This is a genomic window from Croceivirga lutea (genome assembly GCF_014235875.1).
GTDB classification, from domain to species: Bacteria; Bacteroidota; Bacteroidia; order Flavobacteriales; family Flavobacteriaceae; genus Croceivirga; species Croceivirga lutea.
In genome coordinates this window covers 1-115,343 of sequence record NZ_JACJUK010000003.1, presented here as the reverse complement: position 1 = coordinate 115,343, position 115,343 = coordinate 1, and the positions used below count along the sequence as shown (strand labels likewise).

The following is a 115,343-nucleotide window of genomic DNA, read 5'->3' as shown; positions in this document are numbered from 1 at the left end:
ACCTGCTGAAAATGTATCTGTGCCCGGTATCTATTATTTTATTTTTCAGCGTTTAGCTTGGGAAGGTATTATACTGTACGAAGTTATCTCAACAACCAATGAGTTTACCATTTTGGTAAATGATGAACAAGTTGATATGGCATTTAGAACAATTAAAGATTTAAAGACTTTATAACGAACTAAATTTTAGACATTAACGTTAGCTAGGTATAGCTTTCGTACCAATGTTAAGGAAGAATTTACGGTTAGGTGTATTTGTAGTTTTAGTTGCATATGCAATTTACCTATTGTACATTTTTGTGCTAGCTCCAAAAACAAATCTGCAACCTATATATTTAATTCCTAAAGATGCGGTCTTTATTATCGAATCTGATAAGCCCGTAGAAAGTTGGAATGTGATAAGTGAAAGTGAAGCTTGGTCTCATCTTACAGATAACGATTACTTTTCTAACCTTACAGAAAATATTCAACGTATAGATACGCTTTTTAATGAGCGTAAAAGTTTGTTTGAATTCTTTGATAATAGGTCTTTTTACATTTCTGTTCATATGACAACGCCAAATGATTATGGCTTGTTTTATGTGTTAGATTTAAAAAGAATTGCTAATCTAAATCTACTTAAATCTTATTTTAATACGCTGTTGAATGAAGATTATTCGTTAAGCAGAAGAACCTATCATGACCATGAAATTTTAGAGGTTTTTAATAATAAAGAAAAAGAAACATTATACCTTTCATTTATTAAAAATCAACTTATAGCGTCTTATACACACACGCTTATTGAAGCGGCTATTGACCAATATAAAGAGCCTGAAATTGGACGTAATCTCAATTTTATAGCGGTAAACAAAAAGGTGGGTTATGAAAACCTTTTTAGACTTTACGTACAATACCAATATTTTGATGATTACCTAAATCAGTATTATGCGCAACCAAGTACTTGGGGGCAAAGGGTAAGTGAGAATTTAGACTTCTCTGGATTTCATATTGATGTTAATAGTGAAAGTAAACTAACTGCTGAGGGGTATACCAACATAAAATCTTTAAATGAAATCTACTTAAAAGCACTTCAAAAATCTGGAGTTAGTGAACGTTATCTCTCAGCAATTGCTCCAGACGATACTGCTCTATATTTAAGTTATGGATTTTCTAGTTTTGAAGAATTCTATAGCAATTTAGAAAGTCTACAAAAGGCCTCTCCTAAAGAATTTGAGAGCTATGCTAGTGGAATTGAATCCTTGGAGAAGTTCTTAAAAATTAATATTAAAGAAGATTTTGTAAGTTGGATAGGTTCTGAAATTTCCATTCTACAATTACCAACTAATACCAAACAGGTGAAAAATCCATTGGCTTTGGTATTGCAGACTAAAGACAAAAAACTTGCTAAAGAAAAATTAGCTTTTGTATTAGCACAGATAAAAAAACGCACTCCCGTAAAATTTAAAGCTGTTACTTACAAGGGCTATGAGATAAACTTCTTATCTATTAAGGGTTTTTTTAAAGATATTTTAGGGAATAGGTTTGAGGAGTTTGATAAACCATATTTTATCATCTTAGAAGATAATGTGGTTTTTAGTGATAGTCCTAATACCCTTAAACATATAATTGATAAATATATAGCTAAAGAAACTTTAGTAGAGTCATCAACTTATCAAGAGTTTACAAAGGACTTTTCGAGTGAATCTAGCCTTTTTGTTTATGCAAATGTACCGCTGCTTTTTAATAGTTTCTATGAAACCGCAACTCTAGACACAAAGGATAAACTCAGAAAAAACAAAGACTATTTTATTTGTTTTCCGTTAGCCGGATTTCAATTAATGCCAGATGAAGCTGAATTTAAATCTAGATTAGTACTTTCTTATTTAGATGTTAATGAAGTTAAGCAACACCCTTTTTTTAAGAATGAATCGATAGTCAAGAGAAAGCAACCACTTTCAAAATTATCATCTGACAACGATGAAAGGGTATTTGAAATTCCGCCGATTTATCCGCCAGATTTAAATCTAAAAGAGTATCAGGTAAGTTATTCTAACAGTAAATTAAAATTTAAAGTTGCGCTTAAAGATGGCAAAAAGCATGGTAGGTATCAATACTTTTATCCCAGCGGAAAACTAAAAATAACTGGTAGATATAAAGAGGATGAACAGTCTGGTACTTGGCGCTATTATGACCAAGAGGGTACCTTGTTAATTAAGAAGAAATTTTAGAGTCTAAGGGTTTTATTAATGGGTTAGTAATACAATAGCACCTGCAATGCCTTGTAAAAAAGACACCATAATAAAGAAAAAAAGTATCCAATTAATTTTTGTCATTTTAACCATGTCTCGTTTTTTGAGCAAATGTATCGTTGAAATTTGCTGATTATTATCCAAGGCGGATAGATATTAAAAAAGTGTAGACGAATGGTTTGTTTTAAGAAGATGATATACGAGGTAAGTTCCAGTTTTTCAATGGTTAATCGATGAATGGTTCTTTAAAAAAGCCTTTAAGAATAGGGTTGTAAAACAAGAATTAGATTATTGCTCTAATCTAAAGTGAAGCATTAAACCATTTTCTAATAAAAAATACAGCAACACTTTAAGTAATAAAATAATAAAGGCTAAAAGGAAAATTCCCTTTATAGACTTTTTTCGTCGCCTATATTTTATCGATTGTGCCATAATAGAAGTATATTTTCTACAACGCGTATTTTAGGTCTTAGTATTTATCAGAAGTTTTTTTCGATAAAATACTTATTCAAATTGCTTCAACTTTTTGTTCATCACTAAAAACCACAGGGGTTGAAATAAGGCTAAAAGCATCATGCCTGGGTAACCCGTAGGCATTTGCGGACTTTTCTCGTGTGATTTTAACATTTGATATTTTTTACTTCCATTATAATGGTGGTCAGAATGTCTAGAAAGATTGAATAATAACGTTCTACCAATAGGATGGTCAGAATTCCAGGAGTGATGATGTCTTACCGGTTCGTAACGGCCGTATTCGTTTTTTTTACGTAGTAAGCCGTAATGCTCTATATAATTTACCGTTTCTAAAAGTATAATACCTATTACAGCTGCAGCAGCAAAAGCAATGAGCACTTTGTATCCGAAAAAATAGAAAACACTAAAAAGAACGGCAAGGTTGGCAAGGGTATATACAACCATACTATTGTGTAGACTTAACCATGATTTACCCTCAGCGTGTAATCTTTTATTTTCTAGTTGCCATGCTTCTATATAACTACCAAAATGAGACCTAAACCAGTAAACAAATAGTAGTTCATTTTTGCGAGCTGTTGCTGAATCTTGTGGTGTAGCTACGTTTCTATGATGACCTGCATTATGGTAGGGTAAAAAATGGGTATTTAAAGAAGTAAGTAAAAGAATTTCTCCTAATAATTGTTCCCATCGAGTAGGTCTATGTCCTAATTCATGCCCTACATTAATACCTATTACTCCACACATAAAACCCATAGCAGTAATACGCCCTATAAACTCTATGCTGCCATATAAAGTGTTGTCAATTATAAAAAAGAAATAGATTAAAAATCCTAATTGTAGGGGTAAGGTGCCGTATAAAATGTAATCGTAGATTTTTTGATTTTTTTCATCCTCTGCAAGTTTTGTATCCATATTGGCCCTGTCAGCTGGTATCAATAATTCCAATAACGGAACAAGTCCAAAGAAAACTAAAAGTGGTAAAAAGGTCCAAATTCCCTTAAAATTGAAGGCAATAAAAACGGTTATAGGTATAGTATAAACAAAAAGGTATTTAAGTCTTTTCATGACTGTTTATGTTGAAATTCCTTTAGTTATTATTTTGATGAGGTTATCAAAGTGAGATTCTAAGCGATCATATTCTCCTTTTAAATAAAAGTTAGGTTCCAGTCCTTGCAAAAGCATCACTAATACCTGTGCATATACCTTATAATCGCCAGGTAAGTCTAATTCATGGTTAGCAACCCCTCTTTCAATTAGTATTACTAATTGCGCTACCTCCCAAGAAACCATGTTTTCTTTTACACTGTTTACAAAATCATAATGTTCATAAAAGTTAGGTCGTAACGTTTCTTGATAATTAGGGGCATTGCGTAAAACCTCCATTCGTTTTAACATGTAACTATGTATTACTGTTCTTGTATCAGAGTTTTTATCTGCAAAAACTTGAGTTAACTCCTCTTTTAATTTATCCAATTCTTGCAGCACAACAGCTTCAAACAGCAATTCTTTGCTTCCAAAATGGTAATATAAAGAGCCCTTTGCTTTTTGGGCTGCTTTGGCAATGTCTTCCATAGCGGTTTTATAATAGCCGTACTTACTAAAGGTATCACTAGCTACGTGAATAAGCTGTTTTTTAATATTTGACATATTGACTAAAAAAGGATAATAGTCAAATTTAATAATAAAATCATAATGTTCTAACCTTTGTTCATTAAAGACATAGAACAGAAAATCGTTTAAATGCAGTTCCAATCGGTAATTGGTTTTTGAGCTAAAAATCATTTATCGATGATAAAAAGCACTTTATCTGTTTTCTTGTTTTTGAGCGATTTTTTTATCTGGATTAACGACCAAAAGCTATTGCAGGCTAGTACTCTGGGTAATTTTACATTGTAAGAATTACCCAAGTCATGAAAACAATTTTAACCTTAGTTTTTGGAATTTTAATAAGTACTGCAGCAATGGCGAATACGCCAGCAAAGCTGATTAAGGTTGAAACCACAATACAACAGGTAACTTTAGTGACAAAAGTAAACGTTACAAATACTCAAAATATCGAAGTTGCTCGTTTGTATAAATTCAAAAATTCTAGGATTAAAAGAGAATTAAAGTTTGTTTCCAAATCATACAAGTCTAAAATTGCATAAGTAAAACCATAATAACTAACTAATCTTAAGCCCTTTTTTAAAGGGCTTTCTTATACCCAATTCTTACTATCTCAATATCTTTGATAAAAAAGCTATGCCGATTTTTTCATTTGATGATTTAATGGAAATGCCAAGTCGTTATCGTGGTAATTTGTTAAATAAAGTTTCTGGAATTAAACCTGCCAATCTTATAGCCACAATTTCAAAGGAAAGAAAATCCAATTTGGCTATTTTTAATTCAGTGGTTCATATAGGGGCAAATCCTCCTTATTTAGGTTTTGTTTTACGACCAACCACTGTTGAGCGTCATACTTATGAAAATATAAAAGAAACAGGTGTTTATACCATAAACCAGATTACCACTGAAATTCATAAAAAAGCGCACCAAACTTCTGCAAAGTATGAACGTGGTGTTTCAGAGTTTGAAAGGGTTGGACTTACAGAAGAATATTATGCAAATTTTAAAGCCCCTTTTGTAAAAGAAAGTACTATTAAAATAGCCCTAGAGTTTGAAGAAGAACACTTAATTAAATGTAATGATACTCGTCTAATCATAGGTAAAATAACTCAGTTGCAATTGCCAGATAATTGTATTGCAGCTAATGGAGACATTAACTTGGAGCATTTAGATTGTGTTGGTATTGGAGGTTTAGATTCTTATTATAGCGTACAAAAGTTAGGCACTTATACATATGCCAAGCCTTAAAAAACTATTTAGATTCAACAAAATTCTTAACAGGTGCAATTGGCTCTAAAACTTTTAGCGCATTTTCTACACTTGTAATACGGTCAAAAACCAAAAGTAAACGCAAGCCATTTCTGGTTTGCTTTTCTTTTAATTGGCATTGTTGAGGGTGGCTTTGTACGTATTGTAATACTGTAGTAAACGTATCAGTTTGGTAAAAAGGTGATTGTTGGTCGGCTATAAAATAACCCAAGAATTTGTTCTTTTTTAACACCACTTTTTCTAATCCAATATGGTTAGCCATCCACTTAATTCGAACAGAATTGAGTAAGTCAACAGCTTCTTCTGGCAATTCGCCAAAACGGTCTAGTAAAGAAGCTTCGAATTTTTGCAAGCCTTCTTCATTCTCAACTTCGTTTAATTGGGTATAAAGATTAAGACGTTCTGTAATATTATTTACATAATCATCAGGAAAGAGTAATTGAAAATCAGTATCTAGCTGGGTATCTCTTATAAAGACTTTTTCTTTGCCGGCTTCAACCTCTTCATACAATTCTTTAAATTCATTTTCTTTAAGTTCATCTATAGCTTCGGCTAGTATTTTTTGGTAGGTTTCAAATCCTATTTCGTTAATAAAGCCACTTTGTTCACCGCCCAATAAATCTCCGGCACCACGTATTTCTAAATCTTTCATAGCAATATTAAAGCCACTACCTAAATCTGTAAATTGTTCTAAAGCTTCAATACGTTTGCGGGCTTCGGGCGTCATAACCTCATACGGGGGGGTAATAAAGTAACAGAATGCTTTTTTGTTACTTCTACCCACACGACCACGCATTTGGTGTAAATCACTAAGCCCAAAATTATTGGCATTATTTATAAAAATTGTGTTGGCATTACTTACATCTAAACCACTCTCAATAATGGTGGTCGAAACCAAAACATCAAATTCACCATTCATAAAAGCAATCATGAGTTCTTCCAGTTTTTTACCATCCATTTGACCATGACCAATGGCAATCTTTGCGTCTGGCACTAGGCGTTGTAGCATGCCGGCAACTTCTTTGATATTTTCTATACGATTATGTACAAAGAATACTTGCCCTCCACGAGAGATTTCGTAAGCTATTGCATCTCTAATAACTTCTTCACTTAAACGTATTACTCTACTTTCAATAGGGTAGCGGTTAGGTGGCGGTGTGTTAATTACAGATAAATCTCTTGCAGCCATTAAACTAAACTGCAATGTTCTTGGTATAGGCGTAGCCGTTAGGGTTAAAACATCAACATTTTCTTTTATAGATTTTAATTTATCTTTTACTGATACTCCAAACTTTTGTTCTTCATCAACAATTAAAAGTCCAAGGTCTTTAAATTTTACATTTTTGTTGACGAGTTGGTGGGTACCAATGATAATATCAATTTTGCCAGCTTCTAATCTTTCAAGTATGTTTCTTTTCTCTTTTGCAGTCCTAAATCTGTTTAGGTAATCTACAGTCACAGGCAAATCTTCCATACGTTTTTTGAACGTATTACTATGCTGAAAAGCTAGAATAGTGGTGGGTACCAAAATAGCTACTTGTTTGCCATTATCTACGGCTTTAAATGCTGCACGAATAGCAACTTCTGTTTTGCCAAAACCTACGTCACCACAAACCAAACGGTCCATAGGGCGTTCGCTTTCCATATCTTTTTTGACATCTTCAGTAGCTTTAGCTTGGTCTGGCGTATCTTCATATAAAAAGGAGGCCTCAAGTTCGTGTTGCAGGTAACTATCTGGGTCGTATTGATGCCCTTTTTCTAAACGTCTTTTGGCGTATACTTTAATTAAATCAAAGGCAATTTTTTTAACCCTTGTTTTGGTTTTTTGCTTTAATTTTTTCCAAGCCGCTGAACCTAACTTAAATATTTTTGGAGGAGCACCGTCTTTACCGTTGTACTTTGAAATTTTATGTAGCGAATGTATGCTTACGTATAAAATATCGCGGTCACCATAAATGAGTTTTATAGCTTCTTGCTTTTTGCCTTCAACGTCTATTTTTTGTAAGCCGCCAAACTTACCAATGCCATGGTCTATATGGGTTACATAATCACCAACCTCAAGCTTATTAAGTTCTTTTAAGGTAATGGCTTGTTTTTTGGCGTATCCGTTTTTTAAATTGAATTTGTGATATCGCTCAAATATTTGGTGGTCTGTATAACAAATTAGTTTTAAGTCGTGAGCAACAAACCCTTGATACATAGGAAACACCAAAGTATGGTAACCTAAATCGTCATTGGTTTCATCTAAATCGCCGAGAATAACGGTTTTAATGATGTCTTTTAACCGTTTGGCTTGTTGTTCTGTAGAACAGCAAATAACATTTTTGTAACCCTCGTCATGTTTTTGTTTTAAATCTTCTACTAATAACTCAAACTTTTTATTGAAAGATGGTTGGGGTGAGGTTTCAAATGTTACACTGTCTTGTTCTTTATACTCATGCCCAGAACTAGCAACCTCTAATACAGTAAAATTTGTTAGTTGTTGTTTTAACGCTTTTGAATTAAGAAATAATTCTTGTGGTTGTGCATGCTTAATGTCTTGGCTTAGTTTGCTGAAACTCACTTCTGCTTTTTCAAAAAGACTGTCTATACGGTCATAGCTAACCACTAAATTTTTTGAAAAAATTACCGTGTTAGCAGCGATGTATTTGAAAAAGCTTTCTCTAGATTCTTGAAGAAATTTGTTTTCTACATTCGGAATTATGGTGATTTTCTTTACTTTTTCTGTAGATAGTTGGGTTTCTACATCAAAGGTTCTAATACTATCTACTTCATCACCAAAAAACTCAATACGATAAGGCTGGTCGTGAGAAAACGAAAATACATCAACAATACCACCGCGTACTGAAAATTCTCCAGGTTCCGTAACAAAATCAACTCGTTTAAACTCGTATTCAAAAAGTACTTCATTTAAAAAATCTAAAGACAGGGTGTCGTCTATTTTGATTTTTAAGGTGGATTTATCTAATTCTTTACGAGTAACAACTTTTTCAAATAAAGCATCTGGGTATGTAACAATTACGGCAGGTTTTTTTCTTGAATTTATTCGGTTTAATACTTCTGCGCGAAGCAGTATATTGGCATTATCAGTTTCTTCAATTTGGTAAGGTCGGCGATAACTACCGGGATAAAAAAGCACATCTTTATCACCTACCATCTGTTCTAAATCGTTGAGTATATAGGCTGCTTCTTCTTTATCATTTAAAACAATAAGAAAAGGAAGTTCACTAGTTTTAAAAAGTTCTGATATCACTAAAGACATTGATGAACCTACAAGGCCTTGTAATGCAATGTGTTTTTTAGCGGTATTTTGGGTAATAGCATCTCGCAGTTTCCTAAGTTGTGGAGACTGTTCAAAAGTTTGTAAAATGGATGATTTGGTCAATCCAAAAAATTTTGTGCAAAAGTACAGTTGATATTATAGCGAAGCAATCTTTTTAGGTGTCATTTTAAACTATTGGTGTGATTCAAATTTAAATCTTGATTACTTCGCCTTCTACCAAAACAAAGACATCATCTTCTTTCTTAGGTTTTAGGGTATGATTACCAGTAAATTCACCAAATGCAGGTAGTATCAATTGCTTTTTAGTCTTAAAAAAGCATGGAAGTTTTAATCGTTGGCGTCCAAACCCTTGTAGTTTAATAGCCGGATGAATATGACCACAAAAGTTGAATAATTTTTGATGTTCTTCTGGGTGGTGGGTTAGCAAAAAATTATCTAGTTGTAGTTCTGTGAAAATTTCAATATCCAATGCAGTAAATTTTTCTGACGCTATAATGTCATGATTACCAATAACCAAACTAATTTTAGAAGGTGTTTTGGCAACCCAATTGGCAAAAAAATCCCATTCCTTATTTAAAGAAGAGTGGAATAAATCCCCTAAAAAACAAAGGTGAAAAGGTTGAAATTCTGATACAATTTTATCTAGTAATAAAAAGTTTTTGTGTATTGCTTTTTGAGGTACTGCTGCTCCAAATTTTCTAAAATGACTCACTTTGCCCAAGTGTACATCACTAATTAATAACATAGATTTTTCTACCCAGTAAATACCTCCTAGCGGGTGTAAAACAAATTGTTGTGCATCTATGGTAATGGTTTGTGTCAATCTGGGGTTGCGTTTACTTTGGCCTACAAAAATACTGAGAATTAGAGCCTAATCAAATCAATTTGAATATCCTTCAAAAAGCTTCTTACTTCATTAAAATTTTGGTCATTCGTTTTATACGATCAGCCAATTTTTCATTGGAAAGTTTTTCTCTTAAACGGTCTGTAATCAGTGGAAATGAAAACGGCGTAGCGTTCTCACATTTAGCCCAAAGTATTTCTTGCGTTCTTATACGTTCTAAGGCAATACGTAAACGACCTTCTTCTAGTTGATGCTCAAAAGTTTCTGTGAAAGCTTGCTGAAAAAGTAGGTTGTCAGCCTCGTAATCTCTAAAAACATCAAAGAGTAATTGTGAGCTGCTTTGTAAGTGTTTCATTTTCACTCCTTTTTCTGGATAACCTGTAAACACCATGCCACTAATAACCGCAATATCTCTAAATTTTCTACGTGCCATTTCATTACTATTCAGACTTTTTTGAAGGTCAGACAGCATGTATTCTGGTGAGAATAAATTGTTGTCTATAACAGCTTGTATATCTATGGGCTTGTCTGAAAGCATTTCAAAACCGTAGTCGTTAAATGCTAAGGAGCAGGTTATTGGAGATAATAACCCTATTCTGTATGATAGTAAACTGCTCATGGCCTCATGCACTGCTCTGCCTTCAAACGGATAAAATATATGGTGATAACCATCTCTACTTTTAAACGTTTCAATTAGAAATTCTTTAGGGGTGGGCACTGTACTTTCTAGCCTTTGGCGTTCAAAAATATGTGTTAATGATTTTAGTTCTGTGCTCATATTCTTGTTTTCAGAAACCTTATACAACTCTTGTCGAAGTAATTCTGACATTTGTGAAGAAAAACTAAGGCGTCCGCCTGCCCACGCGGGTACTTTATTAGAACGTTTATTAGAATTGCGCACTTGTACTTTCATTCCACGAATTCGAATAAATTCTAAATTTCGCCCAGCAAAAACAAAAACATCTCCAGGATTTAATTTAGATACAAAGTATTCTTCAATTGAACCTATATAGCCACCTTTTTGATATACCACAGAAAGCACGGCATCACCTACAATTGTTCCAATTTGAAATCGATGCCGCATGGCAACACCTCTATTGTTTACTTTAAATTTACCGCCTTCTTCAATTTCAACTTTTTTATATTCATCATAACTTTTTAAGCTTTGACTGCCTAATACTAAGAAGTTAAGTAGCCATTGCCATTGGTCTTTGGTAATACCTTGGTAACAAAAAGTTTGTTTTACTTCAGAAAAAATTTCTTCGGGTATAAACCCGTCAGAGACTGCTAATGTGGTGAGGTATTGAATAAGTACATCAAAACTGTTTAAAAAAGGTAAACGGTCTTCAACCGCATTGTCTTTTACGGCTACTTGTAAGGCAGAAGCCTCAATAAGTTCAATGGAATGAGTAGGTAAAAAATAAATAACGCTTTCTTCTCCTGGCCTATGTCCACTGCGGCCTGCGCGCTGTAGAAAACGGGCAACACCTTTTGGGCCTCCAATTTGGATAACGGTTTCAACAGGAGCAAAGTCAACACCCAAATCTAAACTAGAGGTGCACACTACAGCTTTCAATGTTTCATTTCTAATAGCTTGTTCTACCCATAAACGCGTTTCCTTGGCAATACTGCCATGGTGCATGGCCAATTCTCCAGCAAATTTTGGATATTTCTCAAGAATTTTTTGGAACCAAATTTCGCACTGGCTTCTGGTATTGGTAAAAAGCAAAGTGGTTTTACTTTTCTTTATTATTGGAACCACTTCATCTAACAAATGCAAGCCCAAATGACCACGCCAGGGGAAGGTTTCCATCTGTTTTGGAATAATACTTTTTACTGAGATTTTCTTTTTAAGATTAGCCTTTACTAAAATAGAATTTTCCATTTCTGCAGTTATAGGGCCAAGTAATACCTCTCTTGCCTGTTCTAAGTTTCCGATGGTTGCAGAAATACCCCAAATTCGTAACTGGTTACAAACGGTTTTTAATCTAGATAGGCCTAATTCCATTTGTACACCACGTTTGGTTCCTAAAAGTTCATGCCATTCATCTACCACAATTGCAGAACAGTTAGCAAAGGTTTTATCGTAATTTTTAGAAGCCAATAAGAGTTGTAAACTCTCTGGTGTTGTAATCAATAAATCGGGCATGTTTTTACGCTGACTTGCTCTTTCTTTAGTTGAGGTGTCGCCAGTTCTTATGCCTACCGTCATGGGTAATTCTAAATCTTGAACAATGCGTTCTGCAGATTGCTTTATTTCTTGAGAAAGGGCTCTAAGCGGTGTAATCCAAATAGCTTTTAAGCCTTTTTTGTGTTTGTTTTTATAATCAGGATTTTGTTTGATGTAATGAAGAACAATTGGAAACCATAAAGCATACGTTTTTCCGCTTCCGGTTGGGGCATTAAGTAAACCGTGCTTACCTTGAAGAAAAGCTGTCCATGTTTCCTTTTGAAAAGTATGAGGTTTCCAGCCTTGCTCATGGAACCAGTTGCTTGCAATAGTAAATAATTGGTTTCTATTCATGTTTTTTCAAACTAGTTTTACCCCTCACTTTAAACCTGCCTTCTGGGAGAGCGTATTTGTTTTAATTTAGTATTATTTTGCTGTTGAAATTGTTGATGGAATTAAACTTTTTAGGTCTTCTAAAGAGTTGGCCTCCTCTATTTTTTTATCTTTTCGCCATCTTAAAATACGTGGAAAACGGGTGGCAATACCACTTTTGTGTCGCTTTGAAAATGCAATACCTTCAAAAGCTATTTCAAATACATGTTGCGGGGTTACACTGCGCACGGGGCCATATCGTTCAAGCGTATTTTTTTTAATCCACGCGTCAACTTGCTTGAATTCGGCATCAGTGAGTCCAGAATATGCTTTGGCGAAAGTCACTAATTCTTTTTTGCCTTCTTCATTGGTATTCCAAAGGGCAAAAGTATAGTCTGTAAAAAGATTACTTCTTCTTCCATGGCCACGCATTGCATAGGTAAGTACCGCGTCAATGGTAAGTGGGTCAACTTTCCATTTCCACCAATCACCTTTTTTTCTTCCAACCAAATAAGGTGAATCTAATCTTTTAAGCATTAAACCCTCACTATGTTTTTCTCGAGATTTTTCTCGTTCTAAAGCAACTTCTTGCCAAGAATTAAAAGCCATTTGTTCTGAAAGCTGTAATGGTATTTTACTATTAGTTGTTTTGACTTCCTCAAAAACTTCATGTAAAAGCTTTCGTCGTTCTGCAAAGGTTTTTTTACGAATATCATCTCCTTGCCATTCTAACAAATCATATGCTTTAAGAATAACAGGTGTTTTTTTTAGTAGGGCTTTAGAAACCGTTTTGCGACCAATACGAGTTTGTAAATCATTAAAAGTGCCAATTTGTTCATTGGGATAGGGGAGAATTTCTCCGTCTAATACCATGCCGTTAGGCAATACTCCAATAAATTCTTGAAATTCAGGATATTTATCGGTTACCAATTCTTCTCCGCGACTCCAAACAAAAATTTCATTATTTCTTAGAATTACTTGAGCACGAATGCCATCCCACTTATGTTCAGCAGACCATTGTCTTACATTACCAAGAGTACTAACTTCATCTTCTATAGCATAGGCCAAATAAAAAGGATAGGGTTTAGATAGATAGTCATTTTTGTTTTCTTCGAGCACTAACTCTTTAAAAGAAATGGTGTTAGGGTCCCAATTACCCATAAGTTTGTAGGCAAGTATATCTTCATCTATACCAGTAGATTTGGCTAAAGCTCTTGTCATTAATTTTTGGCTTACGCCAATTCTAAAACCGCCAGTGATTAATTTGGTAAAAACAAATCTGCCATAATAATCTAAATTTTTCCAATTTTCAAATAAGTAGTTTTTTTTGATTTGGTCTTCTTGTTTTTTGAGCCAAATCATTTCTTCTAGAAACGTACTTAACAGTTTTTCTGTGGATTTTTCGTCTGAAGGAACCACCAATGCAATAGTTTCTGCTAAGTCTCCTACGATATGATAACTTTCTTCAAAAAGCCATAAAGGTATGTTTGCCAACTCAGAAGCCCATTCTCGTAACAAGGTAGTATTTACGGGTCTTGGAGGCCTACGATGCGAAAGAATTGCAATGGTCCAAACTTTGTCTTTTTCAGGGGCTTCTGAGAAATAGTTTGCCAAAGCATTTACTTTTAGTGTTGTTTTATTTGTGCTATCTAAGATTTTTATGAGTTGCGAAAACCTTTTCATGTTTGCTCCCCCTTTCCATTTGCCTTAACACTAGTGTTTTCTGATTTGTTTTCAATGTCTGTGTCTGAACTTATTTCACCAGTTTCGCCCTCGAATTGTGTGCTTTCTGTGCTGGCATCATAACCCAAGTCTCTTAGATAACGAGAAAAAATGGCTGTATAACCATGGGTGCAAATTACTTTTTCAGCTCCTGTTTCTTTTATTGCCTTTAATAATCCCGGCCAATCACAATGGTCACTTAACACAAAGCCTTTGTCAATTGCACGCCTTCTTCGAGCACCTCTAAAGGCCATCCAACCGCTTGCAGTTGCATTTACATAGGGTACCATTTTGCGAATCCAAGTACTACCTTGAGCAGATGGCGGTGCTAAAACAATATTACCAGCTAAATCAACTTTTTTGGTGTCTCTAGTGATAAGTTCAGTTTTAGGAAAATCGATCATATTTCTCAACACTGCGGTCATGTTTTCTACAGCTCCGTGCGTATATATTTTGCCAATATCAGGGTCTAAATGCTTTAAAAGACGCTGTGCTTTGCCAAGCGAATAACCAAAAAGTATAGAAGTTAGACCATTAGCTTTATTCTCGGCCCACCAAGAATTAATATCTGAGATAACCTCTTTTTGAGGCCTCCATAAAAAAGCAGGCAAACCAAAAGTACATTCCGTAATAAAACTATGGCATTTTACATTTTCGTAAGGGGTAGCAACCCCATCATCTTCTAGTTTATAATCCCCTGTAAAAACCCAAACCTGCCCTTTGTGTTCCACTCTAATTTGTGAAGAGCCTAGAATATGACCTGCCGGATGAAAACTAAATTTTACATTATTAATGGTAAAAGTTTCGCCCCATTTTTTGCCTGAAGCTAGAATGTCTCCAAGGCGATGTTTAATTATTGGAATATTAGTGTGGTGGGTAATGTATTTCTTGTGTCCCCAGCGACTATGGTCAGCATGACCATGTGTAATTAGTGCCTTGTCTACAGGTTTCCACGGGTCTAAATACACATCAGCAGGCTCACAGTAAATACCTTTTGGGGTAAATTCTAAGAGTTGTCTTTTCATAGCTGGGTTAAATTACGAATTTCTTTTAGCGCAAATGGCAAAAGCTTTAACTCAAAGGAATTATATTTGCGAACAAATTTTTTGTATCATATTATGGATTTATACGAAGCAGGTAATCAAAGAAAACAATTGGCCCATTTTGCAACTTTATGCAGTTTAGCTGCGGTTGATGGTGAGATTAATCCTGAAGAAAAAGCAATTTTAGACAAATTTGCATTTAGGTTGAACATTACCGACGATGAGTACAAGGAAATCATGAAAAAGGAAAATAAATATCCAATAGAAACTCCTCATAGTGCCGATAAAAGGTTAAAGCGTTTGTATGATTTCTTCCAAATAGTCTTCTCTGATGATGAAATTAGTGATGCGGAAAAAAGAATGGTAAATAAATATGCAGTTGGTTTAGGATTTCATGTATCTAAAACTGATGAAATGATTGAAAAATCAATCAAAATATTTACTGGTAAAATTGCCTTTGAAGACTACCAATATTTAATGGAAAAGTAATTTTTAAAAGTTAATGAATAGAAGGAATTTCTTAAAATCAAAAGCTTTGGCTTCTGGGTTCATCGGCCTAAGTGGCTTATCTGCTTTTTCAATGTATAAGAACGCTTCGAATTCGGCAAAAACTTTTAATTTAAATTATGCTCCACACTTGGGTATGTTTGAATCCCATGCGGGTACAGACCCTATTGATCAACTCAATTTTATGGCAGACCAAGGATTTACTGCCTTTGAGGATAATGAAATGAAAACTAGGTCTGTAGCATTACAAGAACAAATGGCAAAAACCATGGTTGAAAGAAATTTGACGATGGGGGTTTTTGTAGCTCATGAGATTTTTTGGAATAAACCAAATTTAACTAGTGGAGATGCTACGCTTCGAGAAAAATTCTTAAATGAAATCAGAGAATCGGTTACAGTTGCCAAACGTGTAAATGCTAAATGGATTACAGTGGTTCCGGGTTATCTAGATTTACGTCTTAATAAATCATTTCAAACCGCAAATGTAGTTGAGACTTTAAAACGAGCTTGTGAAATTTTGGAGCCGCATACTATAGTAATGGTTTTAGAACCGTTAAATTTTAGAAATCATCCAGGTTTATTTTTAACGGAGAGTCCACAAGCTTATGAAATTTGTAAAGCAGTGGATAGCCCTTCTTGCAAAATACTTTTTGATGTGTATCATCAGCAAATACAAGAAGGTAATCTTATACCAAATATTGATGCCTGTTGGGATGAAATAGGTTATTTTCAAGTTGGTGATAATCCAGGAAGAAAAGAACCTACTACCGGAGAGATTAACTACCTAAACATTTTTAGGCACATACATTCAAAAGGGTATAATGGTATTATTGGCATGGAGCACGGCAATTCCATAACAGGAAAAGAGGGCGAACAAGCCGTTATCGATGCCTACAAAAGCTGTGATGCTTTTTAAACTAAACTTTTTGTGTAGTTGGTTGTTAATGGTATTTATCTAAAAACTCTTGAAGCTTTAACACCATATTTTTACTACCACAAAAGAATGGTATGCGTTGGTGTAATTCTGTAGGTTTTACATCTAATATTCTTGATTTTCCACCAATAGCTAAGCCACCTGCTTGTTCGGCTAAAAAAGCCATAGGATTACATTCGTAGAGCAAACGTAATTTACCGTTACCAGTTACCGTACTTTTAGGGTACAAATAAATACCACCTTTAATCATATTACGATGAAAATCTGAAACTAAAGAACCAATATATCTAGAGGTGTATGGGCGGTCTTCTTCTTCCATTTGGCAATACTTTATATAGTCTTTAACCCCTTGATGAAAATGAATGTAGTTTCCTTCATTTACAGAATAAATTTTACCGTCTTCGGGAAATTTCATGTTAGGATGCGATAAGTAAAAGGTTCCAATGGCTGGGTTTAAAGTAAAGCCGTTTACTCCATCACCGGTTGTATACACAAGCATGGTAGAAGTACCATAGACAACATAACCAGCTGCAACTTGTTGGTGGCCTGGTTGTAAAAAGTCTTCCATTTGTACAGGCGTGCCTACTGGGGTTACTCTTCTGTAAATAGAAAATATAGTTCCGACAGAAACATTAACATCAATATTACTGGAACCATCTAAAGGATCTATTAGAACTACATATTTATTTTGATGATTCTCATCATGACTGTTAATGGTTATATAATCATCCTCTTCTTCAGAAGCAATACCGCAAACAATCTCTCTGTTTTTAAGGGTTTGAATAAACTTTTCATTGGCTAAAACGTCTAATTTTTTTTGGTCTTCACCTTGAATATTAGTGTCACCAGCATCACCTAAAATATCTACTAAACCAGCTTTATTAACTTCGTGATTAACAACTTTTGCTGCTAATCTTATGGCGTTTATTAACTTAGAAAGTTCTCCTGAAGAATATTGAAACGCATTTTGGTTTGCAATAATAAATTCTCCGAGTGTGCAGTATTGTTTGTCTAACATTTTAGGCTGTTTTATTTAAATGCAAAGTTCTCACTTTTTGTGAAACTATAACGTTTTCGAGGATCTAATGTTGTTTTGTATTATAACAAAGTGTTTTATTTGCAACAATTATGGAAATAACAATCAGAGACGCAGTGCGTTCAGATATGAAAAAGGTTCATGAATTAATTACAGAATTAGCTGTTTTTGAAAAGGAGCCAGATGCTGTTGAGATAAGTGTAGATGATTTAGAACAAGATGGTTTTGGTAAAAACCCTAAGTTTCACTGCTTTGTTGCTGAAATTGACAATGAAATTGCTGGTATTGCATTGGTGTATTCTAGATACTCTACGTGGAAAGGACCCGCGGTACATTTAGAAGATTTAATTGTAACTCAAAACATGCGTGGTTACGGTATTGGCTCAAGGCTTTTAAAAAGAGTTGTAGCATATGGTAAAGAACTGGGCGTAAAAAGAATAAATTGGGAAGTTCTCGATTGGAATGAACCTGCCATAAAATTTTATGAAAGTAAAGGTGCTAATGTTTTAAGAGATTGGAATGTTGTGCAGTTGAATGAAAAAGGGATAGATAAGTTTTTACAATAATGAGAATATTTAAGTTTGGTGGCGCATCTGTTAAAGATGCAAATGGTGTTAGAAACGTAGTAAACGTGTTGCAACAAGTAGGTCATGAGAAAACCTTGGTTGTAATTTCAGCAATGGGTAAGACTACCAATGCCATGGAAGAAGTGGTGAAGGCCTATTTTGAAGAAGAAAATCACTTAGATGAAAAAATTCAATTTATTGCTGACTACCACAAAACTATAATTAATGATTTGTTTGAGGCCAAGAACCATGAAATTCATCATAAGGTAAATAAACTAATAGAAGAGTTTAGAGGATTTTTAATGTGGAATAAATCACCAAAACATGCTTTTGTTTATGACCAAGTTGTAGGTTATGGAGAACTTATTTCAACAACCATAGTTAGTGCTTACTTGCAAGAAAATGGGGTGCCGAATACTTGGTTAGATGTACGTGAGTTAATTAAAACCGACGATTCTTTTAGAGACGCACAAGTTAATTGGAAGAAAACAGAGCAGTTGGTTAAAGAAAAGGTGGATTTAAATAACCTGAATATTACGCAAGGTTTTTTGGGAAGCGAAGAGAACAACTTTACAACTACTTTAGGTAGAGAAGGTTCTGATTATTCGGCTGCAATTTTAGGATATTGCCTTAATGCAACATCGGTTACCATTTGGAAAGATGTACCTGGAGTTTTAAATGCAGACCCTAGACATTTTGAGGAAACGCAAAAACTAGAACAAATAAGTTATAGAGAGGCAATTGAGCTGGCTTTTTACGGAGCTTCTGTAATTCATCCAAAAACATTACAGCCACTGCAACAAAAACAAATTCCGTTACACGTAAAATCATTTATTAAGCCAACGGCTGAAGGAACTACTGTTGGTAAAGGAAAAAAGATTGTGCCAGAAGTACCCTGTTTTATCGTTAAAAAAGACCAAGTACTTCTAAAATTATCTTCTTTAGATTTCTCGTTCATCGTTGAAAATAATATCAGTGAAATTTTTAAAATGTTTCATGACTATCGTTTGAAAGTGGACTTAATACAAAATTCGGCCATTAGTTTTTCTGTTTGTCTAGATAATAAATTTGGTGGTATCTCAACTATTTTACCAGAACTAGAAAAACGTTTTAAAGTGGTTTGCCATGAAGATGTTTCGCTGTATACCATTAGGCACTTTACAGATGAAGCAGTTGAGTCTGTATTAAATGGTTATGATGTTTTGGTGGAACAACGCGGAAAAGAAACCGTGCAGTTAGTAGTTAAATAAAACTACAACCCATCCTATTTTTCTATATTAGCGATACCAACTAAATCAATGTAATGGGGCTGGTATCAGCAAAAGAAGTAGCCAAGGTTATTAATCTTGACAAATATGGTGTATTTGGAACATTCGTAGGGTGGCTATTAATGCAGGTAACACGTTTATCTAACCTAAACAGATTTTACAATAAACACCAGAATCTTTCAGGTCCAGAATTTTGTGATAAAATTTTAGAGCATTACGAGATTGATTTTGAAATGGTAGAGGAGGAGTTGAAGAGGCTTCCAAAATCTGGTCCATATATTACTATCTCTAATCATCCACTTGGCGGTATAGATGGGGTGTTATTGTTACGCTTAATGTTGTCTCAGCGCCAAGATTTTAAAATAATTGCCAATTTTCTTTTACATCGTATAGCCCCCTTAAAACCTTACATAATGCCGGTAAATCCTTTTGAAAATCATAAGGATGTAAAAAGTAGCATAATGGGTTTTAAAAATGCGCTAAAACATTTACAAGAAGGTCATCCGTTAGGAATTTTTCCGGCAGGTGAAGTTTCTACTTATAAAGATGGAAAATTGGTTGTTGATAGACCTTGGGAAGAAGCCGCAATTAAACTAATTAGAAAAGCTGAGGTGCCTGTAGTACCTATATATTTTCACGCTAAAAATAGTCGACTTTTTTATCGATTGTCAAAGATTAATGATGTATTTAGAACGGCAAAACTACCATCAGAATTAACTACCCAAAGCAGAAGGCCTATAAAAGTGCGTATAGGTCAACCCATATCTGTAAAAGCACAGCAAGAGGAAGAAACTCTTGAAGGGTTTGCAGAGTTACTTCGTAAAAAAACCTATCTACTTGCCAATGTTTTTGAAAAAGAACGACTTATAGATAAAGTTCCAACAACAATTAAGATACCTAAGGTTCCAAAAAAGATAGCTAATGCTGTTCGTGTAGAAGTACTTGAAGGAGAAATTGAAAAACTACGAGAAAAAGATGCCCGATTGCTGCAAAGTAAAAATTATGAGGTTTTTTTAGCACAAGCCCAGGATATGCCGTTCTTATTAAAGGAAATTGGAAGACAGCGTGAAGTTACCTTTAGAGAGGTTGGAGAGGGTACTAATAATGCCATTGATTTAGATGAATTTGACAGCTATTACCATCATTTATTTCTTTGGGATGACAACAAAAAGGCATTAGTTGGGGCTTACCGAATGGGTTTAGGGGCTGCTATCTATAAAAACCATGGAATTGATGGTTTTTATCTTCAAGACTTGTTTCGATTTGAGCCTGAACTCTATGGAATGATGTCTGAAAGTATTGAAATGGGTAGAGCCTACATTGTAAAGGAATATCAGCAAAAACCCATGCCACTTTTTTTACTTTGGAAAGGTATTGTTCATACCACCTTACGTTATCCAGAGCATAAATATTTAATAGGTGGTGTTAGCATCAGCAACCAATTTTCAAACTTTTCAAAATCGTTAATGATTGAGTTTATGAAATCTCATTATTGGGATCCTTATGTAGCTCAATATGTGCGTCCAAAAAAAGAGTTTAAAGTAAAACTAAATGATGCAGATAAAGAGTTTGTTTTTGATGAAACACAAGCCGATTTGAACAAGTTTGATAGACTTATTGAAGAAGTGGAGCCGGGCAGTTTACGTTTACCTGTTTTAATTAAAAAATACATTAAACAAAATGCAAAAGTTGTTGCATTTAATGTCGACCCTTTATTTAATAATTCGGTTGATGGTTTAATGTATATCAAAATAGCGGATTTGCCAGAAGATACCGTAAAACCAGTTATGGAAGAATTTCAGGCTGAATTGGAACGTAAACACGCTGAGGGGCAAACGAGTGAAGAATAAACTATTTTGTACTTTACTAACGTTATCCAAGAAATAGTTACACATGCACGTTATAAAGAATACCTTTCGGTTTAGCTTTTTGATGCTTACCCTATTGTTACTTTCTAGTCTTGATGCCCATGCACAAGGTGTAAATGGTAAAAGCGATTTTTGGAACAATGTACGTTTTGGTGGTGGCCTCGGACTTGGATTTGGAAACAACACTTTTAATCTGGCTGTTTCGCCAACCGCCTTGTATGAAGCATCTAATTCTTTTGCAACTGGTGTAGGTTTAAACCTTAATTATTCAAAATTTGGCGATGATAAATTATTAGCTTATGGTGCTAGTTTTATAAATCTGTATAGTCCAGCACCATGGATTCAATTTTCGGGAGAATACGAACAATGGCGGGTAAATCTTACTCAAAACTTTAGTGGTACAGAACTAAAGGATGATTATTGGTATCCTGCCTTATTTATGGGTGTAGGTTACCGTCAAGGAAACGTTACCGTTGGTTTACGTTTCGATGTTTTGTATGATGACTCAAGAAGTTTATATGCAGACCCCTTGATGCCGTTTTTTAGAGTCTATTTTTAACTGGTAGCCTGAGCAAAAACATAGGCTAGCTCGGTTCCAATTTGTACACTTCTTTCTGCGTATTTAGCATCTTGTTCGGTAGTGTTATCAAAAGCTTTTGGGTCTTTGTAAGTAATAGGAAAGCGCGCTTCTGCACCTAAAACCATTGGGCAAGCCTCATTAGCAGAATCACAAGTCATAATAGCTCCGAATTCAGCATTGGCATTAAATTCATTATCGTATGTTTTTGAGAAACAAATAACAGGATGCGCGGTTGCAGCAAATTTAACCGCATAGACAGGATTCTTATTTTCTGATAATTTTAAAATTGAAAATCCTTGATTAGTTAATGTTTCTGCTACTTTAGGATACATAGCTGTAGCTTCGGTACCCCCAGAATAACAAGTTATATGTTTAACGCCGTAATAATAGGCCATAGTTTGAGCCCATATTTGTGATAAATGACTTCTACGAGAATTATGGGTGCAAATAAAATTTAAACGTATAGGCTCATTTGCTTTATTCTTAGTTTTAATGTAATCTACTAAGGGCTGTAAAAGTACTTTACGCTCTTCTGGTATAGTAGCTGTTTTAAACGATGCAATTGTATCAGATAGTTTGGCTAACAAGTTTTTTGAGGTCATTATCTTTTATTTACCAACGGTTTTACTTCTTCGTTCAAAGAGTAAGTTATCTTTCCATTCTCCTTGAACTGTTTTTCCAATTTTTTCACGTTTTCCCAAATATCGAAATCCAACTTTTTCATGCAATTTTATACTGGCTTCATTTTCAGGAAAAATTCCTGATTGTAAGGTCCAATAGCCTTCTTTTTCGCTCTCTTTTATGAGTTGGCTAAATAAGGCGTTACCAATACCTCTACCTCTGGTAGAAGCTCCAATATAAATACTTACTTCTGCTACACCACCATACACGCATCTACCTGAAACGGGAGATAGGGCAGCCCAACCCAAAATAAAACCATTTTGTTCTGCTACCAGTCTGCAGGTTTTAAGGTGGCTATTATTCCAGTTTTGATATGTTGGAATTTGATGTTCAAAAGTGGCATAACCCGTAGCTATGCCTTCAGCATAAATTTCAGCAACTGCCTCCCAGTCGCCTTCTTTCATGGGTCTAATGCTCATTTTTTAGCTATTAACAACATCCACTTCCTGGTGCGCAACCATTACTTTCTATGGCTTGTTCAACAGGTTCTGGTACTCCACAAAGTTCTTTAGCCTTACAATCTGTTTTTTCAACTCCTAAATTGATGATTAATTTGTTGTCATTGTAACTGTAGTCGTTAACAAATAGTTGCGCTGTGTGAAAGTTTTCGTTACTGTATTCGAACTTAACTTCAGCATCTCTAACCATTGGTTTAATTTCGTCTACTTTTTTAAGAATACTCAAGGCTTTAAAAGTATTCATGTATTCTGTTTTGTCTTTTTCTAACGGACTCTCCCATAGTTGGATAACAGTCTCTTTCCAATCATCTGGTCTGCCGCCACAATCTACCGAGTCAATGGTAGTGTTCTTAATTTCGGTTATGTGGTAGTTAGCACCTACAAATTTGCCGGCAGTATATTCAAATAGTAAACTTTTATTCTTTTGAGTTTCTAGTAATTTTAATAATTCTTGTGTTTTCATCTTTTAATGTTTTGGTGTGAGAATTCGAATCTCTATGATGTGAATAATTATTAACAGCAGTTTAAAGTTATGTTTGAAAAAAAGGTATTCATCAATTGTTTAAGTTCTAGCCAACGGTCTTGGTCAATACAATAACAAAGATTTTTACCTTCAAAGGTTCCTTTGAGTAACCCTATTTTTTTTATTTCATTTAAATGTTGAGAAATGGTAGGCTGTGCTAACCCTATTTCTTCAACTAAATCTGTACAAATACAACCTTCTTGTTTACTTATGTGTTGTAGAATGGCAATGCGCGCTGGGTGTGCAAGTACTTTAGCAACTTGAGCAAGCTCATTTTGAGTTGTTGTAAATATGTGTGATTTAGTAGCTCCCATCTAAATGAATTATATATTGCAATATTACGATGTTAAATTTAAATAAAAAAGGTCAGTGATAAAAAACTGACCTTTTTATGTATTAGAACCAAGGTTTTTTACCTACTTGGTAAGTGTTGTAAAATTCTTCATCTGACTTGGTTAAATAGATTATACCTTCTATTAAACCTACAATACCCATAGCTGATGCTCCAATGCCACATGTGAAAACACCTAAAACTACGGTGATAACTAACATTATAATTCCTTCTTTTTGATAGCCTAAGATAAATTTGTGTATACCTAAGGCACCAAGAATGATAGCAAGTATGCCTGCTAACATTTTTTTGTTTTCTGCGTTTAAGGTGTCTTTTACACCCTCGCTAAATTCATTAGCAGTTTTTTTAGCTTCATCAGCAAAATCACCGGCGGCTTCTTTTGCATCTCCTGCTGCTTCTTTAGCTGCATCTTTTGCTTTGTCGAAAGCCTCTTCTGCTTTGTCTCCTAAATCTTTGTTGTCTTCTGACATGGTTTTATAATTTGATTGGTTAATTAGTTATTAAATGTAAAAAATAAATCAATAGCTATAGAAAAGCTTTATCAACAGGTTCCCAAAGTTCTATTTTATTGCCTTCAGGGTCGAGAATCCATCCAAATTTTCCATAATCGTATTCTTCAACAGTTCCAACAACGGTTACTCCTTCTTTTTTTAGTTCCGCTAACAATGCATTAAGGTCTTCTACCCTAAAATTCATCATAAATTGTTTTTCGCTGGGCTTAAAATATTTGGTATCTTCTTTAAACGGACTCCATTGTGTTAAACAGTCATTACCTTTTTTATCTTTCCACCAAAAGCTCCAACCATATTGGTCTGTTGGAATACCTAAATGTTCTTTGTACCATTTTTTAATATGGTCTGGGTCTTTTGTTTTAAAAAAGAACCCGCCTAAACCTGTTACTCTTTTTTTCATTTTTTTATGTTTTTCTCATATAAGGTAATCCATTCTGTTGCGGTCATTTTAGTGCATAGTTCTGCAATTAGCTCGTAAGGTATAGTCTCTATTTTTTTAAATCGAATACAACTTTTACCCATATCTAATTTGGTGTTTACGTGCTTGGGATATTCTTGAATAAACCAGTCATACAATTCTTTTTTGGCATAAATACCCGAATGATATACTGCAATAAAATTTTTCTGAGAAGCAATATTTATAAAGGGTAGTGGAAGTTTTGGGTCACAATGGTATCCATCTGGATAGACTGAATGGGGAACATAGAACCCAATCATTTTATAGTTGATACCTTCTTCAAAATCTTTAGGAAGATTATTTTTTACAATAGTTCTAAGTTTAGAAATAGCAGCCTTGCGTTCTTCTGGTAATTTAGAAATGTATTCGTCTACGGTTTTGGCCTCTATAGTCATAATGGTTTATTTACGTTGTAGTACCAATGCTGAAATTAATGAAATAATAAACCCAATTAAAAAAACTGTCATTGCCATGAGACCAAAACTGAATAATGGATTTGTAAATAGTTCTTTTTGAGATTCTAACTCGGTTAGTTTCGACTCAAATTCTTCTGGGGGTAGTGCTTGTCTTAACTGCTCAACAGAATCTTTATAGTAGGTTTCCATAAAGTTAGGGTTTAAAACCTCTGTGTAGATTACATCTAAAATTCCAAAACAGACCGCGGTTATTACACTAATTAATAAACCGATAGTTAAGGCTGTTCTAAAACTAATTTTACCATTATTCTCCTTGTCTCGGTATTCTTTAATACCAAAAAATACAAATAGCAGGGCAATTACCATTGACGCATACCCCAAAACTTCTTGGGTGGCAAAACTTAAATTATCGAGTACATACCATGATAGCATGAAAAGTATGGAAATGCAAACAGCACCATAAAGTCCATACTTTAAAACTGTTTTTTTCATAAAAGTATACTTTAGAATTATGCCTAAAACTGGTTAATAATTAGAAGCTTAGGGTCATACTAAAGTACCAAATTGAGTAAAATGGAGAATACTGTCTTCTAGCCTACTATTATGTGAAGTTCTTTTGCTCTTCTGAGAGCTTCCGTTCTACGTTTAGCTTCAAGTTTTACAAGAAGATTTGATACGTGAGTTTTAATGGTGCTTTCTGAAACAAATAGATGTTCGCCAATTTCTTTATTGGAATATCCTTTCGAAATTTCTACCAATACCTCATATTCACGATTGCTAATGCCTAATTTTTTTACTGTTTTCCAATCAATTTCTTCTGATTGTAGTTTTTTTACGTTTTTATTTTTTCTATTGAGGTATAGGCCAATAAACAAAAATATAACTGCAACTAAGGCAATTATAAATTCAATTGAAGTATAACTTGAAATAAAGGAATATTTACTTATCTGGAAAAGTGCCAGAATGCAAATGCTAAGAGCTGAAAAGACAAATATTATCTTTTTCATTCTTAAAGTTAACAAAATTCTGCCTTTATTTTATCTACTATGGTTTGTGCTAGTTTTTCTTTACTTTCAACTGTCCAACCCGCTACATGTGGGGTCATTAATACATTCTTAGCTTTACGCAAATATTTAAATGATTTTGGTTTACGTGTAAACCAATCTTCAAACGACTTTTTTTCATATTCCAAAACATCTAATCCGGCACCTAAGATTTTTTCGTTTTTTAGTGCATCAACTAAATCGTCTGTTTTAACACACTTACCACGTGCAGTGTTTAGTAACCAAAATGGTTTTTGAAAGGCATTGATAAATTCAGTATCAATCATGCCTACAGTAGATGCTGTTTCTGGAACATGTAGGCTAACCACATCTGAATGTTGTTGAAATTCTAAAATACCAACTTGGCGTGCATTATCATCACCAACTCCACCAACAATATCATAACAAATAACCTCTTTGACATTAAAACCCATTAATTTTTGAGCAAAGGCTTTACCCATATTCCCATAACCAATTATTCCTACGGTTTTGCCTTCTAATTCTGTTCCTCTGTTTCCTTCTCTATCCCAAATACCTTTTCGAACTTCTCTATGGGCTTTATGCATTTTGTTTAGTAAACTTAGTAACATACCCATTGCGTGTTCACCAACCGCATTTCGGTTTCCTTCTGGTGCAGAAGCTAAAAACACATTTTTTTCTTTGGCATATTTTAAATCAATGTTTTCTAAGCCAGCACCAACCCTGCCTATAAACTTTAAATTGGTAGCGGCATCTAAAAATTGTTTGTCAATAGGAAATCTACTTCGTAATACTATACCATCATATTCATGAATCTTTTTTTCCACGGCTTCTTTTGAGCTGGTATAATCTTCATGATTTTCAAAACCTAGCTCATTAAACTGTTGTATTAGTAATGGATGGTTTGTATCTAAATGAAGTACTTTCATAATTTAGGATAGTTGGTTTTAGTTAGTTGGTGTTCTGTTTTTCCTGTATGTGCAGTGGTAAGCTTTTCAAAAAGCAGAACATGTACAATCTCATTATTTTTTGTCATAGGGCAATGTTCAACACCTTTTGGAACAATAATGAGTTCACCTTCTTTAACTACTTCTGTACGGTCTCTAAACTGCATGTAAAGGGTGCCTTTTAGTACTTTAAATAATTCATCTTCATTATCATGAGCGTGCCATACAAATTCTCCTTGAAGTTTAGCAAGTAATACTTGCATATCATCTACAACACCAATTTGATGAGGATGCCAAGTAGCAGTGAACTGTTCGTGTTTTTCTTTTACATTAATTGGTTTCATATTAGTTAAATTCCTAAAATCAACTTGGCAATCCAGAAGTAAATTAAAATTCCAAAAATGTCATTGCTCGTGGTAATAAACGGACCAGTAGCAATTGCAGGGTCTATTTTGCGTTGATGAAGAAATAACGGAATAAAGGTTCCAATTACTCCGGCTACTACAATAACTACTAAAAGTGAAAGTGAAATAGCAATAGCAGTGGCTAGGGAGCCCTTCCAAATCCATGTAAAAACTAATAGCAAAGTTGATAAAATAAGACCGTTTAAAAGTGCTAAAAGCATTTCTTTCCAAAGTCGGTTAGCTATACTACCTTTTAAATCATCATTAGCTAAACCCTGTACAATAATTGCACTAGATTGTACACCTACATTACCCGCCATTGCAGCAATCAATGGTGTAAAAAAGAATAAAATAGCGTGTTTATTAATCATTTCTTCGAATCCGCCCATTATTGCTGCTGCACCAAGACCACCAAAAAGACCAAGAATTAACCATGGTAAACGCGCCCTGGTTAGCTCCCAAATACTGTCATCTGCCTCTACATCTTGCGAAATACCAGCAGCCATTTGGTAATCTTTATCTGCTTCTTCTCTAATTACATCTACAATATCATCAATGGTAATTCTACCTACTAAACGACCTATTTCATCTATAACTGGTATTGCTTCTAAATCGTACTTCGACATAATTTTTGCAACTTCCTCGGGCTTTTCATTAACATTTACGTAATCTACCTTGGGAATGTATATTTCTCTGATATGGGTTTCAGTAGAAACTGTTAGCAAGTCTTTTAGAGATAATCTACCTTTTAGTTTTACATCATTATCCACCACATAAATTGAATGTACACGCGTAACCTGTTCGGCTTGTGCTCTCATTTCTCTTACACAACGGGTAACCGTCCAGTTCTCGTTTACTTTTACCAGTTCTTTTGCCATTAAACCACCAGCAGAATCTTCATCGTACCGTAAAAGATCTACAATGTCTTTTGCGTGTTCTCGGTCTTCAATTTCAGAAATTACTTCTTTGACAATTTCTTTAGGGAGTTCACCAACAATATCAGCAGCATCATCTGTATCTAACTCTTCTAACTCATCTGCAATTTCTTTTGGTGATAAGTTGGCTAGAACAGCTTCTCTAACGTCTTCATCTAATTCTGCTATGGCATCAGAAGTTTTTTCGCTATCTAGAAGTTTTATAATATAGGTAGCTTCTTCCTCTTCTAACTCATTGGCAATTTCTGCAATATCAGCGTAGTGATATTCTTTCATGAGCAGGTGCAGTTCACTATCATTATTGTTAGCAATAAAGTTTTGAATCTGCTCTAAAAGTTCGTCTGTGAGTTTAAACGGAGTCATACTGAATTTTATGGGTCAATTCAACAAAATCTGCTACCGCCAACTGTTCTGGCCGGCGGTCAAATATACCATCTTCCCTAAGATTATCAGAGAGGCCAAAGCTCTTTAAACTGTTTCTTAAAGTTTTTCTGCGTTGGTTAAAGCCTGCTTTTACTATTTTGAATAGTAAACGTTCGTCACAGTCTAATTTAAAATTTGTTTTTCTAGTTAGGCGTAAAACGCCAGATTGTACTTTCGGAGGTGGGTCAAAAACCTGTGGATGTACCGTAAATAGATATTCGGCATCATAAAAGGCTTGTACTAAAACCGATAGGATGCCATAAGATTTGGAGCCCTCTTTTTCACAAATTCGTTGGGCTACTTCTTTTTGAAACATTCCTGAAAATTCCGGAATTTGATTTCTATATTCTAGCATTTTAAATACTATTTGACTAGAAATGTTGTACGGAAAGTTACCTGTAATAGCAAATTGCTGACTGCCGAAAAGTTGTTGTATATCAAACTTTAAAAAATCTGCTTCAATCACATTTAGTGCTCCTTTTTCCAAGGCTTTGGGGTGTTCTAAAGGAAAACTATGGTTGAGGTAAACAATAGAATCTTCATCTAAATCCATCGCAACCAAATCTATTCCTCTTAGCAATAAATATTTGGTGAGTACACCAGTTCCAGGACCAATTTCTAGCACACTTTGATACCCTTTTAAAGATAGGGTATCGGCTATTTTTTTAGCAATATTTTCATCTTTTAAAAAATGCTGGCCTAAATGTTTTTTTGCTTTTACCGGGGAAGTACTCTGCCCAGTTTCATCGAATTTTTTGCGAAAATCCTTTTTCTTTTTGGGCATAGCGTTGGTTTTTGTGCAAGTTACTTGGAATTCTCGATATATACCCAAGCTTCTTTGCCCGATTTTAGAATGAATTTTTTGCGTTGGTAGGCTGATGTTTCGTACACATCGCAACGCAATAAATCTGCTTTGGTAACCTTATAGGCCACCCCTTTGACCATTTCTTTTGGATTGCTTGTTGGCTTTACTAAAGGGTAACGGCCGTAAACAGCATTTTTGTACCATTTAAATCCGAGTAAAAAGTCTACGTCTCCCTCTAGTATTTTATCAAAGACGTATAGTTGAACTTGTGGGTCTTGCAGGGTACCGTAAGTAAACAAATAGTCCAACTTTTAGGGTATTTGTTGGGTAATTACCTCGAGTTCAGTTCTAAAAGCAACAAATTTATTGGGAAAGAGTTTTGCACCTTCTTCTCGCATTTGTGGTGCATTTTCTTGATAATACAGTTCTAATGTTTTTTTGTCTTTACAGGTGTATTGAATAGAGTATGAAGTGCCCCCCATTTCTTCTTCTACTAAAATCTTGGTCATTTTTGCATGAGAAAATTTACCGGTTGCCAACATATCTGGTATATGCTTGTCTTTCATCCAATATAGCCATTGATCATGCACATCATTATCTATGTTAATGGTAACGTTGTAGATTATCATATAATCAAATTCTTATAGCTTTTAAAAATGCAAATATCTATTAATTAATACTATCACCTCTTAATCGCCTAAAGTTTTTCCGTGCCTCAGGAAAGTAATAACTGTCTTGATAATTGTAGATTATTTTTTCATAAAGCGGTTTTGCTTTTTCTGGTTCACCAAGTTGATTTTCATACAATTGGCCTAAAGCAAATAAGGCATCATCCGCTAAAATACCATCTGCGTAAAACTCAATTATTTTAATGTAATTGAATTCAGCGTCTTTATATTTTTTCTGACTTATTTGTAATTCTGCCTGGCGCAACAAAGCTTCATCTTCTATTTTTTCACCTTTATGGTTTTGCAAAACATCTTCTAAAATTTTGATAGCTTCATTGGTCTTATTTTGATATGCCAAGAGGTCTGCTCGGGCATATTTTTTTAATGCTATTTGGGTAGAATCTTCAAAAGTGTTATCAGAAATTAACAAGCTAAGTTGCATGGCATCATTAGCTATTAATTGCGATGTAGACCCACGTAAAACTTTAAGTTGAGTGTGTGCCCAATCAAAATCACCTTTGTAGAAACTGGTTTGTGCTACCTTAAATCGGGCATCTTGTCCGAGCACATCGTTTTTTAGTTTTTTCTGAATTTGACTGTAGTAAATAAGCGCCTCATTAAATCTTTGGTCAAATACTAAAATGTCTGCTAAGGCCATTTTTAAATACGCCTCACCAAACCTACCCATAGGTTGGTCTAACATATTTTTAAGTAAAGCAATTGCGGGTTCTGGTTCTTCTTTTTTAAAGGTTAAAAAATTTGCATAAGCAATTTGTAATTGAATTGTAGCGGGTTGATAACCATAAGTTTCTAATAATTCTTCAAATTTCTTTTGAATGCTTTTATAGCTATTGTCTTTAGTGTTAAGTAGCGCAATGTCTATAAGTCGTAATTCAGCATTTAGGGTTGCTTCTGGTTGCTTTGCATTAGAAGCCAAAAATTTAAAAACATTTTCAGAAGTTTCTAAATCTTTATTCTCAAAAGCAATGTCTCCAAGATTTCTTAGCCGTTCTTGTGAAGCTCCGTTGGAACGTTTGTAAATGGCTTTTTCTTGAGCAAAAGAGCTGTTATATTGGTTTTGTTGAATAAATAACCAACTTAACATTTCATTCCAGATAATATCTGGGTTTTTCTGCGCATTCTGTAACAGCGTTTTTCTTAGTAGTACATTGTTAGTGTTATTTGGATCTTCAGAAATAAAATCGTTTAGCTGTCGTAATACATTTGACCTTGGCGTTTTGCCTTCATATACCAATTGAAGGTAAGACTGGTACATTTTTTCAATTTTACCTTGCTCACCATAAATTCTTGCTAATTGAAAATTATAATTCAACTCAGGTTTTAGTTCCATTGACCGCGTATAGGCTGCAATAGCTTCATCTAGTAGTGCATATTTTTGAAATCTATAACCCACACTATACCCAAAATTGGGGTTTTCTTCAATCTTTTCAATAGCCCGATTGTAAAAGATTTTAGCGTTTTCTGACTGATTTTGCAATGTGTAATTATAACCTAGTTCAATGTAAAATGTAGGAAAAACAAAAGGTTGTTTTAATTTCTCTTCAAGAAATTGTTGTGCATCTGAGAAACGTTCTAGTTGCTGATAACAGGCTACAAGGGCTTCAGAATAATCTGTTCTTCTAGGGTTCTTTCCTACTAGTTTTTCATAAAAAACAACCGCTTTTTTAAAATCACCATCTTCAAAATACTGCTTAGCCAAAAAATCGTCTTGCCCAAGGGCTGTAACGCTTAGCAGAAAAAATAAAATTAAAAATAGGGGTGAACGCATAACGTAAATATAACGTCGCTTTTTAAAGTATTGTGTTAAGAGGATTAGAATTTCTTAAAGTTAATTAAATCTAGGTTCAGTAACAGTCTGTTTTTAGCTGTTCGTTTTCTTCAAAAGTTGCAAGGGATTCATTCAAATAGGTTTGTGTAGCTTTTTCTAGAACTTGTAAAACTTTATGCTGCATGGCTAAAGAACCGCAAATCATTATAACTGTACCATTTTTTAAAGCTGTAGCTATAAATTCTTCTTGCTGTAAAAGCAAATCTTGAACATACTGTTTTTCTGACTCACGAGAATACGCTAAATGTATTTTTTGAAGTTTACCATTTGTTAGAGGTTCCATTAAAAATGGTTTGTAAATAGTGTAAGAAGCCTTTGTTCTACTACCCCAAAATAGTTGTATTGGAATTTTATTTTTGTTTTCATCAATTAGGCCTAAGAAAGGAGCAATACCAGTACCGTTGCTTATGCATAGAATTGATTTTGCCTGAGCAGGAAAGTTAAAATGGGTGTTTTTTTGAATGCTAGCTTCAATAGTATCTCCTGCATTTAATCTGCTAAATAGTCTTGAGCATATGCCAAAATCATGAATTTTTATACTCAACAAAATTTGATTTCCGCATTTGGCGATGGAATAGAATCGAGGTACATCATCATTATTTGGCCTATAGGCCAAAAGGTCCCCAGAATTAAATTTAATTTTTTTCTTAGGTTTTAATTGAATTAAAAAGGTGTTGTCCGTATTAATTTCTGAATGATAACTAACTTCAAATTCTAATTGTTTACCCGTTTTATTCTTAGGTAAATAAGACGAAACTTTAAGTTCTTCTCCAACTTTAGAATTCCACTGATTCACCCAATTTATAAATGCATCATGCGATTGATTATTAATTTCAGTTAATGCTGTTGTTTCATTAAACGAAGGATGATTTTTCAATGCATGAGATACATCTTTGGCAAATTGACAGTATTTAGGATAATTTAATGAACCAAAACCAATGACTGCATAATTAATTTTATTGGGTTGGTTTATGGTATGTAATTTTTCAAGAAACCTACGTGCATTTGTTGGTGCTTCACCTTCACCGTATGTAGAAGTTAGAACAAATAGCTTTTCAGCTTGTTTATAGGTGGAATACGTATTCATTGGGGCTATAAAAACACGTTTACCATTTTTAATAAGTGCTTTTTGGAGCGCCAAAACAAAACCATTAGTATTACCGGTTTCTGAACCATATAAAATGATATGAGTGCTTTCGTCTTTTGTGAATTCTACCTTAGTAATGGAATTTTTAATTCGATTACGCCACATCATAAAACCAGAATAGATAAAAAACAAAATAGAACAACTGGCTAAAAGTAATACCAAGGACCATAAAATAGAACCTTGCCCAGTATGAAGTCTAAAGCTCATTTTACTTGCTAAAAATGTAAACGGATAGGGTAGTTCACTTAAAATGTCTCCGGTGTATTGGTGAACATATAATTCTTTTTTTCTGAGTGAAACTTCAAAATAATCCTCTGGGAATGGTGAAAATGGAAAATTTACAGTTCTCACATCGGCCATTTTAATAGTTTTAAAAATGGCCAATTCAGATGGTTTAACCCTTTCATCGACATCTACTTCTGGTTCAGCCATGGTGTGGGTTACCAATGCAATAGGGAGTAATGAAAACTTTTCTGCAGATAAATATGTACCTGTGGCTGCAATCAGAATAATGGGAAATAAAAACCACCTTCCAAGAATTACGTGGTAACGCAATTCAAAATAGTCTTTTTGAACCTTTGAGAAAAGCTTTGCTAATCCGCCTTGTCGCTTTATTATTAAGAGTAAACCTGTAAAAGCAATAAGACATAATAAGAAAGAAATTAACCCAACAAAAAATCTACCTATACTTTTTAAAAATAACGAACGGTGAAGATTGGTTGAAAATTTAAATATAGGATGTTGTTCTTCTGGTTCTCCAAGAGCTTCACCTGTGAGAGGATGTACGTAAACTTGCTTACTATCACCTTGTTTGGTAACTATATCTGCTATTATAAAGTCATCTTGGTCTACCTTTAGCGTTAAAACTTCGTCATATTGGTTTTGTAAAACCCCAATAGTTTCAGCTAGGCTTACTTCTTTTAAGTCAACAGGATGGTAAGGTTTTATAGCTGATTGCAAAGGCTCAAAAGCTAAAATTACTCCTGTGAGCGCAGCAAGAATTAAAAAAAGGCCCGATGAAAGGGCCAATACTAAATGACTATACCTCCAAATAGAGATGGTCATATGCTTTTAAATTATTGTTGAATCATTCTTATGTATCTAATGTAACCTTTACCTTCTTTTTTAGAAGCCAAATTTGCTGTGGTCAAATCAAATTCTACATCGTCTACATAATATTCATGGTCTTCTACAGCCGACTCAAATCGTAATTTGTATCCTGTATCTATTTTATCTGTAGGTATTTTAAGAATGGTCATTTTGCGTTGACCTCCGGTAACCGTTTCTCCTACGATACCATCAAGAGTAGGTCTCTTAATGCCATATAAATTTTTCCACCAGGCAGATAAATCTCGATACCATTCGGCATCATCACCTTGAACGTAAAGCGTTTCAATATAATTGTCTTCTTTATCTATCACTGATACTACAAAATAAGCCCCTTCACCCTCATAATTTGTTAACTGTATCATACATTTATAATTCAACGTTTCTGGGGCTTGGTTGAAGGCAACAAGACTTATAGCACTTACGAGGAGTAGGGTAAGAACAAATATTTTTTTCATTCTACAATTTTTACAGCTTTAAAAAATCTAATTCAACTTGGTTTTTCTCTAATAATTCATTTTCTGAAGCAAGGTCAAATACCGTCTCTTCAAAATCTGTTTTTGCAGATACATCTGCACCGCGCGAAATTAAATATTTTAAAATTTCATCATTGTTTGCAGACAAGGCTGCAAGGTGTAAGGCAGTATTACCTTCATTGTTTTTTTGATTAATAGGAATTGAGAAATCCTCTAATTGCTTTAATAGCTTTAAATTATTTTCCTTAGCGGCAAGATGTATTAACGTATTATCATTATGTTGAGAAGCTTTAAAGTCTACTTTAGATTGTGCTAAAAAAGCCTTTTTTTGGTTAAACTCTTTCATATCTCTTGGACGATAACTTTCTAGCCAGTACAATGCCAAAGAATTTCCATCATTGTCTGTGGCTTTTATGTTTACTCCTTGTGCAACTAAAAAGCGTATCACATCAACAGAATTATCTTGGGTAGCTAAATGTAAAGCAGATTGTCCTTTGTTGTTAACGGTGTTGATTTTGTCAACCTTTTGAGCTAGCAGCTTAATGATTTCTAAATTGTTATTTTGGGACGCTAGCATAAATGGGGTATTTCCTTCACTATCAGCAAGATTTACATCTAAGCCTGAATTAATTAGGTGTTCAAATAAAGCAACATCTTTATTGCGGCTAGCTAAGAGATGAAGTAAGTTTTGGCCTTTTGTATTTAAAATTTGGTTAGAAAGTCCTAATCCTTCTAAATACGTAAAAACTGCCAACCCATTCTGGTTTCTACGTGTTCCTCTGGCAGCTGAGAATAAGGCATTTTCACCTTCTTTATTAATTAACCTATAATCTACTCCTTTTTCTTTAAGTGTTTTTAAAAGTGAAATATTTCCGCTACGGGCTGCATAAGTAAACACACCGTTACCTAGGTTGTCAGTACTACTTAATTTTAACCCATGACTGCTCAAATAGTTGATAATACCAAGGTCTTTTCCATTAGATGCCGCTAATAATAAGGCATTGGCTCCATTATGAGTGGTTGAATTTAAATCGGCTCCTTTTGCTAGTAAAGCATCGTAAATCGTGGTGTCATTTAATCCTGCATTAGCAGAAAAATTTACTACGGAATAACCATGGGCGTCTATTGCCGCAGCGTCTGAACCTTTGGCTAGTAGCTTATCAACTACTTTCTTGTTGCCAGAATAGGCAGCCCAATGTAGATAAATTCTACCGTCATGGGTTAGTTTATCAACACCGTTACCTTCTTTAGAAATAATATAAGCAATAGTTTCTGGATCAACTTTTTGTAAGATGGCATAGGTTGGCCCATCAAAAAAGGCTGCATTACGTTCGGTAATATCATTACCTTCTGTTATAAGTGCGTCGATTTCTGCAATACTTGGATTGGAATTCCAAAATTCTCGCTGAAGAAATTTGTTTTCTTGGGCAGTAAGATTAACACTAACTGTTATTAAAAATATAAATACAAAGAGCTTAAAAAGAGTTTTCATAGTTTGTTTATTTGCTTTTCGCCATTTTTGTTTTTGAATCATCAACAAAAGCGTCAATTACACTACTAATTTCATTTTGTTCAATAAGCTCTTCATTAAATAGATGTTTGTATAGAACCTTATTGTCAACTTTTTCTTTTAAAGTAAGATCTGTTTTTCTAGAAAATACTTCATCCCATTTTGTTCTTACGGTAGCCCACTTTTCGCTATTAGCTGTCCACCAATCCGCGGCAGCTTGGCAGCGAGAATTTGGCACTTTTACATAGATATTATAGCCCTTTTCTTTAGCCAAAACCACATCTTCTTTTCCGGATTCACGAATAATTTTGGCATTGTCTTGGTCATGAACCCAACCATTCGAAGTAATTTCATGTCTATTACCACGCATAGTAATATTATAGTCAGCTCGGGTGGTGTATTCTCTTCTAGGTAATGGGGCAGGTGTTGTATTTTCCCAATAGCTTTTACCGTCTACATGTACCCAAGAAGCGGTGCCTTCGTAACGCGGACTATCATCCACTTGATATACTTTTTGCGTCCACTGACCATCTACATTAGCTGATGGTTTTTGTTTGTAGGACCAATTATTGTCGCCATTGTATAAATAGAAATCAGTATTCTCATATAACCAATCTTGCCTCCAATGTTTGACAATCATAGGTTCAGCAGGGTTGCCTGCTTGTAAAATGTGTTGAATTACAATTTTATCGTCTTCATCAGTAACCAATTGTGCCCACTCCAAACCTTTATCAACTTTGGTTTTTGAAGGTTTGTAAAGGGAATCTTGACTGTAGTTAAATGTTTCGGCAAAATTGAAGGTAACTTCAAAACAACCGCACATTTCTTTAATAGATTTTTTATCCATTTCTTTTTTGTCTTGTGCATTAAGTCCACACATTAGAACTAGCAATAACACTGAAAGTAATTGGTTTCTTTTCATTTTGGATACGATGTTTAGCTAAAAAAATTATTTATTTTTATTTAGAATGATTTAAAATAAGATATATATTTGGCTCAAATTTATGCAGAATGAGTCTAAATAAAAATAAATTTTTCTTCTTTTTTTCATTTTTTACGCTTTTGATACTTAATATTCAAGCTCAAGAAGAAGAACAAAAAGACTCTATTCTAACACAAGATTTAAATGAGGTGGTAGTTACAGCCACTAGAACTGTAAGGCAATTGTCTTCGCTCCCCCTACCAGTGACTTTAATTCCTCAGAGTCAGTTAGAACAAACAGGAGTAACACGCTTAAATGAAATTTTAGCTGAACAGACCGGCATTATCATGACTGCTGATGCCACTGTTGGTGGGGGTGAGGGAGTTCAAATACAGGGTATTGCTTCTGATTATGTCTTAGTTTTAATAGATGGCGTTCCCGTTGTTGGACGGAGTTCTGGTAATTTGGATTTAAGCAGGTTTGCTATTGGAAACATCAAACAAATTGAAGTTGTAAAAGGACCTTCGAGCAGTCTTTTTGGTTCAGAAGCTTTAGGTGGTGTTATTAATATAATTACAGAAAAACCATCATCTGAAAAAATTAGTGGACAGCTAAGTCATCAGATTTCAACATTTAACAATCATAATTCTAACCTTAGTTTTAATCAACGAAAGAAAAAGTTTGGGTATTCTTTATTTGTTGACCGACTGAGCACAGATGGGTTCGACTTAACATCTTCTGATAACAGTCAGACAGTAAATGCATTTTCTAATTATACAGTAAATGGGCGATTGTTTTTTGAACCTTCAAAAAAGATTAGTGTGTTTGCTTCGGGTAGATATTTTTATCAAGATTTTGATATTGCTCCAAGTACGAGTACTGAACAAGATGCAAATGCTCTGATACGAATAGACCACAATGCGAGCCCAAAAACTAACCTACAATATGAACTGTACTACACTAATTATATTACAGACGAAGAAGCAATAGATTTAAATACTGACACTATTCTTTTAGCTAACGACTTTAATCAAAAATTGTTTAGACCTGAAGTTCGTTTAAACCAAAAGTTTGGTGCTCATAACTTGTTAACTATCGGTGTTGGTTTAAATTTTGAAACTTTAGAGCGTACGCTTTTTGCTGACAATGTTTCTTTTGAGTCGCAATACGGATATATTCAATATGATTTTAAACCTTTATCAAAACTAAACGTAATCCTTGGTGGTAGGTTTGATAATCATAGTGAATATAATTCGCAATTAAGTCCAAAACTTTCTGCACGCTATCAACTATCACCAGATGTTGCAATCAAAGGTTCCGTGGGGAGCGGATTTAAAGCGCCAGATTTTAGACAGTTGTATTTAGATTTTACCAATGCATCTGGTGGCGGATACTCTGTTTTTGGAAAAGAAGTTGAATTGGCTGGTATTCAAAGATTGCAAGAAAATAATGAGATAGCCAATCTCGCTGTGGATACTTCTGAACTGGGAGAGCGATTAAATGCTGAAAGTTCAGTTGGCTATAACTTTGGCTTGCAATTAAAAAAAGGAAGTTTCACCACAGATTTAAACGTATTTAGAAACGCTTTTAAAAATTTAATTGATACTCGAATTTTAGCTGCTAAAACCAATGGGCAAAATGTATTTGGGTACATTAATAGAGAAAGTGTTTACACCCAAGGAATAGAGGCGGAGTTAAAATACAATGGATTTAAAAGCTTAAATCTTATTGGAGGTTATCAATTATTGTTTGCCTACGATAAAAACAAACAAGATGAAATTGAGAATGGGGAAGTATTTGCTAGAGATCCAGCAACTTTAGAAACTGTTAGGCTTGAGTCCAATCAATATTTTGGATTAGAGAATAGGTCAAGACACACCTTTAATTTTAAAGCATTTTACAAAATCCCAGCTTGGAATGCCAACGCCAATTTAAGAGTTATTTACCGCAGTAAGTTTGGTTTAACAGATAGAAATGGTAATACAATTTTAGACGATTTTGATAACAGTTTTGTTAAAGGGTATGCATTAATGAACTTCTCCTTTGGAAAAACTTTTTTTAAGCATTACCAATTACAATTCGGAGCTAATAATCTTTTAAACTTTAAAGGGAGTAACCCTCTCGCTTCACAGGATAGCGAGGTTTTAATTAATCCTGGAATTCAATTATTTACGCGATTAAACATACAATTTTAAAAACCAAGAAATGAAAATGAAAACATCAAGATTTATTGTATTAGTATTTACAGTATTATTTTTCACAGCTTGTAGCAATGACGATGCCGGTGAAGAGTTAAAGGAATTTACCTTTACGGCTATTTCACCAGATTCGGGAACCGTGGGTACTGAAGTAACGATTACTGGCACTAATTTTCCTGAATCTACAGATGATGTAACTATGACTTTTGGGGGAGTTACCGCTACAATAACGTCAATTAGTACCACTCAATTGACTACTACAGTTCCTCAAGGTGCTGTTTCAGGAGAGGTTGTTATATCAGCAAACGGTTTGGTGCAAACATCCCCATCAAGTTTTACTGTACTTGCAGAATTGGAATCTGGTATTATGGAAAATTTAGAGGCGCCTCAAACTGGCGGTCAAGGGGAAGAAGTAGGCGGGCCATTTACAAAATTTAGCTTTGAATCTGGAGAAGTGACAGCTAGTGAAACAGAATGGGATATTGCCTTTAGAGGTACCACTATTGCAGTAAACGGAGGGGGAGTAACGGGTACTGCTGATGAACCTGAAAGAAATGGTAATGCAGGAGTAGCAGTTGAAACAGGAACTTTTTCTGAGGTAACCTCTGCCGAGGGATTAACTTATGCACAAGATGCCGATGGTGCTTTTGCAATTGCTACAGGTAGTGGTAGCGGTTGGTACAATTATAACGGAGCAACATTTACAGTAACACCTATACCTGGTAGAGTGTTTGTCTTTAGAACTCATGATGGAAATTATGCTAAAGTTGAAATACTTAGTTATTATCGTGATGCCCCGGCGGAACCAGATGCTTTTACAGACGAGTCAAGAGTTTATACATTTAACTATGTCTACAATCCTAATGATGGCAACACTTCTTTAGTTAATTAAAATTCATTATGCTAAAAAATAAGGTTAGCAACTAATTTTAATTTGATTACTTAATAAAAAAACTGGGGCATAAGCTCCAGTTTTTTGTTTGGATAAAGTTTAAAAAAAATACGCTCTAGGGTTGTAGGAAAATCCGATGGTTTTGTGCCAAATCCGTAAAAAATTTATGGTTTTTAAGTAATCAAAATTTTAAAAATGAGTTTAATTTTGTTGCCGATTTTAACTAACACATTAACCATTGAACTATAAATCAACATTAGCACTGCTGTTAGCAGTGTTGGTAACTAACAGTTTCCTTTTTGATAGCCCCACTAAGTATACTGTCTCAGTTGATTTTCCTATTTCAACATCATTTTTCATAACAATTTTGAGTTAGTTGGTTGGTAGGGTAGGGCAACACTACCCAATATGGTTTGCAGTTAAACTGCATACTATCAAAACTGGGGCAAAGCCCCAGTTTTTTATTTAATGACCTTCCTAAAAACTCTCCAAAAACATCATTTCTCTTGATTTTTTGGTATAGGTAGAAAGCTTTATTTTTTCAAGGGTAAACAAATTGTAAAACAGCTTCCATGGTTTGGTTTACTATCTATTTTCAAAAATCCATTACAGTCTTTTAAATAATTTATGACAGCATTTATACCAAAACCAGAGCCTTTTTCTTTTGCAGTTCCTATTTTGGAGAAATAGGTTGAGGAGTCTAAAATCTTACTTATTTCTTCATTAGTTAGCCCAATGCCAGAATCTTCAATTGAAATATTGAAATACTGTTCACTTTTATTTGACTCTATTGTTATAACACCTCCATTAGCTGTGAATTTTATGGCGTTATGATATAGATTTCTAAATGCAAAACCAAAAACATCCTTATCTGCATAAACCATACTATCTATATCTTTTACTTGTATATGAAGTTCTTTTTTGGTTAATTTTTCTTTATACAATTGAATAGTATTTTTTATGATTGGTTCAATGTTAAAAATTTCTAATTTAACAGGTGTTAATCCTTCTTTACGGTTAGCCCATTCTAAAAGAGAATTTTGTAATTCTAGTACACGGTCTATCTGTTGTAAAAGTTGTTGGCCTAATTTTTTGTTCTCATTGCTGCTTAAAGTACCCTCGAATTGTAACTCCATAAATCCTTTGGTTTGTATTAATGGAGAACGTACATCATGAGCTATTACCGAAAGAAGTTTTTTATTGGTGGCATTTAGCTCCACTAATTTTTGATTCTGACGTTTGATTTTTTTAACGTACTGGCCAATAAATTTTGAGCAAATTGGGCCAACTATTGCGGGAATAAGAATTGTTGGTAATAAGCCTTCTTCAAAATCATTCATTCCTACTATTCTTACATAAATAAGATATAATAATACAGAGATGATTACTGAAAAAATACCTATCCATAGCGGTTTTGTCCAAATCTCATCAAATGAAGAAAGTTTTTCTAGCATATGGGGGTCATCACATAATTGCTAATGGTTAGAACCTTAAAGTTAGATTAATTTATTTAAAACCAATAAAGATTCTCAGTCTCTTCAATTTTGATGATTTAAAAAACCAAGATTATTTTTTAAGAAATAATATCAAAACCACAATAAGGTACCAATACTTCTGGAATTTTTATTCCATTTTCAGTTTGATAATTTTCTAGAATACCCGCTAAAACTCTTGGTAATGCTAAGGCACTTCCATTTAAGGTATGCGCTAATTGCGTTTTGCCATTTTCATCTTTAAATCTTAGCTTAAGTCTGTTGGCTTGAAATGTTTCAAAATTTGAAACTGAACTTATTTCTAACCATCTATCCTGAGCTGTAGAAAACACTTCAAAGTCATATGTTAGCGCAGAAGTAAAACCTAAATCACCTCCACAAAGCCTTAGAATGCGGTATGGTAATTTTAAATCGCGAAGCAAATTTTTAACGTGTTCTACCATCTGATCAAGGGCTTCATAACTGTGTTTTGGATGCTCAACACGAACTATCTCTACTTTGTCAAACTGATGTAAACGGTTTAAACCCCGAACATGGGCGCCGTAACTGCCGGCCTCTCTTCTAAAACAAGGGGTGTAACCAGTTAGCTTTATTGGAAAATCATCTACTTTAACAATGTCGTCTCTAAAAATATTGGTTACTGGAACTTCTGCCGTTGGAATTAAATAAAGGTTGTCACCAGTAACATGGTACATTTGACCTTCTTTATCTGGTAACTGTCCGGTTCCAAAACCAGAGGCTTCGTTAACTAAGTGGGGTACTTGTATTTCAGTATAGCCAGCTTCAGTATTTTTATCTAAGAAGTAGCTTATTAAAGCTCGTTGAAGGCGGGCACCTTTTCCTTTATATACTGGGAAACCGGCACCAGCAACTTTTACTCCTAATTCAAAATCTATTAAATCATATTTTTTAGCAAGTTCCCAATGCGGAAGTGCATCTTCAATTAGTTTTGGAATTTCTCCTTCTCTAAATACCTCTTCATTGTCTTCTTCTGAGCTTCCTGCTGGCACAAGTGCATTGGGAATGTTAGGTATTTGATATAATACTTCTTGCAATTCTGTAGCAAGCGTATTTAAATCTTCTCCTAATTTTTTAGAGCTTTCTTTTAATTCAGCTGTCTTAGCTTTTAATTCATTGGCTTCAGCTGCTTTACCACTTTTGTAAAGCATTCCAATTTCTTTAGACAACTTGTTAGATTCTGCCAAAGTGCTATCTAACTCTGTTTGTGTAGCACGTCTTTTTTCATCCAAATCTAATACCTGATTTAGTAAAGGTTCGGCATCTATATTTCTTTTTTTAAGTGCGGCTATAAAAGCCTCTTTTTGCGCTCTTATGTGCTGTAACTGAAGCATGGTTTTATTTTGAAGGGCAAATTTAAAGTTTTGTGACTTCTTGGGGTAATAATTAATGGTAAAGAATACGGTTGCTTGTTGTTTTCTGCATTATAGCTAACCATGAGAAAGTTGAATTCAACTATGCTATTGGTATTCTTCCGGAATCAAAATCCATTCATTTCTACCAAAATAATTCCATTTTGCAGCAGCCATATCAATTTCGGGGTTTATAAAGGTGTGATATGTTCCTTGATTCACTTTTACTTTTCCAGAAATATACACTTCTACAGCTTCACCCTTATCGGCATAAACCTTTTCTAATCGCTGGGCAAATTGCCACATAAAATCTGGATAGCATCCTATACGTCTGCGCTGTTTTTTGGTGAGATACTCTTCAAGTTTTACAGAAGTAACCTTACCAGTTTCTTTATTCTTAACTCTAAATTTGGCGTAACCAGACCTACTGCGTAACATCATACGCCAACTTAAACGGTGACCTTCCTCTGTCCAAAGTACATCTGCAGGTATAATATGATGTCTTAATGGAAGTATGATTTGAATGATAAAATAAATACCCAGTGTGGTTACTAAAAAGTTACTTTTTTTATAATTAAAAATAGCTGCTGCTTTAGTAGCGGAATCAATTGGTTTACGAATAAATAGTTTTCTTATAGATTTTGCATCAAAAAAGAAAACACAAAAGGCTAAAGCTAGATAAGGGAATATTCCTATTCTAAAAACATAACTATTGAATAAATGAAAAAAGATTGCAAAGGCAAAGGCGATTTTTCTTGTAGGTTTCCACAAAAGGGCAGGAACGATTAACAAATCGAAAACAATACCAAAAACACCAACTGATTTATGTACCCAAGATTGTTGCAGAAATTCACCTACTAACCAATAATTTCTTTTGCTTTTCATCAATAGTTCAACAAAGCTGTTATCAAACCAATCAGCATACAACTTGGCAACAGATGCATAGGTGTAAACTATAAAAAGGTGTACAATTATTGCCCAGCGCACATAATTGTACATAAAATCGGTTTTTATACTTGGATTTAATTTAGCATCTAATGAAAAATTTCTATTAGCTGGTAGAAAAGCCATTAAAAATGCAATTAACATTAATAAGTAATAATGATTATTGTAGGATGTTTTTTGCATAAGATAAACACCGCTCCAAAGTATTGCAAAACCAAAAGCACTCCACTTGTATTTGTACCCCAATGTGATTAATATTCCGCAAATACCCATGGCAATAAAATAAAAATACATGCCATTACCTGGTAAGGGTTGCAGCCACTCAAAACCTATAAAAGAAAATGTAAATTCAGGCTCAATAAAGGTGCGCCTTACCCAGCCAGTTGCAATGGCTCCAAACGCTTCTGCACAAACTAGTATACCATAAAAGACTCTAAAAACAACGAGTTGAGAATTGTCTATCTTTTTAAAAAGAAAGTCTTTCATTTTGCCGAGGCTATAAGTTGTTGGGCGGTTGCTTTGTCTTTATGTAATTGTGAATTTAAAGCGGTAAGTGAATCAAACTTTTGTTCGCTACGTATGTGTGCTATAAACTCTACAGTAATATGTTCGTTATACAGGTCTTCGTTAATGTCAAATAAATTAACCTCTATTGTTTGCTTGTTGTTACCAATTGTAGGGTTATATCCAATATTCATCATACCGCCTGCGGTCTTACCAGCAACGTTGCAAGTAACCGCATAAACCCCAGTTTGAGGAATAAGCTTATAATCTTCTTTTATTTTGATATTAGCTGTTGGAAAACCAATGGTTTTACCTAGCCCTTTACCTTTAGTAACACTACCATTAAGCATATACCGGTAACCTAAATATTCATTGGCTGTTTCAATATCTGAAGCTAATAAAGCTTTTCTAATTTTAGTAGAGCTTACAGAAACATCATCAATTTCTTGAGCTGAAATTTCTTCTACTTCAAAGTTGAAAGTGTTTCCAAAGTTTATTAAGTCAGTAATGTTGGCATTTCTGTTTCTACCAAATCTATGGTCGTAGCCAATAATTATTTTTTTAACGTTTAAACTATTAACCAAAATATCTCTTACAAATTCTATAGCTGTCATTCTAGAAAAATCTTTGGAAAAAGGATGAATTAGGGTATAGTCTAACTCCATTTTTTCTAAAATCGAAATACGCTCATCTAGAGTATTTAGAAGCTTTATGTTAGTGTCTTTTTGTAACACCATTCTTGGGTGCGGAAAAAAAGTAAGTAGAATAGATTTTAATCCGTTGGCTTGCCCATTGGTAGTTAACCTTTCCAATATCTTTTGATGACCAATATGAACACCATCAAAAGTACCAATAGTGATAATGGAAGGGTTTTTCTCGTTATAGTTGTTAATACCTTGGATGGTTTCCACTGGCAAAAAAAAAGGCTTATTTTTAGGAACTGTTAGGCCCCCAATATTTGATGAGAGCTAAATTACATCTTGTTTTTTCAATAGCCATATTTTTTGGTTTCTTTTATGCCAATGCTCAAAAAGGCTATTGGAGTAGTTTGCAACAGAAATCAAAACTTGTTTCTGCCAAAGCAAAAATGTATTCGCTTAATGAAGAGGCATTCAACAACGCCATTTCTGATGAGAAATCTAATCAGATTAAAGTTAGCTTTCCTGTTTTCAATGGTGCTTTAGAAGAATTTGAGGTTGAAGAACATTCAGTTTTACATCCAACCTTAGCTCAAAAATATCCTGAAATTAAATCGTATGTTGGGTGGTCTGCAGATAGGTCTAAAAAGATACGTTTTAGCCTTTCTCACCGTGGGGTACAAGCTATGATTGTAGATATTGAGAATAATACCTCTCTTTTTATAGAAAAGGAGAATAAGTTGTCACAACAATATACGTTACACGAAAAACAACAACATCAACATTCTTTTTTATGCAGTACAACCAATAAGGGTACACATGACCATACCGCAAAAGAATTTGAGAATATTGGCCTATTAGTCAATGACCAGACTTTACGTAAATATAGAATTGCTGTTTCGGCTACTGGTGAATACACACAATATCATGGTGGTACAGTGGCTGATGCTTTAGCTGCAATTAATGCGACTATAACACGAGTGAATGAAGTCTTTGAAACCGATTTAGGTATAACTTTAGAGCTCGTAGCTAATAATGATGAAATTATTTTCACAAATGCTTCTACTGACCCGTATACAAGTAGTTTAAATAGTCAAGTGCAAAACACCTTAACTACCCTAATCGGAGAAGCAAATTATGATGTTGGTCACTTGTTTCATGAAGATAATAATAACGGTAATGCTGGTTTTATAGGGTCTGTTTGTGCTGACGGTCAAAAGGGGAGCGCTTTTTCTTCTGCTTTGGTTCCTGAAACTGACTTGTATGATTTAGACTATGTGGCACATGAATTAGGCCATCAATTTGGAGCCAACCACACATGGTCTCATACCAGTGAGGGTACAGGAGTTCAAGCAGAACCTGCTAGTGGAACTACCATAATGGGTTACGCTGGTATCGTGGAAGGAAATAATGTTGCTGCTAATGGTAGCGATTATTTTCATTATTACAGTGTACAACAGATTACAACATATGTGCAAACACAGACCTGTTCTGTAAATACCGGTTTGGGCAACAGTGTTCCTGTAATTATTGAAAACAATGATTATATAATTCCAAAAGGAACAGCTTTTATGCTTACGGCTTCAGCTACCGATACAGACCCATTAGATATACTTACCTATTGCTGGGAGCAGCTAGATAATGGTGTAGTTACAAGAACATCTTTTGGACCAGAAAATCCGGTTGGCGCTAATTTTAGGTCAATTCCACCGAGTACAAATCCCACACGATATTTTCCTCGTTTATCAAGAGTTTTAAATGGTGAACTCACCCAAATTTTGCCAGAAACTGGTTCAGTATGGGAAACGGTAGCAACCATTGAACGTGAACTAAATTTTGGATTAACCGTAAGAGACAATGCCGCTCGGGGTGGTCAAATAGCTTCAGAAGAAGTAAAAATTAATGTTACTGGTAGTTCAGGTCCTTTTGTGGTTACATCACAAGCTGAAACAACAAGTCATGAGGCTGGTAGCACCATTACGGTCACTTGGGATGTTGCCGGAACGAATCAGAGTCCAATAAATGCAAATTTTGTTGATGTCTTTTTATCAACTGATGGTGGTTTTACCTACCCTTTTACCCTTGGAGAGAATGTATTAAATTCAGGTTCGGCAACTGTTCAATTACCAGGTAGTGCAGCCACAACTGCCGCACGTATTATGATAAAAGCAAGTGATAATATTTTTTATGCTTTAAACGCTACCAATTTTGAAATTACTTCTACAGCTATTGTTTTAGGTTTTGAAACGCTAAGTTATACGGTTTGTAAGCCAGATGATTTAAGTGTTAATTTCGATTATGAAACGTTCAATGGATTTTCGGGTACATCTAATTTAAGTGTTGAAGCTCCGGCAGAATTGTTTACAAGTCTGTCAACTTCTACAATTTCTTCACCCAGTAGCAGCGTTACCCTTGATTTAACCCAAATTAGTAATCTAGCTGTAGGAAGTTATCCCATAACGGTTAACGCTATTTCTGGTGCAGTTTCAGCTGCAACTACCTTTACCTTAAATGTTTATGATGATGCTATTGAAGATGTATCCTTGCTTTTGCCCTCAAATGAGGCTGTAAACGCGGGGGTAAATCCTCTTTTTCAATGGAATGCTTTGGTAAATGCTGACAACTATGACATAGAAATAGCAACAGATGAATTGTTTGCAAATGTGGTGGAAACAGCAACAATAAATACAACTAGTTACCAATCGCAAAATTTAGAAGCAGAAACGGTCTATTATTGGAGGGTACGAGCCAATAATAGCTGTGCTTCAGGAAATTTTGGTTCTCCATTTAGCTTAACTACATCACAAATCTCGTGTAAAGTTTTTGGTGCAGATGATTTACCAGTAGCTATACCAAATGCAGGAACTTCAATAAATCAATCTGTAATAAATGTGTTTCAAGATGTAGTCATACAAGACGTAGAATTGTCTATTGATTTAGAACACACTTTTGTTTCTGATTTAATTATAAGCCTCATTTCTCCATCAGGCACAAAAGTGGTATTGTTATCTAATAATTGCGGTACTTCTAATGATATTAGTGCAGTTTTCAATGATGATGGGGATGAATTAAATTGCGCAACCACAGCGCCAACGGTAACCGGCATCGTTAGGCCGGTTGGTAATTTGTCAGCTTTTCAGGGAGAATCTACTCAAGGAGCCTGGATTTTAGAAATAAATGATACCGCTTCAGGTGATGGCGGTAGTCTTGTAGATTTTTCAATTACTTTTTGTGTAGAAGGTTTGTTTAGGCCAGATGAAGATGAAGATGGTGTATTTGATGATGGTGATGATCTTTGTTTAGGTACTCCAAAAGGTGTTGAAGTAACTGCAGATGGATGTGCGGTGTATCGTTTTGCGCAAAATAATTTTTCGATAGAAGTTCAAAGCGAATCGTGTAGAGCAAATAATGATGGTCGACTGATGATTTCAGCGCAAGATACTACCTTAACATATACCGCAAATTTGAGTGGTATAGCCGATACCTTATCTGAAACTTTTAATGAGACGCAAACATTTGGCAATTTAGCTCAAGGCAATTATACCTTATGTATTTCGGCAATTAATGATGATATTGTTTATCAAGAACAGTGTTTTGATATTGTAGTTGCAGAGCCAGATGAACTCGATGTTGATAGCTTATTAGATGAGGTTAATTTTACAACAACGTTAGACTTAAATGGAGGAGATTTGTACAATATTGAGCTTAATGGAGTAGTTACCCAAACCAGAGAAAGTAATATTACCTTACAACTTATCAACGGAACTAATTTTGTAAGGGTATATACCAATTTACCGTGCCAAGGAGAGTTTGCTAAAACTTTTGCTATAAATTCAGGAATGACTGTAATTCCGAATCCAACACAAGATTTTGCAACACTTTTCTTAAATGATTTTACAGGTTCTTACACCATGAAGGTGTTTGCCTATGATGGAAAACTTATTCTAAATAAAAGAAATTCTACAAACAGTGGTCGAGTGTCTGTAGATATGCGTGAATTACCACAGGGATTGTATTTTATAACTATTTCTGCAAATAGTTTGCAGGAAACCTTTAGAATTTTAAAACGATGAAGCAGTTTCGTTTTTTATGGGTGCTTTTACTAGTGTCAGTGCTAGCTTGTAAAAAGGGAGATGACAATGACCCTGAGCCCGAACCAATACCGCCAACAGCTTCACAGTTAGTGTTTCCAGAAGCAAACTCTGAATGTACAACAGGTATTTCTATTTCAGATGAATTGAGTGAAGTTACGTTTAGATGGCAAGCTGCTGAAAACACAGAATTATATACTTTAAATGTGGTAAATCTTTCCACTAATATTCCGCAAACTATTGCTACAACCTCTTTAAATGCTACCTTAGGTATTGCCAAGGGTACTCCATTTTCGTGGAGTATAACTTCTACTAACACCACATCTGAAGTAGTTGTAACAAGTGAAACTAGGTTGTTCTATAATGCTGGTGCCCAAGTTAATTATGCGCCATTTCCTGCTCAAATTTTAGAACCAAAATCAGGTGAAACGGTTCAGAAGAACGATACTGATGCTATTGTATTACGTTGGATTGGTGCAGATGTAGAAGACGATATTATTTCTTTTGAGTTATTAATTTCTACAACTACGCCTGAAGAACTCACAGCAGTTTATACAGGGCTAGATACTGCTTACTCTTTGGTAGGTGTGCCTTCTGATACTATAGTGTACTGGAAAGTAATTACTATAGATGCTCAGGGTAATACCTCAGACTCAGGAATGTATGATTTTAAAGTGTTTTAATTTACGAACCATTATATTTATTCATGGTATTGTTAACACCAGCGAACATAAAAGATTTTAATACTTCCGAGGCTTTGTCTAAACGTTCAGGCATTAATTTATTTTCTTCTTCATTCCATTCACCCAACACATAATCTACCTGTCTTCCTTTGCCAAAATCAGCACCAACGCCAAACCTAAATCTTGTATACTTTGTAGTCTGCAATTGATTTTGAATGTCTTTGAGACCATTATGACCGCCATCGCTACCTTTAGTTTTAACTCGTATAGTACCAAAAGGGAGATTTATGTCATCAGTGATTACAAGAATGTTATTTAAAGGAATACGTTCTTTTTCTATCCAATAACGTACAGCCTTACCGCTTAGATTCATGTAGGTAGCTGGTTTAAGACAAAGGGCCGACCTTCCTTTAAATTTAAACGTACAAATAGCTCCTAGTTTTGCATTTTCAAAAGAAAGTTCTTCGTTACTAGCTAGGTGATCTAAAATTTTGAAACCTATATTGTGTCTAGTGTTTTCGTATTTATCACCAATATTACCAAGTCCAACTAAAAGAAATTTTTTCATAGGGTCTGTTTCTGTTAAAACAACTGCGGTTTCTTCAGAAAATAAAGATTTTAAAAATTGAAACAAAGTGTATGGTTTTACCCAAAAATACAAAAGCACCCTGATAGTGTTTCAGAGTGCTTTTGGTTATTACTAATTGAAAGGGTCTAGCTTTCTGCTGGTGCTTCTGCAGCAGCTTCACCACCTTCTTCATCTTCATCTTCGTCTTCATCTGTAACAGCATTACGAGAAGCTTTAACCTGTACAACAGTAATGTTGTCTGGGTGCATAATAGTGTATTCATCAGTTTTGATGGTCTCTACAGCTACTTTTCCACCAATCTTTAATTTAGAAATATCAATGGTAATTTCATCTGGTAATAAGTTAGGAAGCGCTTTTACAGATAATTTACGCTTTCTAAACAACAATCTACCACCGTTTCTAACCCCAGGAGAATTTCCTTCTAAACGAACAGGAATATTCATTGTAATTGCTTTGTCATCGAATAACTGGAAAAAATCGATATGTAAAATTTTGTCAGTTACTGGGTGAAACTGAATGTCTTGTAAAACCGCTTTGAACGATTCGCCGTTTTCTAATTCAATTACTACAGTGTACGCGTTTGGAGTGTACACCAAGTCTTTGAACGCTAGTTCATTAGCTGAAAAATGCATTGGCTCTTCCCCTCCGTATAACACGCAAGGGACCTTTCCAGCATTACGTAAGGCTTTGGTTGCTACCTTGCCCACGCTTTCTCTTTGGGATCCTTTGATCGTAATTGATTTCATAATCTATTTATTATTTATTTAATTTTTATCGAAGTGTAATTAGCTTATTCTAATTACGTAGTCGAAGGCTACATTATAAATTTTGACGAGATTGAAGTATTATGGTGAACTCTATGCATAACATCTGCAAATAAATTAGCACAACTTAATACTTTAATCTTAGGGTGATTATCTCTTGTTGGTATTGAATCTGTAATGATTAGTTCTTGTAATTTAGACTTTTCAATACGTTCATAAGCGTTACCAGAAAGTAAACCGTGAGTTGTTATGGCTCGCACGCTTAAAGCTCCTCTTTCCATCATTAGGTCAGCTGCTTTAGTTAATGTGCCGGCTGTGTCAACCATATCATCAACTAAAACCACATTTTTACCAGTAACATCACCAATTAGTTCCATGTGAGAAATCTTATTGGCTTTTGCTCTTTGCTTGTAGCAAATTACCACATCGCTTTGAAGCGCTTTAGAATAGGCATATGCTCTTTTTGAACCACCCATGTCTGGTGAAGCAATACAAAGGTTATCTAATTTTAATTCTTTTAAATAAGGTAAGAACAAGGTTGATGCAAATAAATGGTCAACTGGTTTTTCAAAGAAGCCTTGTATTTGGTCTGCATGCAAATCCATAGTAATGATTCGTGTAGCGCCAGCAGTTTCTAACATTTTAGCGACTAACTTTGCAGCTATAGGAACCCTAGGTTTATCTTTTCTATCTTGTCTTGCCCATCCAAAATAGGGTAATACTGCGGTAATGTGTCTGGCAGATGCTCTTTTTGCAGCATCTATCATTAACAACATTTCCATTAAGTTCTCAGGACCTGGATTGGTTGAACCAATAAGAAAAATACGAGCTCCCCTAATAGATTCTTCAAATGAAGGCTGAAACTCACCATCACTATATCTAGAAAATAATACATTACCTAGGTTAGCACCATAGGCGGCTGCAATTTTTTCACCCAAAGCTGTGCTTTGCGTACAAGCGAATATTTTTGGTTCTGGAACTTGGTATGCCATTTTAAAATGAAATAGCTGCCGATTAGCAGCAGCTAGTTTTTTTGCGCTGCAAATTTACACATTAATCTGGCTTGCTAAAGGATTAATGCAAATTTTTGATTTTGAGATTAAAATTATTGTTTAGCTTTGCAATCCTTTTTGCCTTGGTGGCGGAATTGGTAGACGCGCTGGATTCAAAATCCAGTTCTTTCGAGAGTGTGGGTTCGATTCCCACCCAAGGTACTTTAAGAGAAAGCTGGGAATTTATTCTTGGCTTTTTTGTTTTGGAATAAAATAGGTACTTTACATTAGTTATTTTATGGTTCCAAAATTTAGTTTAATAGTGAAAGTCCCTTTTTAATTTATCTAAAATATCTTGAAATGCTTTAATCCGAATTTTAGCGTGCTGAGTATTAGTAGAATTAAAGGGTTCTTTTAAAAATAGAAATTGACTATTTAAAATTAACCTTATAGATGAAGGAATACGTTATCAAACTAAGGATAAAAAAAACGGATAGTACCACAATTATGGTCTAGCTAATTCCTATTAATACTTTAATTCACTTGCGGGTATATCTTTTGTCCAAAGTTGTTTGCCATCTTTGTCATTTATGGTGATTGTTAATACTCGTTCCTTTCTAGGACCTGTAACCTTAAGTAAACCAAAATTGTGTTCACCTACTAAAGTTTCTTCAAGTTTATAAACATTAGCTTCTTCTTTGCTAGGTGCTGCCCCAGCAGTAAGTGAAGAGCAAGTAAGGTCGTATAATGGATATACATATTTGCTTTCTTTCATTTTGCTTAAGCCTGTATGGTGTCTGTCACCATCTAGAAATAGTACTCCTTCAACTCTTGATTCTCTTATTCTTCTTAATAAATACTGTTGTTCTACAGGAAATGTTGCATAATTTTCATGTTCTGCCTCAGTGCTTATTACTTGATTACCAATCACAATGAATTTAAAGCTTGCATAACTAGCTGTTAATGCATTTATTAACCAATCTATTTGTGCCTTACCCAAAATTTGCCGCTCAGTGGTATAATTTCGATTGCTGGTTCTGTAATAGCGATTGTCTAATAAAAAGAACTGAATATCTCCCCATGTAAAACTACTTGTGATTCCGCCATTATCTAAAACATCATAATGCGGATTGCCCCAAAAGAGTTTAAATATTTCTGATGAGGTATTTTTCATCCAAAAACTGCCATCAGCATTGTTTGGACCAAAATCGTGGTCATCCCAAATAGCATAATTATGAGTTGAAGCTAATAGGGGTTGCATTTCTTTTAACGAACGGGTATGTGTGTATCTGTGTATTATTCCTGTTCTAGAATTCCAATCAGGTTCTCTTAAATAGGTGTTATCTCCTAACCACAACATAAAATCTGGTTGTTTTTTATAGATAGCTTCAAATATTTCGTAATCGCTTCCATAAGGTTTACCTGGTCTATCCATTTCGGGTTCATTTACATAGGTACAACTACCAATAGCGAATTCTATTTCTGGTGGGTCTGTACGCCATTGCCATAATTGTTGGGTTTGAAATTCCATGGGATAGTCCCTTTCAATTTTGTTTCCATCTACAAAAACGGTATAGGTATATTCTTTTCCTGGGTAAACCTTATCTGCAATTAATTTGGCTATAAATCCATTTTCCGAAGTAGTTTGTATAGCTTTAGTAGTATACCTCTGTTCAGGATTTTCTTTTTCAAAATATTCAATGGAAACAGTTGCTTTTTCAGTAGTTTGAACCCATAACAGTACTTCTTTCATGGTTGAATACCCAACCATAGGTCCTGACTGAATTTTATCTTGGGCTACAGCAGTATTTGCGATAAGAATACAAAGCAAAAAAGCGAGTTGAAATAGTTTTGTCATTTTGAAAGTATAGGCTTTAAAAATACGGCTATCTCTAATTTAAGGTATTATCTTAGGGTAAAATATTATATTGAATGCTTAGAGGGAGCTATTTTATGAATAAATAAATTATTGAATTTCAATTTTAATATCTAACTTAAACTAATTCGACTACTTAACTATTTTTTTTTGGAAGTAAGGTTTTTTACGACTGTTGTTTTTGCAGCTATTTTTAGTGTATTTGGCATATACCATTTGCTCTCTTATTTTGTGTTAAAACACAAAATACTTCTCTATTATTCTGTTCTTATTTTTGGGTTAACATTACATTGGAGTCTCTACATTTTTGTACAAGGTTCACTGGGTGAAGACCTCGCTAATTTTGCAAACAATGCCTCTTTAACTACAGCAATGTTGTCAACCTTAGGCATGCTACTGTTTACACACAATTATTTGAATATTGCGCAAGAAGATTTTAAAAGATTACATGTCTCTTATAAATTATTAATCACCGTTGTAATTTGCCTGCCAATTTTTAGTGTGTTAAACATTCTTTTTTTTAAAATAGATTGGTTAAATGGTATTTTAGAATTGATTGCCGCATTTGCGGCCCTATTGGCTACCATTGTAAATACAGTTTCTGGCATTCTTCTGTTTAAAACAAGAAAGTTTAATGCCTATTATTTGTATGCAAACACCCCATTGTTAATTGCAGGTTTACTTTATATTGCAACATGGTTATTTATAGATTATTTGCCAATAGATACTGATTTAATGGTGCTAATTTGTTCAGTTTTAATAACCCTTCAACTCATACTCTTTTCAATTCTAATTGGATTTAAATTTAAATATTTAGAAGATGAGAATATTAAAATGCAGGTTACCGCAAATGAAGTTTTAAAAACCGAAGTAGATAAACAAACAAAAAACCTTCAGATTGCAAAGCAGACTTTAGAAGTGCAAAACCAGGAATTACTCAAAGTAAATAAGCTTAAAAATAAATTATTCTCTTTAATAACTCATGATGTTAGAACACCGCTTAATAATCTAAGTGAGATAATTGATATTATAGAAAGTGATGTTGCTAATGAAAACATGAAAATGTTCACCAGTAAATTAAAAAGTGATATCTCTTATAAAATTACTATGGTAAATGGTCTTTTACAATGGTCTTATAAGCAGTTAGAAGGTGTTACTTTAAAAAAGGAGAATTGTAATCTAGCTTCTATTTTTTCTTCTATTGAAAAAGAATTTGAAAAAATGGCTGAAGACAAAAAGATTTCTATTGAATTGCGCATAGAATGTGAGGCTATAGAGATTGATAAAAATATGCTATTAGTAGTGCTTAGAAATCTAACTTCAAACGCTATAAAGTTTAGTCAAAAAGGACAAAAAGTAGTTCTATGGTCTAGATGTATTGAGGAACAAATTGAATTGGGTGTGCAAGACTTTGGGGTTGGTATGAGTGCTGATTGGTTTGATAATCTCCAACAAAAAGAACGCCCTAAAACTAGTTTAGGAACAAAAGGCGAAAAAGGTACAGGTTTCGGACTAATTATTGCAAAAGACTTTACAGAAATGAATGGCGGTATACTTCTATGTGAAAGCGAAAAAGATAAAGGCACTAATTTTATACTTCGATTTGTAAGGTGAACATAGACTTTAATATGCTATTTTTTCGTCGATGTATAGTCCTTTGGAAAAGCTTTTAATACCTCTCTAGTTAAATTCCACCTATCAAAACCTTGTTTACCATAATCTAGACCTCTTCTAACAATTACTAAGTCATGAGAAGGTACTACAATCACATATTGCCCACGATTACCTGCGGTGGCATACGCATCTTTAGGAATATCATTTCTGTCATCTGGCACTAACCACCATTGACCTCCATAGAAATTACCACGATTAGCTGTTGATGGGGCAGGGGTTCTCACAAAATCAACCCATTCCTCTGAAAGTAATCTTTCGCCATTCCAAAGACCATTTTGTTGGTAAAGCATACCAAAACGAGCTAGGTCTCGGGCATTGGTATATACCTGACTACTAAAGATAAAATCTCCAAATCTGTCTGTACTCACAAAAGTGTTGCGCATTCCAATTTTGTCAAATAGAGCTTTTCTTGGGAACTCAGAATAAGTTTTTGTATCACCTAAGGTATTTTTCATTGCTAATACCGCCAATAACGTATCGTAGTTTTCATAATCCCAATAAGTGCCTGGTTTTCGAATAAGACCTCTGTTTCTTGCTCCATTTACTGAGCTTGCACCTGCCCAATATGCTAATCCTGAACCTGTGGCATATTCCATTCCCCTGCTATCTACGGTATAAAGACCGCTAGACATGTTTAAAACATGCCTTAGCGTAATATCTGCACGAGGGTCATTTTTCTCAGTTTGCTCTTTAGGCAACCATTCTATACCTAAAGGATTATCTAATTCCATTTTTTCTTGGTCGACTAAAATACCAATTAATGTAGCGGCAATACTTTTAGCTGTGGACCAAGTTCTGGTTTTTGTGCTGATATCAACCCCGTCAGCATAACGTTCATGAATAATTTCTCCTTTATGAACAACTAAAAGACTCAGTGTCTGCTGCTCTGGGTTATCTCTTTCAAATGACCAATTTGAAGCTTCAGTTAGTAAACTAGGATTAATGTATTTAGGTAGTTTTTGTTTCTTTATTAAATCTCCTTGGGGCCACGGAATATTAGCAGGGTCACCAGAAAGTGATGATAGCTTTTGTATTGGAAGTTCGTTAACTATTTTAAAATCTTGATTAGGTGCTAAAATAATACAACCAATGCCTTCTCTATAAGCTGCTCTCATTATCGGGAAATTTTCCTCACTTCCAATAGTTACTGTTTTTCCATCCCAGTCAATATAGTAATCACCGCCTTTTGCCGTTCCAATAGGTTCTTTAAGATACTTTAATTCTTGATTATATACTTGTTCCAGTGTTCTGTTTGATGTGAATAAACCATTGCAGCATAAAACTGCCTGAACTCCACGTTGGATTGTTTTTCTGTTTGGTGAATAGTAATCATACGTTTCTTCTTGTTGCGAAAAAGTAATATTGATTGCTAAAACAAAAAGGGTGAACAGAATTAGATTTTTACGCATTACTTTTTTCTAAAAGATTAATTGATAGTAGCCGTACTAAAGGGTGTAGCTAATATTGATAGAAATTAGCTAACTACAATATAGTTATTCACACTGAGTTTTAATGTATTGAAAAGTGAACTTGTTTACTAAAAAGGAGCTTCCACCTAAGAAGAGGTGCTAAAATTTGACATAAAAAAACCCCTCACATTTCTGTAAAGGGTTTATTTTTGCGGTCTGGACGGGACTCGAACCCGCGACCCCCTGCGTGACAGGCAGGTATTCTAACCAACTGAACTACCAGACCAATGATTTTATCTTAATAAAGACTCTTGCAACAGCGAGATTCAAATCTTGTTCGTTTGCTTTTCTCAAAGCGAGGGCAAATATACATTCACTTTTTGGTACCAACAAAATTTTTTTTGCCTTTAGGCAAACTTTTTTCGCTCAGCTAAAAAGGTGTTTAAAACTGTAGCAAAGTCATCTTGTATGTTAACTCCCACGTACTTAATCTTATAACGCATACAACTTAGCTCTAATTCTTTAATATAGTTGGTGACCTTTGTCTTGTAAGCTTCTTGTACAGTTTCAGCATATAAGTCGATATGCTGACCAGATTCTACATCAACAAAGCGTTTTGGATTGTTGTCGAAATCAAAATTTATTTCGCTATTATAATCTAATAAATGAAAAAGTACAACTTCATGTTTATTGTATTTTAAATGTCTTAATGCTTCAAATAATTTTTGTTCTTCAACTTCTGTTTGAAACATATCAGAAAAAAGAAATACAAGACTTCGTCTATGAATTTTTTCGGCTACTTCATGCAAAAAACCGTAAGTTCTTGTTTCTTTTTTTTCAGGGCTACTAATGGTAATAGAATTTAATTGCTGTAAAAGCATTTGAAAATGACGTTCATTACTTTTCTCCGTTGCATAAAAAGCATTCTCCTTGTCATAAATACTTAAACCAACAGCATCTCGTTGTTTTTTGAGAATCTGCATTATGGCGGCAGTGGCTAAAGTGGCATACCCAATTTTATTAAGGTTTTGTAGTGATAAATTTTTGACTTTTGGGTAATGCATGGAGCTAGAATTGTCCACAATCATATGGCAACGTAGGTTGGTCTCTTCTTCGTAGCGCTTGGTGTATAACTTGTCTGTTCGCGCAAATAGCTTCCAGTCTATATGCTTGGTGCTTTCACCTGTATTGTAGATTTTATGCTCGGCAAACTCTGCAGAAAAACCATGAAACGGACTTTTATGCATACCACTTATAAAACCCTCAACTACTTGAGTTGCCAATAGCTCTAAATTGTGAAATAGAGCAGCTTTTTGTAATTCTGAATTTATATTCATCAGAACTAATTTACACGAAAAAGGCCTGACTTATGTCAGGCCTTCTATAAATCTTAACTGATTCGTATATTATAATGCAGCTTCTATTGCATCTGTATAAACTTTCTTAGGAGAAACTCCTACTTGGCGACTCACAATTTCACCATCTTTAAATAATAATACCGTAGGTATGTTACGTACACCATATTTAGCAGCAAATTGCTGATTAGCGTCTACATCTACTTTACCAACAACGGCTTTGCCATCATATTCAGAGCTTACTTCTTCAATGATAGGACCTACCATTCTACAAGGTCCGCACCAAGCTGCCCAAAAATCTACCATTACTGGTTTATCACTTTTTAAAACAACTTCTTCAAAAGTTGCATCTGTTATTTCTAATGCCATGATATTTAATTTATGTTCACAAAATTAGTCAAAAAAAGTGCCAAACCTTACATGTGTTAACATTGCTTTTGCCTATTATCCTATCAGTTAGAATGATAAAAGGCCATCATTACTGATGACCTTTTAAAATTTTAAAATATATAGGGGGAACTTCTAATCTCCATCTGAATCTGAAGAGCACTCTAATGATGCATTACCATCTTCTGCACACTCTTCACTATACACAACTTCGCCGTCTGTGTTGGTAACTACAATGGTGTAAACACCATTTTCTTCTGAAACTTCTACACTTAATTCGGTTACGTTGTCAAATTCTATTTCTCCACAGCTTGTCTTTAATACACAGCCTGTAAAACTTGAATCATCATCTTCATCTTCATCTTCATCATCTTCATCATCTTCATCATCATCATCATCATCGTTATCATCGTCATCATCATCATCATCATCATCGTCTCTATGATTATCTCTATCTCCTCTATCGTGGTCTCCGCGTCTACGGCCTAAAGTAACTTCTTCGGTAGTTCCATCGGGTAGTGTCATTACAGCAAAGCCATCACAAGTGCCATCACCGTAATCTAAGGTGGTTGTACCCTCAGCAGTGGTGTACGTTTTTACACCAGACACTATAAATTTACATGCAGCGGGCTTCACTAATGGTGTGGTAATTTCCATTGAAAAACTCGTACCTAAACCATCATAACTGTAAGAACCTGTAATGGTTTTGGTATTGTCTACCCAAGTTCTGGTATCACCGCCTTCTGTAATTTCAACTGTTCTATTACCGGTTTTGGTTATAGTGCCTTCAGCAGTTTCAACTTCAATGGCTACAGTACCGCTCATTTCTGGATTTCCGTTTTCGTTGGCTGATGTCCAAGAGTAGGTTTTTACACCATTTATAACATAGCCGTTAATGTTAAAATCAGTAATGGTTAAGGTGTTTTCAGAGCTACCTTCAGCAAAGGTTTCGGTCTTAACTAAAGTTCCGGTAATAGCATTTCCATTTCTGTCTTCACATTCTCCAGTAAACGTCATGGTTACTGTGATTGCGTTTTCTTCTTCAACTACTACAATATCAGCGCAGTTTTGAAAATACCCAGAGTCACCATGGTGGTCATCATCATCATCTTTACTTGTTTTAGCATAAGATGTGGAAACCCCAAAATAAGAACCAGAATATAATGCAATGTCGTCTAAGACATCATCTGCTTCTTCTACCGAAGCTTCGAGATTAATAGACGTTGACAGTTCGGTGTTTAGCCCTTCTTCAGTAAGAGCTGTGCCTAAATCTTCGGTTTCGCACGCAACAAAACCTACAGATAAGGCAAGTAACAAAATCTTTAGATGTTTCATAGAAGTATTATTATAATTATTCGTTTTCTATGTAACAACTACAGTAAGATTAACCCTACCTTAATTTAATTCAATTTGTAAAGAATCTCTTGTTCGCTAAGTGTTTGCAATAAATCTGTTGTGATATTTACCTTTTGTTTTCGGCTAGATAGATTGAGTTTTATTTTTTCTTCTTGCTCGTAAACCACAAAATTTAAGGTATGATTACCTTTATGGGAATTAATAGCTGCTTTGAGATTTGAAATTCGGTTTTCATGAAGATTGGCAATATTTAGCTTAATAGTTAACTTTTTGGCGTTAGACTCCATTACGTCTTGTAACTGTTTAAATTCGTTAAACTGCAATCTTGGTTCTCCTTTTTTACCCGTTTCTCTATTGACCCAACCTTCTCTCACATAGACTTTTACGTGAACAAATGAGTTGATTAGTAAAAAGTGACGAAATTTTAAATATTCTTCTCCGAAAATTCGAAATTCATGAGAATCGGTATAATCTTCTACGGTAAAAAGTCCCCAGCCCTTTCCGTTTTTTGAAACCCGATGTTGCATATCTGTAATAACACCAGCAAAAGTGAGCTCTCTGTTTACGTAGGGTTCTAATTCTGCCTTAAAGATGCCTATTTTGGTGTTGCAAAACGAATCGATTTCAATTTTAAAATCATCTAACGGATGCCCAGAAATGTAAATACCAACCACTTCTTTTTCTCTTCGCAATTTTTCCATAGTTCCCCAATCTTCACAAGGAGGAACTACGGGTTCTGGTATTTGAACTTCGCTAGCGTCTCCAAATAAGCTCACCTGAGAAGAATTTTGGTTGTCTTGGTATTTAGCACCATATTTAATTACTTTTTCTAAAAAACTTATACCGTCTGCCTCTTGATGAAAGTACTGTGCTCTGTGTGTATTTTCAAAAGAGTCAAAGCCACCGGCTAAGGCTAAATTTTCAAACGCTTTTTTATTGGCAGCGCGCAAATCTATACGTTTTGCCATATCAAAAACAGAACGGAAAGGACCGTTTTCTCCACGTTCTGCAACAATGGCTTCAACTGCAGACCTACCTACCCCTTTTATGGCTCCCATACCAAAACGCACAGCGTTATCTTGGTTTACGGCAAATTTGTAATACGATTCATTAACATCTGGCCCTAATACTTCTAAGCCCATACGCTTACACTCTTCCATAAAAAAGGTTACCTGCTTAATATCATTCATGTTGTTAGAAAGTACAGCAGCCATATATTCAGCAGGGTAGTGGGCTTTTAGATATGCCGTTTGGTAGGCAATATAAGCGTAGCATGTGGAATGACTTTTGTTAAAGGCATAGGACGCAAAAGCCTCCCAATCTTTCCAGATTTTTTCTAGAATTTCTCTTGGATGTCCGTTTTTTTCGCCACCATCTAAGAATTGTGGCTTTAGTTTTTCTAGTAAAGCAAATATTTTTTTACCCATGGCTTTACGCAGAACATCGGCATCACCTTTAGAGAAGCTTGCTAGTTTTTGAGAAAGACGCATCACCTGTTCTTGGTATACGGTAATACCATAGGTGTCTTTTAAAAACTCTTCCATTTCTGGAAGGTCGTAGGTAATTTCTTCCTCTCCATGTTTACGTGCAATAAAACTCGGAATGTATTCCATTGGACCTGGCCTGTAAAGCGCGTTCATGGCAATTAAGTCATCAAAAACCGTAGGTTTAAGACTTTTCATATGCTTTTGCATTCCAGGAGATTCGTATTGAAAAATTCCTATGGTTTCACCACGCTGGAAAAGTGCATACGTATTAGGGTCATCTAGCGGAAATTCATCTGGAACTAGTTCTACTCCTGTTCTTGCTTTAACAATTTTAACGGTATCCTTAATTAAGGTTAGCGTTTTTAATCCTAAGAAATCCATTTTTAATAAGCCAGCATCTTCAACTACTGAGTTATCAAATTGGGTAACATAAAGGTCAGAGTCTTTAGCGGTGGCTACAGGTACAAAATTGGTAATGTCATCTGGAGTAATAATTACACCACAAGCATGAATACCAGTACTACGAACCGAGCCTTCTAAAATACGTGCCATGTTAACGGTTCTACTTTCTTCACTTTGCTCTTCGGCAATAGCACGTAATTCTAATACTTTTTCTAATTCTTCTGAGCGAAACGTCTTTTTAAGTTTAGCTTCTTCTACGCCAAACATTTTTTTAAACTTACCCATAGTAGGAATAAGTTTTGCAAGGCGGTCTGCCTGGGGTAAAGATAGATCTAACACCCGAGCAGTATCTCTAATAGAAGACTTTGCAGCCATGGTGCCGTAAGTAATAATTTGTGCAACTTGGTTGGCACCGTACTTATTAATTACGTAGTCCATTACGCGCCCGCGGCCTTCATCATCAAAATCAATATCAATATCAGGCATTGATACACGGTCAGGATTTAAGAATCGCTCAAAAAGTAAGTCGTATTTTATGGGATCTATATTGGTAATGGTTAAACAATAGGCAACTACTGAACCAGCTGCTGAACCACGACCAGGCCCAACTGAAACGCCCATATTTCTTGCTTCGCGAATAAAGTCTTCTACAATCAAAAAATAGCCTGGATAACCCGAATTTTCTATAGTAGCTAACTCAAAATCTATACGCTCTGTTATTTCTGGGGTAATTTCACCGTATCTTTTCTTTGCGCCCTCGTAAGTAATATGTCTTAGATAGGCGTTTTCTCCGCGTTTACCACCATCTTCTATATCTTCGGCGACTTTAAATTCATCCGGAATATCAAATTTTGGAAGTAAAACGTCTCTAGCTAAATCAAAAGCCTCTACTTTATCAACGATTTCTTGAAGATTTAAGACAGCTTCGGGAAGGTCTTTAAATAAGGACTTCATTTCATCAGAAGATTTGAAGTAATATTCCTGATTTGGTAGCCCGTAGCGATACCCTCTACCACGACCAATAGGGGTATTAACCAATTCACCATCTTTTACACATAAGAGAATATCATGTGCTTCAGCTTCGTCTTTAGTGCCATAATAAGTATTATTGGTGGCAACTAATTTTACATTGTGGTTTTTTGCAAATCGTTGTAAAACCTTATTTACGCGGTCTTCATCATCTTGACCGTGTCTCATGATTTCTAGATAGAAATCGTCTCCAAAAGTAGCTTTCCACCATAATAAAGCTTCTTCTGCTTGATTTTCACCAACATTCAAGATTTTGTTGGGTACTTCGCCATATAAATTTCCAGATAATGCTATTACATCTTCTTTGTACTGTTCAATTACGTTTTTATCTATACGAGGTACATAATAGAAACCATCTGTGAATGCCTTTGAAGACATTTTGGCTAAATTCTGATAGCCATTTTTATTCTTTGCCAATAAGACAATTTGATAACCGTTGTCTTTAACCGATTTATTAGTGTGGTCTTCACAAACAAAAAATTCACAACCTATAATTGGTGTAATTTCTTTTCCTAAAGGTTCTTCTCCATTTGTTATTGCCTCTTGGTTTTGAGCCTTAACCGCTTTGTTGTGTGCTTTAACTTCTTTTACAAAATGAAAAGCTCCCATCATATTACCATGGTCTGTAATGGCAACTGCAGGCATTTTTGCATCTGCCGCCAGTTTTACCAAATCTTTGGTGCTCATGGTGGATTGTAGTACCGAATATTGCGAATGGTTATGAAGGTGAACAAAGTCTATAGCTGCTAAATCTTGAATATTCTGTTCAAGTTCTTTTTCAGAAATATCATCGGTATCTTCTGCCCAAAGCGCATCAGCAATTTTTTTTGAAGCCTTACTTAGATTGATGTGTTTTAACCCAATTAGCTGAATTTCTTTTGGGTTGGCTTCAGAGAATTTTTGAAAATAGTCTGGTTGAACATCGAGTTGTTCAGCGGTATACTGTTTTTTGCGTACTAGTTCTAAAAAGCAACGTGTGGTTGCCTCAACGTCTGCCGTGGCATTATGCGCTTCTGCAAAGGGTTCGCCAAATAAAAATTGATGTAGCTCAGTTAAGGTCGGAAGTTTAAATTTACCCCCTCTGCCACCAGGAATTTTACAAAGTTCTGCAGTGTGTTCTGTACAGGTATCTAAAACGCCAAGTTTGTTCTTATCTACTTCTGCTAAATCATCAAAAGCCCAAGTACCTTCGTTATTTGGTTTGGTTTGAAAGTTATACGTTTCTAAATTGAGCTCATGATATCTAAGGGTGTCGTATTTTGGAGTAATGCCAGCTCTATAAAATTCGGCACCCATAACATTGATGTCGAAACCAACATTTTGACCAACAACAAATTTTGTTTTAGAAAGGGCTTCGTTAAATTTTTCTAACACTTTGTTTAAAGGAACACCATTTTGTTGCGCTAAAGCGGTAGAAATACCATGTATTTGCTCTGACTCAAAAGGTATGTCAAAGCCTTCTGGTTGAATAATATAGTCTTGTTGGTCTACCAAGTTCCCCATATCATCATGCAATTGCCATGCAATTTGTATTGCTCGTGGCCAATTGTTTGTGTCTGTCATGGGAGCCTTGTAGCTCTTAGGTAAACCCGTGGTTTCTGTGTCAAAAATCAGGTACATAAAACTATATTGGAATGGATAAAAATACCTAAAACAACCAATTTTTTAAATTCTAGTTTTTAGGAGTTATTAACCATAAAAAAAGGGTCGATAAAATCGACCCCTAAAACCTATTTCAATTATGTGCTATGATACAGCATTTTCGTAAATCTCAGAAAATTTTAGATTTTCTTTTATTTCGTTTTTTTGACGCATTAATATGCTTTCAGTTGATGGGGGTAGTATAAAATTCTTGTCGTTTAAAATAGCATCATAAGAATCCATGGCGGCTTTTTCGCCTCTTTCAACTTCTTGTAACATGGCTTCCTCTTCATTCATTGTCAATAGATTTTTAATATTCATCCAATTTCTATGAAGTGAACCTGTTGCGCTGCCACCTTTATCGGGTTGTTGGCCAAAAGCTTTTATTTCTGCTTTTAGTTCGTGTCCAAAATTGTATCGTTGTTTGGCTTTATTTTCAAAAAAGGTTTTAATCTGTTTGTTATTTACGTTGTCAGCAGCTTCTATATAGCCTTTTTCTGCGTCATAAGTACGTTCTAATAATTCATTTAATTTATTCGACATTTCAATTGTGTAGTTCTTCATTTTATCAATCTTCATTTTTGTTTTTAGGGGTTATTGTCTCTCAATAACTCTACCTATAAACTAATAATATTAAACGTGTAATCAAGCAATTAACATAGTTTATATTGCATTTAACGTTGCTGAGATTTTATGTTAATAGTCATTAACAATTGTATAGGAATTTGGCCTTGGGTTTTCTAATATTTCCAATGTACAAGAATTCCTAGCTACTCAGCAACGGAAACCTTGTAATTTTTTATATTTTAATATGGTTATACTGCAATTAAATGTATATTTGCATCCGCTTTTATAAAAAGCAGATTTAAAAGAATTAATAACCTGGGTCGGGCACCCTACAAATTAATGTGATATGCCAGTAAAAATTAGATTGCAACGCCACGGTAAAAAAGGAAAACCATTTTATTGGATTGTTGCTGCAGATTCAAGATCAAAAAGAGACGGTAAATTCTTAGAAAAGATAGGAACTTACAATCCAAACACCAACCCTGCTTCAATTGATTTAAGTGTTGATGATGCTGTTCGTTGGTTACACAACGGAGCACAACCTACAGATACTGCAAGAGCTATTTTAAGCTATAAAGGTGTTTTAATGAAAAAACACTTATTAGATGGTGTTAAGAAAGGTGCTTTTGATGAGGCAGAAGCTGAAAAGCGTTTTGTAGCTTGGGTAGAAGATAAAGAGGCTAAAGTACAAGCTAAACGTGATGGACTTTCTAAAGCAGAAGCAGATGAAAGAGCAAAAGCGTTAGCTGCAGAGAAAGAAGTTAACGAAGCTAGAGCTAAGGCGCTGCAGCCGGAGGCTGAAGAAGAGGTGACTCCAGAAACTCCTGAAGCTATAGACGCAAGTGCTGAGGTTGAAGCTGTTGAGCAAGCCCCGGAAGTTCCAGAAGAAGCACCTGCTGCTGAGGAAATGAAGGATGAAGCTAGCGAAGAAGAAGCTTCTAAAGAATAAAATATAAGACAATGCGCAAGGAAGATTGTTTCTACCTGGGCAGAGTCGTTTCAAAATATAGTTTTCGTGGTGAGGTATTACTTAAATTAGATACCGATGAACCCGAACTTTACGAAGAATTGGAATCAGTTTTTGTCGAATTAGGCAAAAATCTGGTTCCTTTTTTGATTAATAAAAGCAGTTTACATAAATCAACATTATTACGGGTAAAGTTTGATGATGTTGATGATGAAGCCACGGCTGATAGTATCTTAGGTAAAGGTGTGTTTTTACCATTAACAATGCTGCCAGAACTTTCTGGAAACCAATTCTACTTTCATGAAGTTGTTGGTTTCACACTGTTAGATACTACCTATGGTGATATTGGTATTATTGATTCTGTGAATGACTCTTCTGCTCAAGTACTCTTTGTAGCCATTAAAGATGATAAAGAGTTACTAATTCCCGTTACAGATGATATTGTGAAAAAGGTTGACAGAACAACCAAAACAATTCATGTACAAACACCTGAAGGTTTAGTAGACCTTTATCTAGATAACTAGGTTTTTCCGCTTTGGGGGGTTTCTCTTATCTTTAAATACTTTCAAAAAATAGAATTATGAAACCTATTTTTTATATCCTTTTTGGTTTATGTATTATGGGTTGTAAACAAGTGCAAAAGCAACCTGTAGATGTAACAGAAACAAGACCACCAAATATTGTTATTATTTTAACTGATGATCAAGGTTATAATGATGTTGGTGCTTTTGGCAGTGAAATAAGCACACCAAATCTTGACCAGATGGCGCTAGAAGGGGTAAAACTCACTAACTTTTACGCAGCTCAACCGGTTTGTTCAGCTTCTAGAGCAGCTTTACTTACGGGCTGTTACCCTAACCGTATTGGTATACATAATGCTTTTATGCCCAATTCAAAAGTGGGTATTAATTCTAAAGAAACCACACTACCAGAGTTATTAAAACCATTAGGTTATAAAACCGCAATATATGGTAAATGGCATCTGGGAGATGCACCTCAATTCTTACCTACCAAACATGGTTTTGATGAATGGTATGGTATTCCATATTCTAATGATATGTGGCCAAAACATCCACAGCAAGGGTCAATTTATAATTTCGATGACCTTCCATTATATCAAAATGAAAAGGTCATAGATACTTTGCAAGATCAATCACAATTAACCACTAACATTACTTTAAAAAGTGTAGAATTTATTTATAAAAATAAAGAAAACCCTTTCTTTTTATATGTAGCGCATCCACAACCGCATGTACCATTGTATGTTTCTAATAAGTTTAAAGGAAAGTCAAATAAAGGTTTGTATGGTGATGTAATAATGGAGTTAGATTGGTCAGTGGGACAAATAATTGGTGCTCTAAAAGCAGCTCATATAGATGATAACACCTTAGTGATATTTACTTCTGATAATGGTCCATGGTTAAGTTATGGTAATCATGCTGGTAGCGCACAACCATTTAGAGAAGGCAAGGGTACAGCCTGGGAGGGTGGACAGCGAGAACCATTTATTGCCGTTTTTCCTGATAGTATTCCAAGTGGAACCACAAGAAACGCGCCAGTAATGGCTATTGACTTATTGCCAACTATTGCAGAAATAACAGGTGCTACTTTACCTAATCAAAAAATTGATGGTACAAGTGCGTGGAGTGTTTTAAAAGGAGCTAAAGATGAAAGCCCTCAAGAAGCTTATTTCTTTTACTATCGAGTAAACGAACTTTTTGGGGTGAGATATGGCAATTGGAAAATGTACTTTCCACATACGTATAGAACCATGAAAGGTCAAAAAGCGGGTAAAGATGGTATGCCGGGTACCTATAGGAATATTAAGCTATCCGAGATTGAATTGTACGATTTGGAAAATGACCCAAGTGAAACCACAAATCTTGCAATAGACCATCCGGAAGTAGTAGCTAAAATAAGTGAATTGGCCGATGAGAAAAGAAAAGAACTCGGTGATAGTTTATTAGGTGTAGAAGGCAAAGAGGTGAGACCAGCAGGTAGTTTATGAAAATTTTTCAATTTAAACAGTTTGCGATTACACAAGATAAGTGTGCCATGAAAGTAGGTACAGATGGGGTGCTTCTTGGAGCTTGGGTAGACATACAAGATGGAATTGAAAGTGTTTTAGATATTGGAGCAGGTACTGGCTTGTTAGCCTTACAAATGGCGCAACGTTCTGGGGTTGATACTATTGATGCTGTTGAGTTGCACAACGATGCTTTTGAGCAATGTGTTGAAAATTTTGAAGCTTCAGAATGGTCAGACCGTTTATTTTGCTACCATGCTTCTTTTCAAGAATTTTTTCAAGAGATAGACGAGACATATGATTTGCTTATTGCAAATCCTCCCTTTTTTACTGAAGAAGTTTCTTCGGGTAACACACCAAGAGATAAGGCAAGACAAGAGCGTTCATTGCCATTTGAGCATTTGTTGTTTGGTGCAGCCAAATTGCTTTCTTCAAAAGGAAGTTTTGCTGTAATTATTCCGTTTTCAGAAGAAGGACATTTTTTAGAATTGGCTAAGCATGTTCAACTTTTTCCTAATCGAATAACCCGGGTTCGAGGAAACAAAAAAGTCCCAGTTAAACGAAGTTTATTACAGTTATCTCGTAACCAAAATGAAATAGAAATAAAAGAATTAGTTATTGAAAAAGAAAGACATGTGTATACACAAGAATATATCAATTTAACCAAAGACTTCTACCTTAAAATGTAACAATAGCTCTAGCTATTGTTGTAAAACGTTAGTAACTTTGAGAAAATACTTTTGAATGAAACCAGACTTATTTGAATCGCCCGATTATTATATGCTAGATGACTTGCTCTCAGATGAACACAAGTTGGTAAGAAATGCTACAAGAGACTGGGTAAAAAGAGCCGTTTCTCCAATTATTGAAGACTATGCCCAAAAGGCCGAATTTCCTTCGCAAATAATCAATGGTTTAGCAGAAATTGGAGCGTTTGGTCCGTACATACCATCAACATACGGTGGTGCAGGCTTAGACCAAATAAGTTATGGTTTACTAATGCAAGAAATTGAGCGTGGAGATAGTGGGGTGCGTTCAACAGCTTCGGTACAATCATCATTGGTGATGTATCCCATTTTTGCGTATGGTACAGAAGACCAACGTAAAAAATATTTACCCAAATTGGCCAGTGGTGAGTTTATGGGTTCTTTTGGGCTAACAGAACCTAATCATGGTTCAAACCCAGGCGGAATGGAAACCAAGTTTAAAGATATGGGTGACCATTACCTCTTAAATGGAGCTAAACTTTGGATTTCTAATGCTCCTTTTGCTGATATTGCCGTGGTTTGGGCTAAAAATGAAGAAGGTAGAATACACGGTTTAATTGTAGAAAGAGGAATGGAAGGTTTCTCTACCCCTGAGACCCACAACAAATGGTCGCTTAGAGCTTCAGCAACCGGAGAGTTAATATTTGATGACGTTAAAGTGCCTAAAGAAAATCTATTACCTGGTAAAAATGGTTTAGGGGCACCATTAGGTTGTTTAGATTCTGCACGTTATGGCATTGCCTGGGGAGCTATAGGTGCCGCAATGGACTGTTATGATACTGCTTTGCGCTATGCTAAAGAACGAACCCAATTTGGCAAACCTATTGCTGCTTTTCAATTACAGCAAAAGAAATTGGCTGAAATGATTACTGAAATTACGAAAGCTCAATTATTGGCCTATCGTTTAGGACAATTAAAAAATGAAGGTAAAGCAACCACTGCTCAAATATCTATGGCCAAACGTAACAATGTTGAAATGGCTTTGAAAATAGCTCGGGAAGCAAGACAAATTTTAGGTGGTATGGGCATTACTGGAGAGTATAGCATTATGCGCCATATGATGAATTTAGAAAGTGTGGTAACGTATGAAGGTACGCATGATATTCATTTATTAATTACGGGGGCAGATATTACCGGCATACAAGCTTTTAAGTAAAAAAAGCCCCAAAATAGGGGCCCAACCAACTAAAATTAAACTAACTCAAACTTTTTTAACAGGTTGTATTTTAATTGCCTTGATAATAACCAGGGCCAAAAACTCCGTTTTGAGCAACAACTATAGGTGTACTTATATAATCATACCTAAAGGAGTTGTTTAACCATAAAATTTCTCCTGTACTAGCATTCATGCTAAAAAAGCCTACATTGCTGTCTGTATCTGTAGTTCCAGTAATATTGTGACCATGAAAAAATAATCTTCCGTTGGCATAAACCGGACTAGTATCAATTGAGATATTTTCTTTGTACCAAATTTGACTACCATCATTAAGATTTACGGCAAATGGTCTTCCGTTTCTTGCAAAGGCGAAGCTACTTGCTTTTTCGTACACCCCAAAAACAACATTGTCAACTATAGTAGGTGTCCACATGGTATCATAACTGGTATCTAATGTCCATAATGGGGTTCCTGTTTCAACATCCAAACAATAGAGTCGAGAATAAATAGTATCATCAACAGGGATTCCATGAAACACAATTTTATGGCGATGAAAACGGTATTGATTTGAATCATCAAGTAACTATTTTTAGGGTAATACAAGAGCTCATTAATAATGCAGTCAAACATGCTAAAGCAACAGAGGTTTTAATACAGTTTATTCGAGAAGGCAACACTATTGATATCACAGTAGAAGATAATGGTGTTGGTATGTCAAAAGAAGTTTTAGAAAAAGAACAAAAAGGCATGGGTCTTTCAAACTTAAAAACACGTATTGCTTATTTAAAAGGAGAGTTAGATTTTCATAGCATAAAGAATGAAGGTACTACTGTAAACATACATCTTAACATTAATGCAGCATAAACCAATTGAAATAGTAATAATTGATGACCACCCTATGGTTATCGAAGGTTTAAAAACACTTCTAGAGGGGTTTGAATCGCTCAGTGTAAAAAACTATTTTACCACCGGCAAAGAGGCACTAAAATATGTAAATAGTAATGCCGTAGATGTAATATTATTAGATGTAAATCTTCCAGATATTAGTGGAATAGATATGGCTAAATTGATTTTAGCAAAAAACTCACAATCAAAAATATTGGGGCTTAGTACATATAATGAAGCAAGTATTATAACCCAAATGATTCGTAATGGGGTTAAGGGGTATTTGTTAAAAAACGCAAGTGCTGATGAGTTGTGCTTAGCTATTAAACAGGTTCACAGTAACAATGTGTATTATGGCAACGAGGTTCAAAAAATTCTTACTGAATCAATGGCACAAGAAATAGTAGAGGTGCCACAACTAACAAGAAGAGAAAAACATATTTTACAATTAATAGCAGATGGTAAAAAAACTAATGATATTGCAGAAGAATTATTTAATAGTCCATTAACTGTTGAAACGCATCGCAGAAATTTAATGCAAAAAATGGATGTTTCTAATGCCGCCGAAATGGTAAAGTATGCCATTCAAAACGGTTTATTGTAATGCTACATAAATAATTTCTATGATTTTGGGTAACTTAAACCCAAATAGAATGTAAATGTTTCGATTACCCTTATTTATAGTGTTTTTGGTAGTACTCTCTTGTAAATCAGAAACCAAAAACCAGCAAAGTTCAAAAGTTAATCAAGTAAATGTACCACAGGTAAATCTGCAAACTCCTGATGAATTGTTCGGTGAACTTTTTGTTGATGTTCAGCTAAGTGAATTATTTAAAGACAGTAAAACCTTTGTGGATTGTACCCCAAAAGATTCCTATAAAAATATCTTAGCTAGGTACACATCTGAAAAACAGACGGCCGATTTTGATTTAGAAACATTTGTACTAGAAAATTTTGAAGTACCACCATCTATTTCTTCTGATTTTAAAGCAGACTCAACAAAATCAGCGGCTGAACATGTAGCTTCTTTATGGCCAGTACTCACCAGACAGAGTGATACGGTTGCTAGAACAGGTTCTCTTATTCCTTTACCTAACCCTTATGTAGTACCTGGGGGTAGATTTAGAGAGGTGTATTATTGGGATAGTTATTTTACAATGCTAGGTTTAGTAGAAAGTGGCGAATTTGCGTTAATTGAAAATATGCTCGATAATTTTGCTCATTTAATTAGAACGGTTGGTCATATTCCTAATGGTAATAGAACATACTATATTACAAGGTCACAACCTCCGTTTTTTGCTCAAATGGTTAGTTTGTTAGCTCAAGAAAAGGGTGAAGCTATTTACCAAAAGTATAAAGAGGTTTTAAAGGCAGAATATGATTTTTGGATGAACACATCTAATGCAGAAACAAAGGCGTTTGAACATGTGGTTTATACTGAAGCCGGAATTTTAAACAGGTATTTTGACCGAGGAGTTTCCCCCAGGCAAGAATCATACAAAGAAGATTTCAACCAAGTACAGCAGACTAATGGTGGTGAAAAAATGTACTTAGATTTACGCGCTGGTGCCGAGTCTGGGTGGGATTATTCGGTTCGTTGGTTTGCAGATGGTAAAACTATTGAGACTATACAAACTACAGATATTATACCGGTAGATTTAAATGCATTATTGTACGGTTTAGAAGAAATACTCAAAATCTGTTATGCAGATAATCAAGGATACGTAAACCAATTAAAGCAACAACAAAGTGTAAGGATTGAATTTTTAAATACTACAGCATGGAATAAAGAACTAGGCGTTTTTGAAGATTTTAATTGGGTTAAAAATCAAGGAACAGGAATAAAATCTTTGGCCACGGTATATCCCTTGTTTTTTAAAATGGCTACACCAGAACAAGCAGATGCAGTTGCAAAAACCATTGAGTCAGCGTTTTTGAAACCTGGTGGGGTCTTAACTACCTTAACCTATTCTGGTCAACAATGGGACGCGCCTAATGGATGGGCTCCATTACAATGGATGACATTTAAAGGGTTGCAAAATTACGGTCATAAACAATTAGCAGATACCATTGCTAGTAGATGGGTTAATCTTAATGAAAAGGTATATCAAAACACAGGCAAATTTGTAGAAAAGTATAATGTGGAAGATATGACCTTAGAAGCAGGTGGTGGTGAATATCCGGTGCAAGATGGGTTTGGTTGGAGCAATGGGGTTTATCTAGCATTTAAAGGACATTTAAAGACTAATTAAAATGAAGTTTTATCTTAAAAAAGTACTTCTATTAGCGTAATTACTCCAATTATCAATATTAAGGATAATGAAAGTCGCTTAAATTTTTCTTGTGGTATTTTATTTAAAATTAGCTTACCAAGGTAGGTGCCTATCCAACCTATAACTATTAAAAACGGTATGTAAATTAGAATTTCTTTGGTGATGTATCCATTGCCATAATACACAAATGACCGGGTTAAATCTATCATAAAATCTATAAATGCTGAGGTGGCAATAAATGCATTTTTTTCAAGATTAAAAGCGGCCATGGTTAACCCTCTAATGGCACCACCAGTCCCTAAAAGTCCGGCAGAAAAACCAGATAATGAGCCGCCGTAAATCGCATTTTTATTACTCGGCAATACAATGACTTCCTTTTTTATGAGAAAAAAAAGACTAAACACAATGAGAAAAACGCCAAGTATAATTTTTAACCATAGGTCATTACCAAATTTTGACAAGATACCCCCGATAATTACAAACAATACTGATGGTACGCCAATGTAAAGTAATAGTCGCTTGTCTAAACCTTTTTTGAATAAAACTATCTTGCTCAAATTACTAGAGACGTGAAATATGGCTGTCAATCCTAGAACGGAGTAAAAATCAAAATAAAAATTACCAATAGGAACAAAAAATACCGAAGAACCAAACCCCCCTATAGTACCTACAATTTCTGCAAGTAATGCGAGTAAAAGAAAGAAGTATTTAATGTTCATTGATAAAGGCAATACCTTTAAAAGTAAGCTATTTACATTACTTCCGCTATTGTTATTCGAATTGATTTACTGATTGGGGTTTGGCTATCATCTGCAAATTGGTCAATTGGAACCAATACATTAGTCTCAGGAAAATAGGCAGCTGCATTTCCTTGAGGAATATCGTAGGGTATAACCAAGAACTTTTCTGCGGTTCTTTTCTTTCCGTCATAGTCACTGTGCAGATTAACAACACTTCTCTTTTCTAAATTTCTAAGCTTCATATCAGCTTTATTCATAAAAACCACACGTCTTTCATTATGTATGCCTCTATACCTGTCGTGTAGTCCATAAATGGTGGTGTTGAACTGGTCATGAGAACGAATAGTCATCAGAATTAACTCATCTTTATTTAACGAAATTCTCGTTACTGGATTAATAGTTAATTGCGCTTTTCCATTTGGTAAGTTGCTAAAATCACCTGCTCTAGCATTGTTAGGTAAATAGTAGCCATGACCTTTAGAACGCTCATTGGTTTTGTCAAATCCTTTTACAGTTTTATCAATTAACTCTCTGATAGCATTGTAGTCATGGGCTAAGGTTTTCCAGTCCATACTATGATTACCATCAAAATATGTATTAGCTACTTCTGCAATAATTTCTGGCTCGCTTTTTAAGTTACCTGAAGCAGGTTTTAATAGCCCCTTACTTTGGCGAACTTTACCTGTGCTACTTTCCATGGTAAGGTATTGCTGTTTTCCATTTTGAATATCTTTTTCAGACCTTCCAAAAGTGGGTAATAGTAGGGCAGTTTTACCTGTAATTAAATGGCTTCGGTTTAATTTGGTGCTTATTTGAACGGTTAGGTGGCAATTAGAAACTGCTTTTGCCGTGTACACTGTATCAGAAGCTGCCATCACAAAATTACCTCCTAAACAAACAAAGATTTTTGCTTTCTTTTTATACATAGTTTGTATGGCCTCTACCACATCAACACCTCTTTTGGTGGGCGCATCAAAACCAAGATGTTCTTTAATTCGGTTATTTAGGCCTTCATCAACAAAATGTTGTATACCAACACTACGGTCTCCTTGAACATTACTATGGCCACGCACGGGGCAGGTGCCAGCGTGCGGTTTTCCTATGGCTCCTTTAACCAATAAAATGTTTACATATTCTTGTATGGTAGGTACGGCGTTTTTGTGCTGGGTAATACCCATGGCCCAGCAAATAATGATTTTAGAATTTTTAGCTAACAATTGAACTACTTCCTCAACATTTTCTTTGTCAAGCCCTGTTTGTGCCAGCAATTGTTCATTGTTATACTTATCAAGGTCTGTTATTAGTTCATCGTAATTAGCTACTTTATTTGCAATAAATTCATGGTCAAACACGGTATTAGTTTCGGCGTCTAGTTCTTTTAATCGTTTTAAAATATATTTAGCTAAAGCGATATCTGTATTGATTTTTATAGGTAGATGTATATCTGAGATGTTTCTACCGCCACTTAGCATATCAGCTACCTTTTGTGGATTTTTAAAATTTACTAAACCTGTTTCGGCTAAGGGATTTATGCTTACAATTTTACCTCCATTTTGCTTGCATTTTTCTAAGGCAGAAAGCATTCTAGGATGGTTAGTTCCTGGGTTTTGACCTACTACGAGTACTACTTCGGCACCATGTAAATCATCTATGGTTACAGAACCTTTACCTATACCCAACATTTTAGAAAGTGCCTTGCCCGAAGATTCATGACACATATTAGAACAATCTGGCATATTATTGGTACCTAGTGCCCGGGCAAACATGCCGTACAAAAAAGCAGCTTCATTACTAGAACGACCAGAGGTGTAAAATATGGCTTCATCTGGGTGGTCTAATGCTTTTAACTCTTTGGCCATTAATTGGTATGCGGCTTCCCAACTAATAGGTTCGTAATGTACTTTGCCTTCTTTTAAAACTAAGGGTTCAGTAATTCTACCTAGTTTATTGAGTTCATAATCACTATGTTTGGCCAATTCTTCAACGGAATATTTACTAAAAAATTTAGCTCCAATATGTACTCTTGTGGCTTCATCAGCTAAAGCCTTAGCGCCATTTTCACAGTATTCCGCAATTTTTGAAGGATTTTCTGGTACGGGCCATGCGCAACTGGGGCAGCGAAAACCATCTTCTTGATTCATGTCAAAAAGGGCCTTGGTGGCATTTACTACACCCATTTCTTTAAAGGTGTGTTTTAGGGCTTCGGTGACACCATGAACACCTGCAGCAGTTCTCATGGGTTCTTTGAGTTCAAGCCCGGTAAATTTTATATCACTTGTAATAGAAACCTTTCGGGTAAATTCCTTTTTCATCTGTAGTAGCAATTAATAGGCTAAATGTAGGGGATTGTAGGCTATTTCTTTGACCCAAATACTTTTTTGCTTGTCCGCATCTCTGCGTAACGTGGGTCTGGAACAAAATCTTGCTTTTTCATTTTAATAACCTCAATACTTAAAAAACCAAATTCGCTTACCACTTTGCCATAAAACCGATAAATACCTTTTCCGTGAAAGCTATATTTAGCCGCAATCGGTGGAAAAAGTACGGTGTCAAAAACTTCACCATGCTGGTCTAATAGTGTGGCAAAATGCATGCGTTTGCCGGTATGCGTACGAGTGTTTTTTACAGTAACTAGATAACCGTAGATATCAATAAACGTATTTAAATATTGTGGTAAGTCTCGGTGACCATTCTGATTTAAAGGTGGTTTGGCTAAAAGTTCAAATGGGCTACATAGTGGAAAACCCAATAGCTCCCATTGTTCAAAAGCAGTTTCTAAAGCCGTAGTGTGTAAAGTAGGTATGGTAAACTTGTTTCGTTTTGGCGGAAATAATTTTGGATGGTCTACCCGTTTTCCTTTAGAAAGGGTGAGATGCGCTTTCCATAGCAGTTCATGCTTATTAATGCCTGTGAACCTAAATGCATCAATACGAATTAGAATAGCTAATTGCTCAACAGAAATTACAACGCGGTCTATAAATTCTTCTAAGGTGTTAAAGTTGCCTTTGTTTTGCCGTTCTGTGAGTATGCGTTGCATTACGCGCTCTTCTAAATCGCGTAAATACATAAAACCTAAATAAATATGAGTGCCATAAATTACGTTAGCGGCATTACTTTGATTAATACAAGGTGGATGTATGGTAGCACCCATCATTTGAGCATCATGTACATAAAATTCAGCGCTGTAAAACCCACCACCGTTATTAAGTACAGCTACTAAATATTCTAACGGAAAATAAGCACGTAAAAACAAACTTTGGTAGCTCTCAACGGCATAAGAGGCGGAGTGTCCTTTGGCAAAAGCATAGCCTGCAAAACTGGCTACTTGGTACCAAACTTCATCTATTAATTTTTCTGAATAGCCTTTTTTAAGGCAGTTGCTTCTAAATTTTTCTTTTACCTTTTCGAACTCTGCTCGTGATCGAAACTTACCGCTCATACCTCTGCGTAGTACATCTGCTTCACCCAAATCTAAATCGGCAAAATGGTGGGCTACTTTAATTACATCTTCTTGGTAGACCATTACACCGTAGGTTTCTGGCATTATACTCAACATAACAGGATGCCCTTTTTCTTGGGCTCTACCTGGATTGCGATGACGTAGAATATATTCGCGCATCATACCACTTTTAGATACCCCTGGCCTAATAATAGAACTGGCTGCTACTAAACCTAAGTAGTTGTCTACTTCTAGCTTTTTAAGCAACATGCGCATAGCGGGTGATTCTACGTAAAAACAACCCATGCATTGTGCGGTTTTTACGAGGTTGTTGATAACGGGGTCTTTGAAAAATGCCTTTACATCATGTATGTCAAAATTTGCTTTTTCTGGCTGATTATAAGCTACAATACCTAGGGTGTCTTTTATTTTTCCTAACCCGCGTTGTGCTAAAATGTCAAACTTAAATAAGCCAACATCTTCAGCAATAATCATATCAAAATGTAGGGTAGCAAAGCCCTTGGGTGGCATAAAAGTGGCCGAAAAATAATGCAATGGGCGTTCACTAATAAGTATACCGCTAGCATGTACACTAACATAATTAGGCATACCTTCAATTAGTTTCCCGTATTTGAGCACTAAAACGGCCATGCTGTCTAGTTGCGAAACCTCAAAATTGCCATTACTTAGGGCGTCTATTTCTGCTTTTGGGAGCCCAAAAACTTTACCCAATTCTCTTACAACTCCTTTGTATTTAAACGTTACGTAGGTGCCTACCAAGGCTACATGAGAAAATCTGTTGAAGATGTAGTGCGTCATGTGTTCTCTGTCTCGCCATGAAAAATCAATATCAAAGTCGGGCGGATTGGCTCTATACAGATTGATAAAACGCTCAAAATAGAGGTCGAGCTCCATGGGGTCTACGTCTGTAATGCGAAGCAAATAGGCTACAACACTATTGGCGCCACTACCACGCCCCACATAAAAAAAGCCTTGTTGGCGAGCGTAGCTTACAATATCCCAGTTGATGAGAAAATATGATACAAACCCCATTTGTTTGATGAGGTCTAGCTCTTTGTTTAAGCGGTTAGTAATAGCTTTAGTAACTTTTGGGTAGCGGTAGGGTAATCCTTCTTTACAAAGTTTTAAAAGGAGGGCCTCATCTTCTGCTTTGTTTTGATTATAAAACCGTAGATTTTGTGGTTTTCGATTTTTAGAAAAATCAAAATGAATACTGCACTGTGTTAGTAGCTTTTCAGTGTTTTCAAGAATAAAACTATATTCAGAAAACGCGGCAACTAAATTTTCTAACGGATACATTTTTTCATCTTCTTGAGCCAGTTCACTTTCATCTAGTTTACTTAAAAGCACATTATTATCTATGGCTCGTAATAAACGGTGGGCATTAAAGTCACGTTTGTTTCTAAAAGTAACGGGCTGCTGTACTACCAGTTTGTCTCTTTGTTTTTTTAATCGCGAAAAGGGTAGACGCCTTAAATCTTTGATAGAGATACCTATAAATTCATGCGGAAGAAAATTATCTAGTTCATTCAATAAAATAGTCTCGAATGGGTAGATTACAAAGGCGTTTTTAAATACGGGTGCCCGTGCTGGTATTGCTACAGCTTTATGTAAGTGATAAGACAAAAAAGCGTTTAACTCTTGGTAACCTTCATTGTTTTTGGCAATGCCGATAAAACAGGATTCTACTCCGTTTCTAAAATCAATACCTAAAAGTGGGCTAATATTAAATTCTGCAGATTTGCGTACAAAGTTGAGCGCTGCTGATGTGTTATTAATATCAGTAAGTACCAATTGCTTTATATGATTTTCTTGAGCAAGTTGTAGCAACTCTACTTCTGAAAAAGTGCCAAAGCGTAAACTGTAATAGGTGTGGCAGTTTAGATACACGGTGTTTTTGTTGTTCCTTAATCGTTAATCGTTAATCGTTAATCGTTAATCGTTAATCGTTGTTCGTTGTGTGTAACATTTTTAAATTAATAATGCTACCATCTGTTAACTATGCTTTACTGTTTTCTATGTGCTAAAACTACTGGTGGTTGCCCGTTAAATGGGTTTTGCATACGACCAATAGTTTTGGCGTCCATTGCAGTGGCGCGTAGTACAGCCCGGTCACCAAAGCGCTTACGAACCTTATCCATAGCTTGGTATAGATTCAATGCTTCCTCGGTGTCATCAAAAAGGTTAATTTGGTAATTGCCCGAGACTAAATGGCTAAACCTAATACCTACCAAACGCACCAACATTCTTTTGTTATAAAGTGTATTAAATAGATCCATAATTTTTGGAATTAAAATATGGTCTGCGCTGGTATACGGAATGCGCTTTTGTTTAGAGTAGGTGTTAAAATCAGAATATCTAATTTTTACAGCAATGCAGGCGGTGAGCTTTTCACCCCTTCGTAATTGATAGGCCAAGTTTTCTGTCATTGCCATGATTATACCTTTGAGTTTGACCACATCAATAGTATCACGGTCAAATGTACGTTCAGTAGAAATAGACTTTCTGTCGCAGAAAGGTATTACTGGGGTGTTGTCTATACCGTTGGCTCTTTTCCAAATAACAGTACCGTTGGCACCTAATACCTGATGCATAACATCAATAGGCATTTCTTGTACTGTTTTTACCTGTCGTATTCCTAAATTACGCAGCGTTTGGTAGGTTTTGTCGCCCACCATAGGTATCTTTTTTATAGAAAGTGGCGCTAGAAAAGGCTTTTCTAAACCAAAATCTATTTTTAACTGGTTGTTAGGTTTGGCTTCATTAGTAGCTACTTTAGAAACTACTTTGTTTACAGATAGCCCAAAAGAAATAGGTAAACCTGTTTCTTTAATAATTTTTCGGCGCAACTCTGTAGCATATTTGTAGGTGCCAAAAAATTTATCCATACCAGATAGGTCAGCATAAAACTCATCAATACTCGATTTTTCAAAAACAGGCACTTCTTCTCTGATAATGTCTGTAACCACATCTGAATGTTTACTGTAGGTGCCTGCATTACCACGAATAACTGTAGCTTCTGGGCACAACTCTTTAGCCATACGCATAGGCATGCCTGAGTGTACTCCAAAACCACGAGTTTCATAACTGCAGGCTGCCACTACGCCACGGTCACTAGTACCGCCAACTAGCAGGGGTTTGTTTTTAAGCTCAGGGTTAATGAGCCGTTCAACAGATACGTAAAACGTATCTAAATCCATATGTAAAATGGTCTTATTCATAGGGGTGTTTTTTTATGGAAATAAAAAATGGGAAGACTAAATTATGGAATAAATCCAATAAATAGGAAATAATCCAAGTTAATATTTTTTCAATTTTTATTTTCAGAATAACAAAGCGTGTAACGCTAGTGTTTAAGAAAAATTAATGTGCTTGTTTTTGATAGAAAAAGTATGCAAGCGTATCTTTAAGAATCTCAAAGCACAAATATGAATTTAGTAGTAGGCATAGATATCGGAGGTACAAAAACCAAAATTGGCTTGGTTGATAAAAATGGAAATTGTCTAGAAAAGACTTTCTTTAGAACACAAGAGTTTCCAGATTTAGATAACTATCAAAATAAAATTAAAGAAGAAATAGATGCGCTAATTGCGGGTCTTGATTTTGAGCCTACTATTATTGGTTGCGGTATAGGAGCACCCAACGCATCTAGTAAACGTGGTACTATAGAGAATGCAGCCAATTTAAAGTGGAAGGGTACCGTACCGTTTTTAGAAAAATTCCAAGAAAAATGGGATATTCCTATGCGGATTATGAATGATGCTAGTGCTGCTGCTTTGGGGGAATTACTTTTTGGTAATGGCAGAACTATGACAGACTTTATTGCCATTACTTTAGGAACAGGTTTTGGAGCTGGCATTGTGGCTAACGGGCAATTAATAGATGGTTTTGATGGTTTTGCCGGAGAATTAGGGCATGTAGATATGACCATGGGAGATGGTCGTTTAACCGGACTCGGCGTTAAAGGTGGCTTAGAAGCGTATGTATCTGCAACCGGACTCAAACGCACCATTCTTTACATGCAAAGCCAATATTTAGATGAAAGTAGGTTTAGAAGTGTTGCTTTTAATGACTTACATGGTGAGGATATTACCAAAGCTGCTGAAGAAGGAGATACCATTGCTATAAAAGCATTTGATTATACGGCTAAAATAATGGCCCAAGCACTAGCTAATTTTACCGCCTTTACACAGCCCGAAGCTTTTGTGCTCATGGGTGGTTTGGTAAATAGCGGAAAATGGATTTTAGAACCTTTAGAAAAATACCTAGATGAGTTTTTGTTAGAAGTGTATCGTGGTAAGGTTAAAATATTACAATCGGGTATGGAAGGTAAAGTGGCTGCCATTTGTGGAGCAGCAGCATTAATTTGGGAAAAAAATACAGAGAAATAAATCTTTAGTTATCTTTGTGGTGTTGTGTTGTGTTCCGTATGCGTACGGAACAAGTGTTACACCGAAAGGTGCTAACCAATGAAAGGCTTTCCTTTTGGGAGGCTTTTTTTCGTTTACAGCCATTCTGAATGAATTACAGCGTGCAATAAAGAGGCAGCCAATTTTGCGGTTACGCCATCTAGGTCATATTTTGGGTTCATCTCTGCAATGTCTAGACTTATCAATTTTCCTGAACCTAGTATGGTATCTAAACATTCTAAAACAATATCAGGCGCATAACCCATAGGTGATGCAGCGCTTACCCCAGGAGCGTAAGCCGATGAAAAACCATCAAGGTCAATAGTAACATAAACGTAATCTACCTTAGCTATAAACGCTTTAATCCAAGTAATGATTTCTTTAGCAAATGCAATTCTAAAGGTGTCTTTAAGCACGTAAGTAACACCCAATTCCGCTGCAGTTTTAAATAATAGTTTGTCATTAGCATCTTTTCGAATACCTAAACAGAGGTACTCAAAAGAATCATTCTCGCTAGCTATTTGATAAAATGGTGTGCCAGAATTGGCACCTTTGCTATTTTCTCGCAAATCAAAATGAGCATCAAAGTTTATGATTCCGATAGTTGATTTTTTATCTATAGAATTCAAATAATTTTTAATGCCATTAAAGTGTCCATACGCTATATCATGTCCGCCTCCTATTAGTAAGGGCAGGGCTTTTTTTTCTAATAGAGAAGTCACACTTTTGGCTAATTTATTTTGTATTTCCGTTAGATTTCCGGTCGTAAATTCAATATCGCCTACATCAATTAAGTGTTGCTTATCACTCAAATGGTTGGGCATTTTTGCTAACGCAGCACGAATTACTTCTGGGCCTTTTTTTGCCCCAATTCTACCCTGATTAAGTAGTACGCCTTCATCACAAGCATAACCAAGAATTACAAATTGTTGTGGTCTAGCTTCTAGCTCTTGTAAGGTTGAAAATGCTACCTTTTCGTGTACATATAGTTTTTGCTCTGATTGTCTACCAGACCAATTAGTTTTAGACGGAGTGTTGTATAGGGCCATGCTATTAGATTAATGAATTTAATACGTTATCATCAACTAAATTGGGTAAGGTAACTTTAAGTGTTGGGGTACGTTCCATTTCTCTTTTTATGGCAAAAATAGCTTCTTGATTACGCGCCCAACTGCGACGCGCTATACCATTATTAACATCATAAAACAACATATTTTTGAGTCGTTTAGAAGCTTCTTTAGACCCATCTAGTAGCATGCCAAAACCACCATTGATAACTTCACCCCAACCTACACCACCGCCGTTATGTATACTTACCCATGTAGCGCCTCTAAAGCTATCACCAATCACATTGTGTATGGCCATATCAGCAGTGAATTTACTACCGTCATATATGTTACTAGTTTCTCTATATGGAGAATCTGTTCCACTAACATCATGGTGATCCCTACCCAATACAACAGGTCCAATATTACCTGTAGCAATAGCGGTGTTAAAAGCTTCTGCAATTTTACTTCGCCCTTCTGCATCTGCATATAAAATTCGCGCTTGTGAACCTACAACCAATTGGTTTTGTTCTGCAGCCGTTATCCAGTTAATATTATCCTGCATTTGCTGGCGTATCTCCTTAGGCACCGTTTTTTGTATCTCACGCATCACTTTTAATGCAATAGCATCTGTTTTTCTCAAGTCTTCTGGTTTGCCAGAAGCACATACCCATCTAAACGGTCCAAAACCATAATCAAAACACATGGGGCCTAAAATATCTTGAACGTATGATGGGTACTTAAAATCTATATTATTTTCGGCCATTACATCAGCTCCTGCACGTGAAGCCTCTAGTAAAAAGGCGTTGCCATAATCAAAAAAATAAGTGCCTTTAGCGGTGTGTTTATTTATTGCTGCAGCTTGCCTTCTTAAAGACGATTGTACATATTCTTTAAATTTTGCTGGATTTTCAGACATTAAGGTATTGGCTTCATCAAAAGATAAACCCACAGGATAGTAACCACCTGCCCATGGGTTGTGTAAAGATGTCTGGTCTGACCCTAAGTGAATAAAAATATGCTCTTTATCAAAGCGTTCCCAGACTTCAACCACATTGCCTATATACGCAATACTTACAACTTCTTTAGTAGCTATTGCGTTTTTTATACGTGCAACTAGGGTATCCATTTGGTCAATAAGTTCATCTACCCAGCCTTGCTCAAAGCGTTTATTAGCTGCTTTAGGGTTTATTTCTGCGCAAACTGTAATGCATTTAGCAATAGTACCAGCTTTTGGTTGTGCACCACTCATACCACCAAGGCCTGCTGTTAAAAAGACTTTACCCTCAGTAGTTTCTCCTGCTTTTAAGACTTTTCTAAAAGCATTCATTACCGTAATTGTGGTGCCATGAACAATACCTTGTGGGCCAATGTACATATAAGAACCCGCTGTCATTTGACCATATTGCGTTACACCTAGAGCATTAAATTTTTCCCAATCATCTGGTTGTGAATAATTAGGTATCATCATACCATTGGTGACCACTACTCTTGGGGCATCTTTAGAAGAAGGAAACAACCCCATTGGATGCCCAGAATACATGTGTAGGGTTTGCTCTTCAGTCATCTCAGCCAGGTATTTCATGGTCAATAAATACTGCGCCCAATTTTGAAATACAGCACCGTTACCCCCATAAGTAATTAACTCTTCGGGGTGTTGCGCAACTGCAGGGTCTAAATTGTTTTGAATCATCAACATTAAAGCGGCCGCCTGTTGGGTTTGGGCAGGGTATTCCTCAATTGGCCGCGCATATACTCGATAACTAGGTTTAAACCTATGCATATAAATACGACCATAGGTTTTAAGTTCTTCAGCAAATTCTGAAACTAGCTCTTTATGCCAAGCCGTTGGAAAATAGCGCAAAGCGTTTCTAAGGGCTAATTTTTTTTCTTCAGCAGACAATATATCCTTACGTTTAGGTGCGGGATTACCATTTTTAGGATACGCTTTTTTAGGGGGTATTGTTTTAGGAATACCTTGTAAAAGTTCTTCTTTAAACGTCATTTTAATTTTTTTTTGGTGTTTCCACCTTCATAATACTTCGGTGGTCGGGCTTTTTGCACTACATGGTAGTATGCTGCAATCCCTAACACCTTGGTGTGTTTCTTTTGTAATAGGCTTAGGCAATTCATTAGATTTTTGGTACGCCTTTAATAAATACCTGACTCGGTTTTAATTGCCCTTGTTGATAGGTTATCTCTTGATAATTTTTAGTAGGGTACACTACCAAATCTGCATTCATTCCTCTTGCCAAAACACCACGGTCGTTTAGGTTTAAAGCTTTAGCAGCTCTAAAGGTGAGCCCAGCCAAAACTTCAGCATTAGAAAGCTTTTCAAATGTGGCTAAAATACTGGCTTGTGTAAGTAAATTACCCATAGGGGCAGAACCTGGATTATGGTCACTAGCAATTGCCAAACAGGCACCGGCATCTAATAATTTTCTTGCGGGAGTGTACGCACAACCTAATCCTATCGATGCTCCGGGTAGGGCAGTGGCTACCGTATTGCTTTTGGCTAACATTTCCACTTCGAGCATAGTGCTAGCTTCTAAATGGTCTGCGCTAACTGCATTAAAATCTACAGCTACCTGACTACCACTTGTAGTAAACTGGTCAGCATGTACGGTAATATCAAACCCCATATGTTGTGCTTTTTTAAAATAGGGTGCTATTTGTTGCGCTGTAAAGGCACTTTCTTCAATAAAAGCATCTATTCTGTTAGCTAAGTTTTCTGATTGTAGAACCGGAAATAATTCTTGGGAAATGAGCTCTAGGTATGCTTCGGGTTGGTTACTCCAATCTTTTGGTACCATATGCGCAGCCAAACAAGTGGGTACAAGTTGTTGAGCCGTTATTTTATCGGCGGTTTTAATGGCACGTAACATTTTAAGCTCTTCAGTTACGTTTAAGCCATAACCACTTTTAACCTCTAGCGTGGTAACACCAGCTTTAATATGTGCTTTAGTTCTAGTAATTATTCCTTCAACCAATTCAGCTTCTAAAAGCTTACGAGTTTTGGTTACTGTATCCCAAATACCCCCACCAGCCTTAGCAATTTCAAGATAGCTTTTGCCCGAATTTCTTAAGGCAAAATCATTAGCTCTTGAACCTCCAAAACAAATATGGGTGTGGGCATCTATAAATCCTGGTAAACAAACTGTATCGCCATCAATATGTATGATTGTATCAACGTTTTCTTTTAAATCGGCAAATAATCCGATTTTCACAATCTTTCCTTCTGAAAATAGAATTCCACCATTGTTTATAAGGGTTAGTTGTTCATCATTTAGTGCTCCTTTTAAGGGTAATCCGGTTAACGGAAGCAATTGTGTAAACGGACCAATTAATGTTGTTGCCATGTTAAAGTGTTTCAAAGGTTTTGGTGTATTGACTCAACCACGAAATATTTTCTTTAGCCATAACCTCATTTATTAAGTCAATAAGTGATTCATCACTAATCATATCAATAGCAATATTTATATCATCCGCAAATACACGGTCTTTCTCTGCAAAGGCTACCTTTGTTCGAACAAAACGGTGCACTTCATTTAAAATAACCCCCGATTTTAATGGTTTTCGAAACTCAAAAGCCTGTGCAGCTGTTAGTAATTCAATTGCCAGAATCTTTTCTACATTTTGTATTACCTGTAATGCTTTTCGACCACTTATAGACCCCATACTTACATGGTCTTCTTGTCCCATAGAAGTAGGAATACTATCTGCGCTAGAGGGAAAACATAAACTTTTATTTTCGCTAGCTAATGCTGCTGAGGTGTACTGTAAAATCATATACCCAGAATTAATGCCAGTATCTTTCATCAATAATTGTGGAACGCCATGTCCGCCTTCTAAGGCTAAATAAATTCTACGGTCAGAGATGTTACCCAATTCTGAAGTGGCAAGCGTAGCATAATCTAGAGCCATTGCTAACGGTTGCCCATGAAAGTTACCGCCGCTTATAGATTCGTTATCATCTACAATTACGGGGTTATCTGTAACCGAGTTTAATTCAATTTCTACCAGTTCTTTTAGGTGCAGCCAAGTATTTCTACTGGCCCCATGTACTTGCGGCATACAGCGTAAAGAATAGGGGTCTTGAACTCGGTCACAATTAAAATGGTCTTCTAAAATTTCTGAACCATTAAGCAACGTTCGAATACGGCCAGCTACATGTTGATTGCCTTTAAATGGGCGCAAATTGTGCAGGCGTTCATCAAACGGGCTCGAGGAACCTTGTAAACCCTCCAACATCATTGCACCAATAATATCTGCTTGCTGTAAAACAGATTGTAACTTTTTAACCACCAAAGCAGCGTGTGCCAGAATAAACTGGGTACCGTTAATTAAAGCTAAGCCTTCTTTAGCACCCAGTTCTAGGGGGTAAACATTTAGTTCTTTAAATAATTTTTGTGTAGCATAAATTTTACCACGATAAGCTACCTTACCCAAACCCAGTAATGGTAAAAACAAATGGGAGAGTGGTGCTAAGTCACCAGATGCGCCTACAGAACCTTGAGAAGGAACTACGGGTGTAATATCTTTTTCTATATGCCAGATAATGCGCTCTAAGGTTTGCAATTGTATTCCAGAAAATCCTTTAGCAAGGGCATGTACTTTTAAAATCAACATAAGTTTAGCAAGTTGATTTGTTATTGGTTTACCTACACCTACACTATGACTTTGAAGAATGTTTGATTGTAGAATTTTAGTTTTCTCTTTGGAAATTGAAGTGGTACAAAGGGGTCCAAAACCTGTATTTATACCGTAGACTGGCATGCCCTTATCCACTATCTCAGCAACGCGTAATGCACTTTTTTCTACCTTTTTTTTGGTTAAATCTGAAAGCTGACCCTTTATTGCTCCGTTACTAATAGCCAATGCTTTACCTACGGTAAGAAAATCTTCTCCAAAATTAAAATATTCCATATCTACTTAACTGAATTCTCAAAGTTATTAGGTATTTTTGATAATTGCCAATACGTTTTTATGAAAGAGTTGATAAGTTATAATTATCAAATTGAATTAAGGCATTATATCTATTTTTTAGCTGTAGCGCAACAACTACATTTTAGAAAAGCAGCGGAAAAACTATGTATCTCGCAACCCGGATTAAGCACTCAAATAAGGCAGATGGAAGAATTATTAGGTGTTCAACTATTTACCAGAGACAAAAAGAAAGTTGCCTTGACCACAGAAGGGGAATTTTTAAAAAAGGAAGTGGTGTTCTTGCTTAGTCATTTAAGACAAACCAAAAAGCAATTATACTTAATGAAAAGGGGGCAATTGGGTGAAATTAGAATTGGATTTTTGGGTTCTGCCATGCAGAATGTAGTTCCAGATTTAATTTTAAAGCTCAAGGAGCAGTATCCTAAAATAAATGCTAGCCTCGATGAATTGTCTAACACAGCCCAACTAGAGGCTTTGCAAAAAGACCAACTAGATTTGGGTTTTGTGCGTTTAGGCACAGTTCCAAAAAGTTTTGAAATTCGCCCCGTTTTAACAGACACCTTTTCTTTAGTTGTACCTGAAAGTTTTCATTTGAACGAGACTAATTTTAAGGGCATGCATCAAGTTGCCAAAGAATCGTTTATCTTCTTTGCTAAAGATTATAGTCCGTATTATTATGATATGGTTGTTAGTATATGTAATGATGCTGGCTTTCAGCCTAAGGTTACCCATAAATCTGTTCATGGGCAAACCGTTTATCGCCTGATTGAAAACGGATTGGGTTTGGCTATTGTGCCTACTTCTTTAAAATATGGTTTTGATATGAAGGTTCGCTTTATTAAACTAAAGAAAATAAAGCAACGCGCCGTACTTTCTGTAGTTTGGAAAAAAGATAATCGTAACCCGGTGTTAAAGCAATGTTTAAACCTTTTATTGGCTAAGAAAGCATAATTATAAGCTGTATTTTTATAAAAAACAGACTAAAATGATTTTAGATATTATTAAAAAACGCCGAAGTATTTTTCCTCCTCAGTACATCAACAAACCTATAGCAAAAGATACCATAGAAAAGTTACTTGAGGCTGCCAATTGGGCTCCCAACCATAAAAAGACTGAACCTTGGCGATTTAAAGTTCTCACAGGGGAGACCAAGGAAAAGTTGGGCTTGTTTTTATCATTGAAGTATTTAGAGAATGACCCTAATCCAAAAGAATTCAAGGTTAAAAAACTAAAAGAGAATCCGCAAAAAGCAGGGGCTGTAATTGTGATTAACATGCAAAGAGATCCTAAAGAAAGTTTACCAGAATGGGAAGAAATAGCTGCAGTAGCCATGGCAGTTCAAAACATGTGGCTTGCCTGCACAGAGATGGGTCTTGGTTGTTATTGGAGTTCTCCCGGTTTAATTAAATATATGAATGAGTTTCTAGATTATAATGAAGATGAAAAATGTTTAGGTTTCTTTTATATAGGTCATATTGATAATGAACTGCCCCAAGGTGAACGCCAACCTATTGCATCTAAAGTAGAGTGGTTTGATTAGGAAAACTGAAAAATTTCACCGGCAATTTCAACGGTCTTCCATATAAAAAGTCCGCAATAAATAATAGCAATAAGGAACTTTAAAAAGGTGCCGGTTAAAAATCCAATAAAAGAGCCAAAGGCTGCCTTCCAGGCTCTTTTTTGGTCTTTATTTTGTGATAATTCACCAACTAAAGCACCAACAAAGGGCCATATAATTATACCAAACGGACCTAGAATAGGAAAGAAAATAGCAACGAGTAATCCAATAATACTACCCCACATTCCTGCTTTACTACCCCCAAATTTTTTGGTGCCTGCAGCCGGTATAATGTAATCTAAAACAGTAACCAACAGGGCTATAATTGCGGTGACAATTAGAAAAGTCTTGTTCATAGGTACCGCATTAGTAAGGTGTAATAGAAGCAAACCCACCCAACTCACTGGTGGTCCTGGTAAAACGGGTATAAAACTTCCAATAATACCAACCAAGGTTAATAAAAATCCGATTATAATTAGTGCAATATCCAAGCTGTTGTTTATCTGTTGGTCGCAATTATACAACATTTGTTACATTTTCTTTGGAGTCTAATAAAGAGGACCTAATCCTTTGGTGAAAGATGAGGCAGAACGCATTATTCAAAGACTTCCTAAATTAGAACCTGCAATTAAGGCTAATGAGCCGGTTGATGTGGTATATTCTATTCCAATTACGTTTAAATTATAATAGGCACTACCTTAAAACTAATAACTTTTTAAAAAGGCTGTACGCTTTTAAGACATCATAATGGTCTTTGGCTTTATTGCCTTTTTATTTTATCGTAATTTCGGCCAGGTTCAGTTTAATCACATGTCTAGGCTTACTTGCTTACTTTTTTGTCTTACATTACTGTCGTGCCAGTATTTTGCTTCTACTGAGACACGTACAGAGAATGAATTGCGTGAAAAGCTTTTAGAGATTGATTGGAACGAGGTGGACCACTTTCCATTATTTGAAGTAGAAGATGAAATTTTAAGCAAAGAAGAGCAATTAATTAAGTTTCAAGAGGGGTTGCTAAATCGTTTAGACAAAACCTTAGGTGAAATAATATTTCAAATTGAAGAAGATATTAATGATACTGTTAAAGTTGATTTTGAAGTTGACGAAGATGGTTTTATAAATGTGCTTCAAATGGAAGAAAACAAAGCAGTAGATACTTTAGTGCCTAATTTGCTCGAAAAAATAAAAGGAGGGCTAAAAGATTCTACAGTAATTGCGGCTGAAAAAAGAGGAATTCCGGTTAAAATAAGATTTCAGTTACCTGTAATCATAGATAGTAATCAGTAAATTGAGTAAAGAAAAAATAATCTTAGGAATAGACCCTGGAACTCAAATTATGGGGTTTGGGTTAATTAAGGTGGTCAACAAAAAAATGCAGTTTATGCAAATGAACGAGCTCATGCTTAAAAAGTATGATGACCCATACTTAAAACTCAAACTTATATTTGAACGAACTTTAGAGTTAATAGATACCTACCACCCAGATGAAATAGCTATTGAAGCGCCTTTTTATGCTAAAAATGTACAGTCAATGCTAAAATTGGGTAGGGCACAGGGTGTTGCTATGGCAGCAGGATTGTCTAGAGAAATACCAGTGACAGAATACCTTCCAAAAAAAATTAAAATGGCAATAACTGGTAATGGTAATTCCAGTAAAGAGCAAGTTGCTAAAATGCTACAAGGTATGTTAGGGTTAAAAACCCTTCCGAAAAATTTAGATAGTACTGATGGTTTGGCTGCGGCGGTTTGTCATTTTTACAATTCAGGTCGTGTTGAAATCGGTACAAAATATACCGGTTGGGCATCTTTTGTAAAGAACAATCCTAATAAGTTGGGGTAAATGTCTGGTATTTATATTCATATACCTTTTTGTAAACAAGCGTGTTACTATTGTGACTTTCACTTTTCAACGAATTTGAAGAAAAAAGATGCGTTAATAAATGCCTTAGTAAAAGAGTTACAATTACGAAAAAATGAGTTTAATGGTAAAGAGGTCAAGACCATTTATTTTGGTGGAGGAACACCATCTTTACTCTCCAATGCTGAAATTAATAAAGTAATAGCATCAATTACCACCAATTATAAGGTTGCTAGTAATCCTGAAATTACACTAGAAGCTAATCCAGATGATTTAACAGAAGAACGTATTATTCAACTTTCAAAATCTTTGGTTAACCGTTTAAGTATTGGCGTACAATCATTTTTTAATCACGATTTAAAGTTGATGAATAGAGCGCATAATGCCAGTGAAGCAGAAAAATGTATAGCGTTTGCCACCACTTATTTTGATAATATTTCTATTGATTTAATATACGGTATACCCGGTGCAACCAATGAACAATGGAATTTGAATATTGAAAAGGCATTGGAATTTAACATTCCACATATCTCTAGCTATGCGTTAACTGTGGAACCCAAAACAGCATTAGCTTCATTTATTGAAAAAGGTATAATTTCTGATGTTGATGATGAGCAAGCAGAACGGCAATTTCAAATCTTAGTTTCTAAACTAAATGCCGCTGGTTTTGTGAATTACGAAACCTCTAACTTTGGAAAACCTGGGTATTTTTCAATAAATAATACCGCATATTGGCAGGGTAAGACGTATATGGGTATTGGACCATCTGCGCATTCTTTTGATGGAACTAGAAGAGGGTGGAATGTTCGTAACAATTCAAAATACATACAATCAATTGAACAAAATGAACTTTCGATTACTTACGAAAAGTTGTCTAAAATAGACCGATATAATGAGTATGTTATGACGGGCTTACGCACTATTTGGGGTGTTTCGTTAAATCGTATTACTAAAGAGTTTGGGCCGCGGTATTTTACTTACATTACTCAACATTCTAAAAAGTTTATTGAGCAAGGTCTATTAGAACTTACTGATAATGTGTTGCTAACAACCCCAAAAGGAAAGTTCTTAGCAGATGGTATTGCAGCCGAGTTGTTTATGCTTAATTTAAAAGCATGATTACAACTATTAAATACAACTCAAGAAACTTAAAAATAGATTTAACCAAACCCCTAGACATTTCTATACCTATGTCTGGTTCGAGTGATGACATCAATGCTTGGTATGTAGATGCGCCTAAGATAGAACCTCATGTAAATAAAGGCTTTATAGGAAGCGTTAAAGAAGGTGCAGTAATTAATTTTAACGACATTTACTTTAACCCGCATAGTCATGTTACGCATACAGAATGTATTGGTCATATTACAGAAGAAGTACATTCCATAAATAAAAACTTAAAACAGTTCTTTTTTTTAGCGGAATTGGTATCCGTAGCACCAGAAAAGAAAGAAAATGATTTGGTAATTTCTAAAAAGCAATTGCAATATGTCTTAGGAAACAAAAAAAGAGATGCCATTGTAATTAGAACTTTGCCTAATACTAAATCGAAAAAAACAAGAAAGTATTCCAACACCAATCCACCTTATTTATCAGAAGAAGCAGCTCTTTTTCTAAGAGAAAAAGGTGTTAATCATTTACTTATAGATTTACCTTCTGTTGATAAAGAAAAAGATGATGGCCAGCTACTTGCTCATAAAGCCTTTTGGAATTTTCATGGTCAACAGCGCTTAAGCGCCACTATTACAGAATTTATTTATGTACCTAATAAGGTAGAAGATGGCACCTACTTTTTAAATCTACAGGTGGCACCCTTTATTAATGATGCTAGCCCTAGTAGACCAATTTTGTATCAACTACTTTAAATAAAGCACATTATATTTGAATATGGATAGTGTACTTTTAGCCTTTTTAGGATTGATATTAGGAGCAATTCTAATGTATTGGCTATACTCATTTTTTAATGTTAAAAAGAAACGGGAGTTAGTTGAGCATCAGTCCACAGTTATACTAGACAAAATAAAAAGTGTTTGTAAACTAGTTTCTGTAGAAGGTGATTTTGCTGAAATTTACAAATATGAGAATAGCAAAGAAGGCTTTTTAAACATTCTTAGTAGCAAAAAAAAGGCACTTGTGGTCATAAATGCAAAAGCTCAAGTAGGTTACGATTTAAAAAAACTAAATATTGAAGCAGATACCAATACCAAGCGTGTAATTTTAAAGTCTTTTCCTGAGCCTGAAGTTTTATCAATTGAACCAGAGCTTCAATTTTATGATATTAAAAACGGATTGTTTAATTCGTTTTCACCAGATGATTTAACGCAACTCAACCTTAGAGCAAAAGAACACATACAAGAAAAAATTCCGGAGAGTGGATTACTAGATTCAGCTAAAAAAGAAGCCTTACAAGCCGTTTTGTTAATTGAAAAAATTGTAGAAACAATTGGTTGGAAATTAGACTATTCTGCCTTAGAAATTCCTAATAGAGAAAAACTATTCTTAGAAGATTAAATATGAAAAAATTACTTTTAGCATTCTTATTAATATGCTGTTTTACAACTATGAATGCACAAGATACCAGTACTGAGTTTGACCCAACATATGCACATGTGGTTTATTTTTGGTTTAATGAACCAGATAATGAGGAGCATAGAGTTGCTTTTGAAAAATCGCTTCAAAAGTTTTTGAGTAGTTCAAAATATGCAAAAACCAATTTTATTGGTACACCACCCAAAGCTATTAGAGAGGTTGTAGATGATTCTTTTACCTATAACTTAATAGTAAGTTTTGAATCTGCTGAGGCGCAACAGGCTTACCAAGATGAAGAGGTTCACAAAGTGTTTATTGCAGAATGCGAATCTTTTTGGAAAAAGGTTATCGTTTATGATGCCAATACCATTGATAAATGAATGTTGAGGTAATTCGAGAATATTGTATTACCAAACCAGAGGTTACAGAAGAGTTTCCTTTTGATGAACACACGTTAGTGTTTAAAGTTGCTGGTAAAATGTTCGCGCTTTGCCCTTTAGAAAGAAAACCCCCGCAAATAAATTTAAAATGTGATCCCGAACGTGCCATAGAATTACGGGAAAAATTTGATGGTGTTATAACGCCCGGGTATCACATGAGCAAAAAGCATTGGAATACTATATTTATAGAACAATTACCACTTGCTTTTACACAAGAACTAATAGATCATTCTTTTAATTTAGTGGTAGCAAAGCTTCCATTAAAAGTAAGAAAAATAGTGTTAAAATAAATTTTATCTTTGAGCGTTATTAGGTAATCGATTTTATTTAGTCGATTAAAAATGTCTGTTTAACGATAGTAAATAACGGATTACCTAATTAGATAAATTTTGTTTGTAAGAAAAATGAACTTTGTATTTTAAAAAGGGGGTAAACTATGAAAGTACTTTTAATAGAAGATGATATGATTGAAACCATGAAAATGCATAGAGCAGTTTCTGGTATGCAAACAAAACATCAAATCATAGAAGCTAAAAATGGCGAAGAAGCTTTAGAAGTGCTAAATGGTGGCGGTGAATTGCCAGATATCCTATTTTTAGATTTAAATATGCCGAGAATGAGTGGCATAGAATTTCTACAAATTTTAAAAAATGATGATAGATTAAAATTCTTACCAACCATCATTTTAACAACATCAGAAAATAGAGCTGATTTGTTAAAATGTTATGAGATAGGTATTGCAGGATACATCATAAAACCTCTAAAGTACGAAGACTACGAAAACCGTATAAAAAAGGTTTTTGATTATTGGGAGGTTAGCGAATTGTTCAAAGGCTAACAAAAATCTTCATTTCACAACAAAATTTTTATTCCGGTTAGGGCCATTCCTACATTTACTATATAATGTGCCCGTATTATGAAAGGAATTGTTTTTGATGAGTTTCTACAAATGGTTGAAAAGACCTTTGGATTAGAAACCGTTGATACTATTATTACCAACTCTGATTTACCTTCTAATGGAATTTACACCGCAGTAGGTACTTATGATTTTAATGAAATGGTTGAGCTTATCACCAACCTAAGTAAAGAAATTAATGTTCCTGCCCCAGAATTAATACACAAATTTGGCCATTATCTTTTTGATAGTTTGTTAGCAACACATCCAGAAGTTGTCTCAAGCTACAAATCACCAATAGCGTTGGTTGCCTCTATTGAGGATCACATTCATGTTCATGTAAGAAAGTTATACCCAGATGCAGAGCTACCATCGTTTAAAATCTTAGAACAAGATTCAGATAAAATTAGAATGATTTACGCTTCCTCTAGGGGCTTGTATATGCTTGCTAAAGGCTTAATGGAAAAAACATTTGAGCACTTTGGTAATGAGGTTAATGTAGATTATAAATTACTTAAAGAAGACGGTACTGAGGTTGAATTTTTGTTGAAACAAGTTGGATAGTAAGACCCAAAATATATTTGAACGTACACTTCAACGTGAACGTATGGCTCGTAAAGCGGCCGAAAAACTTCTTGAAGATAAGTCAAAGGAGTTGTATGATGCGTTATTGCATTTAAAGGAAGCTAACGGCCGTTTAGAATCTTTACTTTCTAAAGAGGGTAAAAATATAGAGGGTGCATTTGTAAATCTTATAGACCCATATGTAGTTATGGATTTAACTACTAAGGTCATAAGTATGAATACTAGTGCCAAAGAGTTTTTAGGGTATGATAACGAGGAGGAAGACGTATATCTATCACAAATAGTTCATCCAGAATACCTAGAATATACCAATGAATCTTTTACAAGATTACTTCATGTAGGTATCATTAAAAATTACAATGCTAAAATTGTTACCCGTAAATACGGTGAAAAGTATGTAAACATCAACGCTAGTTTAATTTACAATAAAAATGGTACGCCAATAGCTGCTCAAGGTGTTATTAGAGATATAACTTCCGAAATGGAGGTAAAACGTCTAGTAGAATCACAAAAAAAACAATTAGACTTAATTGTTGAAAATTCTTCGCTTGGTATTATGCTTATCGTAAAAGGCAAAATAGCTAAAGCTAACGATGCTTTTTGTCAAATGCTTGGTTACGAAGAATATGAACTTAAAAAATTCTCTCTAGAAGACGTCTCTACAATTGCTGATATTTCTCAATACCAAGCAATGTTAGAAATGGATGCCAAGCCTAACTCTGACCATATTACCATTACCAGAATTTTTCATAAAAAAAATGGTGGGCAGTTATTTGGTAAAACTTCAATAACCAATGTTTATAACCATAACAACGAGGTAGAATACAACGTTGTTATGGTTGATGATATTACTAGTGAAAAAGTAGCTAACGATAAACTCGCTGCTTCTGAATCTAGAATGTCAACCATGATTGGGAACCTGCAATCTGGTATTCTTTTAGAAGATGCCAATAGAAGGTTGGTAATGTCTAATAAAAGATTTACAGATTTCTTTGATTTAGAGGAAAAAGCTTCAGACTTAAAAGGAAAAAAGAGTATTGAATTAATTGATTCTTTAAAAGAAAAACATGTTGATTCTGATACCTTTTTAAAGCTTATAGAACAACGCGTTCATAAGAAAGAAGTAGCCATTGCAGATGAGCTTGAATTAAAAGATGGTAGGTATTTTTCTAGAGACTATATTCCATTATTTACAGAAGATGAGCTAACAGGTCATTTATGGGTATATACAGACATTACTTTACAAAAACACTATCGTAGAAACTTAGAACAACAACAAGAAAAGTATTCTAATATTATTGCCAACATGAACTTGGGGTTGGTAGAAATTGATCGCAATAGAAACGTTTTGTTTGTTAACAATCGTTTTTGTGATATGGTTGATCAAAAAGAAGAAAATATTATTGGAGAAAGGGTTTTTGATATCGTTAAAGTAGACCAAGAAAACACTAACCTCATAAATCAACAATTAGAATCTAGATTTAAAGGTGAATCTGATTCTTATCAGATAAAAGTTTCCACACAAAAAGGAGCTAAAAAATATTGGTTAATCAGCGGTGCACCAACGTATAATGATTTAGGTAAGGTAGCTGGATCTATTGGCGTTTATTTAGATGTAACTGAACAGCATGCATTAGAGGTGCAGAAAGAAAAGCTTTTAAGAGAGTTAGAACAAAGTAACCAAGGCTTACAAGAATACGCACACATAGTTTCTCACGATTTAAAATCACCGTTGCGTTCTGTTAGCGCATTGGCCGATTGGATGCTTACAGATTATAAAGACAAGTTAGATGACAATGGTGTTTATAATTTAAAAATGATTCAAGAAAAAATTGAGGGTATGGATAAACTCATTGGAGGTATACTCAAGTATTCTATGGTCAACAGAAATAAATTAGAAGAAGTCAAAATAGATATGAATTCTCTTGTAAAAGAGATTTCTGAAATTATTTATTGTCCTGATAATGTAAAAGTAAAAACTGCACACCCTCTGCCGATAATAAAAGCAGATAAAACCATGATGCATCAGTTATTTCAAAACTTTTTAAGTAATGCTGTTGTTCATATAGATAAGCCAGATGGTTTAGTTGAAGTTGGGTGTGTAGATTCAAATACGCATTGGCAGTTTAGTGTTAAAGATAATGGTGTAGGTATACCAAAAGAATACCATCAAAAAATATTTCAAATATTTCAATCTATTGGTAATAGAGAAAGATCTACCGGTATTGGCTTATCAATTGTAAAAAAGATAATTGAAAGATATAGAGGAAAAGTATGGTTAGAAAGTGAAATTGGGGTAGGCACCACATTTTACTTTACCATTATTAAAGATATAGATGCAATTTAAAACCCAATAAATGAATTAAAACTAACTAAATCCAAACAAAAATTATCAACCAAACTAATAACAGAATATTTAAGAAAATAATGACGAGTAATGTAGATGAGACAATGGAGGTAATTAACCTAAATGTATTGGTTAAAGGAATAATTGAAGAATTGTATTTCCCCCATAACATTAAAATTAAAATAAGGTCAGAGTTACCCACTTTATTAATAGACAGAAATAAAATGAATTCTTTGTTTACGAATCTTCTCAACAATGCAGTTTTAGCTCTAGAAAATGTGGCTATGGGTATTGTAGAAATAGATTTTAAACAAAAAGAAGGCGAACTATTATTTAGCATTAGTGATAATGGTTGTGGTATTTCTGCTACAAAACAAAAAGAAATCTTCAACATGTTCGAAGAACTAAATACAGACGTTTCATCTAACGGTTTAGGTCTAGCTTTGGTTAAGCGAATTATCAACTTTTATGAAGGAGATATTTGGCTTAGCTCAAGAGTTAAAAAAGGAACTACCGTTTTTTTCACCCTTAAAAATGTACAAAATGGAGATGCCTAATACCAACTATATAGATTCAGTTGCCGGAGGTGATGATGCCTTTAGAACTAAGTTTATAGCTATTCTAAAAACAGAATATCCAGACGAGATTGCTCATTATAAAAAAGTGCAATCTGCACAAGATTTTACTAGTACGGCAAGCATTGTACACAAGTTAAAACACAAACTAAATGTGTGCGGAATGCAAGAAGCTTACGGTTTAGCCGTTAAATATGAAGAAGAACTTAAAGTTCAGCGAGATAGACATCATGCTGAATTTGTAAAAATATTAGACCAAGTAGACGAATTTATCAAATCTTTATAACCATGACTTGTATAATTGTAGATGATGAATTAGCATCAAGAGTGGTTTTGGAAAAGTTTTGCCAAGACCAACCTCAAATTGAAGTTAAGGCTATGCTTGAAAACGGAATTCAAGCTTTAAAATACCTAAATGATAACAAAGTAGATTTAATATTTCTAGACCTACATATGGATATGTTCTCTGGTGTAGATTTACTTAAAACACTTGATAATACCCAAAAGGTAATTCTGTTTACCTCTGATAAAGACTTTGCTTCTAAATCTTACGAATACGAAAACATCGTAGACTACCTTGTAAAACCATTAACTAAAGAACGCTTTGAAAAAGCCGTTGAAAGAGCTCGTAAGCAGTTTATCTTAGATGAAATGGAAAGTCCTTCTCAAGATAGCTCTACTACTTCTACAGACAGTATGGAGCAGGTTAGAAATAGCCTGTATATTAATATAGATAGAAGACTAATTAATTTACAGTTTAAAGAGATAGAATATGTTGAGGCAGAAGGTGATTATGTAAATGTTTATACTACCACAGAACGTTACCATGTTCATACTAGTTTAAAGAAGATTGCTGCCAGGTTACCAGAACCAACTTTTATGCAAATTCATAGAAGCTATATCATCAACTTTAATAAGATTATCGATATTCAAGATAACAGTGTGTTAATTGGTAAAAAGGTAATTCCTATTAGTAGAAGCAATAGGCCAGCATTAATGCAGCGTATTAATCTTTTATAATTACATCTAGTTTTCTTATCTAGAATAGCAGCGTAGATGCATTATTTACGCTTTAAAATTTGCTGTACTCCAACTTACTATTTTCTTTTTATTTAATAATTGGTAATGTCTTTTTAGTATTGTTTTAGACGATATAAAAAGTTGAACCAGCCCTTTGTAGGTCATTGTTTTATTTGGAAGTGAACATTGAATTTGCTATTTATTCGTAGGTTTCTAATAAACTCATTTCATCCTTAAATTTCTTCTTAAAGAATAATGGCTTAGAAGTTAATGTCCAATTTAACTTCATACCTATTTCAGCAAACTGAAATCCTGCACCAATAGCAGAGGCTATGTTACTATATTTTCCGTAAATATCTAGCTTAAGTCTTTTTGAAAATTCATGTGTTAGCCCACCTTCAGCTCTATAGATTACTGTTTCGTCATCATTTTCAACTTTTTGCAAACCTCCTGCGGCACTAACATAACCTCTTGATTTCTCTGAAAAATTACCTCTTAAATCAAAGAATAATTCCACATTTCTATACACAGACGGACTAAAATAAATAGTGGGTACCTGGTCTGCAAAGGTTATGTAAGAAAAGTTAAGACCGCCTTTTAAGGCTGGTTTTCTAGTTAAATTGTAATACAAAGAGGTAAATAATAAGTTACGCATATTATTATCTGACTGTGAGGTATACATAAGCTGTGTGTACCATCCTAAATTAAAATTAGTACCCAAATTGTATGTTAGCCCATAATGGTTCATTACTATTTCTCGTTTAATCAACTCGGCATTAAATGCTTGCATTTCTCGCTTATAATTGAGTTCTAAATTGTTAAGCTTTAAAGGTTTGGTTTGAAGTTTTACATCAAAAACTGGGTTAACATACGTGGTATCTAAAAATTGAGCCGCGTAAAAGCCAGCTTCGGTTTTTAAATAAACCTGTGGTCTAATTTTAAAAGTAAAGGAACCATTTAAAGCATGTGAACTTGCCTGGTTAGCTGTTACTTCATTTTCTGATGTTCTATATTGATAAGAAACTGTTGATTTAATACTGGGAGAAAATGGTACGTTAACAGTTGTAGTTGACGCGAAAGCTACATTGTCTCCATTATCAAAGGTGTATTGTACCCATTCTTCTGCATTGGGTGAGTTCTGAATATTTAGTTTTTCAATAAAACCTATCACATCTCTTTGTTGACCAAAAATCCGCATGGTTTGAAAAGCGTTTTCATACGCAGGTATTAGTTTATCTGAAGCTAATAGTGCATTAGCTTTTCCTAAATTACCATCGAATGAAGTACTGTCATTTTCTAGAATAGCATCATAATTAGAAATACTTGTTTTAAAATCAGCCGTATACATACCTAACATTGATTTTAAAGAAAGTAACCAATTCTCATTTGCATGATGTTGCGAAAGGCTATCTATTTTTGTTCTAGCTGGAGTGTATTTATGATTCCAAATTAACGCTTGTATGTACCTATTGTAGGTTTCGGGCTTAAGATTATGATTAGGTTGTGTGTCAATTTTTGCCTTTGCCTTACTTGCCACTTCTAATGCAATTTTACTTTTGCCTTTTAAATGATGCGCAAGTGCAATACCATTAAGCGCGGTAATTGAATCTGTAAAATTTGTCGCTATTCTTTGGTAGGCTTCGATTTGTTTATCATATTCCTTGGTCATTAAGTAATTGTTAGCCAAGTTTTGGAGTACATTTTTATCCTCTGGAAAATCTTCAAAAATTTGTAGCAAAAGGTTTTCAGCAGTTTTATACTCTTCTTTTTTTACAAATGCATTTGCATACCCCATTTTAATATATTTACGCGAAATTTTAGCACCTTCATTTTCAGGTTCGAGCGCAATAGCTTTGTTCACCCATTTTAAAGCTTCTAAATATTCTTGCAGATTAGAAAGCGTATTTGCCAAACCTAAAACTGCTCCAAATTTATCAGGATAAGCAGCTACCAATTCTATGTAATGTGGTTTTGCTTCTATGAATTTTTTAGCCCATAAAAATGCTTCTGCATAGTTGGATTCTATTTCATAATCTTTAGGGAATTCTTGCTTAAGATTTTTAAAATATGTGATAGCAGCAATAGGTTCACCACTTAAACCCAGAGCTCTACCATAACAAAGTTTTGCTGTTTTATTAGGTTTATTTTGAGCTAAATAATTTTCAAAAAACACTTTGGCTTCTTTAAATTCACCAGCTTCGAGCATCTTAAAACCCTCATCCATAGCACTTTGTGCCTGTAGAATATAAAAGGATAGTAAAGCAATTAGCGTAAAAATTCGGTTCATAAGTAAGATTTAGTGGCTAGGAAGTATAACGTAAAAACCTACAAATATTTTATAATAAGGTGAGTTTTATAGTAAAATATAAAGAATAGACTTTCAAATAGATAAATTTTAAAAATAAGAAAAGGATTACAATAAAGAGAGAAAAATACGTTATTGTTATGCATGCAAATGCATCATTAACTATAAACCCAAATCATAACAACATGGCCCTACACATTTCTGAACGTAACAACGTTATTGTATTAAAAGGTAATCTTACCAATGCTAACATTAAAAGCTTAAGAAGTTATTTACTTCATTTATTTGAAACTAAACCAAAGGTTATAGTTGATTTAAATAAAGTTGATTGTATTTCTAGAGAGATTGCTAGAGAACTTTATAAGGTTAAAAAACAAGCTTTTAGCTATAATCGCGTTTTAGAATACATATATAACCCCAAATCTGAACAACCAGAAGCTCAAAAGCTATTGGTAAAATAACTTATGGAAGCTATTAGACAACTACAGCGCAAACTTAGCGCTGAGCAAATATTTATGCTTAGTGTTATAGTTGTAAACGGTGGTAATTACCTATACAACCTACTGTTAGGTAGAATTTTAGGTCCAGAAGCCTTTGCAGAAGCTGCCCTGCTCATTACTTTATTACTGGTACTTTCTTTTTTAGGAATGACTTTTCAGTTAACTGCGGCTAAGTTTGCCGTTATTTTTTCTGGTGATAAATGGAATGCCTTTAAGAATAATACCTTAAAACTTTCTATACTACTTGGAGTTACTGTTGGTGTTCTTATGTTGATTTTTTCTGGTCAATTAAAAGAATTGTTTCACACCAATAACAGTATTATGTTCATGATTTTTGCCTGTGGAATACCACTCTACTTTTTCATGAGTCTAAACAGAGGTATTTTTCAAGGTAAGCAAGAGTTCAAAAGGCTATCATTAACCTACCAAACCGAAATGTGGAGTAGGTTGCTTATAACAATGGCTTTGCTTTTTGTGGTTCCGTTACAATCTGGAGTGTTGGTCGCAATAGGTATTTTGATTTCTTTCTTTTTTGGATTGTATCCGTCAGAAATAAAATCAATAAAAATTGAAAACACTTTTAAACTGGATGCTTTTGACCAAAAGCGAATTGTAAAGTTTATGGTGCTAACTGCCTGCTACGAGCTTACTCAAATAATCATAAATAATAGTGACATCTTATTAGTAAAGCATTTTTTTGATGCAAAACCAGCTGGACTGTATGCCTCTTTAGCTTTAATAGGTAGAGTGGTGTATTTTGCTGCTTGGATGTTTGTAATGTTGCTTTTACCTACTGTAGTAAATAATCATAAAGAAGGTAAGCCAACTGCACCAGTGTTATTTAAGTATGTTTCTTACATAGGAGCACTTGCAGTATTAATCACAGGGGGGTGTTATTTATTTCCAGATTTTGTAGTAAATATTATGTTTGGTAGTGAGTATTTAGAAGTTTCTCATTTGTTATGGAAATATGCTGTTGCTACTTCTTTATTTGCCCTTTCAAACATATTTGCCTATTACTTTTTGTCTTTAGATCAATACGTTCCTGTAATACTTTCTGGCATTTTAGGAATGTCTCAAATACTATTAATTGTTTTTTATCATGATAGTTTAGATACAGTAATTCATATGCAAATAATAGCCATGGCTATTCTACTTACTGTTCAAATTATATACTTTATGAATAAAGAAGTATTTGGATACTTATCTGATAACCAAAACCCAAATCAATAAAAATTATACTATGAAAATTGCAATAGTAACCGCTTATCCACCAAGTAAAGTAACCTTAACAGAGTACGCGTATTATTTGGTAAAGAGTTTTAGAGTACAAAACAGAGTTGATGAAATTGTTTTGTTGTGCGATAAAACCGAAGGTGAAAAAGATTTAAATTTTGAAGGAGACGGTTGTAAAATCACCGTAAAAGAGTGTTGGGAGTTTAATAGCTATTCTAATATCTTAACTATTAGAAACGCGGTAGCTCAAACCAAGCCAGATGCAGTACTGTATAACCTACAGTTTATGAAATTCGGAGATAAAAAAGTTCCTGCAGCACTAGGTTTAATGTTGCCTTTTATAACTAAAACTATGGGTGTGCCAACGGTTTCTTTACTACACAACATAATGGAAACTGTTGATTTAAAAGATGCTGGTTTTGCTTCAAACAAGTTGTTAGCAAGTATCTTCAATTTTATAGGAACCACCTTAACACGTTTTGTGTTAGCGTCTGATAGCGTGGCAGTAACTATCAGTAAATATGTTACTACACTTAAGGGTAAATATAAAAAGAACAATATAGAGCTAATACCACACGGTTCTTTTGAATTGCCTCCAGAACCAGATTACAAGTTGCCAAACGGACCAAAACAGGTAATGGCATTCGGAAAATTTGGAACCTATAAAAAGGTTGAAATTATGATTGAGGCGGTTGAGCAAATTAGAAACCGAACCAACGAAAATATTGAAATTGTAATAGCAGGTACAGATAGTCCTAATACCCCAGGGTATTTAGATGAGGTTGCTAAAAAATACGCGCATGTATCTCAATTGAGATTTACGGGCTACGTGCCAGAAGCAGATGTTCAACGCATTTTTGAAGAGAGTGCTGTAACGGTTTTTCCGTATACTTCTACTACAGGTAGTTCTGGTGTTTTACACCAAGCGGGTAGTTATGGTAAGGCAGCTGTATTACCAGATTTAGGTGATTTAGGTATTTTGGTAAGAGAAGAAGGTTATGCCGGTGAGTTTTTTAATCCAAGTGAAGCTTCTTCTTTGGCTGATGCAATAGAAAAAATCATAATTAATGATGCGTATAGAATAGAATTGGGTAAAACTAATTACAAAGCGGCAACAGCATGGCCAATGTCTAGAATAACTAATATGTATCTAGATTTATTTGAAAAAATTCAACGCAAAAGAGGTAAGAAAGTTTCTACCACATCACAAGAAGAAATAAAAGAAATATTAGTTCACCAATAAGATTGTGTGCATAGTTCAATTAGGGCTACTATTCAAAAATAGAATAGTATGCCCTTTTTTTGTTTCCATGAGTATCATATATACCAAACTTTTGTTGCTGTTTACGATACCGCTTTTTTTTACCAACCACTTTTATTGGAACTTCGTTAAAATCATATAATGTCCATAGCATAAAGGGAATGCTATTTGTTTTTATAATCTCTTTTATTTCTGAAAGATATGTTGCTTGAACTTTTTCTCCGTTTTTTAGCATCTTCCAAAAACTTAGATGAGAAGATTTTCCGAACTCACCTAACACAATAACTTTATTAGTTTGTTCTTGGAGTAATTGATATTCTTTTTTTAAAAGTGTTGGCTCATCGTAAAAATGGAAACATATAAAATCAACTTCATCTTTAAGATAAATCGCATTTTTAGCTTTTGCCCACCCAATGGTAATAGGTGTTTTTGAATCTATATTTTTAATAAGGCAAATGGTGTTTTTTAGCCACTTTAAAACTTGACTTTTACTTCGATTAGTAAAGTCCAGGTCTGGTTCATTTTTAATATCCCAAGCTAATAATGCTTTATGACCAGTTAATGCGCCAACAATTGTAGAAACATAGCTTTTGTTTTGTTCTTGGTCTGAGTCTAGATAAGTTCCATAAAAATCAAAAAGTGTTACAATTGCTCCTAAGTTATGTTTATGAGCTTCATCTAAAACCTCAATTAGTTGATTTATATCTTCAATAGAAGCTTTATATGGGATAAAGATTCTAATAGTATTAATGTTTAAAGAATGTATTAATTGAAAGTCATTAGTAATTACATCTCTATTAAAATTTTCGCCAAACATGTTCCAAGCGGTATTGGTTGGGTAATAATTAACACCTTTTAGATTAGAAAGCTGTTGAAGTTTTTTAGAACTAATAGTTAAGGCCATCTCTTGTTGAGATTTGCCAAAATAGCTAAGTAATAAAAGGGCGTATATCAGATATTTTTTCATTTGCTCGATTGTTTGCAATATATAAAATGATATTACGTTATATGTAGGAAAATAATTACGTTTTTAATTTTGAAAACCGTATGCTGAATCCAAATCTTAGCAACATACATAAATAACCTATGAAAATTCTAGCAATTGATGACCAGCAATTAATATTGCTATCATTAGAAAAAAGACTTCAAGAACTTGGTTACCAAGTTCAAACAGCTGAATCCGGAAAAGAAGGATTAATGCTTGTAAAAGAATTTCAACCAAACTTAGTAATTGTTGATATCAACATGCCAGATATTTCTGGTTTGGATGTTGTTCAAGAAATACGCTCTTCTAGCAATGAAAGAATACCCATTATGGTGATGTCTGGTAATACAGATGAGAATGTAATTACACAAGGTTTTGACCTTGATATTGATGATTACATGAAAAAGCCAGTAAGTTTAAATGAAGTCGTTGCTCGTGTAAAACGTATTATTGGAACTCCAGAAACTACAGTAAAAAAATCTAAAAAAGCTAGTCAGGTTATTCAAGAATACTGTGTTGGTGTTGTTATACCTTGTTATAATGAGGCTGAAAGACTGTCTGGAAAAGATTTTCTTGACTTCTCTTTTGAAAATTTGGGGTATAATTTATGTTTTGTAAACGATGGTTCTACTGATAATACTCTCGAAGTATTACGAGAAATACAAAAAGGTAATGAAGACCATATTACTGTTTACGATTGTGCAAAAAATGGAGGTAAAGCTGAAGCTGTTAGACAAGGTATGCTACATATGGCAAAAGACCCACAGTATAATTACATTGGGTTTTTAGATGCAGATTTATCGACAGATTTTAGAGATTTTGATGATTTGGTTAAGACATTAGGTAACTCTAATTATAAGATTGTAAATGGTTCTAGAATGGCAAGAATGGGAGCCGAAATTGCTAAAGAATCTGCCAGAGCAATTATTAGTAAGACTATTAATTTAATGATTCGTACTATTCTAAGAATGCCATTTAATGACACCCAATGCGGTGCAAAGGTTATGGATAAGGATATTGTTAAGGTTGCCTTTGAAAAACCCTTCTTAACCAAATGGTTGTTTGATGTTGAAATGTTTAAAAGAATAAGTAATCATTACGGTAGAAAAAAGGCTCTAGAAATTATTTGTGAACAACCACTAAAACGTTGGGTTCATGCAGATGGCTCAAAGTTATCGTTTAAAGACTCTGCTAAAATTGGAATTCAGTTGCTGCAAATTGCGGTACACTATCGTAAAAAAAGTTCGAGTTCTGAACAAACAACAGTTTCTACTAATTCGTCTAAGGTGGTTGAAGCAGCATAAAATATTTAGCTATATCTAAACTCTTAACCGTAGCTTTGTAAAAAGCTGCGGTTTTTTTATGGAAAATATTTTAGTTACTGGTGCTTCTGGGCAATTAGGTTTATGTATTAAAGATGTTGTAAAACATAGCAAATATCAAAACATTAGGTTTGAATTTTTGAGTTCTAAAGACCTTGATGTAACTAATAAAGACCATGTTATTGCCGCCTTTAAAAAAGGTAAGTTTACCCATTGTATTAATTGTGCCGCGTATACCCAAGTAGACAAAGCAGAAAGTGATGCATTAGCAGCAGAGAACGTAAATGTTATAGGTGCTCAAAATTTGGCAAAAGCTTGTCAACTATTTAAAGTTACATTACTTCATATTTCAACAGACTTTGTTTTTGATGGTAACACAGATGTACCTTACGTAGAAACAGATACATGTAACCCCCTTGGTGTTTATGGCGAAACAAAATTAAAGGGCGAACTAGAAATTACCGAAAGGTTGAAAGAACATTTTATCATAAGAACTTCTTGGTTGTATTCTGAACATGCAAATAATTTCATGAAGACCATGTTGCGCTTGGGCAATGAACGCTCGTCTCTTTCTGTTGTGGCTGACCAAATTGGTAAACCTACTTATGCTAGAGACCTTGCCGGCTTTGTTCTAAACATTATTGAACAAAAAAATGCTGCTTACGGTATTTACCATTTTAGTAATGACGGCGAAACTTCATGGTATGGTTTTGCTTCTGAAATTTTCTTGCTTAGCAATACTAATGTGGAATTAGCAGCTATTTCAACAGAGGCTTATCCTACTCCTGCGAAAAGACCCAAATACAGTGTTTTAAACACTAATAAGGCAAAAGAAACTTTTGGACTAAAAATTGAAAATTGGAAAGAAAGTTTGGCTAGAGCGTTAGCTAATCTTAAGTCTCTGAATTGTTAAATTTTTTACTTGGTAATGCAAAGCGTTCAAAACTTTTACACCAAAAATATTGATGAAAATGAGCTAATCTGTCAACGCTTAAAACAAAACCTAAGCGTATTATCTATAGCACGTTTATTTACTTTTATTGCTTTAATTAGTATTCCCTATTTGCTTCGTTCTAACATCATTTTTGTAATTGCAGCTATTGTGGTTTTTGGAGCTGTTTTTTTAGTTCTTATAAAGAAGTACATCAAAATAAAACAAAGACTCAAATACCATAATAATATAGTGGCTATCAATGCAAAAGAAATTCGAGCTCTACAGTATAATTTTGAAGAATTTCCAGACGGGAAAGAATACTTAGAACTTGCTCATTGCTATAGTCAAGATTTGGATTTGTTTGGAGATACTTCCTTCTATCAATACATTAATAGAGCTACCCTAAAAGAAGGTGAAGATGCATTTGCAGCCTTGCTTTTGTCAAATACTATTGCTAACATAACCAGTAAGCAAGAGGCTATTAAAGAAATTGCAGATAAAGCAGAATGGCGGCAAACATTTAGTGCAAATGCTATGTTTATAGAAAACGAGACTCGTATTTCTAGCATAGTTCATTGGCTCGAATCCTACACACCTTTTGTGCCTAAAATAATGCGTTATTTACCTTTTGTAATCTTAAGTGTATTTAGTGTTGTTGCGGTTTTAACCTTCTTTTTTGGATGGTTATTTAATGTGCTATTTATAATTATTGGTATTGGTCTAACTATTTCTGGTTTTTACTTTAAACATATACAAAACCTATCTGCTAAAGCTGATAAGGTAAAATCAGTTTTTAAACAATACGCAACACTGCTTAAACTTATAGAACAAGAAAAGTTTACCTCAAAACTATTAAAACAACAACAACAAAAACTTGCTATAACAAATAGCAAAGCATCTTCGGCCATTGCTAAGTTTTCAAAACTTTTAGATGTTATGGATTATAACAATAATGTCTTTTACATCATTTTTGGTAATGGTTGTTATCTCGGCGCTTTAAAAACAGCATATGAGATAGAAAAGTGGTTGGTCACAAATAAAAATCAAGTTGCAGATTGGTTTAATGTAATTTCTTTTTTTGAAGGGTATAATAGTCTAGGTAATTTTGCATTTAATCATCCTTATTTTAATTATCCCAGTATAAAGGAGGGAGCATTTACTTTTAAAGCCAAGGAGTTAGGCCATCCTTTAATTGCTCAAGAGAAAATTGTAAAAAATGATTTTGAAATAGATGCTTCATCATTTCATATTATAACTGGGTCTAACATGGCTGGTAAGAGCACTTTTTTACGTAGTGTAGGTTTGGGCATATTTATGGCTAATTTAGGGTTACCTATTTGTGCTTCGTCTTGTGTTTATGCTCCAATAAAGCTTGTAACTAGTATGCGTAGTGTAGATTCTCTCAAAAAAGGGGATTCTTATTTTTTTGCGGAGCTAAAAAGATTGAAAATGGTAGTTGAACTTGTAAAATCAGAACCATATTTTGTCTTGTTAGACGAGATTTTAAGAGGTACAAACAGTTATGATAAAGCTACTGGCTCTAAACAAATTGTGGCTCGTTTACTTAATGAAAATGCCACAGGATTAATAGCTACACACGATTTAAGTCTTTGTGATATGGCTAATGAAAATAATAGCGTTAAAAACTATCATTTAGATGCTACTATTAAAAATAACACCTTGAGTTTTGATTATCGCCTTAAAAAAGGGGTTAGCAAAACCATGAATGCCTCTTTTATGCTCAAACAAATGGATTTAATCTAATCTACTACAGACCTTTTATTTGTGTATTTCTAAAGGCATCTGCTTGTAAGCGTAACACTTCTTCTGCTTTCTTTTTCTTGTAGTTGTATAATTCTTCCTCTGCCTTTAAATCTTCGTAAATTTTTTGATTCATTTCGGCATCTGTTCCAACTAATAATTTGCGTTGATTTACTTTTTGGGTTACCCAACTTGCAACCACACTTTCAGCTTCTTCAACTTTAAAATCATATTCTCCTTTAGGGGCTAATAATTTTGCAATAATTGGAGCGGTCTCAATAGCTAAGAACAATAGAAAAATGAAAAATGAAGGTAACCAAGGTAATTTGTCAAGAGCATTGATTCTAGCCATTAATCCATCAAAACCATCAATTATGGGTTGGCTATTAGAAACTGCATTTGTATAATTACTGTTAAGTGAGTTTATCTCATTTTCTAAGGCTGTGATTTTTTCTCCGTTAGTTGACTTTAATGCCTGAAGTTCATTTAGATAGCGGTCGTGTTTTTCTCTTTTTTCTTTATAAACGGGCCCTTTACCCAATAAGCCTGTACCAGCGGTTCCTTCTGCTTCAGAAATGTAGGTATTGTACAGCGCATTGGTTTCAGCTTCCTTATCGTTTATTTCTTGTTTTAGGGTAGATATCTCTTGTTGTAATTGCGCTACCTTTGGAGTGTATTGCATGGCTAACTGTTCTTGGTTAGCTAAAGACATGGCATTTTTTTCTTCAAGTAAAACCTGGTTGATTTCTTTTTCAAAAATTTTGAGTTCTAGGGGTTTAGAAATTACAATAGCAATAATTAAGGCCAAGACAATTCTAGGTGCGGCTTGTAACAATTCTTTTCCAAAACTATCTCGCTTTTTTATAGTGGAGACTATATATCTATCTAGATTAAAAATAAGAAGTCCCCAAATAAGCCCAAAGAAAACTGCCGCGTAAATGGTATCAAAAATGGTATATAAAGCATATGCAGATGCAATAAAAGCCATTACGGCAGTAAAGAAAACAGTTGCACCTATACCTGCATATTTGTTGCGTTCTCCGTTGCTGCAAGTTGATAGAATTTCGGTATCTGCCCCTGAGCAGAAGATAAAAAAGCGTTGTAACATGATAGTGTTCGTTTTGATTGTAGATTATAAGAACGCCGTTCTTATAGTTTTGTTACAAATATTGGGCTTTATAACTAAGTATTAACAAGTTGAAGAAAAACTATTTAAGTTTAAACCTCTTAATTCTAAATAAACATGATTGTAAAATTGAAGCGTCATTTTTTATTTAAATGATAGTATTCGGCCTTCAATTACCGGGTTGTTTATCGGTTTTTTAAGTAGCACATAGAATGTATCAAATGCTGATGTAACAAGGTTTTAAAGGCCTTGTCTATAGTAAAATACCATTCGTCTACACTTGTTTGTTTTCTAAAATATGTAAAAATGAAGAGCAGTATTTCAACCTAGATTTGGAGTAACAAATTTATCTAACACCAACAAAATATATTATAAGATGAAGAAGCAGTTAAGACAAGAGAAGTACACAGGCATGGTTATTTTAAATGAAAACAAAAAGGTTTTCAGATTGTGTGATGTTGAAGTAAATGAAAATGAGTTACTAATTAACATGTATAACCCAATTAGTTGCTAAAAAGAACCCAAATCTTACCATTAGCAAAAAAAGGTCAGGATTAACTCCTTTAGAGAAAGACCCCCAAATCGTAATCCTGGCCTTATTTTTTGCCTTATTGTTCTGTAAACAGTTTAGTGTATTCTTTAAAGAAATAAGGTATAGTCTCAATACCCTTTAAATAGTTCCAAATTCCAAAATGCTCATTTGGCGAATGGATAGCATCACTATCTAAACCAAATCCCATAAATATAGTTTTAGATTCTAAAACTTGCTCAAAAAGGGCTACTATAGGTATACTACCTCCAGTTCTTTCTGGTATAGGAGTTTTACCAAAAGTAGTTTCGTATGCTATTGCCGCAGCCTTGTAACCTATAGTATTTGTAGGTGTTACATAAGGTTGCCCACCATGATGTGGGGATACCTTAACTTTTACACCTTTAGGCGCTATAGTTTCAAAATGTTTAGTGAATAATGCTGTAATTTCATCTGGGTCTTGGTCTGGTACTAGACGCATTGAAATTTTTGCATAGGCCTTACTTGCAATTACCGTTTTTGCACCTTCACCAGTATAGCCTCCCCAAATTCCGTTCACGTCCAAAGTTGGTCGTATAGAATAACGTTCGGCAGTAGAATAGCCTGCTTCACCATATACATCATCTATGTCTAACGCTTTTTTATATTCTTCTAGGTTAAATGGAGCTTCAGCCATTAAATCTCTTTCCTCTTGTGATAGCTCTTCTACCTTATCATAGAAACCCGGTATGGTGATTTTGTTATTTTCATCATGTAAAGATGCTATCATTTTAGCAAGCACATTAATGGGGTTGGGTACTGCTCCGCCATAAATACCAGAATGTAAGTCTCTATTAGGACCCGTAACTTCAACTTCCACATAACTTAATCCACGTAAACCGGTAGTAATTGATGGTACATCATTGGCCATCATACCGGTGTCTGAAATTAATATGATATCGTTTTTAAGTTTTTCTTTATGGTCTAAAAGAAATTCTTCTAAACTATCGCTACCCACTTCTTCTTCGCCTTCGATCATGAATTTGAGATTACATGGTAATGCATCATTCTTTATCATGTATTCTGCTGCTTTAACATGCATGTACATTTGGCCTTTGTCATCACATGCTCCTCGGGCAAAAATAGCACCATCTGGATGCAATTCTGTTTTCTTAATTACAGGCTCAAATGGTGGTGAATCCCATAAGTTTAAAGGGTCTGGCGGTTGTACATCATAATGACCGTAAACCAGAACTGTAGGTAATTTAGGATCAATAATTTTTTCGCCGTAAACTACAGGGTACCCCTTAGTTTCGCAAATTTCAGCACTATCACAACCAGCATCTAAAAGCGCTTTTTTAATATGTTCGGCTGTTGCAATAACATCTTTTTTATAGGCACTGTCTGCACTTATTGAAGGAATTTTTAAAAGTTCAATTAGCTCATCAATAAAACGAGTTTTATGACTTTCAATATAGTTTTTAACGTCTGACATAGTACATTTTTAATGAGGATTAAAAGTACAAAAAGGCATTTTTAAATAAGAAGAGTTTTATGAATGAAAATTTGGAGTATATTTGCAAACCTTAAGCGGATGTGGTGGAATTGGTACACACGCTAGACTTAGGAATTAAACAAGAAAAGTTCATTAAAATTTTGAAAAAGCGGCTGTGATGGAATTGGTAGACATGCCAGACTTAGGATCTGGTGCCGCGAGGCGTGGGGGTTCGACTCCCTTCAGCCGCACTTTTTCAAAATTTTACAAATAGTAAAAAAAGGCTCTCTGATTTGAGAGCTTTTTTTGTTTGGGTACAACATAGCTACAACATCTCGTCTTCAAGTTTAATTTAGTGCTGTTGTAATGGTTTTAAGTAGAAAGTATTATAAGGATTTAATGTTGGGTTTACTTGAGACAAAAAATTACTTTTTGGTACTTATAATACTGAGGGGAAAAAACAAAAAAAATTGACTTTTCTCCTTAAAAAAAACTTCTTAAACAGCAAAAACCCTTAAATCACAACAAAAATCGACCAAAGTCGATTTTAAATTATTGCTAATGTCTCGGCTATGATTAGTGCGGCGCGGAAATCCAACGGAAAATGTCCGCCTGTACCGAAGATAGTTAATTGCAAGGATTTCCATTTGGGAAATCCGACCGCAATTAATTATACACCGTGTTGCCTGTAGTTTTTTATTCCTCCAGTCTGTTTTTCAAGTCCATTCTTTCATGTAGGATTCTGGTGATTTCGATTAAATCTTTTTCCAAAGTCCTAAAGAAAATTATGTGCTTGTTTTCTTTGAATCCGAATAGGCCTAGGGTGATTCCCTCGTAGTTTTTTCCAATTGTTGGATTCTCCGCGAGCTGCTTACAGGATTCCATGATTTCCCGATAATATTTGTCCGCTTGATTTTCGGACAATTTCTCCACGGTATATTCCCAAATTCCATTTAAATCGGCAACGGCTTTGTTGGTCAATTTGAATTTAGCCATTTGTTTTTCTCTTGGCTTTTAATTCTTTCAGGTTTTTTTCCCAATCAAAGTCGTGCGCAAGTCCACTGTCAATTCCTTCCTGAATCGCTTTCCTAAGGGCAATGACTTTACTTTCCTCATTTTCCAATAGTCTGAGTCCAGCGCGAATGACCTCACTAACGTTTTTATAGCGTCCTTCTGAAATTTGTTCGTGGACGAATTGGTCAAAGTAATTTCCCAGTGATATTGAAGTGTTTTTACTCATTCTATCAATGATTTGGGCAAAAATACCAATTTTTGGTAAGTTTTCAAAATTACGGCTAACGGCAGTCTGTCCCAAAACTGCCTTTAGATTTAGTTTAAAATTAGCTTATTAGTTTCAGACTACCGAAGCTTGGAAAAAGGAAGGGGAAATTTTGTTTTGCCCCAAAATACCCCTAATGGATTTAAAAACCTTTTTAATAGGGCCTATTAGCTTCCAAATAAGCTCAAAAGGCATTAGAAATGCTCTAATAAGCGCTTTCCCTTGCACTTTAAGGATTTTGAGTATTCGTTTTAGATTATAAGCCGTTAGCATAAACCCAAAGTCTGCCGAAGCGGCTTCCATTCCTCTTTTGGTCATGATATGGTCAAATCCCCATTGACGTTTTATAGTGCCAAAGGGATGCTCCACCAAGGCTTGCCGTTTCTTATAGGTTTCAGGAGCCATGGCCACTCTTTTTTTATTGCC

Annotated in this window: 106 protein-coding genes and 3 tRNA genes (1 of these 109 running past the window's edge); 49 read left to right on the top strand and 60 right to left on the bottom strand. The window is 34.8% G+C overall.

What is annotated here, in order from left to right; translation table 11 throughout:
- Together H5V42_RS06710 and H5V42_RS06705 are read left to right on the top strand one after the other, a co-directional pair.
- Positions 1–175: the end of an aspartate kinase gene (locus H5V42_RS06710; RefSeq protein WP_185782374.1), read on the top strand. 485 nt of this gene lie to the left of the window's left edge; the window shows 175 of its 660 coding nt (coding positions 486–660); the start codon falls outside the window, past its left edge; its stop codon occupies positions 173–175.
- 49 nt (positions 176–224) lie between these two features.
- Positions 225–2,207, top strand: coding sequence for a DUF3352 domain-containing protein (locus H5V42_RS06705; protein ID WP_185782373.1), 1,983 nt, complete (start codon positions 225–227; stop codon positions 2,205–2,207).
- Positions 2,208–2,732: 525 nt separating this feature from the next.
- Here the strand turns inward: H5V42_RS06705 and H5V42_RS06700 are convergent.
- Positions 2,733–3,767, bottom strand: coding sequence for an alkane 1-monooxygenase (locus tag H5V42_RS06700; protein WP_185782372.1), 1,035 nt, complete (start codon positions 3,765–3,767; stop codon positions 2,733–2,735).
- Positions 3,768–3,773: 6 nt separating this feature from the next.
- The gene (locus H5V42_RS06695; RefSeq protein ID WP_185782371.1) at positions 3,774–4,454 is read right to left on the bottom strand and encodes a TetR/AcrR family transcriptional regulator; all 681 of its coding nucleotides are present in this window, start codon (positions 4,452–4,454) and stop codon (positions 3,774–3,776) included.
- A gap of 158 nt (positions 4,455–4,612) precedes the next feature.
- On the opposite strand from H5V42_RS06695, the gene H5V42_RS06690 reads away from it, so the two are divergent.
- Positions 4,613–4,849 carry a hypothetical protein gene (locus H5V42_RS06690; protein WP_185782370.1) on the top strand — a complete coding sequence of 79 codons (237 nt, stop codon included), beginning with the start codon at positions 4,613–4,615 and terminating at the stop codon, positions 4,847–4,849.
- A gap of 94 nt (positions 4,850–4,943) precedes the next feature.
- Positions 4,944–5,555: a flavin reductase family protein gene (locus H5V42_RS06685; protein ID WP_229665621.1), complete on the top strand. Its 612-nt coding sequence runs from the start codon at positions 4,944–4,946 to the stop codon at positions 5,553–5,555.
- A 4-nt stretch (positions 5,556–5,559) separates the two neighbouring features.
- On the opposite strand, the gene mfd is transcribed toward H5V42_RS06685, so the two are convergent.
- The 5 genes from mfd to H5V42_RS06660 all read right to left on the bottom strand — a co-directional run bounded on the left by mfd (position 5,560) and on the right by H5V42_RS06660 (position 14,992).
- Positions 5,560–8,961 carry a transcription-repair coupling factor gene (mfd, locus tag H5V42_RS06680; protein WP_185782369.1) on the bottom strand — a complete coding sequence of 1,134 codons (3,402 nt, stop codon included), beginning with the start codon at positions 8,959–8,961 and terminating at the stop codon, positions 5,560–5,562.
- Positions 8,962–9,049: 88 nt separating this feature from the next.
- Positions 9,050–9,682: a ligase-associated DNA damage response endonuclease PdeM gene (pdeM, locus tag H5V42_RS06675; RefSeq protein WP_185782368.1), complete on the bottom strand. Its 633-nt coding sequence runs from the start codon at positions 9,680–9,682 to the stop codon at positions 9,050–9,052.
- 85 nt (positions 9,683–9,767) lie between these two features.
- The gene (locus H5V42_RS06670; RefSeq protein ID WP_185782367.1) at positions 9,768–12,227 is read right to left on the bottom strand and encodes a ligase-associated DNA damage response DEXH box helicase; all 2,460 of its coding nucleotides are present in this window, start codon (positions 12,225–12,227) and stop codon (positions 9,768–9,770) included.
- 72 nt (positions 12,228–12,299) lie between these two features.
- The gene (locus H5V42_RS06665; RefSeq protein WP_185782366.1) at positions 12,300–13,928 is read right to left on the bottom strand and encodes an ATP-dependent DNA ligase; all 1,629 of its coding nucleotides are present in this window, start codon (positions 13,926–13,928) and stop codon (positions 12,300–12,302) included.
- Positions 13,925–14,992, bottom strand: a complete 1,068-nt coding sequence (locus H5V42_RS06660; protein WP_185782365.1) for a ligase-associated DNA damage response exonuclease — start codon at positions 14,990–14,992, stop codon at positions 13,925–13,927. Before H5V42_RS06660 ends, H5V42_RS06665 begins: the two co-directional genes overlap by 4 nt.
- A 93-nt stretch (positions 14,993–15,085) precedes the next feature.
- On the opposite strand from H5V42_RS06660, the gene H5V42_RS06655 reads away from it, so the two are divergent.
- Both H5V42_RS06655 and H5V42_RS06650 read left to right on the top strand, forming a co-directional pair.
- Entirely contained in the window at positions 15,086–15,499 is a 414-nt protein-coding gene (locus H5V42_RS06655; protein ID WP_185782364.1) for a TerB family tellurite resistance protein, read from the top strand.
- Between the two features lie 13 nt (positions 15,500–15,512).
- Positions 15,513–16,433, top strand: coding sequence for a hydroxypyruvate isomerase family protein (locus H5V42_RS06650; RefSeq protein WP_185782363.1), 921 nt, complete (start codon positions 15,513–15,515; stop codon positions 16,431–16,433).
- A gap of 25 nt (positions 16,434–16,458) precedes the next feature.
- On the opposite strand, the gene fbp is transcribed toward H5V42_RS06650, so the two are convergent.
- A complete protein-coding gene (gene fbp / locus H5V42_RS06645) occupies positions 16,459–17,469 on the bottom strand; it encodes a class 1 fructose-bisphosphatase (protein WP_185782362.1) in 1,011 nt (336 codons plus the stop codon).
- Between the two features lie 110 nt (positions 17,470–17,579).
- On the opposite strand from fbp, the gene H5V42_RS06640 reads away from it, so the two are divergent.
- The 4 genes from H5V42_RS06640 to H5V42_RS06625 all read left to right on the top strand — a co-directional run bounded on the left by H5V42_RS06640 (position 17,580) and on the right by H5V42_RS06625 (position 21,748).
- Positions 17,580–18,053 (top strand): GNAT family N-acetyltransferase, encoded by a 474-nt coding sequence (locus tag H5V42_RS06640; RefSeq protein ID WP_185782361.1) that lies wholly within the window; start codon positions 17,580–17,582, stop codon positions 18,051–18,053.
- Positions 18,053–19,303 carry an aspartate kinase gene (locus H5V42_RS06635; RefSeq protein WP_185782360.1) on the top strand — a complete coding sequence of 417 codons (1,251 nt, stop codon included), beginning with the start codon at positions 18,053–18,055 and terminating at the stop codon, positions 19,301–19,303. Before H5V42_RS06640 ends, H5V42_RS06635 begins: the two co-directional genes overlap by 1 nt.
- Before the next feature lie 53 nt (positions 19,304–19,356).
- Positions 19,357–21,171, top strand: a complete 1,815-nt coding sequence (locus tag H5V42_RS06630) for a GNAT family N-acyltransferase (RefSeq protein WP_185782359.1) — start codon at positions 19,357–19,359, stop codon at positions 21,169–21,171.
- Between the two features lie 82 nt (positions 21,172–21,253).
- Positions 21,254–21,748 (top strand): alpha-ketoglutarate decarboxylase, encoded by a 495-nt coding sequence (locus H5V42_RS06625; RefSeq protein ID WP_185782358.1) that lies wholly within the window; start codon positions 21,254–21,256, stop codon positions 21,746–21,748.
- Here the strand turns inward: H5V42_RS06625 and H5V42_RS06620 are convergent.
- From H5V42_RS06620 to H5V42_RS06525, 20 genes are all read right to left on the bottom strand, one after another.
- Positions 21,745–22,371 carry an arsenate-mycothiol transferase ArsC gene (locus H5V42_RS06620; RefSeq protein WP_185782357.1) on the bottom strand — a complete coding sequence of 209 codons (627 nt, stop codon included), beginning with the start codon at positions 22,369–22,371 and terminating at the stop codon, positions 21,745–21,747. The genes H5V42_RS06625 and H5V42_RS06620 overlap by 4 nt on opposite strands.
- Positions 22,372–22,377: 6 nt before the next feature.
- Positions 22,378–22,869, bottom strand: coding sequence for a GNAT family N-acetyltransferase (locus H5V42_RS06615; protein WP_185782356.1), 492 nt, complete (start codon positions 22,867–22,869; stop codon positions 22,378–22,380).
- A 10-nt stretch (positions 22,870–22,879) separates the two neighbouring features.
- Positions 22,880–23,371, bottom strand: a complete 492-nt coding sequence (locus H5V42_RS06610) for a DUF6428 family protein (protein WP_185782355.1) — start codon at positions 23,369–23,371, stop codon at positions 22,880–22,882.
- 50 nt (positions 23,372–23,421) lie between these two features.
- Positions 23,422–23,745, bottom strand: a complete 324-nt coding sequence (locus tag H5V42_RS06605) for an ArsR/SmtB family transcription factor (RefSeq protein WP_185782354.1) — start codon at positions 23,743–23,745, stop codon at positions 23,422–23,424.
- An 82-nt stretch (positions 23,746–23,827) separates the two neighbouring features.
- Positions 23,828–24,253, bottom strand: coding sequence for a TM2 domain-containing protein (locus H5V42_RS06600; RefSeq protein WP_185782353.1), 426 nt, complete (start codon positions 24,251–24,253; stop codon positions 23,828–23,830).
- A 55-nt stretch (positions 24,254–24,308) separates the two neighbouring features.
- Complete coding sequence (locus tag H5V42_RS06595; protein ID WP_185782352.1) at positions 24,309–24,695, bottom strand: VOC family protein; 387 nt, start codon at positions 24,693–24,695, stop codon at positions 24,309–24,311.
- Positions 24,692–25,147, bottom strand: a complete 456-nt coding sequence (locus tag H5V42_RS06590) for a DUF1801 domain-containing protein (RefSeq protein ID WP_185782351.1) — start codon at positions 25,145–25,147, stop codon at positions 24,692–24,694. The genes H5V42_RS06595 and H5V42_RS06590 overlap by 4 nt, the downstream gene beginning before the upstream one ends.
- A gap of 6 nt (positions 25,148–25,153) precedes the next feature.
- Complete coding sequence (locus tag H5V42_RS06585) at positions 25,154–25,660, bottom strand: DUF4199 domain-containing protein (RefSeq protein WP_185782350.1); 507 nt, start codon at positions 25,658–25,660, stop codon at positions 25,154–25,156.
- 98 nt (positions 25,661–25,758) lie between these two features.
- A complete protein-coding gene (locus tag H5V42_RS15340; protein WP_185782349.1) occupies positions 25,759–26,175 on the bottom strand; it encodes a response regulator transcription factor in 417 nt (138 codons plus the stop codon).
- Positions 26,176–26,183: 8 nt separating this feature from the next.
- Complete coding sequence (locus H5V42_RS06575) at positions 26,184–27,119, bottom strand: 2-hydroxyacid dehydrogenase (RefSeq protein ID WP_185782348.1); 936 nt, start codon at positions 27,117–27,119, stop codon at positions 26,184–26,186.
- The gene (locus tag H5V42_RS06570; protein ID WP_185782347.1) at positions 27,116–27,481 is read right to left on the bottom strand and encodes a cupin domain-containing protein; all 366 of its coding nucleotides are present in this window, start codon (positions 27,479–27,481) and stop codon (positions 27,116–27,118) included. The genes H5V42_RS06575 and H5V42_RS06570 overlap by 4 nt, the downstream gene beginning before the upstream one ends.
- Before the next feature lie 5 nt (positions 27,482–27,486).
- A complete protein-coding gene (gene mgtE, locus H5V42_RS06565) occupies positions 27,487–28,839 on the bottom strand; it encodes a magnesium transporter (protein WP_185782346.1) in 1,353 nt (450 codons plus the stop codon).
- Positions 28,826–29,683: a 16S rRNA (adenine(1518)-N(6)/adenine(1519)-N(6))-dimethyltransferase RsmA gene (gene rsmA / locus H5V42_RS06560; protein WP_185782345.1), complete on the bottom strand. Its 858-nt coding sequence runs from the start codon at positions 29,681–29,683 to the stop codon at positions 28,826–28,828. The genes mgtE and rsmA overlap by 14 nt, the downstream gene beginning before the upstream one ends.
- A gap of 20 nt (positions 29,684–29,703) precedes the next feature.
- Complete coding sequence (locus tag H5V42_RS06555) at positions 29,704–30,012, bottom strand: gamma-glutamylcyclotransferase family protein (RefSeq protein ID WP_185782344.1); 309 nt, start codon at positions 30,010–30,012, stop codon at positions 29,704–29,706.
- Positions 30,013–30,015: 3 nt separating this feature from the next.
- Positions 30,016–30,333: a DUF4286 family protein gene (locus H5V42_RS06550; RefSeq protein WP_185782343.1), complete on the bottom strand. Its 318-nt coding sequence runs from the start codon at positions 30,331–30,333 to the stop codon at positions 30,016–30,018.
- A gap of 40 nt (positions 30,334–30,373) precedes the next feature.
- Positions 30,374–32,161 (bottom strand): tetratricopeptide repeat protein, encoded by a 1,788-nt coding sequence (locus H5V42_RS06545; protein ID WP_185782342.1) that lies wholly within the window; start codon positions 32,159–32,161, stop codon positions 30,374–30,376.
- Positions 32,162–32,237: 76 nt separating this feature from the next.
- A complete protein-coding gene (locus H5V42_RS06540; protein WP_185782341.1) occupies positions 32,238–34,433 on the bottom strand; it encodes a PepSY domain-containing protein in 2,196 nt (731 codons plus the stop codon).
- A gap of 11 nt (positions 34,434–34,444) precedes the next feature.
- A complete protein-coding gene (locus tag H5V42_RS06535; protein WP_185782340.1) occupies positions 34,445–34,933 on the bottom strand; it encodes a DUF2271 domain-containing protein in 489 nt (162 codons plus the stop codon).
- 10 nt (positions 34,934–34,943) lie between these two features.
- Positions 34,944–36,443 (bottom strand): ankyrin repeat domain-containing protein, encoded by a 1,500-nt coding sequence (locus H5V42_RS06530; RefSeq protein ID WP_185782339.1) that lies wholly within the window; start codon positions 36,441–36,443, stop codon positions 34,944–34,946.
- 7 nt (positions 36,444–36,450) lie between these two features.
- Positions 36,451–37,383: a DUF6607 family protein gene (locus H5V42_RS06525; protein WP_185782338.1), complete on the bottom strand. Its 933-nt coding sequence runs from the start codon at positions 37,381–37,383 to the stop codon at positions 36,451–36,453.
- Positions 37,384–37,472: 89 nt separating this feature from the next.
- On the opposite strand from H5V42_RS06525, the gene H5V42_RS06520 reads away from it, so the two are divergent.
- Entirely contained in the window at positions 37,473–39,578 is a 2,106-nt protein-coding gene (locus H5V42_RS06520) for a TonB-dependent receptor plug domain-containing protein (RefSeq protein ID WP_185782337.1), read from the top strand.
- Positions 39,579–39,594: 16 nt separating this feature from the next.
- Positions 39,595–40,473, top strand: coding sequence for an HmuY family protein (locus H5V42_RS06515; RefSeq protein ID WP_185782336.1), 879 nt, complete (start codon positions 39,595–39,597; stop codon positions 40,471–40,473).
- Positions 40,474–41,006: 533 nt separating this feature from the next.
- Here the strand turns inward: H5V42_RS06515 and H5V42_RS06510 are convergent.
- From H5V42_RS06510 to H5V42_RS06495, 4 genes are all read right to left on the bottom strand, one after another.
- Complete coding sequence (locus H5V42_RS06510) at positions 41,007–41,927, bottom strand: sensor histidine kinase (RefSeq protein ID WP_185782335.1); 921 nt, start codon at positions 41,925–41,927, stop codon at positions 41,007–41,009.
- Positions 41,928–42,046: 119 nt separating this feature from the next.
- Positions 42,047–43,318 (bottom strand): serine--tRNA ligase, encoded by a 1,272-nt coding sequence (gene serS, locus H5V42_RS06505; protein ID WP_185782334.1) that lies wholly within the window; start codon positions 43,316–43,318, stop codon positions 42,047–42,049.
- A gap of 126 nt (positions 43,319–43,444) precedes the next feature.
- Positions 43,445–44,767, bottom strand: coding sequence for an HTTM domain-containing protein (locus tag H5V42_RS06500; RefSeq protein ID WP_185782333.1), 1,323 nt, complete (start codon positions 44,765–44,767; stop codon positions 43,445–43,447).
- Complete coding sequence (locus tag H5V42_RS06495) at positions 44,764–45,696, bottom strand: bifunctional riboflavin kinase/FAD synthetase (protein ID WP_185782698.1); 933 nt, start codon at positions 45,694–45,696, stop codon at positions 44,764–44,766. Before H5V42_RS06495 ends, H5V42_RS06500 begins: the two co-directional genes overlap by 4 nt.
- A 50-nt stretch (positions 45,697–45,746) precedes the next feature.
- On the opposite strand from H5V42_RS06495, the gene H5V42_RS06490 reads away from it, so the two are divergent.
- Positions 45,747–49,496, top strand: coding sequence for a reprolysin-like metallopeptidase (locus H5V42_RS06490; protein WP_185782332.1), 3,750 nt, complete (start codon positions 45,747–45,749; stop codon positions 49,494–49,496).
- Positions 49,493–50,197 carry a hypothetical protein gene (locus tag H5V42_RS06485; RefSeq protein WP_185782331.1) on the top strand — a complete coding sequence of 235 codons (705 nt, stop codon included), beginning with the start codon at positions 49,493–49,495 and terminating at the stop codon, positions 50,195–50,197. The genes H5V42_RS06490 and H5V42_RS06485 overlap by 4 nt, the downstream gene beginning before the upstream one ends.
- A gap of 1 nt (position 50,198) precedes the next feature.
- Here the strand turns inward: H5V42_RS06485 and pth are convergent, their stop codons facing one another.
- The 3 genes from pth to H5V42_RS06470 form a co-directional block, all read right to left on the bottom strand.
- Positions 50,199–50,831: an aminoacyl-tRNA hydrolase gene (pth, locus tag H5V42_RS06480; RefSeq protein ID WP_185782330.1), complete on the bottom strand. Its 633-nt coding sequence runs from the start codon at positions 50,829–50,831 to the stop codon at positions 50,199–50,201.
- Between the two features lie 80 nt (positions 50,832–50,911).
- Positions 50,912–51,532, bottom strand: coding sequence for a 50S ribosomal protein L25/general stress protein Ctc (locus H5V42_RS06475; RefSeq protein WP_185782329.1), 621 nt, complete (start codon positions 51,530–51,532; stop codon positions 50,912–50,914).
- 68 nt (positions 51,533–51,600) lie between these two features.
- Positions 51,601–52,542 (bottom strand): ribose-phosphate pyrophosphokinase, encoded by a 942-nt coding sequence (locus tag H5V42_RS06470; protein ID WP_185782328.1) that lies wholly within the window; start codon positions 52,540–52,542, stop codon positions 51,601–51,603.
- Positions 52,543–52,682: 140 nt separating this feature from the next.
- Here H5V42_RS06470 and H5V42_RS06465 point away from each other — a divergent pair.
- Positions 52,683–52,764 (top strand) — tRNA-Leu (locus H5V42_RS06465).
- A gap of 304 nt (positions 52,765–53,068) precedes the next feature.
- On the opposite strand, the gene H5V42_RS06460 is transcribed toward H5V42_RS06465, so the two are convergent.
- Positions 53,069–54,400 (bottom strand): alkaline phosphatase D family protein, encoded by a 1,332-nt coding sequence (locus H5V42_RS06460; protein WP_185782327.1) that lies wholly within the window; start codon positions 54,398–54,400, stop codon positions 53,069–53,071.
- Positions 54,401–54,568: 168 nt separating this feature from the next.
- Here H5V42_RS06460 and H5V42_RS06455 point away from each other — a divergent pair, with 168 nt between their 5' ends.
- Entirely contained in the window at positions 54,569–56,032 is a 1,464-nt protein-coding gene (locus H5V42_RS06455) for a sensor histidine kinase (RefSeq protein WP_185782326.1), read from the top strand.
- Between the two features lie 17 nt (positions 56,033–56,049).
- Here the strand turns inward: H5V42_RS06455 and H5V42_RS06450 are convergent, their stop codons facing one another.
- The 7 genes from H5V42_RS06450 to H5V42_RS06420 form a co-directional block, all read right to left on the bottom strand.
- Positions 56,050–57,501 carry a serine hydrolase domain-containing protein gene (locus H5V42_RS06450; protein WP_185782325.1) on the bottom strand — a complete coding sequence of 484 codons (1,452 nt, stop codon included), beginning with the start codon at positions 57,499–57,501 and terminating at the stop codon, positions 56,050–56,052.
- A gap of 212 nt (positions 57,502–57,713) precedes the next feature.
- Positions 57,714–57,787: transfer RNA gene (locus H5V42_RS06445), tRNA-Asp, on the bottom strand.
- A 121-nt stretch (positions 57,788–57,908) separates the two neighbouring features.
- Complete coding sequence (locus H5V42_RS06440) at positions 57,909–58,838, bottom strand: DUF58 domain-containing protein (protein ID WP_185782324.1); 930 nt, start codon at positions 58,836–58,838, stop codon at positions 57,909–57,911.
- Positions 58,839–58,907: 69 nt separating this feature from the next.
- Entirely contained in the window at positions 58,908–59,225 is a 318-nt protein-coding gene (trxA, locus tag H5V42_RS06435) for a thioredoxin (RefSeq protein WP_185782323.1), read from the bottom strand.
- Between the two features lie 153 nt (positions 59,226–59,378).
- Positions 59,379–60,578 (bottom strand): hypothetical protein, encoded by a 1,200-nt coding sequence (locus tag H5V42_RS06430; RefSeq protein ID WP_185782322.1) that lies wholly within the window; start codon positions 60,576–60,578, stop codon positions 59,379–59,381.
- 65 nt (positions 60,579–60,643) lie between these two features.
- Positions 60,644–65,137 (bottom strand): DNA polymerase III subunit alpha, encoded by a 4,494-nt coding sequence (gene dnaE / locus H5V42_RS06425; protein WP_185782321.1) that lies wholly within the window; start codon positions 65,135–65,137, stop codon positions 60,644–60,646.
- Positions 65,138–65,263: 126 nt separating this feature from the next.
- On the bottom strand, positions 65,264–65,737 hold the full coding sequence (locus tag H5V42_RS06420) for a ferritin-like domain-containing protein (RefSeq protein ID WP_241731855.1): 474 nt from the start codon (positions 65,735–65,737) through the stop codon (positions 65,264–65,266).
- Between the two features lie 334 nt (positions 65,738–66,071).
- Here H5V42_RS06420 and H5V42_RS06415 point away from each other — a divergent pair, with 334 nt between their 5' ends.
- From H5V42_RS06415 to H5V42_RS06395, 5 genes are read left to right on the top strand one after another with little or no spacing between them, the layout of a single operon-like run.
- Positions 66,072–66,674 (top strand): 30S ribosomal protein S16, encoded by a 603-nt coding sequence (locus tag H5V42_RS06415; protein WP_185782320.1) that lies wholly within the window; start codon positions 66,072–66,074, stop codon positions 66,672–66,674.
- Positions 66,675–66,685: 11 nt separating this feature from the next.
- Positions 66,686–67,216, top strand: a complete 531-nt coding sequence (rimM, locus tag H5V42_RS06410; RefSeq protein WP_185782319.1) for a ribosome maturation factor RimM — start codon at positions 66,686–66,688, stop codon at positions 67,214–67,216.
- A gap of 56 nt (positions 67,217–67,272) precedes the next feature.
- Positions 67,273–68,700 (top strand): sulfatase family protein, encoded by a 1,428-nt coding sequence (locus H5V42_RS06405; RefSeq protein WP_185782318.1) that lies wholly within the window; start codon positions 67,273–67,275, stop codon positions 68,698–68,700.
- The gene (locus tag H5V42_RS06400; RefSeq protein WP_185782317.1) at positions 68,697–69,407 is read left to right on the top strand and encodes a tRNA1(Val) (adenine(37)-N6)-methyltransferase; all 711 of its coding nucleotides are present in this window, start codon (positions 68,697–68,699) and stop codon (positions 69,405–69,407) included. The genes H5V42_RS06405 and H5V42_RS06400 overlap by 4 nt, the downstream gene beginning before the upstream one ends.
- Before the next feature lie 55 nt (positions 69,408–69,462).
- On the top strand, positions 69,463–70,641 hold the full coding sequence (locus tag H5V42_RS06395; RefSeq protein WP_185782316.1) for an acyl-CoA dehydrogenase family protein: 1,179 nt from the start codon (positions 69,463–69,465) through the stop codon (positions 70,639–70,641).
- Positions 70,642–70,711: 70 nt separating this feature from the next.
- On the opposite strand, the gene H5V42_RS06390 is transcribed toward H5V42_RS06395, so the two are convergent.
- Positions 70,712–71,179 (bottom strand): outer membrane protein assembly factor BamB family protein, encoded by a 468-nt coding sequence (locus H5V42_RS06390; protein ID WP_185782315.1) that lies wholly within the window; start codon positions 71,177–71,179, stop codon positions 70,712–70,714.
- 29 nt (positions 71,180–71,208) lie between these two features.
- On the opposite strand from H5V42_RS06390, the gene H5V42_RS06385 reads away from it, so the two are divergent.
- The 3 genes from H5V42_RS06385 to treF are packed head-to-tail and all read left to right on the top strand — an operon-like array spanning position 71,209 to position 73,778.
- Entirely contained in the window at positions 71,209–71,505 is a 297-nt protein-coding gene (locus tag H5V42_RS06385; RefSeq protein WP_185782314.1) for a sensor histidine kinase, read from the top strand.
- Complete coding sequence (locus H5V42_RS06380; RefSeq protein WP_185782313.1) at positions 71,495–72,130, top strand: response regulator; 636 nt, start codon at positions 71,495–71,497, stop codon at positions 72,128–72,130. The genes H5V42_RS06385 and H5V42_RS06380 overlap by 11 nt, the downstream gene beginning before the upstream one ends.
- 55 nt (positions 72,131–72,185) lie before the next feature.
- On the top strand, positions 72,186–73,778 hold the full coding sequence (treF, locus tag H5V42_RS06375) for an alpha,alpha-trehalase TreF (RefSeq protein ID WP_185782312.1): 1,593 nt from the start codon (positions 72,186–72,188) through the stop codon (positions 73,776–73,778).
- A 14-nt stretch (positions 73,779–73,792) separates the two neighbouring features.
- On the opposite strand, the gene H5V42_RS06370 is transcribed toward treF, so the two are convergent.
- The 4 genes from H5V42_RS06370 to dinB form a co-directional block, all read right to left on the bottom strand.
- Entirely contained in the window at positions 73,793–74,518 is a 726-nt protein-coding gene (locus tag H5V42_RS06370; RefSeq protein ID WP_185782311.1) for a sulfite exporter TauE/SafE family protein, read from the bottom strand.
- A gap of 32 nt (positions 74,519–74,550) precedes the next feature.
- Positions 74,551–76,851: an FdhF/YdeP family oxidoreductase gene (locus H5V42_RS06365; RefSeq protein ID WP_185782310.1), complete on the bottom strand. Its 2,301-nt coding sequence runs from the start codon at positions 76,849–76,851 to the stop codon at positions 74,551–74,553.
- 41 nt (positions 76,852–76,892) lie between these two features.
- Positions 76,893–79,889 (bottom strand): DNA polymerase III subunit alpha, encoded by a 2,997-nt coding sequence (locus H5V42_RS06360; RefSeq protein WP_185782309.1) that lies wholly within the window; start codon positions 79,887–79,889, stop codon positions 76,893–76,895.
- Positions 79,890–80,005: 116 nt separating this feature from the next.
- A complete protein-coding gene (gene dinB, locus H5V42_RS06355) occupies positions 80,006–81,220 on the bottom strand; it encodes a DNA polymerase IV (protein ID WP_185782308.1) in 1,215 nt (404 codons plus the stop codon).
- A gap of 207 nt (positions 81,221–81,427) precedes the next feature.
- Between dinB and H5V42_RS06350 the strand changes: the two genes are divergently transcribed.
- Complete coding sequence (locus H5V42_RS06350; protein WP_185782307.1) at positions 81,428–82,390, top strand: ROK family protein; 963 nt, start codon at positions 81,428–81,430, stop codon at positions 82,388–82,390.
- 113 nt (positions 82,391–82,503) lie between these two features.
- Here the strand turns inward: H5V42_RS06350 and hutG are convergent, their stop codons facing one another.
- The 4 genes from hutG to hutH all read right to left on the bottom strand — a co-directional run bounded on the left by hutG (position 82,504) and on the right by hutH (position 88,380).
- Positions 82,504–83,457 carry a formimidoylglutamase gene (gene hutG, locus H5V42_RS06345; RefSeq protein WP_185782306.1) on the bottom strand — a complete coding sequence of 318 codons (954 nt, stop codon included), beginning with the start codon at positions 83,455–83,457 and terminating at the stop codon, positions 82,504–82,506.
- Positions 83,458–83,461: 4 nt separating this feature from the next.
- A complete protein-coding gene (locus tag H5V42_RS06340) occupies positions 83,462–85,459 on the bottom strand; it encodes a urocanate hydratase (RefSeq protein ID WP_185782305.1) in 1,998 nt (665 codons plus the stop codon).
- A 127-nt stretch (positions 85,460–85,586) separates the two neighbouring features.
- On the bottom strand, positions 85,587–86,813 hold the full coding sequence (gene hutI / locus H5V42_RS06335) for an imidazolonepropionase (RefSeq protein ID WP_185782304.1): 1,227 nt from the start codon (positions 86,811–86,813) through the stop codon (positions 85,587–85,589).
- A 1-nt stretch (position 86,814) separates the two neighbouring features.
- Positions 86,815–88,380, bottom strand: a complete 1,566-nt coding sequence (gene hutH / locus H5V42_RS06330; RefSeq protein WP_185782303.1) for a histidine ammonia-lyase — start codon at positions 88,378–88,380, stop codon at positions 86,815–86,817.
- 60 nt (positions 88,381–88,440) lie between these two features.
- Between hutH and H5V42_RS06325 the strand changes: the two genes are divergently transcribed.
- Complete coding sequence (locus H5V42_RS06325; protein ID WP_185782302.1) at positions 88,441–89,352, top strand: LysR substrate-binding domain-containing protein; 912 nt, start codon at positions 88,441–88,443, stop codon at positions 89,350–89,352.
- Between the two features lie 34 nt (positions 89,353–89,386).
- On the top strand, positions 89,387–89,941 hold the full coding sequence (locus H5V42_RS06320; protein WP_185782301.1) for a nitroreductase family protein: 555 nt from the start codon (positions 89,387–89,389) through the stop codon (positions 89,939–89,941).
- On the opposite strand, the gene H5V42_RS06315 is transcribed toward H5V42_RS06320, so the two are convergent.
- A complete protein-coding gene (locus tag H5V42_RS06315; RefSeq protein WP_185782696.1) occupies positions 89,938–90,450 on the bottom strand; it encodes a DUF456 domain-containing protein in 513 nt (170 codons plus the stop codon). The two genes, H5V42_RS06320 and H5V42_RS06315, sit on opposite strands and share 4 nt — an antisense overlap.
- 82 nt (positions 90,451–90,532) lie before the next feature.
- Here H5V42_RS06315 and H5V42_RS15370 point away from each other — a divergent pair, with 82 nt between their 5' ends.
- The 14 genes from H5V42_RS15370 (at position 90,533) to H5V42_RS06245 (ending at position 100,205) form a co-directional block, all read left to right on the top strand.
- On the top strand, positions 90,533–90,646 hold the full coding sequence (locus H5V42_RS15370; RefSeq protein WP_185782300.1) for an energy transducer TonB: 114 nt from the start codon (positions 90,533–90,535) through the stop codon (positions 90,644–90,646).
- A gap of 123 nt (positions 90,647–90,769) precedes the next feature.
- Positions 90,770–91,246 carry a hypothetical protein gene (locus H5V42_RS06305; RefSeq protein WP_185782299.1) on the top strand — a complete coding sequence of 159 codons (477 nt, stop codon included), beginning with the start codon at positions 90,770–90,772 and terminating at the stop codon, positions 91,244–91,246.
- A gap of 1 nt (position 91,247) precedes the next feature.
- A complete protein-coding gene (ruvC, locus tag H5V42_RS06300) occupies positions 91,248–91,799 on the top strand; it encodes a crossover junction endodeoxyribonuclease RuvC (protein ID WP_185782298.1) in 552 nt (183 codons plus the stop codon).
- Positions 91,800–92,936 carry a radical SAM family heme chaperone HemW gene (hemW, locus tag H5V42_RS06295; protein WP_185782297.1) on the top strand — a complete coding sequence of 379 codons (1,137 nt, stop codon included), beginning with the start codon at positions 91,800–91,802 and terminating at the stop codon, positions 92,934–92,936.
- Positions 92,933–93,679: a cyclase family protein gene (locus tag H5V42_RS06290; RefSeq protein ID WP_185782296.1), complete on the top strand. Its 747-nt coding sequence runs from the start codon at positions 92,933–92,935 to the stop codon at positions 93,677–93,679. Before hemW ends, H5V42_RS06290 begins: the two co-directional genes overlap by 4 nt.
- Before the next feature lie 22 nt (positions 93,680–93,701).
- On the top strand, positions 93,702–94,325 hold the full coding sequence (locus tag H5V42_RS06285) for a DUF4230 domain-containing protein (protein ID WP_185782295.1): 624 nt from the start codon (positions 93,702–93,704) through the stop codon (positions 94,323–94,325).
- Between the two features lie 2 nt (positions 94,326–94,327).
- On the top strand, positions 94,328–94,723 hold the full coding sequence (locus H5V42_RS06280; protein ID WP_185782294.1) for a Dabb family protein: 396 nt from the start codon (positions 94,328–94,330) through the stop codon (positions 94,721–94,723).
- Positions 94,720–95,073, top strand: coding sequence for an MmcQ/YjbR family DNA-binding protein (locus tag H5V42_RS06275; RefSeq protein WP_185782293.1), 354 nt, complete (start codon positions 94,720–94,722; stop codon positions 95,071–95,073). The genes H5V42_RS06280 and H5V42_RS06275 overlap by 4 nt, the downstream gene beginning before the upstream one ends.
- 146 nt (positions 95,074–95,219) lie before the next feature.
- Positions 95,220–95,621: a response regulator gene (locus tag H5V42_RS06270; protein ID WP_185782292.1), complete on the top strand. Its 402-nt coding sequence runs from the start codon at positions 95,220–95,222 to the stop codon at positions 95,619–95,621.
- A gap of 78 nt (positions 95,622–95,699) precedes the next feature.
- On the top strand, positions 95,700–96,242 hold the full coding sequence (locus H5V42_RS06265; RefSeq protein WP_185782291.1) for a heme NO-binding domain-containing protein: 543 nt from the start codon (positions 95,700–95,702) through the stop codon (positions 96,240–96,242).
- The gene (locus H5V42_RS06260; protein ID WP_185782290.1) at positions 96,235–98,610 is read left to right on the top strand and encodes a PAS domain-containing sensor histidine kinase; all 2,376 of its coding nucleotides are present in this window, start codon (positions 96,235–96,237) and stop codon (positions 98,608–98,610) included. The genes H5V42_RS06265 and H5V42_RS06260 overlap by 8 nt, the downstream gene beginning before the upstream one ends.
- A gap of 80 nt (positions 98,611–98,690) precedes the next feature.
- Positions 98,691–99,167 (top strand): sensor histidine kinase, encoded by a 477-nt coding sequence (locus H5V42_RS06255; RefSeq protein WP_185782289.1) that lies wholly within the window; start codon positions 98,691–98,693, stop codon positions 99,165–99,167.
- Positions 99,154–99,471: an Hpt domain-containing protein gene (locus H5V42_RS06250; protein WP_185782288.1), complete on the top strand. Its 318-nt coding sequence runs from the start codon at positions 99,154–99,156 to the stop codon at positions 99,469–99,471. Before H5V42_RS06255 ends, H5V42_RS06250 begins: the two co-directional genes overlap by 14 nt.
- Before the next feature lie 2 nt (positions 99,472–99,473).
- Positions 99,474–100,205, top strand: a complete 732-nt coding sequence (locus tag H5V42_RS06245) for a LytR/AlgR family response regulator transcription factor (protein WP_185782287.1) — start codon at positions 99,474–99,476, stop codon at positions 100,203–100,205.
- A 199-nt stretch (positions 100,206–100,404) separates the two neighbouring features.
- On the opposite strand, the gene H5V42_RS06240 is transcribed toward H5V42_RS06245, so the two are convergent.
- Complete coding sequence (locus tag H5V42_RS06240; protein ID WP_185782286.1) at positions 100,405–102,492, bottom strand: tetratricopeptide repeat protein; 2,088 nt, start codon at positions 102,490–102,492, stop codon at positions 100,405–100,407.
- A gap of 203 nt (positions 102,493–102,695) precedes the next feature.
- On the opposite strand from H5V42_RS06240, the gene H5V42_RS06235 reads away from it, so the two are divergent.
- The 3 genes from H5V42_RS06235 to H5V42_RS06225 are packed head-to-tail and all read left to right on the top strand — an operon-like array spanning position 102,696 to position 105,489.
- Positions 102,696–102,971: a hypothetical protein gene (locus tag H5V42_RS06235; RefSeq protein WP_185782285.1), complete on the top strand. Its 276-nt coding sequence runs from the start codon at positions 102,696–102,698 to the stop codon at positions 102,969–102,971.
- 3 nt (positions 102,972–102,974) lie between these two features.
- Positions 102,975–104,243, top strand: a complete 1,269-nt coding sequence (locus H5V42_RS06230) for an oligosaccharide flippase family protein (protein WP_185782284.1) — start codon at positions 102,975–102,977, stop codon at positions 104,241–104,243.
- 10 nt (positions 104,244–104,253) lie between these two features.
- Entirely contained in the window at positions 104,254–105,489 is a 1,236-nt protein-coding gene (locus H5V42_RS06225; protein WP_185782283.1) for a glycosyltransferase, read from the top strand.
- 28 nt (positions 105,490–105,517) lie between these two features.
- Here H5V42_RS06225 and H5V42_RS06220 read toward each other — a convergent pair whose 3' ends face one another.
- The gene (locus H5V42_RS06220; RefSeq protein WP_185782282.1) at positions 105,518–106,474 is read right to left on the bottom strand and encodes a glycoside hydrolase family 2 TIM barrel-domain containing protein; all 957 of its coding nucleotides are present in this window, start codon (positions 106,472–106,474) and stop codon (positions 105,518–105,520) included.
- Positions 106,475–106,593: 119 nt separating this feature from the next.
- Between H5V42_RS06220 and H5V42_RS06215 the strand changes: the two genes are divergently transcribed.
- The 3 genes from H5V42_RS06215 to H5V42_RS06205 are packed head-to-tail and all read left to right on the top strand — an operon-like array spanning position 106,594 to position 110,512.
- Complete coding sequence (locus H5V42_RS06215; RefSeq protein ID WP_185782281.1) at positions 106,594–107,796, top strand: response regulator; 1,203 nt, start codon at positions 106,594–106,596, stop codon at positions 107,794–107,796.
- Between the two features lie 58 nt (positions 107,797–107,854).
- Positions 107,855–108,727, top strand: a complete 873-nt coding sequence (rfbD, locus tag H5V42_RS06210; protein ID WP_185782280.1) for a dTDP-4-dehydrorhamnose reductase — start codon at positions 107,855–107,857, stop codon at positions 108,725–108,727.
- Positions 108,728–108,742: 15 nt separating this feature from the next.
- Positions 108,743–110,512, top strand: a complete 1,770-nt coding sequence (locus H5V42_RS06205; RefSeq protein WP_185782279.1) for a MutS-related protein — start codon at positions 108,743–108,745, stop codon at positions 110,510–110,512.
- Between the two features lie 4 nt (positions 110,513–110,516).
- Here H5V42_RS06205 and H5V42_RS06200 read toward each other — a convergent pair whose 3' ends face one another.
- Positions 110,517–111,617 carry a DUF4407 domain-containing protein gene (locus tag H5V42_RS06200; RefSeq protein ID WP_185782278.1) on the bottom strand — a complete coding sequence of 367 codons (1,101 nt, stop codon included), beginning with the start codon at positions 111,615–111,617 and terminating at the stop codon, positions 110,517–110,519.
- Positions 111,618–112,011: 394 nt separating this feature from the next.
- Here H5V42_RS06200 and H5V42_RS06195 point away from each other — a divergent pair, with 394 nt between their 5' ends.
- Positions 112,012–112,149 (top strand): hypothetical protein, encoded by a 138-nt coding sequence (locus tag H5V42_RS06195; RefSeq protein ID WP_185782277.1) that lies wholly within the window; start codon positions 112,012–112,014, stop codon positions 112,147–112,149.
- 94 nt (positions 112,150–112,243) lie between these two features.
- On the opposite strand, the gene H5V42_RS06190 is transcribed toward H5V42_RS06195, so the two are convergent.
- Entirely contained in the window at positions 112,244–113,638 is a 1,395-nt protein-coding gene (locus H5V42_RS06190; protein WP_185782276.1) for a dipeptidase, read from the bottom strand.
- Between the two features lie 169 nt (positions 113,639–113,807).
- Between H5V42_RS06190 and H5V42_RS06185 the strand changes: the two genes are divergently transcribed.
- Positions 113,808–113,889: transfer RNA gene (locus H5V42_RS06185), tRNA-Leu, on the top strand.
- A 445-nt stretch (positions 113,890–114,334) separates the two neighbouring features.
- Here the strand turns inward: H5V42_RS06185 and H5V42_RS06180 are convergent.
- The 3 genes from H5V42_RS06180 to H5V42_RS15200 all read right to left on the bottom strand — a co-directional run.
- Positions 114,335–114,634, bottom strand: coding sequence for a type II toxin-antitoxin system RelE/ParE family toxin (locus H5V42_RS06180; protein WP_185782275.1), 300 nt, complete (start codon positions 114,632–114,634; stop codon positions 114,335–114,337).
- Positions 114,627–114,878 (bottom strand): type II toxin-antitoxin system ParD family antitoxin, encoded by a 252-nt coding sequence (locus H5V42_RS06175; protein WP_185782695.1) that lies wholly within the window; start codon positions 114,876–114,878, stop codon positions 114,627–114,629. Before H5V42_RS06175 ends, H5V42_RS06180 begins: the two co-directional genes overlap by 8 nt.
- A 114-nt stretch (positions 114,879–114,992) precedes the next feature.
- On the bottom strand, positions 114,993–115,343 hold a 351-nt coding region (locus H5V42_RS15200), incomplete at its 5' end, for a transposase (RefSeq protein ID WP_241731854.1).

Excerpts from the sequence above, each read along its gene's own strand:
- H5V42_RS06255 (WP_185782289.1), top strand. The coding sequence starts at position 98,691 with ATGACGAGTAATGTAGATGAGACAATGGAGGTAATTAACCTAAATGTA.
- H5V42_RS06305 (WP_185782299.1), top strand. The coding sequence starts at position 90,770 with ATGTCTAGGCTTACTTGCTTACTTTTTTGTCTTACATTACTGTCGTGC.
- H5V42_RS06285 (WP_185782295.1), top strand. The coding sequence starts at position 93,702 with ATGGATAGTGTACTTTTAGCCTTTTTAGGATTGATATTAGGAGCAATT.
- H5V42_RS06440 (WP_185782324.1), bottom strand. The coding sequence starts at position 58,838 with ATGAATATAAATTCAGAATTACAAAAAGCTGCTCTATTTCACAATTTA.
- H5V42_RS06280 (WP_185782294.1), top strand. The coding sequence starts at position 94,328 with ATGAAAAAATTACTTTTAGCATTCTTATTAATATGCTGTTTTACAACT.
- treF (WP_185782312.1), top strand. The coding sequence starts at position 72,186 with ATGTTTCGATTACCCTTATTTATAGTGTTTTTGGTAGTACTCTCTTGT.
- H5V42_RS06325 (WP_185782302.1), top strand. The coding sequence starts at position 88,441 with ATGAAAGAGTTGATAAGTTATAATTATCAAATTGAATTAAGGCATTAT.
- H5V42_RS06670 (WP_185782367.1), bottom strand. The coding sequence starts at position 12,227 with ATGAATAGAAACCAATTATTTACTATTGCAAGCAACTGGTTCCATGAG.
- H5V42_RS06590 (WP_185782351.1), bottom strand. The coding sequence starts at position 25,147 with ATGACTATAGAGGCCAAAACCGTAGACGAATACATTTCTAAATTACCA.
- fbp (WP_185782362.1), bottom strand. The coding sequence starts at position 17,469 with ATGTTAGACAAACAATACTGCACACTCGGAGAATTTATTATTGCAAAC.
- H5V42_RS06460 (WP_185782327.1), bottom strand. The coding sequence starts at position 54,400 with ATGACAAAACTATTTCAACTCGCTTTTTTGCTTTGTATTCTTATCGCA.
- H5V42_RS06395 (WP_185782316.1), top strand. The coding sequence starts at position 69,463 with ATGAAACCAGACTTATTTGAATCGCCCGATTATTATATGCTAGATGAC.
- H5V42_RS06700 (WP_185782372.1), bottom strand. The coding sequence starts at position 3,767 with ATGAAAAGACTTAAATACCTTTTTGTTTATACTATACCTATAACCGTT.
- dinB (WP_185782308.1), bottom strand. The coding sequence starts at position 81,220 with ATGAATAAGACCATTTTACATATGGATTTAGATACGTTTTACGTATCT.
- H5V42_RS06400 (WP_185782317.1), top strand. The coding sequence starts at position 68,697 with ATGAAAATTTTTCAATTTAAACAGTTTGCGATTACACAAGATAAGTGT.
- H5V42_RS06655 (WP_185782364.1), top strand. The coding sequence starts at position 15,086 with ATGGATTTATACGAAGCAGGTAATCAAAGAAAACAATTGGCCCATTTT.
- H5V42_RS06525 (WP_185782338.1), bottom strand. The coding sequence starts at position 37,383 with ATGAAAAGAAACCAATTACTTTCAGTGTTATTGCTAGTTCTAATGTGT.
- H5V42_RS06600 (WP_185782353.1), bottom strand. The coding sequence starts at position 24,253 with ATGTCAGAAGACAACAAAGATTTAGGAGACAAAGCAGAAGAGGCTTTC.
- H5V42_RS06340 (WP_185782305.1), bottom strand. The coding sequence starts at position 85,459 with ATGACGTTTAAAGAAGAACTTTTACAAGGTATTCCTAAAACAATACCC.
- H5V42_RS06265 (WP_185782291.1), top strand. The coding sequence starts at position 95,700 with ATGAAAGGAATTGTTTTTGATGAGTTTCTACAAATGGTTGAAAAGACC.
- H5V42_RS06290 (WP_185782296.1), top strand. The coding sequence starts at position 92,933 with ATGATTACAACTATTAAATACAACTCAAGAAACTTAAAAATAGATTTA.
- H5V42_RS06635 (WP_185782360.1), top strand. The coding sequence starts at position 18,053 with ATGAGAATATTTAAGTTTGGTGGCGCATCTGTTAAAGATGCAAATGGT.
- H5V42_RS06515 (WP_185782336.1), top strand. The coding sequence starts at position 39,595 with ATGAAAACATCAAGATTTATTGTATTAGTATTTACAGTATTATTTTTC.
- H5V42_RS15340 (WP_185782349.1), bottom strand. The coding sequence starts at position 26,175 with ATGAAAAAGATAATATTTGTCTTTTCAGCTCTTAGCATTTGCATTCTG.
- rsmA (WP_185782345.1), bottom strand. The coding sequence starts at position 29,683 with ATGCCCAAAAAGAAAAAGGATTTTCGCAAAAAATTCGATGAAACTGGG.
- H5V42_RS06585 (WP_185782350.1), bottom strand. The coding sequence starts at position 25,660 with ATGAAAAAAACAGTTTTAAAGTATGGACTTTATGGTGCTGTTTGCATT.
- H5V42_RS06270 (WP_185782292.1), top strand. The coding sequence starts at position 95,220 with ATGAAAGTACTTTTAATAGAAGATGATATGATTGAAACCATGAAAATG.
- H5V42_RS06690 (WP_185782370.1), top strand. The coding sequence starts at position 4,613 with ATGAAAACAATTTTAACCTTAGTTTTTGGAATTTTAATAAGTACTGCA.
- H5V42_RS06510 (WP_185782335.1), bottom strand. The coding sequence starts at position 41,927 with ATGCTAGAAAAACTTTCTTCATTTGATGAGATTTGGACAAAACCGCTA.
- H5V42_RS06610 (WP_185782355.1), bottom strand. The coding sequence starts at position 23,371 with ATGAAAACACAAGAATTATTAAAATTACTAGAAACTCAAAAGAATAAA.
- H5V42_RS06470 (WP_185782328.1), bottom strand. The coding sequence starts at position 52,542 with ATGGCATACCAAGTTCCAGAACCAAAAATATTCGCTTGTACGCAAAGC.
- H5V42_RS06665 (WP_185782366.1), bottom strand. The coding sequence starts at position 13,928 with ATGAAAAGGTTTTCGCAACTCATAAAAATCTTAGATAGCACAAATAAA.
- trxA (WP_185782323.1), bottom strand. The coding sequence starts at position 59,225 with ATGGCATTAGAAATAACAGATGCAACTTTTGAAGAAGTTGTTTTAAAA.
- H5V42_RS06215 (WP_185782281.1), top strand. The coding sequence starts at position 106,594 with ATGAAAATTCTAGCAATTGATGACCAGCAATTAATATTGCTATCATTA.
- H5V42_RS06550 (WP_185782343.1), bottom strand. The coding sequence starts at position 30,333 with ATGATAATCTACAACGTTACCATTAACATAGATAATGATGTGCATGAT.
- H5V42_RS06570 (WP_185782347.1), bottom strand. The coding sequence starts at position 27,481 with ATGAAACCAATTAATGTAAAAGAAAAACACGAACAGTTCACTGCTACT.
- H5V42_RS06630 (WP_185782359.1), top strand. The coding sequence starts at position 19,357 with ATGGGGCTGGTATCAGCAAAAGAAGTAGCCAAGGTTATTAATCTTGAC.
- H5V42_RS06575 (WP_185782348.1), bottom strand. The coding sequence starts at position 27,119 with ATGAAAGTACTTCATTTAGATACAAACCATCCATTACTAATACAACAG.
- H5V42_RS06430 (WP_185782322.1), bottom strand. The coding sequence starts at position 60,578 with ATGAAACATCTAAAGATTTTGTTACTTGCCTTATCTGTAGGTTTTGTT.
- H5V42_RS06545 (WP_185782342.1), bottom strand. The coding sequence starts at position 32,161 with ATGCGTTCACCCCTATTTTTAATTTTATTTTTTCTGCTAAGCGTTACA.
- H5V42_RS06420 (WP_241731855.1), bottom strand. The coding sequence starts at position 65,737 with ATGAAGATTGATAAAATGAAGAACTACACAATTGAAATGTCGAATAAA.
- hutG (WP_185782306.1), bottom strand. The coding sequence starts at position 83,457 with ATGGCCCTATACAACACTCCGTCTAAAACTAATTGGTCTGGTAGACAA.
- H5V42_RS06235 (WP_185782285.1), top strand. The coding sequence starts at position 102,696 with ATGGCCCTACACATTTCTGAACGTAACAACGTTATTGTATTAAAAGGT.
- H5V42_RS06225 (WP_185782283.1), top strand. The coding sequence starts at position 104,254 with ATGAAAATTGCAATAGTAACCGCTTATCCACCAAGTAAAGTAACCTTA.
- H5V42_RS06250 (WP_185782288.1), top strand. The coding sequence starts at position 99,154 with ATGGAGATGCCTAATACCAACTATATAGATTCAGTTGCCGGAGGTGAT.
- H5V42_RS06500 (WP_185782333.1), bottom strand. The coding sequence starts at position 44,767 with ATGAAAGACTTTCTTTTTAAAAAGATAGACAATTCTCAACTCGTTGTT.
- H5V42_RS06705 (WP_185782373.1), top strand. The coding sequence starts at position 225 with ATGTTAAGGAAGAATTTACGGTTAGGTGTATTTGTAGTTTTAGTTGCA.
- H5V42_RS06175 (WP_185782695.1), bottom strand. The coding sequence starts at position 114,878 with ATGAGTAAAAACACTTCAATATCACTGGGAAATTACTTTGACCAATTC.
- H5V42_RS06605 (WP_185782354.1), bottom strand. The coding sequence starts at position 23,745 with ATGGGAGCTACTAAATCACACATATTTACAACAACTCAAAATGAGCTT.
- dnaE (WP_185782321.1), bottom strand. The coding sequence starts at position 65,137 with ATGTACCTGATTTTTGACACAGAAACCACGGGTTTACCTAAGAGCTAC.
- H5V42_RS06190 (WP_185782276.1), bottom strand. The coding sequence starts at position 113,638 with ATGTCAGACGTTAAAAACTATATTGAAAGTCATAAAACTCGTTTTATT.
- H5V42_RS06475 (WP_185782329.1), bottom strand. The coding sequence starts at position 51,532 with ATGAAATCAATTACGATCAAAGGATCCCAAAGAGAAAGCGTGGGCAAG.
- H5V42_RS06365 (WP_185782310.1), bottom strand. The coding sequence starts at position 76,851 with ATGAAAAAGGAATTTACCCGAAAGGTTTCTATTACAAGTGATATAAAA.
- H5V42_RS06220 (WP_185782282.1), bottom strand. The coding sequence starts at position 106,474 with ATGAAAAAATATCTGATATACGCCCTTTTATTACTTAGCTATTTTGGC.
- mgtE (WP_185782346.1), bottom strand. The coding sequence starts at position 28,839 with ATGACTCCGTTTAAACTCACAGACGAACTTTTAGAGCAGATTCAAAAC.
- H5V42_RS06195 (WP_185782277.1), top strand. The coding sequence starts at position 112,012 with ATGAAGAAGCAGTTAAGACAAGAGAAGTACACAGGCATGGTTATTTTA.
- H5V42_RS06540 (WP_185782341.1), bottom strand. The coding sequence starts at position 34,433 with ATGACCATCTCTATTTGGAGGTATAGTCATTTAGTATTGGCCCTTTCA.
- H5V42_RS06450 (WP_185782325.1), bottom strand. The coding sequence starts at position 57,501 with ATGCGTAAAAATCTAATTCTGTTCACCCTTTTTGTTTTAGCAATCAAT.
- H5V42_RS06520 (WP_185782337.1), top strand. The coding sequence starts at position 37,473 with ATGAGTCTAAATAAAAATAAATTTTTCTTCTTTTTTTCATTTTTTACG.
- serS (WP_185782334.1), bottom strand. The coding sequence starts at position 43,318 with ATGCTTCAGTTACAGCACATAAGAGCGCAAAAAGAGGCTTTTATAGCC.
- H5V42_RS06245 (WP_185782287.1), top strand. The coding sequence starts at position 99,474 with ATGACTTGTATAATTGTAGATGATGAATTAGCATCAAGAGTGGTTTTG.
- H5V42_RS06370 (WP_185782311.1), bottom strand. The coding sequence starts at position 74,518 with ATGAACATTAAATACTTCTTTCTTTTACTCGCATTACTTGCAGAAATT.
- hutH (WP_185782303.1), bottom strand. The coding sequence starts at position 88,380 with ATGGAATATTTTAATTTTGGAGAAGATTTTCTTACCGTAGGTAAAGCA.
- H5V42_RS06415 (WP_185782320.1), top strand. The coding sequence starts at position 66,072 with ATGCCAGTAAAAATTAGATTGCAACGCCACGGTAAAAAAGGAAAACCA.
- H5V42_RS06490 (WP_185782332.1), top strand. The coding sequence starts at position 45,747 with ATGAGAGCTAAATTACATCTTGTTTTTTCAATAGCCATATTTTTTGGT.
- hemW (WP_185782297.1), top strand. The coding sequence starts at position 91,800 with ATGTCTGGTATTTATATTCATATACCTTTTTGTAAACAAGCGTGTTAC.
- H5V42_RS06350 (WP_185782307.1), top strand. The coding sequence starts at position 81,428 with ATGAATTTAGTAGTAGGCATAGATATCGGAGGTACAAAAACCAAAATT.
- H5V42_RS06615 (WP_185782356.1), bottom strand. The coding sequence starts at position 22,869 with ATGAGCATTAGACCCATGAAAGAAGGCGACTGGGAGGCAGTTGCTGAA.
- rimM (WP_185782319.1), top strand. The coding sequence starts at position 66,686 with ATGCGCAAGGAAGATTGTTTCTACCTGGGCAGAGTCGTTTCAAAATAT.
- H5V42_RS06320 (WP_185782301.1), top strand. The coding sequence starts at position 89,387 with ATGATTTTAGATATTATTAAAAAACGCCGAAGTATTTTTCCTCCTCAG.
- H5V42_RS06650 (WP_185782363.1), top strand. The coding sequence starts at position 15,513 with ATGAATAGAAGGAATTTCTTAAAATCAAAAGCTTTGGCTTCTGGGTTC.
- hutI (WP_185782304.1), bottom strand. The coding sequence starts at position 86,813 with ATGGCAACAACATTAATTGGTCCGTTTACACAATTGCTTCCGTTAACC.
- H5V42_RS06200 (WP_185782278.1), bottom strand. The coding sequence starts at position 111,617 with ATGTTACAACGCTTTTTTATCTTCTGCTCAGGGGCAGATACCGAAATT.
- H5V42_RS06405 (WP_185782318.1), top strand. The coding sequence starts at position 67,273 with ATGAAACCTATTTTTTATATCCTTTTTGGTTTATGTATTATGGGTTGT.
- H5V42_RS06685 (WP_229665621.1), top strand. The coding sequence starts at position 4,944 with ATGCCGATTTTTTCATTTGATGATTTAATGGAAATGCCAAGTCGTTAT.
- H5V42_RS06625 (WP_185782358.1), top strand. The coding sequence starts at position 21,254 with ATGCTTACCCTATTGTTACTTTCTAGTCTTGATGCCCATGCACAAGGT.
- H5V42_RS06380 (WP_185782313.1), top strand. The coding sequence starts at position 71,495 with ATGCAGCATAAACCAATTGAAATAGTAATAATTGATGACCACCCTATG.
- H5V42_RS06205 (WP_185782279.1), top strand. The coding sequence starts at position 108,743 with ATGCAAAGCGTTCAAAACTTTTACACCAAAAATATTGATGAAAATGAG.
- H5V42_RS06530 (WP_185782339.1), bottom strand. The coding sequence starts at position 36,443 with ATGAAAACTCTTTTTAAGCTCTTTGTATTTATATTTTTAATAACAGTT.
- H5V42_RS06640 (WP_185782361.1), top strand. The coding sequence starts at position 17,580 with ATGGAAATAACAATCAGAGACGCAGTGCGTTCAGATATGAAAAAGGTT.
- H5V42_RS06275 (WP_185782293.1), top strand. The coding sequence starts at position 94,720 with ATGAATGTTGAGGTAATTCGAGAATATTGTATTACCAAACCAGAGGTT.
- H5V42_RS06180 (WP_185782275.1), bottom strand. The coding sequence starts at position 114,634 with ATGGCTAAATTCAAATTGACCAACAAAGCCGTTGCCGATTTAAATGGA.
- H5V42_RS06485 (WP_185782331.1), top strand. The coding sequence starts at position 49,493 with ATGAAGCAGTTTCGTTTTTTATGGGTGCTTTTACTAGTGTCAGTGCTA.
- H5V42_RS06620 (WP_185782357.1), bottom strand. The coding sequence starts at position 22,371 with ATGACCTCAAAAAACTTGTTAGCCAAACTATCTGATACAATTGCATCG.
- rfbD (WP_185782280.1), top strand. The coding sequence starts at position 107,855 with ATGGAAAATATTTTAGTTACTGGTGCTTCTGGGCAATTAGGTTTATGT.
- H5V42_RS06535 (WP_185782340.1), bottom strand. The coding sequence starts at position 34,933 with ATGAAAAAAATATTTGTTCTTACCCTACTCCTCGTAAGTGCTATAAGT.
- H5V42_RS06660 (WP_185782365.1), bottom strand. The coding sequence starts at position 14,992 with ATGAAAAGACAACTCTTAGAATTTACCCCAAAAGGTATTTACTGTGAG.
- H5V42_RS06240 (WP_185782286.1), bottom strand. The coding sequence starts at position 102,492 with ATGAACCGAATTTTTACGCTAATTGCTTTACTATCCTTTTATATTCTA.
- H5V42_RS06595 (WP_185782352.1), bottom strand. The coding sequence starts at position 24,695 with ATGAAAAAAAGAGTAACAGGTTTAGGCGGGTTCTTTTTTAAAACAAAA.
- H5V42_RS06230 (WP_185782284.1), top strand. The coding sequence starts at position 102,975 with ATGGAAGCTATTAGACAACTACAGCGCAAACTTAGCGCTGAGCAAATA.